95 protein-coding genes, 4 tRNA genes and 2 riboswitches (1 of these 101 only partly in view) are annotated in these 115,343 nt (G+C 62.9%); of the genes, 46 read left to right on the top strand and 53 right to left on the bottom strand.

Annotated elements, in window-relative coordinates; all coding sequences use genetic code 11:
• The 3 genes in view from N7568_RS20045 to N7568_RS20035 are tightly spaced (at most 1 nt apart) and all read right to left on the bottom strand, a layout consistent with a single transcriptional unit that may run on beyond the window.
• Positions 1-1,780 carry the beginning of a 1,4-alpha-glucan branching enzyme gene (locus tag N7568_RS20045; RefSeq protein WP_261611524.1) on the bottom strand. Its footprint begins 1,874 nt before the window's first position, so 1,780 of the gene's 3,654 nt are visible here — the first part of the coding sequence; it begins with the start codon at positions 1,778-1,780; the stop codon falls past the left edge of the window.
• A gap of 1 nt (position 1,781) precedes the next feature.
• Entirely contained in the window at positions 1,782-3,578 is a 1,797-nt protein-coding gene (treS, locus tag N7568_RS20040; RefSeq protein ID WP_261611523.1) for a maltose alpha-D-glucosyltransferase, read from the bottom strand.
• Entirely contained in the window at positions 3,578-5,635 is a 2,058-nt protein-coding gene (locus N7568_RS20035; RefSeq protein WP_261611522.1) for an alpha-1,4-glucan--maltose-1-phosphate maltosyltransferase, read from the bottom strand. Before N7568_RS20035 ends, treS begins: the two co-directional genes overlap by 1 nt.
• A gap of 152 nt (positions 5,636-5,787) precedes the next feature.
• Between N7568_RS20035 and glgP the strand changes: the two genes are divergently transcribed.
• On the top strand, positions 5,788-8,412 hold the full coding sequence (glgP, locus tag N7568_RS20030; protein WP_261611521.1) for an alpha-glucan family phosphorylase: 2,625 nt from the start codon (positions 5,788-5,790) through the stop codon (positions 8,410-8,412).
• 121 nt (positions 8,413-8,533) lie between these two features.
• On the opposite strand, the gene N7568_RS20025 is transcribed toward glgP, so the two are convergent.
• The 7 genes from N7568_RS20025 to glgX all read right to left on the bottom strand — a co-directional run bounded on the left by N7568_RS20025 (position 8,534) and on the right by glgX (position 16,405).
• A complete protein-coding gene (locus N7568_RS20025; protein WP_261611520.1) occupies positions 8,534-10,552 on the bottom strand; it encodes an ABC transporter ATP-binding protein/permease in 2,019 nt (672 codons plus the stop codon).
• The gene (locus N7568_RS20020) at positions 10,549-11,589 is read right to left on the bottom strand and encodes a hypothetical protein (RefSeq protein WP_261611519.1); all 1,041 of its coding nucleotides are present in this window, start codon (positions 11,587-11,589) and stop codon (positions 10,549-10,551) included. The genes N7568_RS20025 and N7568_RS20020 overlap by 4 nt, the downstream gene beginning before the upstream one ends.
• Positions 11,590-11,756: 167 nt before the next feature.
• Positions 11,757-12,605, bottom strand: a complete 849-nt coding sequence (locus N7568_RS20015) for a hypothetical protein (RefSeq protein WP_261611518.1) — start codon at positions 12,603-12,605, stop codon at positions 11,757-11,759.
• Between the two features lie 195 nt (positions 12,606-12,800).
• On the bottom strand, positions 12,801-12,983 hold the full coding sequence (locus tag N7568_RS20010; protein ID WP_261611517.1) for a hypothetical protein: 183 nt from the start codon (positions 12,981-12,983) through the stop codon (positions 12,801-12,803).
• A gap of 468 nt (positions 12,984-13,451) precedes the next feature.
• The gene (locus tag N7568_RS20005) at positions 13,452-13,811 is read right to left on the bottom strand and encodes a barstar family protein (RefSeq protein ID WP_261611516.1); all 360 of its coding nucleotides are present in this window, start codon (positions 13,809-13,811) and stop codon (positions 13,452-13,454) included.
• A 7-nt stretch (positions 13,812-13,818) separates the two neighbouring features.
• Positions 13,819-14,265: a ribonuclease domain-containing protein gene (locus tag N7568_RS20000; protein WP_261611515.1), complete on the bottom strand. Its 447-nt coding sequence runs from the start codon at positions 14,263-14,265 to the stop codon at positions 13,819-13,821.
• Positions 14,266-14,290: 25 nt separating this feature from the next.
• On the bottom strand, positions 14,291-16,405 hold the full coding sequence (gene glgX / locus N7568_RS19995) for a glycogen debranching protein GlgX (protein WP_261611514.1): 2,115 nt from the start codon (positions 16,403-16,405) through the stop codon (positions 14,291-14,293).
• A 118-nt stretch (positions 16,406-16,523) separates the two neighbouring features.
• Here glgX and N7568_RS19990 point away from each other — a divergent pair, with 118 nt between their 5' ends.
• Positions 16,524-17,333, top strand: a complete 810-nt coding sequence (locus N7568_RS19990; RefSeq protein WP_261611513.1) for a carbon-nitrogen hydrolase family protein — start codon at positions 16,524-16,526, stop codon at positions 17,331-17,333.
• A 409-nt stretch (positions 17,334-17,742) separates the two neighbouring features.
• On the opposite strand, the gene rlmB is transcribed toward N7568_RS19990, so the two are convergent.
• The 6 genes from rlmB to N7568_RS19960 all read right to left on the bottom strand — a co-directional run bounded on the left by rlmB (position 17,743) and on the right by N7568_RS19960 (position 22,598).
• Positions 17,743-18,735: a 23S rRNA (guanosine(2251)-2'-O)-methyltransferase RlmB gene (rlmB, locus tag N7568_RS19985; protein WP_261611512.1), complete on the bottom strand. Its 993-nt coding sequence runs from the start codon at positions 18,733-18,735 to the stop codon at positions 17,743-17,745.
• 80 nt (positions 18,736-18,815) lie between these two features.
• Positions 18,816-20,270: a cysteine--tRNA ligase gene (cysS, locus tag N7568_RS19980; protein ID WP_261611511.1), complete on the bottom strand. Its 1,455-nt coding sequence runs from the start codon at positions 20,268-20,270 to the stop codon at positions 18,816-18,818.
• A 35-nt stretch (positions 20,271-20,305) separates the two neighbouring features.
• Positions 20,306-20,659, bottom strand: coding sequence for a hypothetical protein (locus tag N7568_RS19975; RefSeq protein ID WP_261611510.1), 354 nt, complete (start codon positions 20,657-20,659; stop codon positions 20,306-20,308).
• Positions 20,652-21,212, bottom strand: a complete 561-nt coding sequence (gene ispF / locus N7568_RS19970; RefSeq protein WP_261611509.1) for a 2-C-methyl-D-erythritol 2,4-cyclodiphosphate synthase — start codon at positions 21,210-21,212, stop codon at positions 20,652-20,654. The genes N7568_RS19975 and ispF overlap by 8 nt, the downstream gene beginning before the upstream one ends.
• The gene (gene ispD / locus N7568_RS19965) at positions 21,212-21,994 is read right to left on the bottom strand and encodes a 2-C-methyl-D-erythritol 4-phosphate cytidylyltransferase (RefSeq protein ID WP_261611508.1); all 783 of its coding nucleotides are present in this window, start codon (positions 21,992-21,994) and stop codon (positions 21,212-21,214) included. The genes ispF and ispD overlap by 1 nt, the downstream gene beginning before the upstream one ends.
• A gap of 121 nt (positions 21,995-22,115) precedes the next feature.
• On the bottom strand, positions 22,116-22,598 hold the full coding sequence (locus N7568_RS19960) for a CarD family transcriptional regulator (RefSeq protein WP_011690592.1): 483 nt from the start codon (positions 22,596-22,598) through the stop codon (positions 22,116-22,118).
• Between the two features lie 293 nt (positions 22,599-22,891).
• On the opposite strand from N7568_RS19960, the gene N7568_RS19955 reads away from it, so the two are divergent.
• Complete coding sequence (locus N7568_RS19955) at positions 22,892-23,434, top strand: hypothetical protein (RefSeq protein ID WP_261611532.1); 543 nt, start codon at positions 22,892-22,894, stop codon at positions 23,432-23,434.
• Between the two features lie 81 nt (positions 23,435-23,515).
• Here the strand turns inward: N7568_RS19955 and N7568_RS19950 are convergent, their stop codons facing one another.
• Both N7568_RS19950 and N7568_RS19945 read right to left on the bottom strand, forming a co-directional pair.
• Entirely contained in the window at positions 23,516-24,196 is a 681-nt protein-coding gene (locus N7568_RS19950) for a response regulator transcription factor (RefSeq protein WP_020608526.1), read from the bottom strand.
• Positions 24,193-25,497, bottom strand: a complete 1,305-nt coding sequence (locus N7568_RS19945; protein WP_261611531.1) for a sensor histidine kinase — start codon at positions 25,495-25,497, stop codon at positions 24,193-24,195. Before N7568_RS19945 ends, N7568_RS19950 begins: the two co-directional genes overlap by 4 nt.
• 199 nt (positions 25,498-25,696) lie before the next feature.
• Between N7568_RS19945 and phoU the strand changes: the two genes are divergently transcribed.
• Entirely contained in the window at positions 25,697-26,350 is a 654-nt protein-coding gene (gene phoU / locus N7568_RS19940; RefSeq protein ID WP_024819653.1) for a phosphate signaling complex protein PhoU, read from the top strand.
• A gap of 216 nt (positions 26,351-26,566) precedes the next feature.
• Here the strand turns inward: phoU and N7568_RS19935 are convergent, their stop codons facing one another.
• On the bottom strand, positions 26,567-27,316 hold the full coding sequence (locus tag N7568_RS19935) for a phosphoglyceromutase (protein ID WP_261611507.1): 750 nt from the start codon (positions 27,314-27,316) through the stop codon (positions 26,567-26,569).
• A gap of 70 nt (positions 27,317-27,386) precedes the next feature.
• Here N7568_RS19935 and N7568_RS19930 point away from each other — a divergent pair, with 70 nt between their 5' ends.
• Positions 27,387-28,208, top strand: coding sequence for a class I SAM-dependent methyltransferase (locus N7568_RS19930; RefSeq protein ID WP_261611530.1), 822 nt, complete (start codon positions 27,387-27,389; stop codon positions 28,206-28,208).
• 19 nt (positions 28,209-28,227) lie between these two features.
• Here N7568_RS19930 and N7568_RS19925 read toward each other — a convergent pair whose 3' ends face one another.
• The gene (locus N7568_RS19925) at positions 28,228-28,569 is read right to left on the bottom strand and encodes a DUF2516 family protein (protein WP_261611506.1); all 342 of its coding nucleotides are present in this window, start codon (positions 28,567-28,569) and stop codon (positions 28,228-28,230) included.
• A gap of 9 nt (positions 28,570-28,578) precedes the next feature.
• Positions 28,579-29,763 (bottom strand): trans-sulfuration enzyme family protein, encoded by a 1,185-nt coding sequence (locus N7568_RS19920; RefSeq protein WP_261611529.1) that lies wholly within the window; start codon positions 29,761-29,763, stop codon positions 28,579-28,581.
• An 83-nt stretch (positions 29,764-29,846) separates the two neighbouring features.
• Here N7568_RS19920 and tmk point away from each other — a divergent pair, with 83 nt between their 5' ends.
• From tmk to N7568_RS19905, 3 genes are read left to right on the top strand one after another with little or no spacing between them, the layout of a single operon-like run.
• Positions 29,847-30,506 carry a dTMP kinase gene (tmk, locus tag N7568_RS19915; RefSeq protein ID WP_261611505.1) on the top strand — a complete coding sequence of 220 codons (660 nt, stop codon included), beginning with the start codon at positions 29,847-29,849 and terminating at the stop codon, positions 30,504-30,506.
• Positions 30,503-31,654, top strand: coding sequence for a DNA polymerase III subunit delta' (locus N7568_RS19910; RefSeq protein WP_261611504.1), 1,152 nt, complete (start codon positions 30,503-30,505; stop codon positions 31,652-31,654). Before tmk ends, N7568_RS19910 begins: the two co-directional genes overlap by 4 nt.
• An 8-nt stretch (positions 31,655-31,662) precedes the next feature.
• The gene (locus tag N7568_RS19905) at positions 31,663-33,204 is read left to right on the top strand and encodes an alpha/beta hydrolase (protein WP_261611503.1); all 1,542 of its coding nucleotides are present in this window, start codon (positions 31,663-31,665) and stop codon (positions 33,202-33,204) included.
• On the opposite strand, the gene N7568_RS19900 is transcribed toward N7568_RS19905, so the two are convergent.
• Positions 33,201-33,932 (bottom strand): HAD family hydrolase, encoded by a 732-nt coding sequence (locus N7568_RS19900; RefSeq protein WP_261611502.1) that lies wholly within the window; start codon positions 33,930-33,932, stop codon positions 33,201-33,203. The two genes, N7568_RS19905 and N7568_RS19900, sit on opposite strands and share 4 nt — an antisense overlap.
• Positions 33,933-34,148: 216 nt before the next feature.
• Here N7568_RS19900 and N7568_RS19895 point away from each other — a divergent pair.
• From N7568_RS19895 to N7568_RS19885, 3 genes are all read left to right on the top strand, one after another.
• Positions 34,149-34,221, top strand: a tRNA-Thr gene (locus N7568_RS19895).
• 167 nt (positions 34,222-34,388) lie between these two features.
• Positions 34,389-34,649, top strand: coding sequence for a helix-turn-helix transcriptional regulator (locus tag N7568_RS19890; protein ID WP_261611501.1), 261 nt, complete (start codon positions 34,389-34,391; stop codon positions 34,647-34,649).
• Positions 34,646-35,908, top strand: a complete 1,263-nt coding sequence (locus N7568_RS19885) for a type II toxin-antitoxin system HipA family toxin (RefSeq protein WP_261611500.1) — start codon at positions 34,646-34,648, stop codon at positions 35,906-35,908. The genes N7568_RS19890 and N7568_RS19885 overlap by 4 nt, the downstream gene beginning before the upstream one ends.
• Here N7568_RS19885 and N7568_RS19880 read toward each other — a convergent pair.
• The 4 genes from N7568_RS19880 to N7568_RS19865 all read right to left on the bottom strand — a co-directional run bounded on the left by N7568_RS19880 (position 35,877) and on the right by N7568_RS19865 (position 39,994).
• On the bottom strand, positions 35,877-37,085 hold the full coding sequence (locus tag N7568_RS19880) for a DUF6226 family protein (RefSeq protein ID WP_261611499.1): 1,209 nt from the start codon (positions 37,083-37,085) through the stop codon (positions 35,877-35,879). The genes N7568_RS19885 and N7568_RS19880 overlap by 32 nt on opposite strands.
• Positions 37,086-37,173: 88 nt before the next feature.
• Positions 37,174-38,403 (bottom strand): amidohydrolase, encoded by a 1,230-nt coding sequence (locus N7568_RS19875; protein WP_261611498.1) that lies wholly within the window; start codon positions 38,401-38,403, stop codon positions 37,174-37,176.
• A 51-nt stretch (positions 38,404-38,454) separates the two neighbouring features.
• On the bottom strand, positions 38,455-39,192 hold the full coding sequence (locus N7568_RS19870; RefSeq protein WP_261611497.1) for a hypothetical protein: 738 nt from the start codon (positions 39,190-39,192) through the stop codon (positions 38,455-38,457).
• Positions 39,193-39,244: 52 nt separating this feature from the next.
• The gene (locus tag N7568_RS19865; RefSeq protein ID WP_261611496.1) at positions 39,245-39,994 is read right to left on the bottom strand and encodes a DUF5058 family protein; all 750 of its coding nucleotides are present in this window, start codon (positions 39,992-39,994) and stop codon (positions 39,245-39,247) included.
• Positions 39,995-40,268: 274 nt separating this feature from the next.
• Between N7568_RS19865 and N7568_RS19860 the strand changes: the two genes are divergently transcribed.
• Entirely contained in the window at positions 40,269-41,717 is a 1,449-nt protein-coding gene (locus N7568_RS19860) for an amidase (RefSeq protein WP_261611495.1), read from the top strand.
• Here N7568_RS19860 and N7568_RS19855 read toward each other — a convergent pair.
• The 8 genes from N7568_RS19855 to N7568_RS19820 form a co-directional block, all read right to left on the bottom strand.
• Complete coding sequence (locus N7568_RS19855; protein ID WP_261611494.1) at positions 41,698-42,654, bottom strand: Lrp/AsnC family transcriptional regulator; 957 nt, start codon at positions 42,652-42,654, stop codon at positions 41,698-41,700. The two genes, N7568_RS19860 and N7568_RS19855, sit on opposite strands and share 20 nt — an antisense overlap.
• Before the next feature lie 182 nt (positions 42,655-42,836).
• Positions 42,837-43,676: an aldo/keto reductase gene (locus N7568_RS19850; protein ID WP_261611493.1), complete on the bottom strand. Its 840-nt coding sequence runs from the start codon at positions 43,674-43,676 to the stop codon at positions 42,837-42,839.
• A 172-nt stretch (positions 43,677-43,848) separates the two neighbouring features.
• Complete coding sequence (locus N7568_RS19845) at positions 43,849-44,289, bottom strand: hypothetical protein (protein ID WP_261611492.1); 441 nt, start codon at positions 44,287-44,289, stop codon at positions 43,849-43,851.
• A gap of 8 nt (positions 44,290-44,297) precedes the next feature.
• Positions 44,298-44,951 carry a bacterial proteasome activator family protein gene (locus N7568_RS19840; RefSeq protein ID WP_261611491.1) on the bottom strand — a complete coding sequence of 218 codons (654 nt, stop codon included), beginning with the start codon at positions 44,949-44,951 and terminating at the stop codon, positions 44,298-44,300.
• A gap of 79 nt (positions 44,952-45,030) precedes the next feature.
• Positions 45,031-45,222, bottom strand: coding sequence for a YbdD/YjiX family protein (locus N7568_RS19835; protein WP_261611490.1), 192 nt, complete (start codon positions 45,220-45,222; stop codon positions 45,031-45,033).
• Positions 45,219-47,492 carry a carbon starvation CstA family protein gene (locus tag N7568_RS19830; RefSeq protein ID WP_261611489.1) on the bottom strand — a complete coding sequence of 758 codons (2,274 nt, stop codon included), beginning with the start codon at positions 47,490-47,492 and terminating at the stop codon, positions 45,219-45,221. The genes N7568_RS19835 and N7568_RS19830 overlap by 4 nt, the downstream gene beginning before the upstream one ends.
• 223 nt (positions 47,493-47,715) lie before the next feature.
• A complete protein-coding gene (locus tag N7568_RS19825; RefSeq protein ID WP_261611488.1) occupies positions 47,716-48,258 on the bottom strand; it encodes a PadR family transcriptional regulator in 543 nt (180 codons plus the stop codon).
• Between the two features lie 30 nt (positions 48,259-48,288).
• Positions 48,289-49,272, bottom strand: a complete 984-nt coding sequence (locus N7568_RS19820; RefSeq protein WP_261611487.1) for an NAD(P)H-quinone oxidoreductase — start codon at positions 49,270-49,272, stop codon at positions 48,289-48,291.
• A 101-nt stretch (positions 49,273-49,373) separates the two neighbouring features.
• Between N7568_RS19820 and N7568_RS19815 the strand changes: the two genes are divergently transcribed.
• The 7 genes from N7568_RS19815 to N7568_RS19785 all read left to right on the top strand — a co-directional run bounded on the left by N7568_RS19815 (position 49,374) and on the right by N7568_RS19785 (position 59,135).
• A tRNA-Ser gene (locus tag N7568_RS19815) sits at positions 49,374-49,464 on the top strand.
• 314 nt (positions 49,465-49,778) lie between these two features.
• A complete protein-coding gene (locus N7568_RS19810; RefSeq protein ID WP_261611486.1) occupies positions 49,779-50,666 on the top strand; it encodes a sce7726 family protein in 888 nt (295 codons plus the stop codon).
• A 7-nt stretch (positions 50,667-50,673) separates the two neighbouring features.
• Positions 50,674-51,624: a sce7725 family protein gene (locus tag N7568_RS19805; RefSeq protein ID WP_261611485.1), complete on the top strand. Its 951-nt coding sequence runs from the start codon at positions 50,674-50,676 to the stop codon at positions 51,622-51,624.
• Positions 51,581-52,690 (top strand): RES family NAD+ phosphorylase, encoded by a 1,110-nt coding sequence (locus tag N7568_RS19800; RefSeq protein ID WP_261611484.1) that lies wholly within the window; start codon positions 51,581-51,583, stop codon positions 52,688-52,690. The genes N7568_RS19805 and N7568_RS19800 overlap by 44 nt, the downstream gene beginning before the upstream one ends.
• Positions 52,691-52,969: 279 nt before the next feature.
• A complete protein-coding gene (locus N7568_RS19795) occupies positions 52,970-53,755 on the top strand; it encodes a VOC family protein (RefSeq protein WP_261611483.1) in 786 nt (261 codons plus the stop codon).
• Positions 53,756-53,925: 170 nt separating this feature from the next.
• The gene (locus N7568_RS19790; protein WP_261611482.1) at positions 53,926-54,417 is read left to right on the top strand and encodes a septum formation family protein; all 492 of its coding nucleotides are present in this window, start codon (positions 53,926-53,928) and stop codon (positions 54,415-54,417) included.
• A 182-nt stretch (positions 54,418-54,599) separates the two neighbouring features.
• Entirely contained in the window at positions 54,600-59,135 is a 4,536-nt protein-coding gene (locus N7568_RS19785; RefSeq protein ID WP_261611481.1) for an ExeM/NucH family extracellular endonuclease, read from the top strand.
• A gap of 104 nt (positions 59,136-59,239) precedes the next feature.
• Here N7568_RS19785 and cycA read toward each other — a convergent pair whose 3' ends face one another.
• Together cycA and N7568_RS19775 are read right to left on the bottom strand one after the other, a co-directional pair.
• Positions 59,240-60,700 (bottom strand): D-serine/D-alanine/glycine transporter, encoded by a 1,461-nt coding sequence (gene cycA, locus N7568_RS19780; RefSeq protein WP_261611480.1) that lies wholly within the window; start codon positions 60,698-60,700, stop codon positions 59,240-59,242.
• A gap of 144 nt (positions 60,701-60,844) precedes the next feature.
• Positions 60,845-60,943, bottom strand: a riboswitch (glycine riboswitch).
• Between the two features lie 74 nt (positions 60,944-61,017).
• Positions 61,018-62,967 carry an FAD/NAD(P)-binding protein gene (locus N7568_RS19775; RefSeq protein WP_261611479.1) on the bottom strand — a complete coding sequence of 650 codons (1,950 nt, stop codon included), beginning with the start codon at positions 62,965-62,967 and terminating at the stop codon, positions 61,018-61,020.
• A gap of 59 nt (positions 62,968-63,026) precedes the next feature.
• Between N7568_RS19775 and N7568_RS19770 the strand changes: the two genes are divergently transcribed.
• Both N7568_RS19770 and N7568_RS19765 read left to right on the top strand, forming a co-directional pair.
• On the top strand, positions 63,027-65,258 hold the full coding sequence (locus N7568_RS19770; RefSeq protein ID WP_261611478.1) for a prolyl oligopeptidase family serine peptidase: 2,232 nt from the start codon (positions 63,027-63,029) through the stop codon (positions 65,256-65,258).
• Positions 65,259-65,323: 65 nt separating this feature from the next.
• Positions 65,324-65,411 (top strand) — tRNA-Ser (locus N7568_RS19765).
• A gap of 38 nt (positions 65,412-65,449) precedes the next feature.
• On the opposite strand, the gene N7568_RS19760 is transcribed toward N7568_RS19765, so the two are convergent.
• Both N7568_RS19760 and N7568_RS19755 read right to left on the bottom strand, forming a co-directional pair.
• Positions 65,450-66,883 (bottom strand): MFS transporter, encoded by a 1,434-nt coding sequence (locus N7568_RS19760; RefSeq protein WP_261611477.1) that lies wholly within the window; start codon positions 66,881-66,883, stop codon positions 65,450-65,452.
• A 188-nt stretch (positions 66,884-67,071) separates the two neighbouring features.
• Complete coding sequence (locus N7568_RS19755) at positions 67,072-69,237, bottom strand: RecQ family ATP-dependent DNA helicase (protein WP_261611476.1); 2,166 nt, start codon at positions 69,235-69,237, stop codon at positions 67,072-67,074.
• Between the two features lie 125 nt (positions 69,238-69,362).
• Between N7568_RS19755 and N7568_RS19750 the strand changes: the two genes are divergently transcribed.
• The 4 genes from N7568_RS19750 to N7568_RS19735 all read left to right on the top strand — a co-directional run bounded on the left by N7568_RS19750 (position 69,363) and on the right by N7568_RS19735 (position 73,095).
• Positions 69,363-70,781 carry a phosphomannomutase/phosphoglucomutase gene (locus tag N7568_RS19750; RefSeq protein ID WP_261611475.1) on the top strand — a complete coding sequence of 473 codons (1,419 nt, stop codon included), beginning with the start codon at positions 69,363-69,365 and terminating at the stop codon, positions 70,779-70,781.
• Between the two features lie 8 nt (positions 70,782-70,789).
• Positions 70,790-71,245, top strand: coding sequence for a hypothetical protein (locus N7568_RS19745; protein ID WP_261611474.1), 456 nt, complete (start codon positions 70,790-70,792; stop codon positions 71,243-71,245).
• A gap of 22 nt (positions 71,246-71,267) precedes the next feature.
• Positions 71,268-71,738, top strand: a complete 471-nt coding sequence (locus N7568_RS19740; RefSeq protein ID WP_261611473.1) for an RrF2 family transcriptional regulator — start codon at positions 71,268-71,270, stop codon at positions 71,736-71,738.
• 199 nt (positions 71,739-71,937) lie between these two features.
• Entirely contained in the window at positions 71,938-73,095 is a 1,158-nt protein-coding gene (locus N7568_RS19735) for a globin domain-containing protein (protein WP_261611472.1), read from the top strand.
• A 106-nt stretch (positions 73,096-73,201) separates the two neighbouring features.
• Here N7568_RS19735 and N7568_RS19730 read toward each other — a convergent pair whose 3' ends face one another.
• Positions 73,202-75,037: a phosphoenolpyruvate carboxykinase (GTP) gene (locus N7568_RS19730; RefSeq protein ID WP_261611471.1), complete on the bottom strand. Its 1,836-nt coding sequence runs from the start codon at positions 75,035-75,037 to the stop codon at positions 73,202-73,204.
• Between the two features lie 284 nt (positions 75,038-75,321).
• Between N7568_RS19730 and N7568_RS19725 the strand changes: the two genes are divergently transcribed.
• Positions 75,322-75,395, top strand: a tRNA-Arg gene (locus N7568_RS19725).
• Positions 75,396-75,615: 220 nt separating this feature from the next.
• Here N7568_RS19725 and N7568_RS19720 read toward each other — a convergent pair.
• Positions 75,616-76,344 (bottom strand): FadR/GntR family transcriptional regulator, encoded by a 729-nt coding sequence (locus N7568_RS19720; protein WP_261611470.1) that lies wholly within the window; start codon positions 76,342-76,344, stop codon positions 75,616-75,618.
• A gap of 339 nt (positions 76,345-76,683) precedes the next feature.
• On the opposite strand from N7568_RS19720, the gene N7568_RS19715 reads away from it, so the two are divergent.
• The 12 genes from N7568_RS19715 to N7568_RS19660 all read left to right on the top strand — a co-directional run bounded on the left by N7568_RS19715 (position 76,684) and on the right by N7568_RS19660 (position 90,954).
• Positions 76,684-78,306, top strand: coding sequence for an ABC transporter substrate-binding protein (locus N7568_RS19715; RefSeq protein WP_439898998.1), 1,623 nt, complete (start codon positions 76,684-76,686; stop codon positions 78,304-78,306).
• Positions 78,307-78,409: 103 nt separating this feature from the next.
• Positions 78,410-79,366, top strand: a complete 957-nt coding sequence (locus tag N7568_RS19710) for an ABC transporter permease (RefSeq protein ID WP_024819607.1) — start codon at positions 78,410-78,412, stop codon at positions 79,364-79,366.
• A gap of 3 nt (positions 79,367-79,369) precedes the next feature.
• A complete protein-coding gene (locus N7568_RS19705) occupies positions 79,370-81,481 on the top strand; it encodes a dipeptide/oligopeptide/nickel ABC transporter permease/ATP-binding protein (RefSeq protein WP_261611468.1) in 2,112 nt (703 codons plus the stop codon).
• Positions 81,478-82,284, top strand: a complete 807-nt coding sequence (locus N7568_RS19700; protein ID WP_231341342.1) for an ATP-binding cassette domain-containing protein — start codon at positions 81,478-81,480, stop codon at positions 82,282-82,284. Before N7568_RS19705 ends, N7568_RS19700 begins: the two co-directional genes overlap by 4 nt.
• A gap of 37 nt (positions 82,285-82,321) precedes the next feature.
• Entirely contained in the window at positions 82,322-83,239 is a 918-nt protein-coding gene (locus tag N7568_RS19695; protein WP_261611467.1) for a dihydrodipicolinate synthase family protein, read from the top strand.
• 19 nt (positions 83,240-83,258) lie between these two features.
• Positions 83,259-84,272, top strand: a complete 1,014-nt coding sequence (locus N7568_RS19690; RefSeq protein WP_261611528.1) for an ROK family protein — start codon at positions 83,259-83,261, stop codon at positions 84,270-84,272.
• Between the two features lie 12 nt (positions 84,273-84,284).
• Positions 84,285-84,971, top strand: coding sequence for an N-acetylmannosamine-6-phosphate 2-epimerase (locus tag N7568_RS19685; RefSeq protein ID WP_261611466.1), 687 nt, complete (start codon positions 84,285-84,287; stop codon positions 84,969-84,971).
• Positions 84,972-85,200: 229 nt separating this feature from the next.
• Complete coding sequence (locus tag N7568_RS19680) at positions 85,201-86,658, top strand: dihydrolipoyl dehydrogenase family protein (RefSeq protein WP_261611465.1); 1,458 nt, start codon at positions 85,201-85,203, stop codon at positions 86,656-86,658.
• Positions 86,659-86,728: 70 nt separating this feature from the next.
• Entirely contained in the window at positions 86,729-87,577 is an 849-nt protein-coding gene (locus N7568_RS19675) for an ABC transporter ATP-binding protein (protein WP_261611464.1), read from the top strand.
• Positions 87,574-89,610: a YhgE/Pip domain-containing protein gene (locus N7568_RS19670; RefSeq protein WP_261611463.1), complete on the top strand. Its 2,037-nt coding sequence runs from the start codon at positions 87,574-87,576 to the stop codon at positions 89,608-89,610. Before N7568_RS19675 ends, N7568_RS19670 begins: the two co-directional genes overlap by 4 nt.
• Positions 89,607-90,248, top strand: a complete 642-nt coding sequence (locus tag N7568_RS19665; RefSeq protein WP_261611462.1) for a TetR/AcrR family transcriptional regulator — start codon at positions 89,607-89,609, stop codon at positions 90,246-90,248. Before N7568_RS19670 ends, N7568_RS19665 begins: the two co-directional genes overlap by 4 nt.
• An 85-nt stretch (positions 90,249-90,333) precedes the next feature.
• Entirely contained in the window at positions 90,334-90,954 is a 621-nt protein-coding gene (locus N7568_RS19660; RefSeq protein WP_261611461.1) for a hypothetical protein, read from the top strand.
• A gap of 77 nt (positions 90,955-91,031) precedes the next feature.
• Here the strand turns inward: N7568_RS19660 and N7568_RS19655 are convergent, their stop codons facing one another.
• From N7568_RS19655 to N7568_RS19630, 6 genes are all read right to left on the bottom strand, one after another.
• Positions 91,032-92,450: an NAD(P)/FAD-dependent oxidoreductase gene (locus tag N7568_RS19655; protein ID WP_261611460.1), complete on the bottom strand. Its 1,419-nt coding sequence runs from the start codon at positions 92,448-92,450 to the stop codon at positions 91,032-91,034.
• A gap of 66 nt (positions 92,451-92,516) precedes the next feature.
• Positions 92,517-94,124 carry a dipeptide ABC transporter ATP-binding protein gene (locus N7568_RS19650; RefSeq protein WP_261611459.1) on the bottom strand — a complete coding sequence of 536 codons (1,608 nt, stop codon included), beginning with the start codon at positions 94,122-94,124 and terminating at the stop codon, positions 92,517-92,519.
• The gene (locus tag N7568_RS19645) at positions 94,121-94,978 is read right to left on the bottom strand and encodes an ABC transporter permease (protein ID WP_261611458.1); all 858 of its coding nucleotides are present in this window, start codon (positions 94,976-94,978) and stop codon (positions 94,121-94,123) included. The genes N7568_RS19650 and N7568_RS19645 overlap by 4 nt, the downstream gene beginning before the upstream one ends.
• Positions 94,975-96,006: an ABC transporter permease gene (locus N7568_RS19640; protein ID WP_261611457.1), complete on the bottom strand. Its 1,032-nt coding sequence runs from the start codon at positions 96,004-96,006 to the stop codon at positions 94,975-94,977. Before N7568_RS19640 ends, N7568_RS19645 begins: the two co-directional genes overlap by 4 nt.
• 1 nt (position 96,007) lies before the next feature.
• Positions 96,008-97,708 carry an ABC transporter substrate-binding protein gene (locus tag N7568_RS19635; protein ID WP_261611456.1) on the bottom strand — a complete coding sequence of 567 codons (1,701 nt, stop codon included), beginning with the start codon at positions 97,706-97,708 and terminating at the stop codon, positions 96,008-96,010.
• On the bottom strand, positions 97,705-99,408 hold the full coding sequence (locus tag N7568_RS19630) for an amidohydrolase (RefSeq protein ID WP_261611455.1): 1,704 nt from the start codon (positions 99,406-99,408) through the stop codon (positions 97,705-97,707). The genes N7568_RS19635 and N7568_RS19630 overlap by 4 nt, the downstream gene beginning before the upstream one ends.
• A 179-nt stretch (positions 99,409-99,587) precedes the next feature.
• Between N7568_RS19630 and N7568_RS19625 the strand changes: the two genes are divergently transcribed.
• Together N7568_RS19625 and N7568_RS19620 are read left to right on the top strand one after the other, a co-directional pair.
• Complete coding sequence (locus N7568_RS19625) at positions 99,588-100,274, top strand: TetR/AcrR family transcriptional regulator (RefSeq protein WP_261611454.1); 687 nt, start codon at positions 99,588-99,590, stop codon at positions 100,272-100,274.
• Positions 100,275-100,389: 115 nt separating this feature from the next.
• Positions 100,390-101,868 carry a gamma-aminobutyraldehyde dehydrogenase gene (locus tag N7568_RS19620; protein ID WP_261611453.1) on the top strand — a complete coding sequence of 493 codons (1,479 nt, stop codon included), beginning with the start codon at positions 100,390-100,392 and terminating at the stop codon, positions 101,866-101,868.
• A gap of 41 nt (positions 101,869-101,909) precedes the next feature.
• Here the strand turns inward: N7568_RS19620 and N7568_RS19615 are convergent, their stop codons facing one another.
• Positions 101,910-102,821, bottom strand: coding sequence for an EamA family transporter (locus tag N7568_RS19615; RefSeq protein ID WP_439898999.1), 912 nt, complete (start codon positions 102,819-102,821; stop codon positions 101,910-101,912).
• A 72-nt stretch (positions 102,822-102,893) separates the two neighbouring features.
• On the opposite strand from N7568_RS19615, the gene N7568_RS19610 reads away from it, so the two are divergent.
• Together N7568_RS19610 and N7568_RS19605 are read left to right on the top strand one after the other, a co-directional pair.
• Positions 102,894-103,811: a LysR family transcriptional regulator gene (locus tag N7568_RS19610; protein WP_261611451.1), complete on the top strand. Its 918-nt coding sequence runs from the start codon at positions 102,894-102,896 to the stop codon at positions 103,809-103,811.
• Positions 103,812-103,927: 116 nt separating this feature from the next.
• A complete protein-coding gene (locus tag N7568_RS19605) occupies positions 103,928-104,254 on the top strand; it encodes a hypothetical protein (RefSeq protein WP_261611450.1) in 327 nt (108 codons plus the stop codon).
• Here N7568_RS19605 and N7568_RS19600 read toward each other — a convergent pair.
• Together N7568_RS19600 and N7568_RS19595 are read right to left on the bottom strand one after the other, a co-directional pair.
• Complete coding sequence (locus tag N7568_RS19600; RefSeq protein WP_261611449.1) at positions 104,251-104,775, bottom strand: SixA phosphatase family protein; 525 nt, start codon at positions 104,773-104,775, stop codon at positions 104,251-104,253. The two genes, N7568_RS19605 and N7568_RS19600, sit on opposite strands and share 4 nt — an antisense overlap.
• 113 nt (positions 104,776-104,888) lie before the next feature.
• Positions 104,889-105,755, bottom strand: coding sequence for a winged helix-turn-helix domain-containing protein (locus N7568_RS19595; RefSeq protein WP_261611448.1), 867 nt, complete (start codon positions 105,753-105,755; stop codon positions 104,889-104,891).
• A gap of 624 nt (positions 105,756-106,379) precedes the next feature.
• On the opposite strand from N7568_RS19595, the gene N7568_RS19590 reads away from it, so the two are divergent.
• The 4 genes from N7568_RS19590 to N7568_RS19575 all read left to right on the top strand — a co-directional run bounded on the left by N7568_RS19590 (position 106,380) and on the right by N7568_RS19575 (position 110,946).
• Positions 106,380-107,120, top strand: a complete 741-nt coding sequence (locus tag N7568_RS19590) for a response regulator transcription factor (RefSeq protein ID WP_261611447.1) — start codon at positions 106,380-106,382, stop codon at positions 107,118-107,120.
• Positions 107,121-107,123: 3 nt separating this feature from the next.
• Complete coding sequence (locus N7568_RS19585) at positions 107,124-108,656, top strand: sensor histidine kinase (RefSeq protein WP_261611446.1); 1,533 nt, start codon at positions 107,124-107,126, stop codon at positions 108,654-108,656.
• 99 nt (positions 108,657-108,755) lie between these two features.
• Positions 108,756-108,916, top strand: a riboswitch (cyclic di-AMP (ydaO/yuaA leader).
• Positions 108,917-108,919: 3 nt separating this feature from the next.
• Entirely contained in the window at positions 108,920-109,762 is an 843-nt protein-coding gene (locus N7568_RS19580) for a hypothetical protein (protein WP_261611445.1), read from the top strand.
• A gap of 170 nt (positions 109,763-109,932) precedes the next feature.
• Positions 109,933-110,946 carry a dolichyl-phosphate beta-glucosyltransferase gene (locus N7568_RS19575; RefSeq protein WP_261611444.1) on the top strand — a complete coding sequence of 338 codons (1,014 nt, stop codon included), beginning with the start codon at positions 109,933-109,935 and terminating at the stop codon, positions 110,944-110,946.
• On the opposite strand, the gene N7568_RS19570 is transcribed toward N7568_RS19575, so the two are convergent.
• From N7568_RS19570 to N7568_RS19555, 4 genes are all read right to left on the bottom strand, one after another.
• Positions 110,943-112,334, bottom strand: coding sequence for a pyridoxal phosphate-dependent decarboxylase family protein (locus N7568_RS19570; protein ID WP_261611443.1), 1,392 nt, complete (start codon positions 112,332-112,334; stop codon positions 110,943-110,945). The two genes, N7568_RS19575 and N7568_RS19570, sit on opposite strands and share 4 nt — an antisense overlap.
• A gap of 53 nt (positions 112,335-112,387) precedes the next feature.
• Positions 112,388-113,071 (bottom strand): HAD-IA family hydrolase, encoded by a 684-nt coding sequence (locus N7568_RS19565; RefSeq protein WP_261611442.1) that lies wholly within the window; start codon positions 113,069-113,071, stop codon positions 112,388-112,390.
• Positions 113,072-113,116: 45 nt separating this feature from the next.
• Complete coding sequence (locus N7568_RS19560; RefSeq protein WP_231343300.1) at positions 113,117-113,494, bottom strand: glyoxalase superfamily protein; 378 nt, start codon at positions 113,492-113,494, stop codon at positions 113,117-113,119.
• Between the two features lie 546 nt (positions 113,495-114,040).
• A complete protein-coding gene (locus N7568_RS19555) occupies positions 114,041-115,078 on the bottom strand; it encodes a hypothetical protein (protein ID WP_261611441.1) in 1,038 nt (345 codons plus the stop codon).
• Positions 115,079-115,343: the final 265 nt, after the last annotated feature.

Genomic DNA, 115,343 nt, shown 5'->3' with positions numbered 1-115,343 from the left:
GCAGGTAGTGGTACGGGTCATCGATGGTGACGGGTTCGGCGTCGTACACCACTTCCAAACGGTAGTCCGGCACATGGCCGGCCTGCAGCGGTTCCAGGACAGCGGTCCACACGCCGTGGGCCTCGTGGGTCATTTCCGTGCGACCGGTTTCGGTCACCACCGCCACGGACTTGGCGAGGTGCTTGACGGTGCGGACAGTGACGTGACCGTGATCGTCCAGGTGTGCGCCAAGGACCGAGTGCGGCGCGTGGTAGGCGCCGGCTGCCACGCGTTCCAAGGTCTCGGAGTCCACGTGCAGGGGAACTCGGGGCCGTTCGGTGCGTGCAGAGCCAGTCATGTCATTACCTTCCGCTATAGCTGCCGCATGCTTGCCGCGGCTTGTGTTGTCGAGGATTCGTCGCGAAGCATTCACCGGAATGGACAGCCAGTCGGGCCGGTTCCGCAGCTCGTAGACAACCTCGTATAAGGCCTTGTCCAGCCACAATGCCACAAACAGTGGCGAGCGGCGGTCTATGGTTCCCGGGGTGACGTCGCTGTACCCCTCAAGGAACGCGGCAGCGCAGTCATCCACCCAGGTTTCTGGCACCCTGGCGTCAGGGTCCTCACGCGTTGCGGCACCCGCGGCATAGTCAAAGGAGCGCAGCATGCCCGTGACATCCCTCAGGGGAAGATCCGGATTGCTGCGTTCATCGATGGTCCGCAGCGGCTCGCCCTCAAAGTCGAGAATGGCCCACCGGCCCGGCTGCCCCTCGGCGCCGGGAACCAAAAGGATCTGCCCGAGGTGGAGGTCACCGTGAACGCGTTGGAGCTGCCCAACGTCCCGGGGATCCAAGGCCGCCAGCAGCTCGTCGAGGTTGTCGTCGTAAGGCCCGACGGCGGAGGCGGCCTCCACCCACGACTGGCGGACCCGACGGGCCACAGTCGCGATGAGGTCCGGGCCGTCTGCCTGGCCGTCCTGGGTTCCAAATGTTTCCGCGAGCCTGGCGTGAACGGTGGCGGTAGCAGCTCCGAGCCCTCGCGCCTCTGCTGTGAAGTCCTTGCCGGCGGCGGCCGCTTCGACTGCCAACCGCCAGGCGTCCAAGCCACCGAGCAGGAATTCATGTGCCACTGTCAGTTCGCCGGTGGCCGCGGCTGAACCGTTCGACGCCGGCCCCTCCCACGAGCCGGTGATCCAGCCGAGCGTAGCGGGAACCTCGGTGGTCCCGGCAGCCGTCAGTGCCGCGCCGAGCTCCACTTCCGGGTTCTTGCCGGCGGCCAGCACACGGAAGATCTTCACGATGGCTGCCGAATCTCCGTCGTCGATGATGACTGAGGTGTTGGACTGCTCGCCGGACAGCACCCGCACGGAGGTGGGGTGGTCCGGCAGCGGCACACGACCACGGGTGAGGTGCCCTTGGGCGCCGGCCGCTGTGCCTTCGCTGCGCATGAGGTTCAACCAAGCGCTGACGAATTCGGAATCGTAGACAGCGTCATAGACAAGCCGGAGGCCCGAGGCGTCCGTGAACTCACCCAGCAAGGCTGCCGGAGCGTCCGCCAGCGGCTGGCTCCGATAGCTCAACGGAACCTGGACAACGTCAGTCCGGGGACCTCCGTCGGCCGTCCGGTAGGTCACGGCCAGCAGCACCACCTCGAACACAGTGTCGCCACCAGCGCCCGGAAGCCTGAAAGCGCCCACATGCTCCAGTGCAAAATCGGGGCTCTTGACCGGGAACCAGCGCTTTCCTGGAAGCCAGTTCCGGAGAAGTCCTTCAACGGAGGGGTTCAAGTTTTCCTTGCTCATCTCATCCTTTGGAGGTCACCACGGGAATCGCCTGCGTAAAAGGCGACGTGGGATTGGAAAAAGCCGAGCGGACCCGCAGCCAGTAAAAGCTGTGGCTGCCCAGCATGACGGTCAGGTTTCCGTTGTCACCGACGGCCGGGAACGGCTGGCCGCCAAAAATGTCGCGCAGGCCCCTGCCTGCAAACTCGGGGAGGTCCAAGGTTGCCGCTACAGGGTGCTGGGAGAGGTTGAAGACACAAAGAACGGTCTCTGCCTCCTCCCCTTCAGGATTGCCCGCCGGCAATTCCCTGACATAGGCGAGCACCACTTCATGATCGGCTTCGATGTGCCGGAAGCCGCCCAAGCCAAACACGGGGTGGTTCTTGCGGACGCTGAGGATCTGCCGGGTCCAGCGCAGCAGGGAACCGGAGTGCGCAGCTTCGGCTTCAACGTTGGCCATGCTGTAGTTGTAAACCAGCGACTGAATGACCGGAAGGTACAGCTTGCCCGGATCCGCTCCGGAGAAACCCGCGTTGCGGTCGGGATTCCACTGCATCGGTGTGCGCACTGCATCACGGTCGTCGAGCCAGATGTTGTCTCCCATGCCGATCTCATCCCCGTAATACAGGAACGGGCTACCTGGCAGGGAAAGCAACAGTGCGTTGATGAGCTCGATCTCGGAGCGGGAGTTGTCCAGCAACGGAGCTAAACGCCGCCTGATACCGATGTTGGCACGCATGCGGGGATCCGGGGCATACCAACCGAGCATGGCGGCACGTTCCTCCGCGGGCACCATCTCAAGGGTGAGCTCATCGTGATTTCGGAGGAAGGTCCCCCACTGGGCGCCTGTGGGAATTGCTGGGGTGTCCCGCAGGGTCTCGATGATTGGCGCGGCCTTTTGATCCCTGAGGGCATAGTAAAGCCGCGGCATGATGGGGAAGTGGAAAGCCATGTGGCATTCAGGTGCTTCCTCGGTGCCGAAATACTCCACCACCTCATGCGGGGGCTGGTTTGCCTCTGCAATGATCACCCTGCCGGGATAGTTCGCGTCCACCATCCGGCGGAGATCCTGCAGGAACGTGTGCGTTGCCGGCAGGTTCTCGCAGTTGGTGCCGTCTTCTTCGAACAGATACGGGATGGCGTCGGCGCGGAAGCCGTCAATCCCCTGGTCCAGCCAGAACCGGATGACGTCATAGAGGGCCTCGATGACTTTGGGATTCTCGAAATTCAGGTCCGGCTGGTGGCTGAAGAAGCGGTGCCAAAAGAACTGGCGGCGAATGGGATCGAACGTCCAGTTGGATTCTTCGGTGTCAACGAAGATGATGCGTGCGTCCTGGTACTTCTCGTCCGTGTCGCTCCATACGTAGAAATCACCGTAAGGGCCGGTGGGATCCTTACGCGATTCCTGGAACCAGGGATGCTGGTCCGAGGTGTGGTTCAAGGGAAGGTCAATGATCACCCGGACGCCCCGTGCGTGGGCCTCGGCAACCAACCGCTTGAAATCGCTGATGGTGCCGAACTCATCCAGGACGGACGTGTAGTCAGCGATGTCATAGCCGCCATCGCGCAACGGGGAATGGAAGAACGGCGGCAACCAGAGGCAGTCAACGCCCAACCACTGGAGGTAGTCCAGTTTGTCGATCAACCCATGGAAATCGCCGGAACCATCCCCGTTGGCATCCGCAAAGGCCCGCACCAGTACCTCATAGAAGACTGCCTTGCGGTACCAGTGCGGATCGTGCTGGAGACCTGGGGCATTCAACTCGAAGGTGTTCTTCGGGGTGAAGTACTGGCTGGGATTCTGCGGAGAAAAACTCACTAAGGCTGCCTCCGGATGCTCAGGATGTGTGCCGGCTCAACGTGGGCATCCAGACGGACGTAGTTGTGCTCGCCCCACTCCCAGCTCTGGCCGGTGATCAAGTCGTCCACCCGGAACCGGCCGTCCTCGTTGAGGTCGGAGGGATCCACCTGCAGGGCGGCAAGGTCCAGGGAGACCGTGCTTTCGCGGGCACTGTGCGGATCCACGTTGACCACAATGATCAAGGTGTCCTTGGTACCGTCCGGCAACGTCTTGTGCTTGGAGTAGACAATCGTGGCATCGTCCGTGCTGCTGTGCAGCGTCAGGTTCTGCAGGTCGCCCAACGCCAGGTGCTGCTTGCGGATGGTGTTAAGCCTGGTGATATAGGGCGCCAGAGTTCGTCCCGTCTCCGCTGCGCCTTCCCAGTCCCTCGCCTTGTACTCGTACTTTTCGTTGTCGATGTACTCCTCGGCACCCGGACGGGCCACGTGCTCGTACAACTCGTATCCCGCGTAGACGCCCCAGAGCGGGCTCGCCGTCGCGGCCAGTGCGGCGCGGATGCGGAAGGCCGCTGGGCCACCGTACTGCAGGTACTCGGTGAGGATGTCCGGGGTGTTCACGAAGAAGTTCGGGCGGAAGAACGCCGGGCTCTCGTGGCTGACCTCGTGGAAATACTGCTCCAACTCCGTCTTGGTGTTGCGCCACGTGAAGTACGAGTAGGACTGCTGGAACCCTGCGCGGCCCAAGGCGTGCATCATGGGCGGGCGGGTGAAAGCCTCCGCCAGGAAAACAACCTCGGGGTTCTTCTTGTTGATCTTGCCGATCAGCCACTCCCAGAACCACACGGGCTTGGTGTGGGGGTTGTCCACGCGGAAAACCTTCACGCCATGGCTGATCCACAGCTGCACGATCCGAAGAATCTCCTTGGACAGGCCCGTCGGGTCATTGTCGAAGTTCAGGGGATAAATATCCTGGTACTTCTTTGGCGGGTTCTCGGCGTAGGCAATGGAACCGTCCACACGCGTGGTGAACCATTCAGGGTTGGAAGTCACCCAGGGGTGGTCAGGAGCTGCCTGCAAGGCAAGGTCCAGCGCGACTTCGAGTCCCAGCTCGTTGGCACGCGCCACGAAGGCGTCAAAATCCTCGAACGTACCCAATTCCGGGTGGATGGCGTCATGGCCCCCATCCTTGGAACCGATGGCCCACGGAGAACCCGGGTCCTGCGGTCCCGGCGTCAACGTGTTGTTGCGGCCCTTCCGGTGCTGGAAGCCGATCGGGTGGATGGGCGGCAGGTAGATGACATCGAAGCCCATGTCCGCCACGGCGTCGAGCCTCTTGGCGGCCGTACGGAAATTACCGGAAGTCCACAGGCCAGTGGAATGATCCAGCACGGCGCCCTCGGACCGTGGGAAGAACTCGTACCAGGAACCGCGTCCGGCGAGGTCGCGCTCCACCTGCAGCGGGAAGCGCTCGGACACCGTCACCAGCTCGCGGATCGGAAGGCGTCCGACGGCGGCAAGCACCTCGGCGCTGAAACCGGCGCCAAGGCGCTCCTCGGCAGTCTTGGTGGTATCTGCCAGCACGACTGAAGCGGCACGCAAGGTTCGCTTTTCCGCGCCGGTTCGGCCGGCGTCGTCGGCTGCTCCTGAAAGAAGGGCGGCGCCCTCGGCGAGCATCAACTCCACGTCAATGCCGGCGGCAACCTTCACCTCCGCGTTGTGGTGCCAGGTGCCATAGCGGTCGTGCCAGGCTTCGATGACGAACGACCATGCTCCTGTGCCGCTCGGCGTGATCAGGCCCTCCCAGCGGTCCAGGCCTTTCCACTGCTCACCTTGCGCAGGGCTCAGGCGGACGCGTTGGCGTTCCCTGCCCCTGGGGTCGAGCAGCACGGCGGAGACGCCAAGCTGGTCATGGCCTTCGCGGAAGACCGTGGCGCCAACCACAAGGTCCTCCCCCGGCAAGGCCTTCGCCGGGAAACGGCCACCCTCAACAACCGGCTGGACGGCCGTGATGGGGAACCGGCCGAAGCGAAGTCCGTCGGTGATGTCCGTTTTCGTCTTGGATTTCAGAGCGGTCATGGTTCGCACGGTATTCGTCACAAACACGACGTTAGCGACAAACATCACAGAATGCTAAGCACACGACCTTTCTCCTCGACGCAAGATGTCTTTTACCTAAAAGAAACCCAATGCAGTTCCGACTGCCATGTCCGTCCGTTAGTGTGGCGCTCGTGAAGGCTATTCGAAGGTTTACAGTCCGTACCGTCCTCCCCGAGCCCATACGGCCCCTGGCCCGTCTGGCCACCAATTTGCGTTGGTCCTGGCACCGGCCCACTCGGGAACTTTTTGCGAGCCTGAACCCGGCTCTCTGGGAGGCGTCGCAGCACGACCCCATAGCCCTTCTGGGGTCTATCAGCCGCGAACAACTGCAGGACCTCGCCAACAACGGCGAAGTGGTGGACCGCGTGCAAAACGCAGCAGCCGACCTGGACCGCTACCTCAGCGAACCGCGCTGGTACCAAGGCCTTGGTGAAGACGCCCCAGCCTGCATCGCGTACTTCTCGCCGGAATTCGGCATCACCGAGGTACTCCCGCAGTACTCGGGGGGCCTCGGCATCCTCGCCGGCGACCACCTCAAAGCCGCGTCCGACCTCGGCGTGCCGCTGATCGGCGTCGGGCTCCTCTACCAGGCCGGCTACTTCAAGCAATCCCTGTCCCGGGATGCGTGGCAGCAGGAAACCTACCCCGTCCTGGACCCCGACGGCCTGCCGCTGACCCTCCTTCGGCACCCGGCCAAGGACGGCGTACCCGGCAAGCCGGTCCACATTTCCCTCCCCCTGCCCAACGGCCGCGAGCTGCACGCGCACGTGTGGCGTGCCGACGTCGGACGCGTTCCGCTGCTGCTGCTGGACTCCAATGTCCCGTCCAACGACGAAGCCGCGCGCGGTATCACTGACCGCCTCTACGGCGGAGGCGGCGACCACCGCCTGCAGCAGGAACTGCTCCTGGGCATGGGTGGCGTCAAGGCACTGCGTGTCTACCAGGAGCTCACCGGCACACCCGCGCCGGAAGTGTTCCACACCAACGAAGGCCACGCAGGCTTCCTGGGGATCGAACGCATTCAAGAAGCCATGTCCGATCCTCACCAGCCCCTCAGCTGGGACGAGGCCCTCGCCGCAGGACGCGCGTCCACCGTCTTCACGACGCACACGCCCGTGCCCGCCGGCATCGACCGATTCGAAACCGTGCAAATCAAGCACTTCTTCGAAGCCGGACTGGCACCCGCAGTGCCCACGGACAGGATTCTGGAACTCGGCCGGGAAAACTACGACGGCGGCAACCCGTCCGTGTTCAACATGGCGGTGATGGGCCTGCGCCTGGCGCAGCGCGCCAACGGCGTAGCCAAGCTCCACGGCGTGGTGTCCCGCGAAATGTTCGCCGGACTGTGGCCAGGATTCGACCACTCGGAAATCCCCATCACCTCCGTCACCAACGGCGTCCACGTACCCACCTGGGTGGACCCCCGCATCTCATCCCTTGCACGGAACCAGTTCGGTGCAGAAGCCGAAGCGCTGGGACGCTGGGACCTGGCCTACAACGTCAGCGACGAAGACGTCTGGGCCCTCCGCCGGGAGTTGCGGGCCCAGCTTATCGACGACGTTCGACGCCGGCTCCGGGCCTCGTGGAAGAAGCGCGGCGCCGCCGACGCGGAACTCGCCTGGACCGACTCCGTACTGGATCCCGATGTGCTCACCATCGGCTTTGCCCGGCGCGTGCCCACCTACAAGCGCCTCACCCTCATGCTGCGCGACCCTGCACGCTTGAAGGCCCTGCTGCTGGATCCGAAACACCCCATCCAACTGGTCATCGCCGGCAAGTCGCACCCTGCCGATGACGCCGGCAAGAAGATGATCCAGGACCTGGTGCGCTTCACCGACGACCCCGAAGTACGGCACAGGATCGTCTTCCTGCCCAACTACGACATCGCCATGGCCCGGACACTGTTCCCGGGCTGCGACGTGTGGCTCAACAACCCCCTCCGCCCGTTGGAAGCCTGCGGCACCTCCGGCATGAAGGCCGCCATCAACGGCTCGCTCAACCTGTCAGTCCTGGACGGCTGGTGGGACGAAATGTACGACGGCGAAAATGGCTGGGCGATCCCCACGGCCAACAACAACGCGTCCTCCGAAGAACGCGACGACATCGAAGCATCTGCGCTGTACGAACTGCTCGAAAACCAGGTGGCACCGCGCTTCTACGGCACCACCGTTGCCCAAGGGGCCGGAGCCGCTGGACCCTCCGAATCCAGCCGCGAGACCGTCCCCACCCACTGGGTCTCCATGATCAAGCACACCTTGGCGAACCTGGGCCCGGCCGTTTCGGCAGAACGAATGCTCCACGACTACGTCAACAACCTCTACTGCCCGGCTGCCGTGTCCGGACGCAGGGCCGTGGCCGAAGCCTTCAAGGAAGCCAAGGAACTCGCGGCATGGATCACCAAGGTCCGCAACGCCTGGCCCCAGGTTGTAGTGGAACACGTGGACTCCGTGGGTGTTTCCGAGGAACCCCAGGTGGGCGACACACTCCAGGTCAACGCCTACGTGGCCCTGAACAACCTCACCCCGGACGATGTCTCTGTGGAGGTGGCATTCGGACGGGCGGAAGAATCGGACGAGCTCGAGGACATCGTGGTGGCGGAACTGGACTCCATGGAAGACCTCGGCGGCGGACGCCACCTCTTCCACGGATCCCTGGTCATCAACCGGTCCGGGTCCTTCGGCTACACCGTCCGGGTGTTCCCGAAGCACTCGGCGCTGGCCTCCAAGGCTGAGCTGGGATTGATCGCGAACGCCTAAGCCTTTGAAAGTGCAGGGCCCCGCTTTTCCGTTGTTGCTCAACAACGGAAAAGCGGGCAACCGCACGTGAGGGTGCTGTTTGCATCCAGGAAGCTGGTTCGGGGGAACTCTCGCGGGATTGCTACGCGCGAATTGCAATAGCCGGATCTTTACGGCTGGCGACCCAAGCGGGGTATATGGCGCTCACAATACCGGTGGCCGCACCCAGAAGGAGTCCAACCAGCCAGAGCTCCGGGGGCAATACGGGTGGCCAGGCCTGGATCCAGGAGACGCAAAGCGTGGTCATAGTTCCGATGATGCCGCCGAGCGAACCTGCTGTAATTCCAACGATGAAGCCCTCAAGGATGAAGGATCGGCAAATTAGCCATCGACTTGAGCCGATCGCTCGTCGAAGGGCTATCTCTGCCGATCGGTTCTGAACGGTCAGGTACATCGAGGAAGCCGCAGTGATGATCGCCAGGAGCATCAGGACCAGCGATAGCAAAGCGATGAGCGACCCGAGATCATTTGAGACATCCTGCCTGATTGACTGAATATCGGCTGTGACGTTTACTTTTGCCTTCCCTGGGTCGCTCGGCGAGTATGCAAGCGGTGCGACTCGAGCAATCGCAGCAGAGAAACCCTTTTCGGTTCGAACTTGAACTTTTAGGTCTGACCTGGAGAGGGCACGCATGATGCTGGCGTTTACGAATACGGAGTCAGCGTACTCAGGGAAATGCGGGCCAGGTTCGAATACACCAACAACGGGCACAAGTCGGTCATTGATCCATATGCTGGCCCCTACCGCCGGCCCTGTTTTCTTGCTGTACGGTATGTCGAGCGCAGTTGCTGCCTTCGTCGAGACTACTGCGAGAGGACCAGCTCGTGGGTCGTCGAGGGCACTTCGGATGTTGTGGGGAATTAGCCCGATTCCGAAGTCATTGAAGTAGTTCTTCGAGGAGGAGTGGAGTGACAATGGCGTTTCGGGTTCCAGGTCGTGGGGCTTAACCCGTGTTATATGTACGTCTGCCGGAACCGCTGAGTACACATAGGATGCGCCAACTACATGAGGAAGGCGGGCAATGCGATCCACCCCGGAACGAAGTCCATCGAAACCGTCTCGAAGCACGGCAGGCCCGTCTTCGATGGAGATGGACAGCCGATCCTGTGAGGCGATGGCCAGCCGATTGTTAATGGCATTCGAGGTCGTCGAACTGATACCCAGGGCACCCGTCATCCCGCCGATGGCAATCGCAAATGCAAGGATTAGAAGCATTGTTCGGAGGCTACGGGCGGAGAGCGCGGTCAGTGAATCGCCCCAGTCATCCATGAGGGAACACACGGTGCGAGAGACCCACGACTGCTGACTCGCTGCGCCGAAGGGCTCGGAGTCGACCGGAACCTTAAGTTGCGGCATTGTTTGGGAATTCGTTTCGACGTCACTCGTGATTCGACCGTCTCGGATCTCAATCCGGCGATCCGCTTGGTTCGCTACTTCCATATCATGGGTGATGACAATTACGGTGACACCTTCGGAGTTGAGTTTCCGAAGGTATTTAATGACCCGTCTGCTGTTGTTGGAATCAAGATTGCCTGTTGGCTCGTCGGCAAGAATTATCCGCGGGTGCGTGGCAATTGCTCGTGCTATTGCAAGTCGTTGCCGTTCGCCGCCTGATAGGAGCTTGGCTTGGACCTTGCGTTTATGTTCCAGACCTACGAACTCCAGCGCGTCCAAGGCAGCCAACGCCCGCTCGTCCATCGGCACACCTTGGACCCGTAATCCGATAGCAGCATTGCTGATCACGCTATCGTCACCGATGACGTTTGAGGACTGGAAAACGAACCCGATCAGGTGCAGCCGCATCGTGTCGAGGCTTCGTTCTGAAGCGGTCTCGACGGTTTGGCCCCGAATAGCGAGACCTCCCGTGCTTGCTCTGTCCAACAAGCCCATGATGTTCAAAAGCGTCGATTTCCCTGAGCCTGAAGGGCCCACAATGGACACGAACTCACCAGACTCAATTGCCAGTGAAACGTCAGATACAGCGGGGGACCCGGCACCTGGATATGTGCGCGATACTCTCTCCAGGCTGATGGCCAATGCGTTTTCGGACCCTGTATATTCTGCTCTGCGCGCGAGAGGCCCCGATCGTGAAGTCGTCACGATATTTGGACCTCGTCACCTTGGCTGAGATCGCCAGAGACTGCGGCGAAACCTCCCCCTGACCGAAGGACCGTGATGGGGACACGCGTCGCGGGGACCTTTGAGTTTCTTCCGTCGCCCGAGCTTCTGAGAACGTAGGTCCCTTCGGCATCCTGTCGGATACCAGATAACGGCACAGCGAGGGCTTGTGCCGCGCTACCTTGGCCCGCCACCGTGACGCTCAAGTTGGGAGTCAATAAGGGCAGATCCGCCTTACGCGTAGGCTCTACCGTCACGGGATGTCCCGCACGTTGGCCATCTCCCGCATCCGTGAATGGACCCACGCCAGTTATCCGACCGGTCAGTTGCTTTTCCGCGACCCTGACAGTGACATCCTGCCCAGCCTTAAGAGACTCAGCCTGCTGGACCTCGGCGATAAACTCCACGAAGTTATCTTCGGCCTGGAACGTGGCGAGAGGGCTTTCGACTGTAACTTTCTGCCCTATGTTCAGTGCGGAGACAACGGTCGCACTGGCGACGGGGAGGGCTATCAGTTGCCTGTATGGGATCGAGAGCGCAGGGGTTCCAGAGTCGACTGGTGCCGTGGTTTTTGGTGTAGTTCCCTGTTCGTCTTGCTGACTTTGCTCGGTAGGCATTCTCCCGCTGCTTAGGGTGAAACCCTCGCTCATGAAGAAAGAGGATGCAGCTTCCATCGTTGCGCTGTCCATGTGACCAGTTTCAGGGGAGGGGTACCCCAACTGCATTAGTGCCCGTTGCAGCGCCAACACGTCATCTCCCTCATCACCTCGGGAAAGATCGCGATACAAAGGGAGCGGACCAGGCAGGACGAAATAGGGCTTGCCTGAAACCACACCTGCAAGGTCGCCCCACTTCAACGTTTCCCCCGCCTGAAGCGTCTGGCGCACGACAATCGGTTCCTGTCCCTCCAAGTCAATTTGGATCGGCACTGCCGGGCCGGCCTTAATAACACCAGAGAAGGTAAGACGGTCGTCGACGATACGGTTTTCAACCATTGCATAGACAGGAATCTCAGCCATGGACTCCTCTGGCCGGATGATCTCTGATTGATCAAAGACGCGTCCAGCGAGCAAACCCACCCCCGCGGACATGACTGCGGTGACTGCCAACAGGACGATTAGCCACCGTCGCGAGAGTCGACTCAATCCAACAGCTGCCGCAGCTCTCTGCCGAGGCTGCTCATCGATCACTGCGTCTCTTTCAGTAACTTCTCAGCGGCATCTACGTAGTTCTGGCTTTTCTTCTTGAGCTCGGTAAGAACTGCCTCATTCTGCTGGATCAGCGGCAGCTGGTAGCTTGCCTGAATATCACCGAGCGTTTGGGTGAGTCGGACTTCCTGGTTGCATTCGGCCTCAATCGTGGCGATTCGGACGCCCTCGGCTGTGTCCGACTTCGACGGCTTTTGCTGATCTGTCCTCGCCTGCAGGTCAAAGGACTGCTGGCTCGACCACTTGGCGTTGGCGGCATCCCGCCCCGGTGTCAAGCCAGCCGCTGAGATGCATTTGTCCCAGTCGCCCTTGGCATTCTTCCAAGCGTCAGTTTCTGATGCCATACCGAGACTTTTCAAAGCAATTTCCGCTGCAGCACCACCATTCATCAGGTCATCCGATGGTGTGATTTCATCGATCTTGCTCTTTTCACTGGCAAGACACATGTACCTGGCATCCCCCCACGCGCCTGCCTCATCATGCTTTTGGTTCGCTTGAGCGTCTTCTCCAATAAGCCGGAAGCCGTGCTGCCTCACGCGATCAACGTTCCACACGCCGAAGTTCCGGTTCTCTGCCTTCGGATAAGCAGCATTAGGATCATCGATGAAGCCAAATTTCTTCATGCACGTGGTCATGATGACTTCCCTCGCCAGAAGAATCTGATAGCGATCACGGGCCGAAATTCTATATGCGTCCACTGGGAAGACGATCAGAGAGTTCTCGTAATCCAGATTCACTTTTCCCGATGAGTCCGGCGTGATTGAACTGTCAGCACTCCCCGAACAAGATGAAATAGCCAACGCTACGCCTGCGGCAAGCGAGGCCACGAAATACCTTGTCCAGCGTGCCCGTCGTCCAGGAGTTCTTCTCGACACCATCCCGCATCCAATCTCGCTTCCAACGCCCCGACCTAGTAGTAGCCGGGCCTATTCTCAGACAGGAACTTTGACCTGCCGATACTTTGATCGACAGGTCAAAGCATGGTGCTACTCACATTTTATTAGGCGAGTAGCGGTCCAGGTTTAGCCCCTATGAAAGCTGCTGATGTCGTCATTCCACGTTCCCAAGAAGGGCACATACCAACCCATGGCGCTGTAGTCATTGGCACTGCCGAATCCAGCACCGCCGTAGTTGACGTCCTGCCACCACGTGACGTAGTAGCCAAAGTTCTTTACCGAACTTGCCTGGTTATCAAACGACCCCATCCAGGTCGAGTTGTCGGCTCCGTACGTCGCACCGCCATAGTTATTGTCTGCCTAGAAAATACTGGCATTCGCCGACTGACTGGCGGCAAAGAGCACCGAGGTGGATAGCGCGACGACAGCAGTCATCCGTGCGAGCTTCTTCATATCTTTGTCCTCATTTCGACTTGTACGACATGAGGTCAGCAATTAATTCTGCGCGTTCCCCAATACGCAAATGACGTAGACCCTAAAGGCCCCTCCGAAATGTATCGCTCGACACATTTAGCGTCAAACTCTGGAAATAATAGGAGAAAGCACAGAAATATTGAAATTCTCGCGTCACGATTGGGTGGCACGCACCACTTAGGCGTTTCGGCGGGAATCACGAACGCATGGGAATCAATGCTGGGCCACGCCACAGCCCTCCGTCAGAGCACCAAGCCGATGTTTGCACAGTGGCTTGTCCCCACGGGTATGACGTTGGAGCTACTAATTCTCGAAAACCGCGATGACTGCCAGATCGCGGCCGGCATAGCGCTCGGCGTCCTGGAGGACTTCGCAGACCACTCCGAAGGACCGGTCTGTGCGGTAAGCGGCCGGTACCTGCCAGATCATGGTGACGGGGCCGCCGTCGTCCTCTGAGAGGGCGTCGGCGTAGTCGTGCAGGGAGTCGTTCAGGGCGTCCAGGTTCACGCCGTAGTACTCGGGGAAGTCCAATACCTGGGCGAAGACTTCCAGGACCGCCTGCTTGTTGGTTGCCGGAGGAACCATCACGGTCCTGCGGCCGGCATCGGAAATCTGCTCCCGTAGTTCTTCCAGGGTCCAGGTGTCTGCGGAAAAGATCTTCATGGTGCTCCTACTTGCCTTCGACGATGAACTTGAACGACTCATAATGGTCCGCGGTGTAGTACTTGGCGGCGTCCTTGCCCACAATGATCCGGCGGGCGCCGCGATCGGATTCTCCGGGCGTTTGGACGGTGTATTCCTTGTAGAAGCCTCCGGACTTCTTTGGAAGCAGGCCTTCAAAGTTGCCGAAGTTCACGCCGTCACGGTCGTAGGGATAGGGTCCGCCCTTGGCGATCAGTGCCAGTGTTTGCCGGGCTTCCTTGGGTAGCTGCGAGGCATTGATGGTGGGCAGCGTCGAGGGGTTTGCCACCGCAGCGGCCGACGACGTCGCGGAGCCAGGTTCCGTCGTCGTGTTTTGCGACGTCAGTGAGCCTCCACCCACCATGGCGACGACCAGGACGACGACGGCGATCACCAACCCCGCGAACGCCACCAGTTTGCTGCGGCTGCGGTTCATGCGAAGAGCTCCTGAGGGTGTGTGCTTACGTGCGGTAGATGTTGATGGTGTTGGCTTGCAGGATATCCCGCTCCCCGGAAGCCACCAACGCGCCCTTCCGGCGCTCGTGAAGCACCGACGTTGTAAAGCGGAGCTCAAACATGCGCTTGCCGATGCCTGTTTCGCTCAGGATCTCGGGCAGGACCATTTTCACGTCCTGGTTGCTGCCGTTCACCGAGATCAAGCCACGGATCTCACTGTTTTCGTGACCCATTAAGAGTTGGACCGAGCGAACAGAGGGATCATTCCAACGCGCCGGAGTCATCGGCTTACCTTTGTCGTCAAACCACTGCAGGCTGGAATCGTTCGCATTGCCGGGGAAGCTCTCAGGCTGGTGGCGCAGGAACCAACGGCGGAGCCTGACGAGCTCCCGGGTGGTCCTGAACATTGCGTTCGCTTCCTGGGTTCGGCTCCAGTCCAGCCATGCCGTCGGGTTGTCCTGGCAGTAGGCGTTGTTGTTGCCCTGCTGTGTCCGGCCAAGTTCATCGCCCGCAGTAATCATGGGGGTACCGAAGGACAACAGCAGTGTGGCCATGAGGTTGCGGATGGACAGTGAACGGGCAGCCACAATGGCCTCGTTCTCGCTCCTGCCCTCCACGCCGTGGTTGTAGCTGCGGTTATCACCGTGGCCGTCGCGGTTCTGCTCGCCGTTGGCCTCGTTGTGCTTACGGTCGTAGCTCACCAAGTCCTTGAGCGTGAAGCCGTCGTGCGCCGTGATGAAGTTGACCGAGGCCAAGCGTGTGCGTCCGGAGGATGCAAAGAGGTTCGCCGAACCTGCCATGAGTTCAGCCAGCGACGCCACCGATCCGCCTTGGCCACCCGCCTCGATGGCGGCACGATCCGAGAGCCAGAAGCTTCGGACACCGTCGCGGAAATGGTCATTCCAATCAGACCAGCCTTGCGGGAAACGACCCGTCTGCCAGCCACCGTAGCCCACGTCCCAGGGCTCTGCGATGAGCTTCACGGCCGACAAAACCGGATCTTCGGCAATGGCCTGCAGGAAGGGGTGCTGGGGATCGAAAGTGTTGCCCGCGTCCCGGCACAAGGTCACTGCGAGGTCGAAGCGGAAGCCGTCCACATGGAAGTCGTTCACCCAGTACCGCAAGGAATCCAGTGCCAAGTCCACCACCACGGGATCGCTGAAGTCCAAGGTATTGCCGCAGCCGGTGGTGTCCAGGTAGCGGCCGTGGGCATCGTGCCGGTAGTACCGCTGCTCGGCGAGTCCCCGGAAGCTCAGGGCCGGACCGTCAGGACCAGCTTCCGCCGTGTGGTTGTAAACCACATCCAAGATAACTTCGATGCCCGCTGCATGCAGCAACTTGATCATGCCCTTGAGCTCGTCCTGCACAGCATGCGGGCCGGCGTTGCGGGCAGCTTCCGTAGCGTAATCCGGGTGCGGCGCGAAGAAAGCTGCCGTGTTGTAGCCCCAGTAATTCGTCATGCCAAGGTCCTGAAGATGGGACTCGTCCAGGTGGAAGTGGATTGGCAGGAGTTGGACCGCGGTGATGCCGAGCTCCGTGAGGTGCTGGATCATCACGGGATGCGCCATGCCCGCGTAAGTGCCGCGGAGGTGTTCCGGGATTTCGGGATGAAGCATCGTCTGGCCTCGGACGTGGGCTTCGTAGATGACGGACATCCGCAGCGGAATCCGTGGTGCCCGGTCGTCACCCCAGTCAAAACCCGTGTCCATGTGGACGCTCGTGAGGAATTCGCCCCGCTGGTCCACAGCGCGACCATAAGGATCAAGCAGCAGCCGGTGTTCGCCGTCGTCGTCCAGGTCCAATGCCGGAACCGACATGGGGAGGCTGCCCTCGGACGGGGCGGGGCGGAAACCGTACCGTGTGCCGGGGGGCATACCGCCCACCAGCCCGAAGTGCACACCGTCTTCTGCGTTGGGAAGGATGTGTGCCTGCCAGGGCTCGCCAGGGGCTTGGAAGGCAACCTCCACCTGTTCCAGGTCAGGCGCGAAGACGGCCACGTTCACTTCATGGTTCTGCGTTTTCCGCGCAGCCGAGAGGCCGGCCTGGGGCGTGCTCAGTCCGAGGGGCCGTGGCCGCGAGGCGTCGACGGCAGCTGCTGTTTCAAAAATTGGCATAACCATTGCTTGCAAGTTTAGTTCCACGCCCAGTATGTGCCGTGCCAGCCGCCCATGTGACGAGGTTCTGCGTAGCGATTTCATTACTTGGCATACTGGGACGGAGACAACTGGAGGTTCTATCGTGCGCGTGGCACTCGCCCAAGTCATCACTGGCCGGGATCTGGCCGACAACCTGCGGCTCTTGGATGAGTACGCCCGGAAGGCCAAGGACGGCGGCGCCGAACTGGTGGTCTTCCCGGAAGCCATGATGCGCGCGTTCGGGAACTCCCTGTTGGACATCGCCGAACCCCTGGACGGTCCGTGGGCAAGCCGGGTGCGCTCCATCGCCGACGAGCTGCAGCTGGTTATCGTGGCGGGCATGTTCACCCCCGGTACCGCCTCGGATTCAGGGGCCCACCGCGTGCGCAACACCCTGCTCGCCACCGGACCGGGAGTGGAGACGAGCTACGACAAGATCCACCTCTTTGACGCCTTCGGGTTCGCTGAGTCGGACACCGTTGAGGCGGGTACGGACCCCGTAACGTTCGACGCCGGCGGCCTCACCTTTGGCTTGGCCACCTGCTATGACATCCGTTTCCCTGCCCTGTTCACAGCCAACGCCGATCGCGGCGCCGTAGTGAACATCGTTTCGGCCTCATGGGGATCCGGGCCGGGCAAAGCCGATCAGTGGCAACTCCTTGCCCGTGCCCGCGCCGTGGACACCACCACGTTCGTGCTCGCTTGCGGCCAGGGCGATCCGGCCACTCAGGGCATCCAGACCAAAGGCTCCGCGCCCACGGGCGTGGGGTACTCCGCCGTCGTGTCCCCCTTCGGCCAGGTGCTGGAAGCCCTCGACGGAGAACCGGGCCTTATTTTCGCCGACCTCGACCCCGCAGTCGTCGACGAGGCCCGCCAAAAACTCCCGGTCCTGGCCAACCGCCACCACTTCTAACTCCCCTTCAGACGCTCTCTCACCTCTCGCGACGTTCTCCCGGACGCTCTCGCACCCACGGCCATTCCAGCCGACCGGAAGTGAGAGAGCGTCGGCCGAAAACCGACGAAAGGTGAGCGAGCATCGGCCGAAAACCGACGAAAGGTGAGAGAGCGTCGGCCAGAAACCCACAAGAGGTGAGCGAGCATCGGCCGAAAACCGACGAAAGGTGAGAGAGCGTCGGCCAGAAACCCACAAGAGGTGAGCTAGCGTCGGTGGACCAGGCATGTAAATAACGGCGCAGGGCGCACGAAAGGCGCCGCGAGGGCCATCCGGAAGCATGCGTCCAAGCGAGGAACGAGAGAGCATGCGGAGGATGGCGCTTGCGGCGCCTGAGCGAGGATGACAGCGCCCCCGCCCTGTGCGTGGATTACTTAGCGGCGCGCTGCCTCGACACTTCGTACAGCGAGATACCGACGGCCATGGATGCATTGAGCGACTCCATGGCTGAATCGATCGGGATCGAGACGATCTGGTCGCAGTTTTCGCGGACGAGCCTGCTGAGGCCCTTGCCTTCGGAGCCCACCACGATGCACACGGGTTCCGTTGCGACGCTGAGGTCGGGAAGCGAAACGTCACCGTCGCCGTCCAAGCCAAGGACGTAAATGCCCATGTTCTTGAACTGCTTGAGCGCGTTGTTGAGGTTCGACGCGCGGGCCACGGGGACGCGGACAGCGGCACCGGCGCTGGTCTTCCAGGCGGACGCCGTGACGCCCACGGAACGACGCTCGGGCACGATCACGCCGTGGCCGCTGAACGCGGATACGGAGCGGATGATGGCACCGAGGTTGCGGGGGTCGGTGATGCCGTCCAGTGCAACGAAGATGGGGGCGTTGGAGACGTGCCCCTTCTTCCACTTGGCGAGGGTCTCCTCGGCGAGGTCGTAAGCGTCCTCATATTCGTACGGCGGGATCTGCAATACGAGGCCCTGGTGAACGGCGTCTTCGGTCATGCGGTCCAGCTCAACCTTGCCGGTTTCGAGCAGCGGGATGCCGCGCTCGGCTGCGAGCTTCAGGGATTCCTTGACGCGGTCGTCCATCTCAATACGGATGGCGACATGCAGTGCCTTGGCCGGGATGCCGGCGCGAAGGGCTTCGACGACGGAGTTACGGCCCGTCACCAGCTCTTCAGTGGCACGGCCCTTGGGACCCGAGCGGGCGCCGGCGCCACCGGGGCGGGTGCCCGGGCCGCGCTTGGCAGCAGAGCGCTCCGCCAACTGCTTGTTCTTGTATGCCTTGTGGTAGGTGCGGTCCTCCGCCTTGGGCGTGGGCCCCTTGCCCTCCAGGGCCTTGCGGCCATGGCCACCGGTTCCGGTGGAGGGGCCCTTCTTGTTCTTGACCGACCGGCGACCATTATTGGCCATGAGATTCCATCCTTGATTTTGTGAGTAAGTCTGGAATCAAGTCTACTGACCCGATGCAATTCGGCCGCAGCGCCCATTTGTCAGTCGCGTTTGAGGCTCCACGTGGCGCCGTCCGCACCATCTTCGACCACCACACCCGCGGCCGCGAGCGTGTCGCGGATCGCGTCGGATGCTGCCCAGTCCTTGTTGGCCCTGGCGGCAGCACGGGCTTCGAGCTGGGCTTCGATCAGGACTTCCAGAGCGGCATGCTCACGTCCTTGCACGGCTTCCGGGCGTTTCACCGAATCCAGGCCGAGTACTTCCGTCATGGAGAGCACGCTGTAGAGGGCCGCCTTCGCCGCTTCCATGTCGCCCGAGGCCAGCGCGGTGTTGCCCGCGCGGACGGTCTCGTGCAGCACGCCCAACGCTTGCGGGACATTGAGGTCGTCGTCCATGGCAGCAATGAAAGCAGCCGGCATGTTGGCCTGCGGCGAAACGCCTGCGGCGTCCATTCCCGCCTTGGCGGATGCCTTGTGGATGAAACCGTCAATACGCTCGACGGCGGCAGCGGCCTCCTGCAGCGAGGTGGGACGGTAGTCCAGGATGGAGCGGTAGTGTGCTTGGCCCAGGTAGTAGCGGACCACGCGGGGTGATGCGAGTTCAAGCATCTCGGCGGGGCTCACCGTGTTGCCGATGGACTTGGACATCTTTTCGCCCTCGAAGGTGACCATGCCGTTGTGCATCCAGAAGTTGGCGAACTCGTCGCCGGCAGCCTGGGACTGGGCCATCTCGTTCTCGTGGTGCGGGAAGCGAAGATCCAGTCCCCCACCGTGGATATCGAAGCGCGGGCCCAGGTACTTGGTGACCATGGCGGAGCATTCGAGGTGCCAGCCGGGACGTCCGGCACCCCAGGGGGACTCCCACTTCGCGGTGACGGGCTCGCCGTCTTTGAAACCCTTCCACAGCGCGAAGTCGCGGGGATCACGCTTGCCCCGCGGGTCCGCGTCGGGCGCTCCCTGCATGTCATCAATATTCTGCCGCGTCAGCGAGCCGTACTTGCTCCACGAACGCACGTCGAAGTAGACGTCGCCGGATTCGTCCGGGGCGGGGTAGGCGTGGCCGCGGTCGATGAGGCGCTGGATGAGCGCGTGCATTTCCGGAATATGGCCGGTAGCCCGCGGCTCATAGGTGGGCCGTTGGACGCCGAGGGTTTCGTAGGCGTTCTCGAATTCCTGCTCGTAGCGGTACGCCAGGGCCCACCACTCTTCGGCTTGGCGTGCCGACGGTTCGGCGTCCCAGTCCGGCCCGAACGACTGCGCGGACTTGGCCAGGATCTTGTCGTCGATGTCCGTGACGTTGCGCACCACGGTAACCCGGAGGCCACGGAACTCGAGCCAGCGCGTCAGTTGGTCGAAAGCAATGGCCGACCTGACGTGGCCCACGTGCGGCATTCCTTGGACAGTGGCCCCGCAGTAGTAGACGCTGGCCTTGCCGTCTTCGAGGGGAACGAAGTCGCGGACTTCGGCGGAGGCGGTGTCATAGAAGCGCAGGGTCACCGCTCCAGATTAGCCGATGACGCGGTGCGACCCGCCTACTTGCAATATTCGCCAATCTTGTTGAACTGCACCTTGAGCTTCTCTTGCTGGTCCTGGGTGGCTGCGCCGAGCGATGAAGCCGCGGCTTCGTCCATGATCGCGGCCATCTCCTTGATGGGGTTTCCGATCTCCGGAGCCAGTTTGTCCGCGATCTCGTGATAGTGCGCAGCGATCTGTTTGGACTGCTGTTGCTGGTTCCCGTCGGGCTTGAACGTGTCCTTGTTCAGGAACTCGCAGCTGGCCGCCACGTCCATCTTCGGCGTCGCCGCGCAACCGGTGAGCAAGAGCGATGCGGCCAGGCCTGCGGACAGTACAACGGAACGCACGACGCCGGCGCCCGGCTTAACCATGTGGCGCTCCTTTCGCGGGGCCGGGCCCGGATGCCGCCGCTTCGTGTCCGGCGAGCGGATACACCAGGGCGGTGGCAACAGCGGAAATACCTTCGCCGCGGCCCGTGAAGCCCAGCCCGTCGCTGGTGGTGGCTGTGACGCTCACTGGGGCACCCGCGGCATCACTCAGGACCCGCTGGGATTCTTCCCTGCGCGGACCGAACTTGGGACGGTTGGCGACGAACTGCACCGCGACGTTGCCGATCTCGAATCCTGCCGCTCGCACAATGCGTGCTGCTTCGCCAAGGAGCTTGACTCCCGAGGCACCTGCGAACTCGGGACGGTCCGTGCCGAAATGGGTGCCCAAGTCACCGATACCGCACGCGGAGAAGAGAGCGTCGGCAGCCGCGTGGGCGACGCAGTCGCCGTCGGAATGGCCTGAAAGTCCCTGTTCGCCTTCCCAGAAAAGCCCACCCAACCAGAGCGGCTGGGGGTCGTCTTCCGGGGCGAATGCGTGCACGTCGATGCCTATGCCGCTCCGGGGCAGGACCATGTTCGCGGGGTTGTGGGTCATCAGCCTTCCACCCACCGAATACCCAGCGGGCCTTCCAGGAGCCCTTCAGCAATGATGAGATCCAACGGAGTGGTGATCTTGAGGGACTGGCTGGCCCCGCGGACGGCGTGGACCGGAACACCAAGGAGTTCCACCAGCATGGCGTCATCGGTTACGGCTGCGGCTTGCTTGTCATCGAAAAGTCCGGCGGCTTCGTGTGCGCGGCGCAACGTAACCAGCTCGAAGCCTTGGGGGGTCTGAACAGCCCTGAGCTGTTCACGCGGCGCTGTCCCAGTGACCACCTCCGGGGCTATGGACGAATCCGTGCCCGTGGTCTCGGCAACAGTCTTGATCGTGTCGACTACCGGCATGGCGGGGATGACCGCTTTCGCGCCGGAGGCCAGGGCGTCGGCCACGCGTTGGAACACGCGCTCAGGGGCCAGTGCGCGGGCAGCATCGTGGACGAGTACGAATTCGGTTCCGTCCTCCAAGGCAGCCAAAGCAGCGCGGACGGAATCCGCGCGGGAGGATCCGCCGTCGACCACTGAGATCTCGGGGCCTCCGTCCACAAGGTCGATGGTGAATTCGGCGATCAGTTCGCGGAGCTCCGTATCCCCTTTGGGCACGGCGATGCAGATCTGGCGGGCGACGTCGGCCGCAATCACCCCACGGAGGGCGTGCATCAGGATGGCTTCGCCGCCGAGTGGAACCCGGGCTTTGGGCATGCCGTAGCCGAGACGTTCACCGGATCCGGCGGCAACCACGATCACGGCCGTGACGGCGCGCTTGGAAGGAGTACTCATGCGCCCAAGGTTATGCGGAATGTGCGTGGAATACCCACATGCCGGGTAGTGCCTCGCTACTCCGGGTGCATTTGGGCAAAAAGAAACCCGGCGGCGCTTTCGCACCACCGGGGCTCAATTCTTAGGAAGCCAAGACCTCGTCGAGAACGCTTGCAGCCTTCTCTTCGTCTGTCTTCTCAGCCAGGGCCAGTTCTGAAATCAGAATCTGCCGCGCCTTGGCCAGCATCCGCTTCTCGCCTGCGGAAAGGCCGCGATCGTGATCACGACGCCAAAGATCGCGAACGACCTCCGCCACCTTGATGACATCGCCCGAAGCAAGCTTCTCCAGGTTCGCCTTGTAACGACGTGACCAGTTGGTAGGCTCTTCAGTGAACTCGGCGCGGAGAACGTCAAAAACGTGCTCCAAACCTTCTTTGCCCACTACGTCCCGGACCCCAACAAGGTCAACGTTCTCTGCTGGAACTTCAATGGTCAGATCACCCTGAGCCACCTTGAGCTTGAGATACATCTTCTCTTCGCCCTTGATGGTGCGCATCTTGATTTCCTCAATTTTTGCTGCACCGTGGTGAGGGTAAACTACTGTCTCGCCGACCTCAAAAACCATGTGGACTTTCCCCTTTCCCGCAGATTAGTCTATCACGATTAAGGCATACGACTGGCATCGCGCAGGCCCTCCTGCCGCGCCAATAAAGGGAATAAGGCCTTAAACGACTTCCTCCAACCTCTTGACGAAACCGGGGAAAGATGCTTGGAGCAAGCAACCTGGCAGGCAAATCTTGTCAGTGGACTCCGCCACAAAGCCCTCCCGAATCCTTCTTTTGGACCGTTTGCCGATAGGCTATGGCTGAAAAGTGTTCCAATGACTCTTGAGGAGTAGGTGTCGTGCGCAATACTGCGATGAACCCTGTCCAGCGCGGCAAGCTGGCAATTGCGGCGGCTGCAATCGGCGTCGGTCTTCTGTCCGTCACCGGGTGTGGTTTCGTCAACGCCCAGCAGACTACCCACCAGTACTCGGCATCGGACGGGATCAAAGCTGATCTCGGACAGCTGCAGTTGCGCAACATCCTGATCGTCGCCTCAGGCGAGAACGAGCCCGGCCGTGTCATCGGTGCCGTGTTCAACCAGTCCGACAGCGACGCCACCCTCACCATAAGCGGCGCAAACGGCGCGCAGACCGAGATCCCGGTCAAGGCCAACTCGGAGACGTACTTGAACGACACCGCGGACGCTGCGATTCTCAGCACCGCGGGTGTTATCCCGGGTGGACTGACCCCGGTCACCATCCGCAGCGGATCGGACTCAGCCACGGTCAACGTTCCAGTGGTTGATGGCACGCTCCCCGAGTACGCCAAGTACCTGCCCTCCACGCCGACCCCGACGGCAACGCCGACGTCGACATCCACCGCTACGTCCTCGGAGGCTCCTGCCGCCGGACACTAGTGGTCAGCACACTCCAAGATTTACAACAAAGGAAGGGCCCAGTTCACGTGAACTGGGCCCTTCCTTTGTGTGGCTGACGCTTTACGGTTCGAACTTGTAGCCCAAGCCGCGCACCGTGACCAGATAGCGGGGTGCAGAGGGATCCGGCTCGATCTTGCTGCGGAGACGCTTCACGTGGACGTCCAGTGTCTTGGTGTCGCCCACATAGTCGGAACCCCACACACGGTCGATCAGCTGCCCGCGGGTCAGGACACGGCCTGAGTTGCGGAGCAGCATCTCCAGCAGTTCGAACTCCTTCAGCGGCAGCGAAACCTGCTCGCCATTGACGCTCACGACGTGGCGCTCGATGTCCATGCGGACCGGACCGGCCTGCACCGTGGACGTGATGAGTTCTTCCGGTTCCCCCTGGCGGCGGAGAACTGCACGGACACGGGCCACAAGCTCCCGGGAAGAATAGGGCTTGGTGACGTAATCGTCGGCGCCCAGCTCCAGGCCGACCACCTTATCGATCTCCGAGTCCTTGGCCGTCAACATAATGACAGGCACGCTGGAGCGCTGGCGTAGCTGACGGCAGACTTCCGTCCCCGGTGTTCCCGGCAGCTGAAGATCCAGGAGAACGAGGTCGGCACCGTTGCGGTCAAACTCCACCAAGGCATCACTGCCGTTGTCCACTACCTCGACGTCGAACCCTTCCTTGCCCAGAAGATAGGACAGGGGGTCGCTGAAGGACTCTTCGTCCTCCACAATCAAAATCCGGCTCAAGCGCTGGCTCCTTGCTCTTGGGCGCCGCTGGCGCCCCCTTGTTGTCTCGCATGCTGAGGTTGTTGGCTTGCGGGAGGAAGTTGTTGACCCGCGTGCCGGGGCTCGACGGCGGCAGCAGCCGCCGGAAGTTTGGGAGACGCTGCTGCCGATGCGGCTGGAGCCGGCAGGCCGGCGTCGTCGTCCTGGCCTTCCATCTCCGGCAAGCGGATGGTGAACGTGGACCCTTGGCCGGGCTGGGACCATACGGTCACCTCGCCGCCGTGGTTGGAGACAACGTGCTTGACGATGCTCAAGCCAAGGCCTGTTCCGCCCGTGTGCCGGGAACGCGCAGCGTCAACGCGGTAGAAGCGTTCAAACACCCGTTCCTGGTCCTCGGGGGTCAGCCCCTCGCCTTGGTCCGTGACGGAGATGGCGACGACGCCCTCCCTGGTGCGGATCCCGACGCCCACGCGGGTATTCTCCGGCGAATAGCGAATGGCGTTGTCGATCAGGTTGCGCAGGGCGGTCACCAGCAAGTCACGGTCCCCGAACACCAATGAGTCCGAGTGGCCACCCACCACAATCTGGATGTTCTTGCTTTCCGCCGGCAGCTGAGATCGATCCACTGCTTCGGTGATCACGGTGTTGATGTCCACGGCGTGACCCTGTTGGGCAACGTTGGCGCCCTGCAGGCGGGAGAGTTCAATGATGTCCTGGACCAAGGCGGCGAGCCGGCCGGACTCCTTGTGCATGCGCTTGGCAAACCGGCGCACTGCTTCCTCGTCATCAGGCGAGGCTTCGAGTGCCTCGGCCAGAAGTGAGATGGCGCCTACGGGTGTCTTGAGTTCGTGCGAGACGTTGGCCACGAAGTCGTTGCGGATCTCCTCGGTACGGGTGATCTCGGTGCGGTCGTCCGCCAGGAGCACGATGTATTCCCAGCCAAGCATTGCCGCCCGGACCTGGACCACGATGGTGCCCTTGCCCAGCGGGCCGCGCGGGAGTTCGTACTGTTCTTCCAGGATCACGCCATCGCGGCGGACCTTGGCTGTCATGTCCAGGAGCTGCTTGTGCACCACCGTGTGGCCACGGACCAGGCCATACGCATACGCCCCGGGACTTGCACGGACCACGCCGTCGACCGCGTCCACCACAACGAACGCGCGCCCGACGACGGCAAGCACTTCCGCTGCGCCTTCCGGGAGCACGGGTTCAGTGACATCCAGGTCTACGATGCTGCGCTGCCGCTCGCTGATCCTGAAAGCGAGCATGCCAAAGACGCCCAACGACAGGCCTACGAGGCCAGCGACGACACCTATGAGCAATGGATCCACGTGTCCAGCTTATGCTGTGGAAACACGGCCAAGCATTGATCCGGCGCCAAACAGCGACGGTTCAACTAACGTTCATCTAAAGGTGCCGAACAGTTCACTGGGTCCTGACACAGTTACTGGTTGGACTGCCAATGGTTTTGAAATCCGCCCCCCACCATGGGAACGGGATTTCCAAGGAAAGGACGCCTTAGTGCGCAAGGTTTTTCAGGAGGAGCTCACCCAGGTAGGTGACGACCTCATCGAGATCTCCAAGCTGGTTCACGAAGCAATCACGAAGGCCACAACATCCTTCGAAGGCGCCGACGTGGATCTTGCCCAGGACGTCATCGCGGCGGACGCCCGCATCGACTTCCTGCAGAACAGCCTCGACGAGCGCGCCATCGACATCCTTGCCTTGCAGGGCCCTGTCGCGAGCGACCTCCGCATGATTGTAGGTTCGCTGCGCATGAGTGCGTCGCTGGAACGCATGGGTGACCTCGCCCGCCACGTGGCCCAGCTGGCACGCCTCCGCTACCCGGCCACCGTTATCCCCGCTTCGCTGACCCAGACCTTCAAGGCCATGGCCCAGCACGACATCGAGATCACCGCCAAGGTCATCGAGCTCCTGGAGACCCGCGACCTTGAGGTTGCCCGCGACATCCTCAAGATCAACATCGCTGTGGACGACCTCCACCTCAGCGTCTTCAAGGCCATCGCTTCCCCCGAGTGGAGCGAGAGCCCTTCCACCACGGTGGACGTCGCCCTTGCCAGCCGCTACTTCGAACGCTTCGCCGACCACGGCGTCTCGGTTGCCCGCAAGGTTACCTACCTGGTGACCGGTGAGTGGCAGCCGGAAGGCTTCTAGCCTCTACAACCGCAGAACAAACGACGGCGGGGGGGGGCCGGGGGGGGGGCGCCCGCCCCGGGGGGTTGACAGATTTTTGGGGTTTGGGGGGGGGGGGGGGTCCCGTGGGGGGTGCGGTGTGGGTCCCGCGTTTATTCATCAAACACCAACCCCCCACCCCACCCCCGGGGGCGCCCCCCCCTGGGGGCCCCCCCCCCGCCGTCGTGGTTTCAACAGTTAGGACTTTTTGCCCTGGTTGGCTACCGCGAGGATGGCCTGGGCTGCTGCGTCTGGATCCAGGTAGGTTCCGCCCGGGTTGATCGGCTGGAAGTTGTCGTCCAGTTCGTACACCAGCGGGATGCCCGTGGGAATGTTCAGTCCGGCAATAGCTTCGTCGCTGATGCCATCAAGGTGCTTGACCAGCGCGCGCAGGGAGTTGCCGTGTGCCGTGACCAGGACGGTCTTGCCGGCCTTCAGGTCTTCCTTGATGTCCGATTCCCAGTATGGGAGCAGGCGGACAAGGACGTCCTTGAGGCATTCAGTGCGCGGCAGGGCATCGCCGAGATCCGCATAGCGGACATCGTGTGCCTGGGAGAACTCGCTGTCGTCCGAGAGGGGCGGCGGCGGGGTGTCGTAGCTGCGGCGCCATTCCATGAACTGCTCTTCACCGAACTCGGCGAGGGTCTGGGCCTTGTCCTTGCCCTGCAGCGCACCGTAGTGGCGCTCGTTGAGGCGCCAGTCGCGCTTGACGGGGATCCAGCCGCGGTCAGCCTTGTCCAGCGCCATGTTGGCGGTGTTGATGGCGCGCTTCAGGAGCGAGGTGTAGAGGACGTCCGGGAGGATGTTGTTCTCAACCAGGAGTTCTCCACCGCGCACTGCTTCTTCGCGGCCTTGGTCGTTCAGGTCAACGTCCACCCAACCGGTGAACAGGTTCTTGGCGTTCCAGTCGCTGTGGCCGTGGCGCAGCAGAATCAGCTTGTAAGTCATGGTTTTCATCCTAGCCGAGCGGTCCGGTGCGCTGCCGGGCGTTACGTTCGCGCGAGATAAAGTGGGGGCCGTGGTGCAAAAAGCGGAACGGGTGGGTTCTCCCCGCAGTCGGGGCGGCAAACCCGTCGGCAACATCACCCGCGGCACGACGAATCCCAACCGTATGCGCCGCTTGGACCGCTGGCTTGCCGGTCCGCAGGCGTGGCGGCTGCGCGCCGCCGTCGACCCCTTGGTGGTGGACCTGGGCTACGGCGCTTCGCCGACCACCGCCGTCGAACTTTTTGAACGGCTTCAGGCCGTCAGGCCGGATGTCCGCGTCTGCGGAATCGAGATTGAACCGGAGCGCGTGCGGACGGCGAAAGCCTTGGAACGGCCGGGCCTGAGTTTTCATGTGGGCGGTTTTGAAGTACCTGTGCCTGGCAATCCCGTGCTGGTGCGTGCCTTTAATGTGCTGCGGCAGTATGAGGAAGCTGATGTTGCCGGCATTTGGCGGCTGGTGCAGTCTCGGCTGGCGCCGGGTGGCCTGTTCATCGACGGCACGTGCGATGAGATAGGGCGGCGCGTCACGTGGGTGGCGTTGGACTCCGAACGCCCGTTGAGCCTTAGCTTTTCTGTGCGGTTCGGCAGTTTCGAGCTGCCGTCGGAGGTCGCCGAACGGCTGCCCAAAGCCCTCATCCACCGCAATGTGCCGGGCGAGCCAATCCATGCTTTCCTACAGGCCATGGACCAGGCCTGGCTGGAGGCGGCGCCGTTGGCGTCATTCGGAAACCGGCAGCGCTGGACTGGCATGTGCCGTTCACTGCGCGACGCCGGGTGGCCGCTTCAGGATGGTCCGGCGCGGTGGCGACTCGGTGAACTGACGGTGGCGTGGGACGCGGTGGCGCCCCGGTAGTGCTGGTTGGTAGTGCTGGTTACCAGGGACCGTAGGGGCCGACGTTGCGGTTGCCGCCGCTGCCGGCCTCGCGCAGGGCGGGACGGACATCAGCAAGGTATACGCAGGCCGCGGTGACGGCAGCGATGCCGAAGAGGCCAAGGCCGCTGCCACCCGTGAGTACCGTCAGCGCGCCGATGGCGAAAGCAACACCGGTGAGGGCGGTCCAGAACGTCTTGGTCCGCTTGGAAGCGGCCACGAAGAGAGTCGGCCGGTGGCGCAGGCAGTCTGCGAAGGCCCACACTTCCAGGGCGAGGGCCACCAAGCCAAGGATGAAGTAGACCCCGTTGGTGACATAGGCAATCAAGAGTTTTCCGTCCACGCCCTTAGCCTAACCGTCCAACGACTTCAGCGCTTGTTCGAGGTCGGACCAAAGGTCTTCAACGTTCTCGATTCCAACACTCAGGCGGACCAGGTTCTCCGGGACGCTGAGCGGCTCGGCGGTGTGCCGGCGTCGTCGTTCAATCAGGGACTCAACCCCGCCCAAAGACGTGGCCGGGAGCCAGAGCTGCAGCGCACGGACCAATTCGTCTGCAGCGTCGGCACCGCTGCGGTGTTCGTCGCCCGCGATCTGGATGCACAGGATGGAACCGAAGCCCTTCATCTGGACCTTGGCGCGCTGGTGACCGGGATCCGTGGGGAGGCCCGGGTAACGGATGGTTTCGACACGGGGGTGGGTGCTCAGGCGTTCGGCGAGTGTTGCGGCCGAAGCTTGAGAACGTTCAATCCGCAGGGCCAGGGTACGCAGCCCGCGGAGGGCGAGCCAGGCTTCAAACGGGCCGGCGATTCCACCGTGGATGATCCGGTGATGAAGGAGGGTAGCCCGCAGCTCCGGGTTTGACGTGACGAGGGCGCCCAAGACGACGTCCGAATGCCCGGCCAGGTACTTGGTCACCGAGTGAAGTACGACGTCGGAACCCAGGCTGAGGGGCTGCTGCACCAAAGGCGTGGAGAAAGTGTTGTCCGTGACAACGATGGCGCCCACCGCGTGGGCGGCATCGGTGAGAGCGCGGATATCGGCAATGCCGAGCATGGGGTTGGTGGGGCTTTCCAGCCACAGCAAGTCTGCCGTCTTGCCGCTTTCAGGGCTGATGAGGGACTTCACGGCATCGGTGTCCGTGATGTCCACCGTGCGCAGTTCCAGGAAGCCCTTCTCCGCGAGTTCCGTCGCCATCACCAAGGAACCCGCATAGCTGTGGGACGGCATCACCACGACGCCACCGGCTGGTACCAGGGACAGAGCCGAACTGACCGCCGCAAGCCCGGAAGCGTAGAGCAGTCCCGGCAGGGTGGCGCCTTCCAGCTTGGCCAGCGCGTCCTCGAACGGGTCCCAGGTGGGGTTAGCGTAGCGTCCGTAGCCGCGGTCTCCGTCGCTTAATGAGCCTGTGCCGAAGTATGTGGAGGACAGGACGATGGGCGGATTCACCGGTTCATCGTGGGCGCGCTCCGGGCGGCCGGCAGCAACCACAACAGTTTCCGGAGACAATTCGGCGGCATGCTGATCGGAAAGGCTCATGGTTTCAGCGTAGTCCGGGGCAAGGCTGTGGAAGAAAGGCATTACGCGCCTTTGATGTCAGGGAGGCTCGGTAGGCTAGACGCGTGAGTATTCAGAGCCCAGGTCTTTTCATCGCCTTCGAAGGCGGGGACGGAGCGGGCAAGTCCACCCAGGCCGCCCGGCTCTCTGACGCCCTCGAGTCGCGGGGACTTTCCGTGCTGCGCACCCGCGAGCCTGGCGGAACGCCCATTGGCGAGAAATTGCGCTCCCTCGTTTTGGACCACGGTCACGGCACCATCGACGCCCGCACCGAAGCCCTCATGTTTGCCGCCGCCCGCGCCGCCCATGCCAGCCAGGTGATCCGCCCCGCCCTTGCCGAGGGAAGGGTTGTCATCACCGACCGCTACATCGACTCGTCAGTCGCCTATCAAGGTGCTGGGCGCGGACTGGGTGCCGAAGGCGTTCTGACGCTCAATGACTGGGCCACGGAAGGCCTGCATCCGGACCTGACCGTCCTCCTCGACGTCGCCCCCACCGACGGCCGCCAGCGCCGGACCGCCGGGGACGCCGCCGAGGACAGGCTGGAGTCCGAGCCCGACACTTTCCACTCCGCCATCCGCCACGCTTTCCTGGACCTCGCAGCGGCTGCACCTGCGGGCTACCTTGTACTGCCAGCCAGCGCGGACATCGAGACTCTCGCCGCGCAGATCCTGGAGCGCGTGGAATCGCTGCTGGGCGACCCCGTTCCGGGCGATCGTCTGTGAGCGTCTGGGACGACCTCCAGGGGCAGGCGCCAGTCGTGGCGCAACTGAAGCAGGCGGCGCAGGGCGACACCGGCCTCACCCATGCGTGGCTCTTCACCGGCCCACCGGGATCCGGCCGTTCCAACGCAGCCAAGGCATTCGCGGCCGCGTTGAACTGCGAGCAGGACGACGTCGCCCTTCGGGGCTGCGGCGAGTGCGCTGCATGCCACACGATCCTCGGCGAGACGCACTCCGATGTGACATTCGTGCGGACCGAGAAGGTCACCATCACCATCGACGAAGCCCGCGAACTCGTATCCAAAGCGGGCGACCGGCCAGCCACTGGCCGGTGGCGGATCATTGTGGTGGAGGACGCGGACCGCATGGCCGAACGCACCACCAACGTACTGTTGAAAGCCATCGAAGAACCCACACCGCGCACCATCTGGATGCTGTGCGCCCCTTCCCCTGCGGACGTCCTCGTCACCATCCGTTCACGCTGCCGTCCGGTGAGCCTGCGGCTCCCGCCTGCCGCCGACGTCGCCGACCTCCTGGTGAGGCGCGACGGCGTCGATCGCCAACTCGCGGACATTGCAGCCCGCGCGGCGCAAAGCCATATCGGCATCGCCAGGCGGCTGGCCCGGGACGCTGATGCGCGGCAACGTCGCCTGGATACGGTCCGCATACCACTGGGCCTTCGTGGCGTCACCGCTGCGGTGATGATGGCGGAGAAGTTGGTCAAGATTGCCACCGACGAGGCCAACAGCTCCAACGACGAACGTGATGCGGCGGAAAAAATCGCCCTCCTGGCCAGCCTGGGCGCACCCGAATCAGGCACGTTGCCGCCGTCCATGCGCAGCCAGGTGAAGCAACTTGAGGACGACCAGAAGCGGCGGGCAAAGCGCTCCATCACTGACTCCTTGGACCGCACACTGACGGACCTGCTGTCCTTCTACCGGGACGTGCTGATCATCCAGCTGGGGAACGCCGTGGAACTGGTCAACGTTGAGCTCAAGAGTGAACTTGAAGAATACGCAGGCCATTCAACCCCGGAAACCACGTTGGCCCGGATGGACGCCATCAACAAAGCCCGTGTCCGAATCACCACCACCAACGTGGCCCCACTGTTGGCCGTCGAATCAATGGCCACGAGCCTCATTCAGCAATAGGAGAATCCATGAAGTCCGCACCCCGCCGGGTCGCAGCGCTGTGCGTCGCTCTTGCTTCCATGCTGGTACTGAGCGCCTGCACAGTTCCCTTTCTGCCAACCCCCACGGACAAGGCCTCCACCAGCACGGTGGATCCGTCCATCGCGGCATCGGCTCCCGAGGGCCTGGAGAAGTTCTACTCGCAGCCGGTGGAGTGGAGTTCTTGCGAGAATGGCTTCCAGTGCGGCAAAGTCCAGGTGCCCAAGGACTACGCCAACCCGGGGGCCGGTGAAATCACGCTCTCGGTCATCAAGCTTCCCAGCACCGGCAACAAGCAAGGATCCATCCTGCTCAACCCGGGCGGTCCGGGTGGCTCAGGTGTGGACTTCGTCAAGGATGCCGGCAACACCCTTTTCACCGAGAAGCTCAAGTCCAACTTCGACCTCGTGGGCTTCGACCCCAGGGGTGTGGGCCGTTCCGCTCCTGTCACCTGCATGACCGATGCCGAACGGGACGCCGCCCGCGAGAAGGTGTTCCGGAAGAACACGGACGAAGGGCTGGCTGCTGCTCTGGCTTTCAATAAGTCCTTTGCCGAGCAGTGCGCCCAGCAGACCGGGGATGTGCTGGGCCATATCGACACCGTGAGTGCGGCCAAGGACCTGGATGTCCTGCGCGCCGTGGTCAATGACGCGAAGCTCAACTATCTGGGCTTCTCCTACGGCACTTTCCTTGGATCCACCTACGCTGCGCTCTTCCCGGACAACGTGGGCCACCTGGTCCTGGACGGCGCCGTGGACCCGTCCATCAGCAACGAGGAACTGACGGCCGGCCAGGCCCGGGCCTTTGAACGTGCCATCCGCACTTATGTGGCCAGCTGCCAGGAGCAGAACCAATGCCCCTTGAGCGGGTCCGTGGACAACGGTGTGCAGGAGATCCGGGATCTCATCAACGCCGTGGACCAGAACCCCCAGACCGCCAAGGACGGCCGCTTGGTGACCAGCAATGACTTTGTCAATGGACTCATTCTGCCGCTCTACAACGACCAAAGCTGGCCCGCCCTGACCCAGGCACTGGAAAGCGCATTCTCCGGCGATGTGTCCCAGATGATGCGGCTCGCGGACCTCGGCGCTGACCGCGAGCCGAATGGCACGTACAGCTCCAACTCCGCTTTCGCGTTCCAGGCCATCAACTGCCTCGACTATCCGATGGTCACCGACACCGCCGAAATGCGGGCCGAGGAAGCACGCCTCATCCAGGACTCCCCCACGTTCGGCTCGTTCTTCGCCTACGGCGGGGTCAACTGCAAGGACTGGCCTTACAAGAACACGCGCACCCCGGCCCCGGTCGAATACAACGGATCGGCGCCCATCGTGGTGGTCGGGACCACCGGCGACCCCGCCACTCCCCTCGAGTGGTCCCAATCGCTGCGCAAACAGCTTGAGAACGCTTCCCTTGTCACATGGGAAGGCGAGGGGCACACAGCCTACGGCCGCTCCAACACGTGCGTCAGCACCGCCGTCGACGACTACTTTGTTGATGGAAAGCTGCCGCAGGATGGCCTCAAATGCTAGAGCTGCATGGCTTCGCGCTTCTCCACCAGGAGCGGGAGCTGCTTGATGGAATCCACGACGACGGTGGCGCCGGCCGCGCGTAGCGTCGCCTCGGAGTGCGAGCCCGTCAGCACGCCGGCGATGAGGGATGCACCTGAACGGATGCCCGACAGCATGTCCGAACTCGTATCGCCGACCACCGCTACTTCCCGGACGTCATCGAGGTCCAGAGCGAGCACGGCCGTGAGGATCATGTCCGGGTAGGGCCGTCCGCGCCCTGCATCCGCCGGGCACAAGCTGAGGTCCGCCAGCCCCATCCAGCCCAACGACTCCAACACCATGTTCTGCGTGTGACGGCCGAAGCCTGTGGCCAGGCAAATCTGCATTCCGGACTCACGCATCCACAGGATGGCGTCCTCCGCTCCCGGAACAGCGCGGACACCGCCGTCGTCGATCATTTCGTCATAGGCCTTCTCAAAGACCCTGTTGGCACTTTCGGCCGTTACGGCATCGTTGAAGAGGTGGCTGAAGACGGTCATTTTCGAGAAGCCCATGGTGTCCCGCGCATACCCGAGCATGCTCTCAAATTTGCTGCTGCCCGGCTCGATGCCGTGTTCCACCAGCGCCCGGGACATGGCCCGTTCCGTTCGGCCATCGTCGGTGATGGTGGTGCCCACCATGTCCACGACGGCGAGCCGCAGCCGGGTGGGTGTGCTGCTGGCGTCCATGGTCAATGCATCCCCGGTCATTGAGCGGCTCCCTCGTCTGTTTTGAGTGGCGGGCGGACCTCGCCACGGTTGATTCCCCAGCTTCCGGTGGCAGGGAAACGCCAGCCTGAACCCGGCCCGACGCCCGGGTGAACATCCCCGCAACGGCCGCCACTGCCCTCGTTTTGACCCGGGTGCGGTGCCTCTATTACAGTTATGTCTTGCGTGATCGCCCGGGAAACCGGTGATGAACGCGGTGCTTCCTTAGCTCAGTCGGTAGAGCGTTTCACTCGTAATGAAAAGGTCATCAGTTCGATTCTGATAGGAAGCTCGGAATAAGCCCCGGATAAACCCCTTGCACTAGGGTTTTCCGGGGCTTTTCGCTTGCTAAGTCCCGTGCAGCGGCGGACGTAATGATGGAAATATCGAACATTCACCAAAGTTCCAGAAATGTTCGAGATATAGGACATTTTGAGTAATGGGCCTTATGATCGATTTATGGAACATTCCGATGATCTGACGCCGTTCTACCGGGCTGTGGATGCCACTTCCCTGGGGCGGTCCATCGCCGATGCCCGCAAAGAAGCCGCTATCACGCAGCAGGAACTCGCCGTGAAACTGGGTGTCACCCGCGGAACCATCGTACGTCTCGAAGCCGGCGGAGCAGTCTCGGTGGTCGTAGCCATGCAGGCCATCAGGGCGGTGGGCCGCGACGTGGCCTTGGTACCGCGCTTTTCCAAGCTGCAGGTGCGGCCGTGAGCCCCCGCAAGACCCTTGACGTGTACCTGCGGGGGGACCGCATCGGTGAGCTGCGCGGCAGCGGCCTCAAGCTGTCCTTCCAGTACGACCCGCAGGTGCTGGCAACCTACGGTGCCGGGTCCATCCTGCTGTCCTTGTCCCTGCCGCTGGCCAGGAAACGCCTGGACGGGGTGGAGGTTTACAACTTTTTTGACGGGCTCCTGCCAGAAGGCCAGGTCCGTTCCAATCTGGCCAAGGAACACGGCGTCACTGTCCCGGACGCCTTTGGGCTGCTCCGTGTCTTGGGCGCCGACTGCGCCGGCGCCGTCCAGGTTCTGCCTCCCGGGGAACCCCCCGCGCGTGAGGGCGCTGCTGCGCCCATGACCGAAAAAGAGGTCATCGGAGTGGTTGAATCCCTCCCGACGTGGGATCTGCCGGATGACTTCCTGGTCACTGCGTCACTGGGCGGCGTCCAGTCCAAGGTACTGCTGTCCCGACACGGCGACGGCTGGGCCTGGCCCGGCCGTGGTTCGGTGTCGACCCACATCATCAAGCCCGAACCACTTGACTCCACCATCCCGGATCTGCTCCCCGCTGAGGACTGGGCCCTGCGGACAGCAGCAGCGGCAGGGCTTCCCGCGGCCAATGCCCATCTGGAAACCTTCGGGTCGCGTCGGGCCATAGTCGTGGAGCGCTTCGATCGCACAGGCGAGGGCGGCCGGCTGCACCAGGAAGACTTCACCCAAGCCCTGGCCCTGTCCAGTGAAGCAAAGTGCGAAGGCACCACCGCACCGCCCTCACGCCTGACCCGAATGGTCAACGCCGCGGCGCCGCACACCCGCGACGACGCGGCGTTTCGCCGCGACCTGTTGCGCGCCGTGACCTACAACCTGCTGATAGGCAACGGCGGTGCACACTCCAAGAACTACTCCCTTACCCTCCACGACAATGGAGAAGTGCTGCTGGCACCCCTCTATGACGTGGCACCGACACTGCTGCTGTACCCACCGAGCGGCCTTGCCGGGCACGCCGTCAGCGGCCAGATCCGGCTGAGCTACATCACCTTGGAACATCTGGTCGCCGAAGGGACCGCCTGGGGCATGGACGCCGACGATGCGCGGCAGACCGCGGCTTCAACACTGGAGAGGGTGGCGGCAGCAGCAGCGGAAACACCGCCACCTGAGTCTCTCGGTTTCATATCCGAGCTCATCCCGGTCCGCGCCCAGGACCTGCTGAACGGCGGCACAGCTAGGCGGGTCCTGGCCCCAAAACACCAGTAGACGTCCCGCTCCTCCTGAGTGCCCATGGCCTCCACCCATCCGGGACCGCTTGGAGCCGCTCCTCAGCGGCGGCGAGTTGAGCGGGCGTGGCTCCCATGGGGCCAGCACCGCTGTGGTTGCCGGATCCGTCAGCAGCGAAGAGCGCATACTCTGCCCACTTCTTCCGGCCCACAGGGTAGCGTTCGCCATAGCCGCCCGCTGCAACGCCAAGGACCAACTCCTCCATGCGGGACGCTTCGCTCTCAGCGGTCTCGTCACAAGCGTCGCAACCGCAGATGGGAAAAGGGAAGTCGTGCAGCACACCGGCGTGGACCACCACGCCCGGAAGGCTGGTCAACATGAACGTCAGCGGAGCCGCAAGCGGGTCCCGGGGAGTCAGACGCACGACGTCGGTGAACTCACCGGTGTTGGTGGACACGTCCGCCGCGTGGGCCGGGTCCCAGCTGACATCGACCTCGTACGCGCTCTCCAGGTACTCGACCAAAGCCCGGGCCACCTTGTGGAGCCCTTCGAATCGTTCCCCGTGAGTTTCCACGCTGTAGGAGTCCTCGGGTGGGCTATCTGCGCCCCATCGGTTCCCGTACTCGATCGGTTTGCCGGCAGCGTTGCGATACTCACGCGAGGGCAGCTCCGGCCGAACAAAAGGTTCACGGGCTTGCCCGCTGGGAACCGGCCGCAACTCCGGGAGCCCGGGACCGTCCAGGTCGTCGGCCGCCCACTCCTCGAGGTGCGTGAGGAGGCCGGCCACCATCCCGTCGTCGGCCTCCCCCAAACCCCCAATCAAGCGGTCCACCGTCACCATCATGCCGCGGGAACCCACTTCGCGGGATCCGTCCGCCATCACCATCCAGTGCGCTTCCGGGCGCATGGCCGCAATGACGTTTCCAACGAAGACGGTGGCCGCCTCACTCAGCCCGGGATCAGCCGAGATGTCGCCGATGTTGGTGCGCAAGAATGCCAACGACGCGCTCACGTCCGAGGCGAGCTGCCCAACCGAAACTCCGCCACTTTCGCAGAACGCCACGAAGGGCGCATACCCGGCAAGGTGCGTGACCGGGGCCTCTTCCTCCGCCGCTGGCCTGTATTGGGCCGTCCGTCGATTCAGCACAGCTTTGTTCGAAAGCAGTGATGGCAATCCAGATGCCTGCCCGCCAAAAAGATCTTCGATTTCCCCCATGGGCCCATCCTAGGGCGGGCCCGGAAGTTCGGCCCCGTGGACTGTTGGCCCCGTGGACTGTTGGCACTTGGACTCGGTTCTGAGGGAGTCAGTGGCCCAGCCGGGACATCAGCACGGCGACGGCGGCCGAGACTCCCCCGGCCAGCGAACCCTCCAGCTCGGGTGCGAAGAACGGCGAATGGTTGACGGGGATGGGACCAGGTCCGTCATGTCCGGCCGCAGGCGTGCCGCCGAACATCCAGAACACGGACGGCACACCAATCGCGGTACCCAGATGCCCGAAATCCTCGCTGCCCATCATGGGAGGAGTGATCTCCACGGCCTCAGGGCCAAGCGCAAGCCGCAGGGCCTCCACAACGGAAGGAACGGCGTCGGGGTCGTTGAAGCACTGCGGGAAACGGTACATCTCCTCGATGGTCGGTGTGGGCGCCCCGGACGCCGCGGCCTCTGCCTCGATGATGCGGCGGACCGCCGCGAGGACCTGGCCACGGACGTCCTCATCGAAGGTGCGGATATTGAGGGTGAACTCGGCCGAGGCCGGGATGATGTTCTCCTTGAGTCCGGCATGGAACGTCCCCACCGTCACGACGGCGGACTTCCGCGGATCCAGTTCGCGAGACACAATCCCCTGCAGTCGGGTGACCATGTGGGCGCCCATCACGATGGGATCGATGGAGTCCTGCGGCTGCGAGCCGTGGGACTGCTGACCATGCACGGTGACCCTGAGCGAATCTGCCATGGCGGCCACCGGCCCGCTGGAAATCGCGACAGTCCCCACCGGACGCGGCATGACATGCTGCCCCAAGACCACTTCCGGCCGCGGCGCCTTGTCCCACAGTCCGTCGTCGAGCATGGCGAGCGCACCGGCCGCCGTCTCTTCGCCGGGTTGGAAGATCAGCACCAGTGTTCCTGCCCAAACGTCCCGGTTTCCCGCAAGCAGCTCGGCAGCACCCAGCAGGCTGGCCACGTGCGTGTCATGGCCGCAGCCGTGCATGACCGGAACCACTGTGCCGTCAGGCAGCGTGCCCGTATCCGTGCTGGCGTACTCCAGCCCGGTGGCCTCCTCTATGGGAAGGCCGTCCGAATCGGCGCGAAAGGCCACCACCGGGCCTTCACCGTTCCGCAGGATACCCACAACCCCCGTTCCTCCGCAGCGGAAATGCTCAATGCCCAGGCCGTCCAGTTGCTCCTCGATCAGCGTGGCCGTTGCGAACTCCTGCATGGACAGTTCCGGATGTGCGTGAAGGTGCCGGTACAGGTCATGGAGCTTGGTGGTCTGGTCGGTATCGAGTTGGAGGGCTGTGGCTGTTGACGTCATGGGTCCTGTCCTTGTGGTGGATGCGGGTGCTTCGTCCGGTGCGGGGCGCTGCTACTCGATGTGGATGGGCTTTGCTTCCGTGATGGCTGACTTGCCGCGGAAGAACCAGGCCAGCAGGATGGTGCCCAGAACGGCGATGGCGGTGGACACCATGGCGAGCGAGGGCACCAGCGGCAACACAACGAACACGACGACGGCGGAGACCAGCAGGGCGAAGACGGTGGTGCGGGGCTGCTTCATGGACACGATGGCCTGCACCAGTACGGCGCCAAGAACGGTGGGCAGCACGTACAGGCGTGTGACGAGCAGGACCGACGGCGGGATGACGCTGATCAGCCAGCTGCCCAGGAGACCAACGAAGATTGCCAGCGAGATAAGGTGCACTACCGCAGCCCCGCAAATAGCAACGACGGCGGCAAGTTCTGCCCGCTTGCTGCCCGGCTTGGCACCGATATTGGTCTGGGCGATCAGGGCAGCGGGCAAGAGCTTGTTGGAGATGTTGCCGATCATGAACGCCTGGTACATCGCGGCTGGACCGAGAATCGGGTAGTACGTCAGTGGCTCGACAATCCAGATGATGCCAAACGTTGCAGCAACTGCGGCGAAGGCGATCCATAGTTGTGCCGGGCCAATATCCAGGCCGCTTGCGAAGACCAGATACAGGGGGCCGGCCACGGAGATAAGCAAGCCCGCGATCATGGTGATCTGGCCCCAGCGGGACGTGGTGCGGTTGAAGTCCGCCATGGCGGTGCCAGTTGTGGCGGTGGGAGCGGAAGTGATGGAAGACATGAGGGGTGTTCCTTTCGTGCTCAAAGTCCGGGGCTGAGGGCGGGAGGTGGGATCAGGCGCCGACAGCGAGGTAGGCTGCGCCCAGCCCGATGACGATGGAGATGCCGAGTCCCCATTCGCGGAGCCAGCTCTTGCCAAGTTTCTTGGCCAGCAACAGGCACAGTCCCATGACTGCCGCGGAGATAACGAAGGACAACACATGGATCCCGGACTTCGGGAGTTCGGTCAGCCCGAGGCAGGAGAAGGCTCCGATCAACGCTGCTGCCGGCACGATCGCCATGGCGGCCGGGTTCACCGAACGGATCTTGGCATCGCCCTTTCGAAGCAGCGGCGTCAGGATCAGGGTGGCCAGCATCCACATCGCTCCGCCGATGCTCATGGCGAAGAACGCCACGGCGAAGACGCTCTGCGTGTAGCTGGCATCCCCGAGCTTCGCACCCATTGATCCGGCTGCGATGCCTGCGGCAGAAACGTCGTAGGCAGCGGAACCGATCAGCCCAATCCTGGACAAGACAGCGGGCGCACCGAAAAGGCCCAGCAGTGCAATGGCGACGAGCGATACGGCAAGGGAGGGGCCGATGGCCGAGACGGCGCCCGAGCGGAAGGAGGTCTTGATGTCCTGCGCGCTCATCTCCACGGAGGGAGCAGCACGCCGGGCCGCTTTCATGAAGATCACGGATTGGATGATGATGACTCCGAAGACGCCCGCCACGCAGATCCACAGCACGGGGTTGTTCGCGATGGCCATGATGTCGGTGGAGTCGTTGGGGGCGAGTGGTTGAAGTGCCAGGGGTTGGTACATGAAGAACCTCCGGGTGAAAGCCCCGCGGCAATTCCGCGTCCGAACCACGCTGTGCGGCATGTGGCGCTTTGGGGCAAATCCTTATCCAACGACCAGATCGGCCAGTGGGTTATCAACACCTTCCGCTATGAGCCGGATCACAAACAATAGCTGACGGAATCAGCCACCACACTGGCCGATTCAGTCAAAGCTTGCCCTCGCAGGCATCAAGGCTTCCACGGCCGGATGTGACCCGGCACACTTTCAGGCAGTAGACATCCAGCAAAGGAGCACCATGCCTGACACCATTGGCGAGCTGTCCGCCGTCGAGCTCTCAGCAGCGATCCGGGAGAAGAAGGTCTCGGCCCGCGAAGCCCTGGCCGACCACCTCGAGCGCATTTCCGAAGTGAACCCCGTGATCAATGCCGTGGTGACCCTCGACCCGGAGGGGGCCCAGGCCCTGGCCCACCGCGCCGACCAGCTGACAGCATCGGGGGCCGCGCTGCCGCCGCTCCACGGCCTGCCCATGACCCACAAAGACACCAACAACACCGCCGGGATGCGCACCACCCAAGGCTCACTCGCTTTGCGTGACTTCGTTCCCGACGCCGACGACCTCATCATTGCGCGGCTGAAGGCGGCCGGAGTGGTGAGCACCGGAAAGTCGAATGTCCCCGAATTTGGTGCGGGATCGCATACATTCAACGACCTCTTCGGAACCACCACCAACCCTTACGCGCCAACGCTGAGTGCAGGCGGCAGCAGCGGTGGCGTGGCCGCCGTCGTAGCCTCCCGGGTCCAGAGCATCGGCGACGGCAGCGACATGGGCGGTTCGCTCCGCATCCCGGCCTCCTTCTGCAACGTGGTGGGTTTCAGGCCGTCGACGGCGGTCATCCCCATGCCGTCCGATGTCAACGCCCACGCGTGGCTGGGAAGGACCGGTCCCATGGCACGTAGCGTGGAGGACATTGCCTTGTTCATGTCCGTGACGGCGGGCAAGGATCCCCGCGTTCCGCACCCGGCCGGCCTCGACCCGGTGGTATTCAGATCCGGCTTGGAGACGGACATGCGCGGGGTACGGATCGGCTGGTCACGCGACTTTGGTATTGGCGTACCGGTGCAAGCGGAGATCCTGGACCACTTGGAACGGCAACTGGCGGTCTTTGAGGACCTGGGGGCAATCGTGGAGGAAGCCACTCCTGACTTCAGCGAAGCAGACCTGGTATTCGGCAACACGCGTGCCATGGACTTCGCCGCTGGGCTGGGGCCGGTCCTTGAGCGCGCCGGTGACGTGGTCAAGCCGGAAGTGCACTGGAACGTGGAGAAGGGATTCGCCCTCACTGCGCGGGATGTGATTGAGACCGCCGCTGCCCGCACCCGCCTTGAATACAGCGTGCAGTCATTTTTTGGGCGCTACGACCTCTTCGCCAGCCCGTGCGCCCAAGTCCTGCCCTTCGACGCCACGCTGCGGTACCCCTCCGATATTGCCGGGGTGGCCTCCGAAACATACTTGGACTGGATGCGATCAGCCTGTCTGCTGTCCGCCACCGGCCTGCCGGTGCTCAGCGTTCCGGCGGGCTTCAGCTCGGCCGGGCTGCCTGTTGGCCTCCAACTGGCCGGCAACCACTACACGGATATGCAGCTGCTCCGCTACGGCCGCGCCTTCGAGCAGCAGACCGGGTACGCCGCCGTCGCCCCCGTGATGTCAGCGGCTCCGGTACCCCTCACGACGATGAGCGCATAACCCGACCGCCGCGTTTCCGGGCATCGAGCAGGATGGACACGTCCACTCCGGTGGCCTCCTGAGCCCACTCCGAGTCGGTGATGAAGCGATAGAGGGACGACATGTCCTCAACCGTGACATCGGCAATGATCTGGTAGTTCCCGGCAATCGCCGCGGCATAGCGGACGGTGGGAAGCTCAGCGAGACTCCTGCCCACCCGCTCAACGTGCTGGGGCGAGGCGCGTATCCAGAGGAGGGCCTCAACGTCCAGGCCAAAAGCCGCCGGCTCGACAATCGCCCGCAGATGGACCTGATTGTTGGTCAGGAGCCACTCACTGCGTCGTCGGGCGGTGGCTTCTGACACGCCAACCCGGCGGCCCAGCGCTTCGAAGCTCATCCGGCCATCGGCGCACAGGGCATCGATCAGCTCGTTGTCCTGACGGTTCAGATCCTGCCGCGGCACCAGGAGGCCCGAGTCCTGCGTGAGCGTCGAACGGAGCGCGTCGGCCTTGTCAGCGGTCAGAATCTCCGGCCGCCACCCGCGGATGGTCCTGAAGTATCGCAGCACGGGAAAGCTCGTGGAATCACGCAACCCGATGGTGGACGGCAATTCATCGGAGAGCACATCACCCATCTGCCACGGTTCGGTGAGTATCTCTGCCACGCAATCGCCTGTGCCGGTGGTGGTGTAAACAAAGGTGGTGTCGGACCGCTGGGCCAGGGCGTGGGAGGCAGCGCGGACCGTGCCTGGAAGGCAACGCATCTCCACCAGCACCACGGCCGGCTTCGGACGGATGCCCACCACAGCTACGGCACCGGACTCCAACAGCTGCGATCCCCGGCGCGCAACGGTTCGCTCGGCCTCACCGAGGACGGCCGCCATCTTCCGCCACGGGCATCGCGGATCCAGCTGCAGGGCAGCAACAATCTGCCGCTCCAATGCGTCAAGCACCACCATGCCAACTCCGTCCGTTTGCGTCGGTCAATTTCACCACGGACTCCGGCGGCGCCGCGTCACAGAGGCGATTGCCGCCGTCGACGGTTAAAGACAGGTGCCCCGCACCCATGGAGGGTACGGGGCACCGCGGCCAGGCTTCGGGGCCAAGCTTCGAGGCCAGGCTTCGGGGCCAGGCTTCGGGGCTAGGCGAAGTCGGAGACCGCCGGGTCCGGGCCAATGCGGCCTTCGGCACCGCGGTCCAGGCCGTTGATGGCCTCGATGTCGGTGGCGTCCAGCGTGACGTTGAGAGCCGCGAAGTTCTCCTGGATGCGGGACTCGGTGACGGACTTGGGGATGACAACATTGCCGATGGCCAGGTGCCAGGCGATGACTACCTGGGCAGGGGTTGCATCGTGCTTCGCAGCAATCTCAGCCACCGTGGCGCTCTCCAGGAGCTCGCCACCCTGGCCCAACGGGGACCACGCCTGGGTCAGGATGCCCTTGGAAGCGTTGAACTCACGCAGCTCGGCCTGGTTGAAGAACGGATGCAGTTCAACCTGGTTGATGGCCGGAACAACACCGGTCTCATCGATGATGTGCTGCAGGCCTTCCTTGGTGAAGTTGGAGACACCGATGGACTTAACCCGGCCGCGCTTCTTGAGCTCGATGAGGGCTTTCCACGTGTCAACGTACTTTTCCTGCTTCGGCTGCTGCCAGTGGATGAGGTAGAGGTCCAAGGTCTCCAGGCCCAGGTGGTCCAGGGACTTCTCAAACGCTTCAAGCGTGGACTCGTAGCCCTGGTCGGCGTTCCACAGCTTGGTGGTGATGAAGATTTCCTCGGCGGAGAGACCGGAGGAGGCAATGGCACGGCCGACGCCGGCCTCGTTGCCATAGATCTTGGCGGTATCGATGTGGCGGAACCCGGCTTCGAAAGCCTGGCGCACCACCTTTTCGGCTACATCGTCTTCAACTTGCCACACCCCGTAGCCGAGCTGGGGGATGGTGTTGCCGTCGTTGAAAGTAAGTGTTGGTGACGAAGTCATGTCTGCCATCCTGCCAGCACCAACCAGCGAAAAGAGCCCAATGTTACGGAGATCAGCTATGCGCTTAACTTATTGCACAAGTGGAATAAAGGCGCACGCGTGTAGTTGCGCACGCTGGGCTTTATGCTGGGCTTTTTGCCCGGCGTGATGCGGGATTTGTCCGAGGAGCCGCTCAGGCGTTGAGTTGGCGCTCCGCATCAGCAACCTGCTCGAAGACGGACTCAGCGCGGCGCCGCACGGACAGCGCCCCCACTGGAACCGGACCAACCGCGAGCCGCAGCATTGCCGCAGCTTCCGCCGTGGTGGCGAGCGAGTTTCCTGCCTTGGACAAGGCACGGTGCACACCGGCCAGCGCTCCAGGGACATCGAGTCCGTCGCTCGGGGAGCGCTTTTGTGCCTCTACGCAAACGGTCCGGACGCGCGGAGACAATTCAGCCAATTCGTTGGCTATCTCCACGAGTTCGTTGTACAGCTGGTCATCATCAACGCCCTCAAGAACCTGGTGATACCGGTCCAATCCCCGGTGGAAGCGGTCATGGGCACGGCGCCACAGCCCCTTGCCGAGCTCCAGATCGTCCTTCCGTCCCTGGCGGACGGCCCCAAAGAATCCCACGCGCGAGCTCAGAGGTACTGACCCGGACCGTGGTCGGGGTCTTCCCGGCGGCCTTGCGGAGCAGCACCCGGAGCACCCGACGCGGCTGCCCGCTGAGGTTGGCCGTTCTCGCCGATAACGATGCCCGGCGCGATGACTGTTCCCGGTGGCAGCTGACGGAGCTGCATCTGCGCCGCAGCGTGCTCCTTGGCAGCCTGCTGGGCAGCAATCGCAGCCTGGATGCCGTGGAACAAACCCTCCAGCCATCCCACCAACTGGGCCTGGGCAATGCGAAGCTCTGCGTCCGAGGGCGCCTTATCCTCGGGCAAGGGCAGGCTGATCCGTTCCAGTTCCTCGATGAGTTCCGGGGCCAACCCATCTTCGAGTTCCTTGATGGACCGCTCATGAATCTCGGCAAGGCGGCCCCGGGCGGCGTCGTCCAAGGGCGCGGCTTTAACCTCTTCCAAGAGCTGGCGGATCATGGTGCCGATCCGCATCACCTTGGCCGGCTCGTCAACAAGTTCGTGAAGGTTGCCGCCCTTGGGTTTGGCATCCTTCCCGGGCTCTCCCTGACCGGATTGCTCTTCGCTGGGTTTCCCAGAGCCCGCGTCCAGCATGGTTCCCTCCACGGGGGTGTCGTCCGAAGCCTCATCCGTGGGCTGAATGTCGTTCAGATCGCTCATTCGTTCATACTCTCATGTGGTTTGCGCGAACCCCGGTCCGGGACCTGAATTTGGACTTCGTTCGTAGCGAAACTACACCTCAGCAGCACCGCCCCTGGGGGTTGCTGTCCTGCCGGTCCATCCGGTCCCGCCAGAACTCGCGTTCAGACATGACGGGACCGGCATGGCCGGTAGCAGTGAAGTGATCAAGGTACTTCTGGTACGCATCAGCGCCCATGAGCGAACGCATGTAGGCGGCGAAGCCCCGAAGTCCTTGGGCAACGGTACTCATGAGTGGTGGCCGGCCTTTTCCGTGCGCTTTTCAGCGGGGAGGGCTTCCCACTCGGCGAGCAACGACTTCTCCGCCGCTGTAGGAAACAGCCCAGCGGGGGCGAATACCTTGGACGCCACGGGCGGGTCTTCATTGTCTTTTCCGCCCCCGGCCCGGATTGCCTTCATGGTTGCCACCACAGCAGTGATGATCACGATGATGCTCAGGGTCACGAAAATCACGGAAAGTACGCCTTGGATCGCGGTGTTGCGGACCACGGCTTCCATGGCCGCCACGGTCTTGGCCGTACCGAACTCCGTTTTGCCGTCAGCCAAGGCCTTGGAGAATGCCTGATTGTTGGCGAAGTAGCCAACGGCCGGAACGGGCGAGAAGATCTTTTGGAAGCTGGCCGTGATGGTGACGACGGCGACAAAAGCGAGCGGGATCGCCACGATCCACAGCCACTTGAAAACTCCGCGCTTGGCACAGATGGCAAGGCATACGGCCAAGGCAATAGCGGCCAGAAGCTGGTTGGCGATGCCGAACAGCGGGAAGAGCGTATTGATGCCGCCCAGAGGATCGGTGACACCCATCAGGAGCACCGCACCCCAGGCGCCCACCATAATGGCGGTGCACAACCACGCGCCGGGACGCCATGAGGCTTCCTTGAACTTCGGAACGAAGTTTCCGATGGAGTCCTGGAGCATGAACCGGGCAACACGCGTGCCGGCGTCCACTGCGGTGAGGATGAAGAGTGCTTCGAACATGATGGCGAAGTGGTACCAGAACGCCATCATGCCGGGTCCGCCGATGAACTGCTGCATGATGTGTGCCAAGCCGACAGCCAGCGTTGGAGCTCCGCCCGAACGGGAGATGATGCTTTCCTCTCCGACGTCCTTGGCCGTCTGGGCCAGCACATCCGGAGTGATGTTCACGTTGGCCAGGCCAAGGCTGTTAACCCAGGTCGCGGCGGTTTCAACGGTGCCGCCGGTGAGGGCCAGGGGTGCGTTCATGGCGAAATAGATACCGCGGTCAATCGAGATCGCGGCGACCAGGGCCATGATGGCCACGAAGGATTCCATCAGCATGCCGCCATAGCCAATGAAGCGGGTCTGCCGCTCCTTCTCGATCAGCTTGGGTGTGGTCCCCGATGAAATGAGCGCGTGGAATCCCGACAGCGCGCCACAGGCAATGGTTACGAACAGGAAGGGGAACAACGCACCCGAGAAGACCGGACCGTTCTCCCTGCCGGCAAACTCGCTGAACGCCGGGACATTGATTTCCGGACGCACCACGATGATGGCAAGGGCCAGCATCACGATCACGCCAATCTTCATGAAGGTGGACAGGTAGTCGCGCGGCGCAAGGAGCAGCCACACAGGAAGGATTGCGGCGATGAAACCGTAGACGATGAGGCCCCAGGCGATAGTGACCTTGTCCAAGTGGAAGAACGCCGCACCCCATTCGGTTCCGGCGACGGCGCCGCCACCAATGATGGCAGCCATCAGCAGGACGAAGCCGATGATGGAGACCTCCATGACCTTGCCCGGCCGGAGGAAGCGAAGGTAGACCCCCATGAACAGGGCAATGGGAATGGTCATGCCCACAGAGAAGACACCCCACGGACTCTCGCCGAGGGCGTTGACCACTACCAGGGCGAGGATGGCCACGATGATGATCATGATGAGCAGCGTGGCTACGAGGGCCGCGGTACCGCCGATGACGCCAAGCTCTTCGCGGGCCATCTGGCCAAGGGAACGGCCACCGCGGCGCATGGAGAAGAACATGACCAGGTAGTCCTGCACGGCACCGGCAAGAACGACGCCGATGATGATCCAGATAGTGCCTGGCAGGTACCCCATCTGGGCTGCGATGACGGGACCCACCAGCGGACCGGCGCCGGCAATGGCGGCGAAGTGGTGGCCGAACAGCACGTTGCGGTCGGTGCGGACGTAGTCCTTGCCATCCGCCTTGTACTCAGCAGGTGTGGCCCGGCGGTCGTCCGGCTTGAGCAGATAGCGCTCAATGACTTTGGAATAGAACCGGTAGCCAATCAGGTACGTGCACACTGCGGCGAAAACGAACCAGATGGCGTTCACGGTTTCGCCGCGCACCAGCGCGAGCATGAACCAGGCCACCGCTCCCAGCAGCGAGATCGCCACCCATAGCCCGATCTTGGCTGGAGTCCATTTCCGCTCCTCAGCTTCCCGCGCCGGCTCGTCTACGGCCGGCGACGGCAGCGTAGGATCTAATCCTTCCGCGAGAGCGGTCTTGTCAGGAACCTTGCCCATGTCTCCTCCTTGAGAACTGCTGCAGTGATGGGTACTGCTGTTTGTGGCGATCTTCGCGGTGGGGACCGCATCGCCGGGTGTCTTCCAGCACAGTAACAACCGCCGCAGACATGTAAAGGGGCACACGCCACCATGGATCAAAGGGGCGGTGAACGGTAACACTCTTGCGACCGGTGACGGGTCACACCTGACAGCCGACCGTGCGTCCGGGCACCGGAGAAAGCTAGTTCGCTCCCCCGTTGCCGTGGGCCTGAACCATGCGTGCTTCGCAGAGATCCAACCAACGCACTTCGGCTTCCGCCTGGAAGATCAGCGAGTCAAGCACCAGAAGGCCAGCCGTGTCCATCGAGCCTTTGCTGCCGGATGCGGCCTTTCGCGCCTGCGTGTGCTCCTGCAAGGCCTTGACCGAAACCTCGCGCTGGGACTGGATCACTGCGGAGGTGTCCACGCCCGGCAGTGTCACGGCGAGCGCCAGTTTGATGGCAATTTCGTTTCGTGGTGGATTTCCCCGGTCCACCGCCCCGGCAAACCATGCCGCGACTTCCTCAGCCCCGGCCGCAGTGATGCTGTAGACGACGTGCCCACCGCCGTCGTCGCCGTCCTTGCTGACCAGTCCATCGCGCTCAAGCCGGTCCAAGGTGGTGTAAACCTGTCCAATGTTCAGCGGCCAGGCCGCACCGGTCCTGTCCTCGAATTCGATGCGCAGCTCATAGCCGTACCGGGGCCGGTCCTGAAGCAGGGCCAGCAGGCTGTGCCGAATGGACATGAGGCTCCTCGCTGCAGTTGGTCGGACGAATCAGAGAAGGAGCAGGACCTTGCCCACGTGGTCTCCGGAGTCAAAGTACTCATGCGCTTCCCGGACCTGGTCCAGGGGGAATGACTTGGCGACGAGGGGCCTTATCCGTCCGTCGGTGAGCAGGGGCCAAACAGACTCGCGCACGGCAGACATGATGATCCCCTTTTCGGCGACCGGCCTGGGCCGGAGAGCCGTGCCGATGACCGCAGCGCGTTTGCTCAGCAGCTGTCCGAGGTTGATTTCGGCTTTGGTGCCGCCTTGGAGGCCGATAACGATGAGGCGTCCGTAGTCGGCGAGCGCCTCGACGTTCTGCTGCAGGTACTTGGCACCCACGACGTCGAGGATCACGTCCGCGCCTTTGCCGCCGTTTTGCGCCTTGAGGCTTTCAGCGAAGTCCTCTTCGGTGTAGTTGATGGCGATGTCGGCTCCCAGGAAGGCCTTGGCGGTGCTGACTTTTTCGTCCGTACCTGCAGTGGTGGCCACAGTTGCGCCGTGGGCCTTGGCCAGTTGGATGGCCATGGTTCCGATGCCGCCGGTGGCGCCGTGGATGAGCACGGTCTCGCCGGGCTGCAGTTGTGCCGTCATGATGAGGTTCGAGTAGACGGTGGCGGCAACTTCCGGAAGGGCCGCCGCCGTGACCAGGTCCACGCCTTCAGGAACCCGGAGCACTTGCTCCGCGGGCACGGCGACCTGTTGGGCGTAGCCACCGCCGGCAAGCAATGCCACGACTTTGTCTCCCACCGAGAATGCTTTGGTGACTCCTGGACCAAAGGCAGCGATCCGGCCGGAAACCTCCAGTCCGGGAATTTCCGAAGCTCCCGGGGGCGGCGGGTAGAAGCCGCGCCGTTGTTGGACGTCCGCCCGGTTCAGGCCGGCAGCCACGACGTCGATCAGTACTTCGCCCTCGCCTGGCACCGGCGACGGGACCTCCCGGACTTCGAGGACTTCGGGTCCGCCTGGTTCTGAGATGTAGACGGCTTTCATGACGAACTCCCGGTTTCTTGCTTGTCCTCCAGCCCCGGGGCAGGGACTGGAATACGTGATGTTTTGGAACAGCCAACTCCCTATGAAACACTACTAGGCGAGGAAGGTTGTCCGAGCGGCCTAAGGAGCTGGTCTTGAAAACCAGTGTGCGGTAACCCCGCACCAAGGGTTCAAATCCCTTACCTTCCGCCAAGGAGAATGCCCCGGGTCCACGACCCGGGGCATTCTTGTTTCTGCGGATACCTGCAGGCCACCCGGATCCTTCGCGCCGTATCGACTTGGGTCATCAGAATCGCAAAGACCCTAATCCGATCGCGTGAGCAGACACTACCTAATCTCCGTCGCTTGAGATAGACAAGGGGAATGGAGTCTCCTCCCGTAAATTGCGCCGACCTTCAGGTCGGCCGCTGAGCGGTCGTCCTTGCATCGATACCGGCACAGTCGCCCTCATGGGCGGGTAATCTGGACTGGACTCAAAGCGGCCGCGTCGACGTAGGAAGGGACCCATGGAATATCACAAAGGCGACGCCTTCCTCCTCAGCCGCCTCTTCACGGCTGCAGTCTTCAGGGACTTTGGCCGTTACGGCCGATCCCCTTTATTTACTCGACTTGTACAGCAATCTCAAATAGGGCTACTCGTTCCGAAAGAGTCGTCTGTCGGCGCGGTCTTCGATGCGGCCTACCACGTTCTCAAGCAAACTGGGATGCGCGACGAGTATGTCTACCGCAACGCACTGACGGAAAAAATCCTCCTCGGAAGGCACTCACTCAACACCGCCACAATGTTGAGAGAAGTGCGTACCGGAGCCAGCAAAGCAGATGTCGTGGTTCTGAATGGCACATCGACGGCGTACGAGATCAAATCTGAGCGTGACTCTCTTGCTCGTTTAGACAACCAACTCAACAGTTACAGAAATGTCTTCGCAGCCGTCAACGTCGTAGCTAGCCCACTCCACGTCCGGGACGTTCTAGCTAAAGTCCCGGATGATGTCGGCGTAATTTCGCTGTCGACAAGGTTCACGCTACAAACCGAACGGGAAGCTCAGAATCGACCCGATCGGACCTCCCCGCTATTAGTTCTGGAACTTCTTCGCGTGGATGAAGCGTTGGCAATTTTAAAGGCACTTGACATCAATGCACCTGAAGTACCAAATACCCAGATACGATCAGAGTTAGGAAGGATCTTTGCGGCTCTCGACCCGGAAGTCGCGCACGGACAAATGGTACGAACCTTGAAAGAGAGTCGTTCCCAGGCAGCCCTTGCGGGATTTGTCGGGTCGATGCCGTCGTCGCTTAGAGCCGCTTTCCTGGGGATGAAAAGTGACGCAAAGAGCAGGATCCGCGTCAAGGAAGCCGTTGAAACGCCGCTAGCAGAGGCACTCGCCTGGAAATGAGTCACGTATGTATCACCCGTACTTCCGCGGCAAGCAGTTTGAGCTCATCGCAATTCGCGAGTCAGCCGACCTCATTTCCTCGTCAGGTTTCGTACCAATCATCGAACCGGTTCGAGAGTCCTTGGGCGGCCTTCAGAAGGCCGTCCAGTCACTCTGCGACGCGGGAGCTCAATCGATCTTGGTAGTTAACCCGCGGTACGGTGATCACAAGGCCAACGGAGACAGTATTTCTGCTCTTCTCGCTCGCGACTATTGCGAGAACGATGCCGTTGGAGCCGGCATCCTCCTGACTAGCGAAACTTCCCTGACTGAAGCATCGAGACTTATCGGCCAGCATCCGGAAGATGGAACAGCCCTCATCCATGCTGGATTCACGGAGCCGCGTGCCCTCTCTGAACTTCTTGGAGGCAGATCGGAGACCCTCCGTCATATTTTCATCGATGCGCAGACAAACATGCTCTATATGAAGCACTTCAGTCAGGGCTATCGAACTCTCATCCGAGACGGATTTGAGCGCAAGAAGAACGCCGATTATGACCACTTAGACATGTTCTCAGACATGCACGTCACCTACACTGACAGAGGAATGAATGGTTACGGCGATTTCCTCACGGTAGGCGATAACTACAGTGAGGGCGGCGGACCAGCGTATGCCGTCGCAATACACATGACGTTTATCGATCCGGATCAGGACGATGCAATGTTCGTTTACCACTTTAAATCTGACTCCAATGACACCCCCACAGACCCGGCAAAGAAATTCTCACAGGCCCTAAACAAGCTTATTGCGGCCGCCGACCAGGAACACACAAGGCTCCTTGACACAACTGCAGTCCGAGAGTTTCGTGACCTACACGCTCGAGGACACTTCCCGGGGCTGGGATATGTGAAGAAACTCTCAATAAAACACCATCTTGAGACTCTCGCTGATTTCCACTCGCGGGCAACGGATGTCTGAAAAGTTCTGTTGCGCTGCTTGTTTCGATGACCCGGGTTTGACGAGAAGCATCATTCCGAAAGTCGCTGCCGACCACCAAGCCAGCCCGATGACAGGCGACTGTGATTACTGCCACACATCGGATGTTTGCTTGGTTGCCCCTTCAGAGCTCAGCCAATGGTTCGAGATGGTGATCGACTGTTACGTGGAGGATGATAGCGGTAAGCCCTTGGTTAATTGGCTCAAGCAAGATTGGCGCATTTTTGGCCACGCGAAAATGGATGACGCGCACGCCAAAGAGCTCCTCGCGGACGTTCTAGACGATGGCGAGATTGTCCGGCGGAAGTTTCTACCTAGAGAACAATCCAGCAGCGAGAGCCCTCAACGTTGGGACGACCTCCGCGACGAAATGATGCACCGGAACCGATGGTTTCTGGATGATCCCATAGACCTGGACCGGCTGGGGGAACTCTTGGATCAACTCATTGTCCCCACTGATGAGTTACCTGCCATTTGGTTCCGGGCTCGCCTCCTATCGGACGATGTGGCCTACTCCCTCGACGCTATGGGCGCTCCTCCGGCCCACTTGGCGGGGCACGGACGGGCCAATCCGGCTGGCATCCGCTATCTGTACCTTGGCTCCGAACCCGATACAGCGGTTGCCGAGGTTCGCCCACACACCGGAGAAATGGCCTGCATCGCTCGGTTCGTGATCCCAGACATCAGGGCAGTTGACCTCCGTGACCCACGGGGACGCGTTTCACCGTTCATCTTGGAAGGCGCCGAACAAATATCTCGCGTACGGGGTGGGCTTCCTCTTCTTGAACGCCTAGGCGAGGAACTGACAAAGCCGGTGCAACCTCGTAGCGCTGCGTTCGAATACATACCGAGCCAGTACCTTTCCGAGTTCATCAAGAAGCGCGGATTCCAAGGAGTTGTCTACAGCAGTTCAGTGAGCAATGGTATCAATTTGGCCCTTTTTGAACCAGAACTGGCCGTCGGCGGTGAGGTAACGCTGTCCCATGTAGATCGAGTTTCAGTCGCAATCAGTGACTGCAATGGCGCCAATGCATCAGCTGGCACCTAGGTTCCGACTCAGTCACGAGGATGAGTCGAGGTGGTCGAAGTACGCGCTAAATCGCAATTTCACCAAATCCAGCCGTCCATCAAAACTGAGTAACGACGTCAGGGTGCCACGGCAGATACTCGTGGCTCTTAGCGCCAAGCGAATTTATCGTCCCGCTCCGGAACCGGCAACCGGAAGATCATTGAAACTGTCAGAGCCCCCGCATAGTGTTCTGTCTGTCTCCACACCATTGACATAAGCCGTAGCTTTCGCCGCGGAATCACTTCAGGAGCCTGACCTATGCCTAAGCCCGACATCACTCCCGGCGCACCTTGCTGGATCGACCTGATGACGTCTGACACAGAGAAGGCCAAGGCCTTCTACACCGCGCTTTTCGGTTGGACGTACGAGACCGGGGACCAGGAAAAGTACGGCGGCTACATCACTGCGTCCAAGGACGGCAGGATGGTTGCAGGCATCATGGAGAAGCAGGCGGACATGGGCGCGATGCCGGACGTTTGGTCCACGTACCTGCGCACGGACGACATCAAGGCAACCACCGAAGCAGCAGCCGCCCATGGGGGCCAGGTGTATCTGGAACCCATGGAGGTCCCGGAGCAGGGCAGCATGGCCATGTACGGGGATGCCGCAGGGGCCTCCATCGGAGCCTGGCAGTTCGGTGAAATGAAGGGCTACGAGCTCGCGGCCGAGGCCGGAGCCCCCGCGTGGCATGAACTCCTTGCCAAGGACTATGACTCCGCAGTCACCTTCTACCAGAAGGTCTTCGGCTGGGACACGGACGTTATGAGCGATACGCCGGAATTCCGTTACACAACTCTTGGTGCCGGCGACGCCGCCAAGGCCGGCATCATGGATGCCTCCGGTTTCCTGCCCGAGCAGGTCCCGTCCATGTGGAGCATCTACTTCGCTGTGGACGACACGGACGACACCGTGGAGACAGCTACGGCCCTCGGTGCCACCATCATGCAGCCCGCTGAAGACACGCCATTCGGGCGGCTGGCGACTTTGTCGGACCCCACGGGAGCCGTCTTCAAGGTGATCCAGGACCTGGGCCAGAGCGCCTAGACTTCGACACGTCGGGTCCCATCGACTGCCTCCTACCCAGCGGCAGCCGGCCGGATCCGCTCATTGCCGGCATTGGGGGATCTGCCGGAATGGGTCCTTGTCTGGTCCCTCATTGTTGACCACAGGTCCGTTCTTCCGACGCACCGTGGTCCTTCTGGAATGAGGACAGAATGCTCCACCGTTCGAAGACCCTGCGGGCTGCCGCCATGCTGGGCATGGCATCACTGGCACTTGCCGGCTGTTCGTTGATCAGCAGCGGCGACGCCAAACGCGATGAATCCGGCAAGCCGACGGAGTCGTCCAAGGCCGACGCCTTCAAAGTGAAGTTGGGCGACTGCATCGCCAACCCGGACAGCCAGGAAGTCATGGATGTCACCATCATTCCGTGCGATCAGAGCCATGACCTCGAAGCCTACGCATCGACCAACATGGACGCTTCAACGTTTCCCGGGGATACCGAGGTTGGCTCACAGGCTGAGGAGTATTGTGGCGCCCAGTTTGCAACGTTCGTTGGCTTGCCGTTCGAAGAATCCGCGCTGGAGGTCACCTTCCTCCATCCCACCAGCGATTCGTGGAAGAACGGCGACCGGGAGATCGTCTGCCTGATCGGTGGCACTGCGGGAGCCGCCACCACCGGAACCCTGAAGGGTGCTGCCAAGTAGCCCGTGAGTGGCCGGAGAACCCACCGGCCACCATCGGTCCACCTCCCATTCATTCGGTCGTGTTCTGCTATGCCCGAGCAACAGGTTTACCCCGGAGTAACTTCCGGAACAGCGTCCACTCCACAAGAGAGAGGGCGTCGTCCAAAGGGTCCCACCGGGCCCCCTAATGAAAGTTAGAGCGGATGCACCAACAACATTGGAAATTAGCGGCAGGAACGGTCTTGTCATTGGGGCTGCTTGCCGCCCCACTGACGGCTGTTCCGGCCATGGCAGCGGATGATCCGTCCGCAGCCGCAGGCTCATCGCCCGTGGTGATCAACGAGGCCTACCTCAGCGGCGGGAGCAGCGGCGCGGCCTTCAAGAACAAGTTCGTGGAGCTCTACAACTCCTCGGACGCACCGGTCAGCCTGGCGGGCTGGTCACTGCAGTACCGTTCGGCCACGGCCACCGCGGCACCCACGGGCATCACCCCACTGGCCGGAAGCATTCCTGCAAAAGGCCACTTCCTGGTGCAGGGAGCCACCAACAGCGGGACGTCCACGGCCCCTGCGCTTCCCGCGCCCGATGTGCAGGCCACCGGCACCCTCAACCCCAGTGGAACAACTGGAACCCTGATCCTGGCCAAGCAGGCCACCGCGGTTTCACCGCTGCCGTCAGGTTCTGTGACGGGGAACGCCGCTATCGCAGACCTCCTGGGCTACGGCACGTCCAACACGTTCGAGACCGCCGTCGCAACCGCACCCACGGGTAACTCGGACGTCAAAAGCCTGAACCGAAGCAATGGCGCGGACACAGACTCCAACGCCGCGGACTTCAGCCTGAACGCCACCATCACCCCTACCGCCTCAAACGGCGGCGGAACTCCTCCCACCGATCCTGAGCCGCAACCCGGCGTCAAGGCCATTGCGGAGATCCAGGGAACCGGCACGGCCAGCCCGCTTGTCGGCAGTACCGTGACCACGCGAGGCAAGGTCACAGCCGCTTACGCAACCGGCGGCTTCAACGGCTACTACATCCAGACTCCCGGAAGTGGCGGCGAAACCGCCGCGGCGGCCAGGACGGCGTCGGACGCTTTGTTCGTCTATTCACCGACGACGGCGGGAACGGTCCAGCCGGGCGACTATGTGGAACTCACCGGTGTTGTCAGCGAGTTCGCCAACCAGACCCAGCTCACCGTTGAGGCTGCTGGGTTCAAGAAGCTCACGGAGGCTGCACCCGAGGTCAAATCCACACCGTTCACCTTGCCGGCCAACGAGGCTGCCCGGGAAAGCCTCGAGGGCATGCTCGTTGCACCGCAGGGCGACTTCACTGTCACGGACAACTACTCCCTGAACCAGTACGGCGAGATCGGCCTCGCGGCCGGAACGTCCCCTCTGGTCCAGCCGACGGCGGTGGCCACCTACGGTTCGCCGGAGTACGCCGCCGTGGTTGCCGACAACGCCCTGCGGGGCATCAAGCTCGACGACGGCGCGTCCACCAACTTTTTGAAGGACGCCACCACCAAGGCGCAGGAACTGCCGTACCTGACCACGTCGGACCCCGTCCGCGTCGGCTCTCCGGCACAATTCCGAACGGACGTGATCCTGGGCTACGGCAACAACTCCTGGAAGTTCCAGCCGCTCACCGCCTTGAGCCCGGCCAACGCTGAATCCGTGCAGCCCGCGACCTTCACGGCCACCCGGCCCGAGGGTCCTGCTGACGTTGGAGGCAGCCTGAAGTTGGCGTCATTCAACGTCCTGAACTACTTCCCCACCACCGGCGACCAGCTGGCCGGTTGTGTCTTCTACACCGACCGCGAAGGCAACCCGATCACGGTCAAGGAAGGCTGCAACGCCCGCGGGGCTGCCAACGCTGAGAACTTCGAGCGTCAGCAGAGCAAGATCGTCGCGGCCATTACCAAGTCGGGCGCCGACGTCGTATCCCTTGAGGAGATCGAGAACTCCGCACAGTTCGGCAAGGACCGCGACTACGCGCTGTCCAAACTGGTGGAGGCATTGAACGTCAAGACACCTGGTGTCTGGGACTACGTGCGCACACCCGCCAACGCTCCCCCGCTGAGCGACGAGGACATGATCCGCACCGCGTTCATTTACAAGAAGGCCGTGGCCGAACCTGTGGGCGAGTCCATCATCCACAACGACACCGTGGCCTTCGCAAGTGCCCGCAAGCCTTTGGCACAGGTCTTCAAGCCGGTGGGTGGAGACGATGACCAAAAGTTCATCGCCATCGTGAACCACTTCAAGTCCAAGGGCTCCGCGGCAACACCGGACGACACGGACAAGGGCCAGGGCGCCTCGAACATTGCCCGAACCAAGCAGGCCGAGTCATTGCTCGCTTTCTCCAAGGATCTCCAGGCCACCAAGGGCACGGACAAGGTCTTCCTGATAGGTGACTTCAACGCCTACGCCAAGGAAGATCCCATCAACGTCCTCACCGGCGCCGGCTACACCGATCTCGAAGTTGGTACGGGCAAGCACTCGTACCTGTTCGGCGGCATGGTGGGTTCCCTGGACCACATCCTTGCTTCCCCCGCTGCCGCTGAGGCAGTTACAGGCACCGACATCTGGAACATCAACTCCGTGGAGTCAGTCGCTCTGGAGTACAGCAGGTATAACAACAATGTGACCAACTACTATGCCGGGGACGAGTTCCGTGCCAGCGACCATGATCCCGTGGTGGTAGGCCTGAATCTGGCTCCCGACGCACCAGCCACCGTTGATCTGCAGTTCCTGGGTATCAACGACTTCCACGGCCGGATCGACTCCAACACCGTGCTCTTTGCGGGAACCGTGGAGAAGCTCCGCGCCGCGGCTGCCCCCGGCGCGACAGCCTTCATCTCGGCCGGCGACAACATCGGCGCCTCGCTCTTCGCTTCCTCCGTGGCGAAGGACCAGCCCACCATTGATGTCCTGAACACCCTGGAACTGCAGGCTTCTGCTGTGGGCAACCACGAGTTCGACGGCGGCTGGCAGGACCTGCGCGACCGCGTCATCGCCGGCGGCACCAACGCGAAGTTCGCCTACCTGGGTGCGAACGTCTACCAAAAGGGCACCACCACTCCTGTCCTCCCGGAGTACAAGGTGATGGACATGAACGGTATGCGGGTGGCAGTGATCGGTACCGTGACCCAGGAAGTTCCGTCGCTGGTAACCCCTGCCGGAATTGCCGATCTTGAGTTCGGGGATCCTGTGGAAGCCATCAACCGGGTAGCCGCCAAGATCAAGGCTGAAGACCTGGCGGATCTCATCATCGTGGAAAACCACGACGGCGCTGCTTCCGGCACGCCTGAGGGCGCCACCCTGGAGCAGGAGGTTGCTGCGGGTGGACCGTTTGCCAAGCTCGTCAACGAAACTACGCCTGACGTCGCGGCCATCTTCACCGGGCACACCCACAAGGAATACGCCTGGGATGCTCCGATCCTGGACGCCAACGGCCAGCCCACCGGCAAGACCCGGCCCATCGTACAGACAGGAAACTACGGCGAAAATGTGGGCAGCGTGACGCTCACCGTGGACACTGCCACCAAGTCCGTCACCGCCTACAAGGCTGCCATCGTCGACCGGACCACCGAGACCGCTGAAAGCCTCGTTGCCGCCTACCCGCGGGTGGCTGCCGTGAAGACCATCGTGGACAAAGCTCTCGCAGAAGCTGCCGAGATCGGCAACCAGCCGGTCGGCGCAGTGACCGCTGATATCACCACCGCTTTCACCCCGGATCCGGCCGGCGGCGCCCCCAAGCGGGACGACCGTGCGAGTGAGTCCACCTTGGGCAACCTGGTGGCGGACTCCCTCGTGGACACGCTCAAGGCGCCCGAGCTGGGTGCGGCGGAGATCGGTGTCGTGAACCCCGGCGGCCTCCGCAACGAGCTCTACTACGCACCGGACGGAACCATCACCTACGCCGAGGCCAACGCGGTCCTGCCGTTCGTGAACAACCTCTGGACCACGTCCCTCACCGGTGCGCAGTTCAAGACCCTCCTGGAGCAGCAGTGGCAGACCAACGCCGACGGGACCGTTCCCAGCCGTCCCTACCAGCAGCTGGGACTGTCCAAGAACGTGAACTACACCTACGACGCCGCACGCCCCGCAGGTGACCGCATCACCGGCATCTGGGTGAACGGCGCAGTGATCGATCCTGCCAAGCAGTACAGGATCGGAACCTTCAGCTTCCTGGCTACCGGCGGTGACAACTTCCGGGTCTTCAAGGAAGGCGCCAATACGAAGGACACTGGCCTGGTGGACCGTGATGCGTGGATCAAATTCCTGAAGGAACACAATCCGGTGTCCCCGGACTTCGCACGCCGTTCTGTTGCCGTGGCCAACTCCACCGCAGCCGAGGTCAAGGCTGGAGAGTCCATCACGCTGGCCGTCTCCAAGTTGAACCTGACGTCGATCGGCAGCCCTGCCAACGCATCGCTGAACGCCGTTTTCGTGGATGCAAAGGGTGCTGCTGTGGCACTCGGCGCAGTTCCCGTATCCGCAGGTTCTGCCACGGTGAACCTCAAGGTTCCCGCGGCGGCAGCTGCAGGCACGGGCACACTCGTACTGACCGCCGTCGAATCCGGGACGGTGGTGAAGGCCCTGGTGAAGGTGGCTGCCAGCGGCCCGAACCCACCGCAGTGCACACCCCCGGTCAAGCCATCCAAGTGGTACGACATCGTGGGCTGGCTGCGGTACGCCTTCGCATGGTTGGAGTACCAGAAGTGCCTGAGGGGCTAATCACCCCTGAGTGAAAAGCAGGGCCCCTCACCATCATCGGGAGGGGCCCTGCTTTTTTGTTGATGCGGCCTTTTGTTGATGCGGCCTTTGTTGATGCGGAGTGGCTACTTGCTTGCCGGTTCCGGCTCCCGCGTCCTGTCCGCATCACGTTGGAGTTCAGCCTTGAACTGTTCGTAGCGCGCCAGGTGCGCAGGCCTGCGGCGAAGGATGGCCCAGGCGACGCCCAGGATCAGGAACCACACAGGTGTGGCCAACAGTGCTGCCAATGTATCCGGCTGGGTGGTCAAGGCCCACAGCACGAAGGCAAAGAACGCGAACACAACCCACACCATCGCCACGCCACCGGGCATTTTGAACGCTGATGAATCATGCAGGTGCGGGCGACGCTTCCGGAAAGCCAGGTAGCTGGCCAGGATGATCGACCACACAAAGACGAAACAGACGGCAGACACGGTGGTCACCATGTCGAACGCCTTGCCGATGTCCGAGCCGGCATACATGAGGACGACGCCGGACAGCAGCAGGACGCAGGAAAGGAACAGTGCGTTACGGGGTACTTTGCGTCCGGAGAGTGCGCCGAACACCTTGGGAGCGTCGCCTTCCTGTGCCAACCCGAACACCATGCGGGACGTGGAATAGATGCCCGAGTTGGCCGAGGACATGGCGGAGGTCAGCACTACGAGGTTGACGATGGTGGCCGCTGCGCCGAGGCCAGCGAGCGAGAACATGGCAATGAACGGGCTGTGTCCGGCAGCGAACTGGGTCCACGGAGTGACGGACATCAGGATGATGAGGGCGCCCACGTAGAACAGCAGGACACGGATGGGAATGGAGTTGATCGCCTTGGGCAGGTTCTTCTCCGGGTTCTTGGCCTCAGCGGCGGTGGTTCCCACAAGTTCGATGCCCACGAACGCAAAGACGGCAATCTGGAAGCCCGCCACGAAGCCCATGAATTCGTTCGGGAAGAAACCGCCGTGGCTCCACAGGTTGGTAAAGCTGGCGGGTCCGGCGTCGGACTGGAAGCCGCTGAAGATCATGAAGAGGCCAACAACAATGAGCGCAGCGATGGCGACGATCTTGATGAGCGCGAACCAGAACTCGGTCTCGCCAAAGGCTTTCACCGTGGCCAGGTTCAGGAGCAGGAGGATGCCGATGGTGATCAGGCCGGGCACCCACAGCGGAAGGGAAGGCCACAGTTCCTGGGAGTACCCGGCGATCGCGATCACGTCGGCGATGCCCGTAATGACCCAGCAGAACCAGTATGTCCAGCCGGTGAAGAACCCGGCCCACGGACCCAGCAGGTCTGCCGCGAAGTCGCTGAAGGACTTGTAGTTCAGGTTGCTCAGCAGCAGCTCGCCCATGGCCCGCATCACGAAGAAGAGCATGAAGCCGATGATCATGTACACGAAAATGACGGCCGGGCCGGCCGCGGAAATGGTCTTGCCGGAGCCCATGAACAGGCCGGTGCCGATCGCTCCGCCGATGGCGATGAGCTGGATGTGGCGGTTGCTGAGCTGACGCTCAAGATGGGGGGAATCGGTGGAAGGTGGGCGCTGAATCGTCAAAGGAACTCCATCGTTCAGGCGGCACAGGGTGCCACAATGATTCGGGTTCCTCCCCGCTCTGTAGGTGGACCTGAGAGTTTCCACAGGCATGGGCCTGCTTGCACCTTCGGTGAGCCCGGTGTACGGACTGCTTTCCAGAGTTGCCTCGCCGCGGCGGTACATGGGCCTGAGAGATTCCTGGGGAGGGTTTGCTCCTACGGCGCCTGACGGGATGTACCGGCAGGACTCTCCCGCCGCAGATCAAAAGCGCGCACACCCAAGTGGGTGATGCAGCTCACACAGTAACGAAGGCTGGAGGCAGCCGCAACCTCGTGGCGCTAGCGGCCCAGAATGCTACGGGCGATCTCGTCGGCATCGCGGAGGGTCCGCTGCCCGCTGGCGTATGCGGGCCCGGTGAGCGGGCGCGCCTCGGCAGCGATCGCTGTCCCCCACTGCGAAGCGGACAACTGAAGCCCCAGGACGTACAAGTCTTTGGTGATGGATCCGTTCGCGGCCAACGGCCTGTAGGGATGCGGTTCAACGTCCAAGCCTGTGGTCTGCATGGGGGTGCCCTCCGCGCCCATCATGATCTTGGTACGCACCAGTCCGTCCGCCATCAGCTGCTCCAGGAGCGGCGAAAGGTTAATGCCCACCCTATTGGCAGGAGACATCGCCTCGACAAGTGTCCGCGCTTCCACCGGCGTATCGTGCACCCACGGCGAAACCGCCCGGAACACCTTCGCGCCCCGGTCCACACTGAACTTCGGGTCGGGTCCCACAAAACTCACGACGCCGGCTCGCGCCAAGGCGGCCAGCTGCTCCGAGCGCAGCGCAGGCGCTCCACTGGCCAACCCCTCGACGAACGACTCGAACCAGCCGCGCAACCCCGCCAGCCATGATTCGTCCGTGATCCCGCCGTCAGCCACCACCGACTTGAGGATTGCCCGCCCGGTGTGGAGGGCACCGATGGCCATTTTCACGGGGTCGGCTTCGCCCAGGGCAGATCTCCGGGCGTCATCATCCAAGTAAGCCGTGATGGCTGCATCCAGTTCGCGCCGGGACGCGAATGTCCGGCCGGCGAGCGGGGCCGCGAGTCCGCGGAGATTCAGTCGACGGGAGGCCACAACGTGTTTTTCCACGAGGTCCCCCACATCGCTTTCCCAGTTGGCTGTGGTGTGGGCGTGCGGTTGGAGGGCGTCCTCAAGGTCCGCCAGGAACTGCGCCGGGTCCTTGATGGCCGTTGCCTGGGACCGGGCAAGCGTTGAATAGTAGGCCCACAGCGCATCGCGGTGCAGCAGCGGCCAGAGGTCGTGATCGAAACCAGGCTGGATTCCGGCCGCGCGAAACCGGTCCACCGCATCTTCCGTCAGGTATCGCATGGTGATACTGCTGGGGTAATAGCCTGCCAGCCCGGCTTTGGCCCGATACGGTGTTCCCCGTCGGGAAGCCGCGATGATCTTCGGCTCCCGCCCCGAGGCCCGGTATTCGAGCACGCCGGCTCCCGGGGTGCCGGCGTCGACAAACTTGCCGCCGCGACCCTCCGTCAATTGGCCCATGACGTCAAAGAAATTCAACCCCATGCCGCGGACCAATACGGGCTCATTGTCCGGTACTGCCTGCCAATCGACGTCGGCCGGCGGTGCTGGCGGGAAGTAGAGCAGCCCCTGCTCGTCAGCAGCACTCTTGAAGGACCGCTGCTCGGGATTCAGACGCGACTCAATGTGGCCCAACGCGAGGACCACGGAACCGACGGTAAGCGTCACGCCGTTGGCGAGTTCGACGTCGAACCCGCTTTCCTCTTCCTGCTTCACAGGACGCGCAGCAACGGCGAGCGTCTCATGGAAAGTGACCTCGACGCCGTCGGGCATCCGGTCCAGGAGACCTTCCAACGTCTGCCGCAGGTACCGCCCGTACAGCGCGCGACTGGGAAAATCGTGCGATTCGAGGGTGGCCAGCTCCGCCTTCTCGGCGTCATTGAGTCCCATGCCGTCACGACGCCTGGCCTCGCGCCATTGGTCGAACGAAACGCCGGCAAGCGGCGGTGCAAGCCTGGGGTCCTCGGGGATGAGAGTCGGGTAGAACGACTGCGTGTTCATCAAGAACAGCCGTGACTGCTCCGGTTGCCACACGTGCCCCGAACCAGCCGGGTATGGGTCCACGACGTCGATGTGCAGCGTTTCGCCTTTGCCGCTCTCCGCGGCCCAATTCGCGAGCAACCGCTCAAGGACGCTGGTACCCCGAGGGCCGGCCCCCAGCAGGGCAACACGGTTGGTTTGCGATTTAGCCACGCTCAAGCCTAACTTCCTGTGACTTGCTTACCGTCGAACAGTGTTGCTTGGATGGGGCGATGACCACCACAGAAGCTGATCAGTCGCCACTTTCCGAGAATGACACCGCGCCGGCCTCCGGTCCGCGCCACGCAGCGGACGTCGCGCCTGAACCCACGGATGAAAACGTATGGCTCGAAGACATCCACGGCGAAGAACAGCTGGCGTGGGTCCGCGAACAAAACGCGCGCACCGAAGACTTGCTGGAAGACTCCGAATATGAGGCCGTCGAGGCCGGCATCCTGGAAGTCCTCGACTCCACGGACCGCATCGCCATGGTCAACAAACGCGGCGACTTCTACTACAACTTCTGGAAGGACCAGGAACACCCCAAGGGACTGTGGCGCCGCACCACCTGGGAGAGCTACCTTACAGCGGAACCCCAGTGGGACGTTCTGTTGGACATCGACGCGCTGGCCGCAGCCGAGGGGGTCGAATGGGTGTTCCACGGGGCGGGTTTCCTCCGGCCGGCCGATGACGCCGATTACCGGCTTGCCATGGTCTCGCTCTCCCCCGACGGCGGGGACGCTGACCGCCACCGCGAGTTCGACGTCGAATCCCGCACGTTTGTGGAGGGCGGCTTCGACCTCCCCACGGCCAAGGGCAACGTCAGTTGGCTGGATGCCGACACCTTGCTCGTGTCCAGCACCGCCGAGGGGCTGCCGGCAACCACGTCCTCTTACGCGCGGACCGGCGTCAAGCTTCGCCGCGGCCAGTCCCTAGCCGACGCTGAACGTCTCTTCGAGATCCCCGAGGACCACATGCTGGCCATGGTGGCACATGATTCCACGCCGGGTTTCGAGCGGACCTTCGCCGTTGACTACATCGACTTCTACAACCGCAGCACCTACCTGCTGCGCGACGACTCATGGGTGGCCATCGATGTCCCCACGGACGTCAACATCAGCGCCCACCGCGACTGGCTGCTGTTCCGCCCGCAGAAAGATTGGGACGTGGCTGGTGTGGTGTACCCGGCGGGATCCTTGCTTGCCGCTGGCTTTGAGGAGTATCTGGCCGGCTCCCGCTCTTTGCGGGTGCTGTTTGCGCCCGACGCGCACACGTCCCTCCAGTCCTGGAGCTGGACCAAGGACTACCTCCTGCTGAACCTGCTCCACGATGTCTCCTCCGAAATCCGGGTGCTGGATCCGTCCGATCACCACCCGGACAGCGGCTGGGCATCCTCCGTGCTCGACGCCTGCCCGCCCTTGCATGACGTCAATGCCTACGCCGTGGACGACGAGGACCTGGGCCCTGCCGGCAACGATTTCTGGCTGGTGGCCACCGGTTTCACCACGCCGACTACGTTGACCCGTGGGACGCTTGCCCCCGCCGGATCGCCGGACGCCGGCGCCGTGGCCAGCCAGCACGCAGTAATAAAGCGGTCGCCGTCGTTCTTCAACGAAGCCGGCTACGAGGTCCAGCAGCACTTTGCTGTTTCGGAAGATGGAACCAAAGTTCCCTACTTCCAGGTCGCCTGCAAAGACCTGGTACTTGACGGCCAGAACCCCACCCAACTCTCCGGCTACGGCGGATTCGAGATTTCCCGTACCCCGGCCTACAGCGGATCCATTGGGCGGGCATGGCTCGAACGGCGCACGGTGGGCGCTTCCACCGAGGACGGCGGAGATGCGCACTCGCGCGGCGGTGTGTACGTTGTGGCCAACATCCGCGGCGGCGGCGAATACGGACCTTCCTGGCACCGGGCCGCCCTGCAGGAGAACCGGCACCGCGCATATGAGGACTTCGCCGCCGTAGCCCGGGACCTGATCTCACGCGGCGTCACCAGCCGCCCCCGGCTGGGCTGCGTGGGCGGCTCCAACGGCGGGCTTCTGGTGGGCAACATGCTGACCCAGTACCCCGAACTGTTCGGTGCCGTGTCCTGCGGGGTGCCGCTCCTGGACATGCGCCGGTACACCAAGCTCTCCGCCGGGTATTCGTGGATTGCCGAATACGGCGACCCCGACCTTCCCTCGCAGTGGGAGTTCATCCGCACCTTCTCGCCGTACCACCTCCTCCACGACGGCGTGGAATACCCCGAGACTTTCATCTGGACTGCCACGTCCGATGACCGCGTTGGACCCGTCCAGGCCCGCAAGATGGCGGCACGCATGCAGGCCATGGGCATCCCGAATGTCTGGTTCCACGAGGCTCTTGAGGGCGGTCACGCCGGCGCGTCGGACAACAGGCAGGCAGCGGCATTGCAGGCGCGGAGCAACCACTTCCTGTGGCGTTCGCTGGCTGGAAGCAACTAACAGTCCGTCTGTTTTGCGCTCGACGGCACGTTCTGCGTATCCTTGGTGGGCTAGCAATAGCAAAGGGAGACGTGCCAGAGCGGCCGAATGGGCTTCACTGCTAATGAAGTGTGGGGCACAACTCCACCGGGGGTTCAAATCCCCCCGTCTCCGCGAATTGGTCCCGGTTTTCGAACCGGGACCTTTTGCGTTTAACGCCGCTTCGCTCCACCGCTGACTTCGGCGCCCGCATGACGGTGGAGGGTCAGGCTGTCCACGGTGCTGATCAGCATCAGAACGGCCATGGCGATGAAAGCACCTTTGTAGGCCGCCACTTGATCCGGGCCAAACACGTCTGTGGTTTCGAACAGGCGCAGGAACAAAGCACCCACAGCGATCCCGGCTGCAGCCGACAACTGGACGAGTGTTGCCGAGATGGCGTTGGCTGAGGGCAGCTGTCCCGGGACGATGTCCGCATATTGCACTGAGGCATATGCGGAGAAGCCGATGGAACGGAAAGCACCGCTGAGCAGGAGCAGCGCGAAGATGAGCGGCTCGGGTGTTTGGGCATCAAGGAAAGCGCACAACGCAAACGTCACAGCCGATGCAAACGAGGCAAAGACCAGCACCGGCTTGAACCCGAAACTCCGGATCAGGGGCGTCGTGGCCGGCTTGATCCCGATGTTGCCCACGAACACTGCCGCGACCATCACTCCCGCCTTCAAAGGGTCCCAGCCAAAGCCGTCCTGGAACATCAAGGGCAACAGGAAAGGCACCGAACTGATGGTCAACCGGTAAATGAATCCCCCGGTGGACGTTGCCCTGAAGGTCCTGGTGCCGAAGACACTGAGGTTGAACAGCGGAACCTTCGCTTTGCTCATCCACCAGACAGCACCCGCGAGAGACAGCACTCCTGCAGTAACCACCGCTACAGCCAGCACATTCGATGCGTGGCCACCCAGGGTTTCCAGGCCGACAACGAGGGCACCAACACCCAGGGTGGTGAGCAGCAAGCCGAACCAGTCCAGCCGGCGCTTGCCGTCGAACTGCGTGCGCGGCACCAGCCTCAGTGCGGCAATGAAGGCAGCCAATCCCAGCGGAACGTTGATGATGAAGATCCAGTGCCATGACAGGAAAGTGGTGAGGGCGCCGCCCACCATTGGAGCCAGCACCGGAGCCAGGAGGCCGGGCCACACCAGGTAAGCGGTAGCGCGGAGAAGCTCCGATTTGGGAGTACCGCGCAACACCACCAGAGTGCCCACCGGAACCATCATGGCGCCACCCATTCCCTGCGCCACCCGGCTGAGCGTGAGCATTGTGAGGTCGGTGCTGATGGCGCAGAAGAGCGAGGCGATGGTGAACACCGATATCGCCAGGCAGAAGATCCTGCGGGCGCCGAAACGCTCGGCCAGCCAGCTGCTCAATGGAATGCCCATTGCGACCGTCACCAGGTAGGCAGTCATGGTGATGTTGATGTCGGCGGGTGCCACCCGGAAATCGGACGCGATGCTGGGAATGGCCGTGGTGAGGATGGTCCCGTCCAGAAACTCCATGAAGAATGTTGCCGCCACCAACAGGGCCAGGCGCGGCCGCCAGCTGGTTTCGTCGGCCGCTTCGACTTCTGTATTGTTCGGGTTTGTGCTCATGGCTCCGGTCCAGGTTCTGGCTGTGGCCCGCGACAGACTGCAGGCTGTTTGCTCGATCCTATAGACGCAGGGTGGGAGCGATCACAACATGACGTAGTTCTACCGGGGCGCGGTTCTGCCGGGGCGCGGTTCTGCCGGTCTGGCCTGCCCGGGTGGTCCCGGGCCGCCTCGCTGCCGGCCTCGTGGGGCTAACCCGCTTGCGCCAGCGCCAGCGGGAGGACCGCGCCTACCCCGGCTTGGCGCAATGCCCTGGCCGAGACGGTCATGGTCCAGCGGCTGTCAATGAGGTCATCGACCAACAGCACTGGCTGGCCTCCGGTACCCGACAGGGCTTGGGCAAGATCGGGACCGACGGCAAGCCTGTCCCAGACGCCCGCCAGCCTGTAGGCACTGTTTCCTCCACGTGCTCCGGTTGGCCCGCCATGCTGGGGCTGAAGTTGCCCGAGGTACGGCATCCGGCCTATGCCCGCTATTCCTTGGGCCAGGGACTCGACGAGTTGCGGCTTGCTGCGTGAAGGGATGCTGACAACAGCCGCAGGCCGCCCGACTCCGCTCCACGGAGTTCCGCCCTCGGCTCCTGACCATTCGCGCAGTACCTGGACGCAGGCCTGCAGCATTGCAGGGTCCACCGCGCGGTCCGGGGCACCAGCGGCGAACAACTCGCGCAGAGCCCCACCCCAACCGAGGTCGGTGAGCCTGGCCAGGATCCGGCCTTCAGACACGCTCTCATCCGGCTTGATCTTTCCCTTGACCGCTACGCCGAGCCGGTCCATGCCGCTGGGCCACTGAAGGCGCGGTTCCACGGCTATGCCGGCACGGCGCAGGGTCTGTCCCGCGGCGTCGGCGGCCGAGGCGGCCACGTCCGTGGGGAACCATCGGCCTGCGCAGTTATCGCAGCGCCCGCACGCGGCAGCAGTTTCGTCATCCAGCACGGAGGTGATGTACTCCATACGGCATCCAGCAGTGTCCTGGTAGATCACCATGGAATCCTGCTCGTCCACGCGGGCCTCGGCAATGCGGGAGTAGCGCTCAGCGTCGTAGTTCCACGGCACTCCGGTGGACCGCCAGCCACCCCCAACGCGTTCTACCGCCCCGTCAACGGCCAGGACCTTGAGAAGGAGTTCCAGAGGCGTCCGGCGAAGATCCACCCGGGCTTCCAGCGCGACCGTGGACAGGGCCGAGCCTGCCTCCCCAAGGGCAGTGAGCACGGCATCGGCTTTCTCGGCCGATGGCATGGACGCCGTGGCAAAGTACTGCCAGATCTCGCGGTCCTCGGAGCCGGGAAGCAACAAGACGTCCGCGTTGGCTGCTCCACGTCCCGCGCGTCCAACTTGCTGGTAGTAGGCAACGGGTGACGACGGCGCGCCAAGGTGGATGACAAAGCCCAGGTCCGGTTTGTCGAAACCCATTCCCAGGGCGGACGTGGCAACCAGGGCCTTCACCTCGTTGTCCTTGAGGAGCTGTTCGGCTCGCTCCCGGTCCGCGGGGTCTGTCCGTCCTGTATATGACAGGACGTTGTGTCCGGCCTCAGCGAGAAGCCGGGCAGTGTCCTCCGCAGCCGAGACCGTGAGTGTGTAAATGATGCCGCTGCCGGGCATGTCTGACAGGTGCGTCAGCAACCAGCCCAACCGGTCCCGGGAGTCGGGCAGGGTCAGGACGCCAAGGCGCAGCGATTCACGGCCAAGTGCGCCGCGGATTGTCAGCACTCCCGCGCCGAGTTGCTCCTCGATGTCATGGACCACCCTGGAGTTCGCGGTTGCCGTGGTGGCAAGGACAGGAACAGAATCCGGAAGCTGCGCGATGAGGTCCGCAATGCGGCGATAGTCTGGCCGGAAGTCGTGCCCCCAGTCCGAGATGCAGTGGGCCTCGTCAATCACCAGGAGCCCGGTTCGACGGATGAGCTCCGGGAGCTGGTTCTCCCTGAAGGAGGGGTTGGTGAGCCGCTCCGGTGAGACCAAAAGGACATCGACCTCGTCCGCAGCCAACTGGGCCAGGACAGTGTCCCACTCCAGTGCGTTGGCGGAGTTGATGGCCACGGCCCGCACTCCTGCCCGGGCAGCTGCGGCTACCTGGTCACGCATGAGAGCCAGCAACGGCGACACAATCAGCGTTGGACCGGCGCCCCGCCGACGCAACAGCAACGATGCGACGAAATAGACGGCTGACTTTCCCCAACCGGTTCGCTGGACAACCAAAGCCCGCCGGCCGGCATCAACCAATGCCTCGATCGCTTCATACTGGCCGTCATGGAACCGGGCTTCGGGATGCCCCACCAGCTCCCGCAGGCACGCCAGGGCTTGCTCTTCGGTAGGTGATTGCACGGAAACGGCAGCATTCGGGGAGTTGTAGGCCATCAACCCAGTATTCCAGCCGACCCTGACAGCCATAACCCTCAAGCCGCGCTATGTGGACAGTGACTATCCACATAGCGCCCTGCCCAGTTCATGCCCAATTGCCGAGCCACAGTAGGATTGAGCCCGTGACTAGCGAGCAGAACAAGACATTCGACCTCTCGGCATCCTTCAAGGCGTATGACGTCAGGGGCATCGTGGGTGAATCCATCACGGCTGAAATCGTCGAGGCCGTGGGTGCTGCCTTCATCGACGTCCTGGGCCTCGAGGGCGGGACCGTCCTTGTTGGTGGGGACATGCGTCCCTCATCGCCGGAGTTCAGCCAGGCCTTTGCCAACGGTGCAGCTACCCGCGGTGCCAACGTCCAACTTCTGGACCTGATCTCCACCGATGAGCTCTACTACGCATGCGGCGCCCTGAATGCCGCCGGCGCCACGTTCACCGCAAGCCACAACCCGGCTGAGTACAACGGCATCAAGATGGCCAAGGCCGGTGCCCAGCCCATCTCTTCGGAGTCCGGCCTCAAGGAAATCCAGGCCCTCGCCGAGCAGTACCTGAACTCCGGCACCATCCCGGCCGCGGCAACCCGCGGCGAGATCGGCGTCCACGATGTCTTGAAGGACTACTCCGAGTACCTGCGCCAGCTGGTGGATCTTTCCGGCTCCCGCCCACTGAAGATCGTCGTCGACGCCGGCAACGGCATGGCCGGCCTGACCACCCCGGCAGTCCTCGGCGACAAACTGCTCCCGGCACTGCCCTTCGAGATCATCCCGCTCTACTTTGAACTGGATGGCTCGTTCCCCAACCACCCGGCCAATCCCCTGGAACCGGAAAACCTTCGGGACCTGCAGGCTGCCGTCATCAAGCACGGCGCGGACATTGGCCTGGCGTTCGACGGCGACGCTGACCGCTGCTTCGTGATCGACGAAAAGGGCCAGCCCGTCTCGCCTTCCGCAATCACCGGCATGGTGGCCAGGCGTGAGATCGCCCGCGCCCAGGCCGCAGGCGAAGAGACCCCCGTGATCATCCACAACCTCCTCACGTCCAAGGCCGTGCCTGAGCTCGTAGCCAAGGATGGCGGCCGTGCTGTCCGGACCCGCGTGGGGCACTCCTTCATCAAGGCTGTCATGGCCGAAGAAGGTGCCGTGTTCGGCGGGGAGCACTCCGCCCACTTCTACTTCCGGGATTTCTGGAACGCTGACACCGGCATGCTCGCTGCCATGCACGTCCTTGCCGCCCTCGGAGAGCAGGACGGTCCTCTGTCCGAGCTCGGCCGCCAGTACGAGCCCTATGTCTCGTCAGGGGAGATCAACTCCGAAATCGAAGACAAGGCCGGCGCAGTCGAGCGCGTACGCGTCGATTTCGAGACCGAAGACATCGACATCGACCACATGGACGGCAGCACGTTCACTGCCAAGGACGGCAGCTGGTGGTTCAACCTGCGCCCGTCCAACACCGAACCCTTCCTGCGTCTGAATGCAGAAGCCAAGGACCAACCCACCATGGAAAAGATCCGCGACCGCGTCCTCGCACTGGTCCGGGCGTAGGGACAGGCATGAGCGAACAGCCCTCCAGCGATGATCGTTCAGGCGAAGCAGTCCAGGATCGCGAACTCCGCGAAACCCTGGGTACTGCGCTTGGGACAGCCCAGGAGCACATCCAGCAGAATGGTGGCTTCTTCCCGTTCGGCGTGACGCTGTCCAACGCTGGCGAGCTACGGATAGTGATGATTGCCCCCGGCGAGCCGGACGAGAACGGCGATGTGGATGCCGGGCAAATGCTGACTGACATCCAGGAATTGCTCCGCCAGGGCCGTGATGATTTCCGGGCCGTGGCAGTCGTCAGTGACGTCAGCCTGCCGGACCACGGTTCTGACGGCATCTACGGCGCAGCAGAGCACCGGGACGGCGACGTCCTGGCAGCCATCATTCCTTACACTCCCACAGCGGATGGTTTCGCGTTTAGCGCCATGGAGCCCGATACCCACGAACCATCCGTCTGGGTGGACTAGACCTTACCCGTGAGCTGATCCCATGAAAATCAACGCGTTCGCAGACGTCAGCCTCCGCGCCATCATGGTTTTGGCTGCGGCTCCCGAAGGCACACTGCTGACCACGCAAGCGGTGGCCGATGCTGTGGGAACGCCCTACAACCACGTCAGCAAGGCAATGGTCCGCTTGCGTGCGCTGGGTTACATCGATGTTGAACGGGGACGGCTCGGCGGTTCCCGGCTCAACGAATCCGGGCGCAGGGCCACGGTAGGGGAAGTCCTTCGACACTTGGACAGCCGCCAGGATCCAGCGGAGTGCCAATCCCCCACAAAGAACTGCCCACTCATCAATGAGTGCGGCCTGCGACATGCGATGAACCGAGCGCGGGAAGCCTTCTACACCGAACTAGATTCCGTGGTTATCGCCGCGCTCCCCCATGCACGCCAGATGAACCCGGTGTTCCAGTCCATCGGGCTGCGGCCGGAGTTCAGGACACCAGCAAAGGCACAGTGACCGCTACGGCTGGCGACTCCTGCCCCTAAAGGTCCCTCCACGTCGGCTCGCACAAGCTCCCCCGAATCGGCATGCCCAGCCGGGAGTCCCTTAGTTTGCACAACTCTTCTACGCAGTGTAGAACTTGGGATATAAATATACGCATCTCAAATGCCTATATGTTCGGCCAGCAAGTCCGGCCCCTAGTACCAGGAGAACCATGCTCTCGGAAAAGTCCCGCCCCATCATCGAAGCAACACTGCCTTTGGTAGGCGCACGAATCGGCGCCATCACCGTCGACTTCTACAACCGACTTTTCGCGGCCCACCCCGGGCTGCTCGATGGGCTCTTCAGCCGTTCCAACCAGCGTTCCGGCGATCAGCAGCGGGCACTTGCCGGGAGCATTGCGGCCTTCGCGTCCCACCTCATCAGCAACCCGGACACCCTCCCGGAGACAGTCCTCTCACGCATCGCGCACAAGCACGCCTCCCTCGGGATCACAGAAGATCAGTACGGGGTGGTCTACGAGCACTTGTTCGCAGCTATCGCGGCAGACTTGGCCGAAGTCATCACTCCGGAGATCGCCGAAGCATGGACAGAGGTTTACTGGCTCATGGCCGATGCCCTGATCACGCTTGAGAAGGACCTCTATGCATCCCAGGCCAACGACAAAATGTGGATGCCGTGGCGCGTAACGACCAAGGAACCAGCAGGCACGGATGCAATGACATTTACCTTGGAACCAGCAGATGACACCCCGGTAACGGCAGCAAAACCCGGCCAATACGTTAGCGTCAAGGTTCGGCTCAGCGACGGTTTGCGCCAGGTACGCCAGTATTCACTCTCCGGTGACACCGGCACCAACCGGACCTTCACCACCAAGCTGAACGACGGCGGCGAGGTGTCCACCGCCTTGCATGCCGGCGTCGAACCTGGCGACATCCTGGAGATCTCCAACCCTTACGGCGAAATCTCACTGAACGACGGCGATGGCCCCGTCATCCTGGCATCCGCAGGTATCGGCTGCACTCCCACAGCATCGATCCTGCGGTCCCTCGCGGATGCTGGTACGGATCGTCAGGTCATGGTCTTCCATGCCGAAAAGGCCATGGACAACTGGGCACTGAGCGGCCAGATGACAGCGGACGCCGCGAAAATAAACGCCCAACTGCAGCTATGGCTGGAAACGCCGCAACCCGGAACCAACGGCGGGTTTATGTCGCTGCGGGAAGTGGACCTGCCCGCCGACGCTTCGCTTTATCTTTGTGGACCCCTCCCCTTCATGAAGAAGATCCGCGACGAAGCCATCGAAGCCGGCATTCCGGCCACCAGGATTCACTACGAAGTGTTCGGCCCGGACGTTTGGCTCGCAAGCTAAGTCCCGGCAAGACGTAACGCATGGAACGACGGCGGCCCGTCACCTTTCAAACGAAAGGTGACGGGCCGTCGTCGTTCACTTAAGAACGCCGTTGTTCCTAAGAGGTCTAGCCCAGACGGGTCTTGAGACCGTCCAGCTCGGACTGGAGCGCCGCCGGGAGCGATTCACCGAAGTTGGCGAACCATTCTTCGATGGACGCCAGCTCGGTTGCCCACTCTTCAGGGTCGACGCGAACAGCCGACTCAACCTCGGCCGGAGTCATGTCCAGGCCCTCGAGGTCGATGGACTCACCGGTCGGAACAAAGCCGATCGGGGTTTCCACAGCGTCGGCCTTACCCTCAAGGCGCTCGATGGCCCACTTGAGCACACGGGCGTTGTCTCCGAAGCCAGGCCAGGCGAAGCCGCCCTCGGCCGTGCGGCGGAACCAGTTGACCAGGAAGATCTTGGGCAGACGGTCCTGCCCAAGGGAGTTGGCCTTGGCGGACAGGTTCACCCAGTGGTTCAGGTAGTCGCCTGCGTCGTAGCCGATGAACGGCAGCATGGCCATTGGGTCGCGGCGGACAACGCCAACGGCACCGGCGGCAGCAGCCGTGGTTTCCGAGGACAGCGTGGCGCCCATGAAGATGCCGTTGGACCAGTCGCGGGCCTCGGTGACCAGGGGGATGGTGGTCTTGCGACGGCCACCGAACAGGATCGCGGACAGTTCCACGCCCTCCGGGCTGAAGTATTCCTCGGCCAGCATGTCGATCTGGTCGATCGGCGTGCAGAAGCGGGAGTTCGGGTGCGCTGCCGGAGCCTCGGAGTCCGGAGTCCAGGACTCACCGCGCCAGTCGGTCAGGTGTGCCGGAGTTTCCTCCGTCATGCCTTCCCACCAGACGCCACCTTCGTCGGTCAGGGCCACGTTGGTGAAGATGCTGTTGCCCTTGGCGATGGCACGCATGGCGTTGGGGTTGGTGCCCCAACCGGTGCCGGGTGCGACGCCGAACAGGCCGGCTTCAGGGTTGACGGCACGGAGCTCGCCTTCCTTGCCGAAGCGCATCCAGGTGATGTCGTCTCCGAGGGTCTCAACCTTCCAGCCCTTGATGGTGGGGTCGAGCAACGCGAGGTTGGTCTTGCCGCAGGCGGACGGGAAAGCAGCGGAGACGTAGTAGGTCTTCTGCTCGGGGGAAGTCAGCTTGAGGATGAGCATGTGCTCAGCAAGCCAGCCCTCGTCGCGGGCCATGACCGAAGCGATGCGCAGCGCGTAGCACTTCTTACCAAGGAGGGCGTTGCCACCGTAGCCGGAACCGAAGGACCAGATGGAGCGCTCTTCGGGGAAGTGAACAATCCACTTGTCGGTGTTGCACGGCCATGCGACGTCTTCCTGGCCGGCTTCAAGCGGTGCGCCCAGCGAGTGCAGAGCCGGAACGAAGAAAGCATCAGTCTGCGTGATGCGATCCAGGACGTCTGTACCGATGCGGGCCATGATGCGCATGGAGGCAACGACGTAGGCGGAGTCGGTGATCTCGACGCCAAACTTCGGGTCCTCAGCATCCAGGTGGCCCATGACGAACGGAATGACGTACATGGTGCGGCCGCGCATGGAGCCGGCGAACAGTCCGCGCAGCTTCTGCTTCATCTCGGCCGGGGCCATCCAGTTGTTGGTGAAGCCTGCGTCGCGCTCGTTCTCGGAGCAGATGAAGGTCTGCTCTTCCACACGGGCAACGTCAGCGGGGTCGGAGAACGCCGCGAAGGAATTCGGGAACGTTTCCGGGTTCAGCCGCTTAAGCGTGCCGGCCTCAACCAGTTCGTCCGTGAGCTTCTTGTTTTCTGCTTCGCTGCCATCAACCCAGTGGATGCGGTCCGGCTGAGTCAGCTCGGCAACTTCCTCAACCCAGGCCAGCAGGCGTGCATGCGTAGTAGGTGCCTTCTCAAGCAGCGGCAGTCGCGCCAGATCGCCCATTGCGGTTCCCTTCCTCGGGTTCAGTGGTGTGTCCTAAACGATAGGGGCCGCGGACCAGACCAATCCGCTGTCAGACATCGGACATCCACCGAACCGAAAAGCAAAAACCGCTAGAAATCAAGGGTTGGCATTCCTCAAAGCAGGATTTAAGTGACTAAGGTCACGTAGACCGGTCTAGTTGCGTAGATTACAGCTTTTCGATTTGGAACTTCTCATGAACTTCTGTAAAGTTTATTGAGGTTCGAGGGGGTCAGAGAAACAGACCGCCGAGAATCACACGAAATGCGCCCATAGCTCAGCTGGATAGAGCGTCTGTCTACGGAACAGAAGGTCAGGGGTTCGAATCCCTTTGGGCGCACAGATCAAGACCCGCACCGGTTCGCCGGTGCGGGTCTTTTGTTGTGCCCGCCCGAGCCCATGCAGGTAGCACTTCAGGCCGCTGTGGACCCTCAGGACGACACCAACGGCGACCTACTTGGGAAAGCGCGACGCCAGGTGACCCGCGCGCAGAACGGAAAGGGCCGCCGTCGTACTTTCCGAAGAAGTACGACGGCGGCCCTGGCGTTAAGCGCGGAAGCTTAGTCCCCAACGGCCTCGCTGATGCGGCGGCGGATGCCGTCAAAGTGCCGGTTGAGCAGTTCGGAGGCCAAGACCTTGTCCCCTGCGGCGACAGCAGCATAGATTCCACGGTGCATCGCGGCAGTCTTCACCAGGTCCTCGTTGCCCGGACCGATCTCCACGTGAATCTTCCGGTACACCTTCCAGAAGACGCCCATCAGGTTGATCAGGAGCTCGTTGTTCAGAGGCTCGAAAAGCCGGCGGTGGAATTCGGCGTCCGCGGCCACAAAGTTTTCGCCGGCAGCAGCGAGCTCCTCCATCTGCTTCACGGCTTCTTCGATGGAAGCGAGCTGCTCTTTGGTCATGACATCAATGGACGAGCCGATCAGTCCGGACTCCAGCGCTTGACGCACATCGACCAACTGCAAGGCTTCCAAACCCTGATGACGCAGCGAAAGACGGCCGCGGAAGGTCAAACCGTCGGCAAGGGCATCGAAGTTGCTCGGCGCGACGAACATGCCGAAGCCGTGCCGGATCTCAATGACGCCAAGCGCCTGGAGAACTTTGAGGGATTCGCGGAGGGTATTGCGGCCCACGCCCAGGGCGCCGGAAAGCTCGCTCTCGGTCGGCAACGGATCGCCCGCCTCGAGCTCGCGCTCAAGGATCAATTCCATAATGTCCGACTGCAAAGCCCGCAGCCGGGCCTGTGCACTGAACCGCGCCTGCGGAACCACACCGGAAGTTGTCATGGCTTTCTCCTTGCCGATGCACCTGCCCCGCAGGCCGGCAAAGGCCGGTTCCGAGAGCAAGTGCGGTGTTAATATTGAGGCGAGCTTAGTGCCCACCCAAGAATGAGTGACTCGCAACATACAATATCGGATGTCCCACCTCCGTCATAGCTATGTAGCGGGAAATCGTTGAGATTTCCCCCACGGACCGGCCGCAGCCGGTAACCCGCCAGGCGCGCGGCAGAGACGCAGGCGCCAAATCTCACTTGACGTTCCGTTGTGACCGCCCTTACAGTTTCAATACGAGCATCGGACGTCCTACATCCGATAACCCACGAAACGCGAATGGTGAGGCACCCTATGAGCAAGACGATCCAAAGCCTGCCGCTGGTCAACGACGCCAGCCGCCGGAACTTCCTGAAGCTAAGCGGCGCAGTTGGTGCAGCAGCCGCCTTCACGGCAACCCTTTCTGCGTGCGGCGGCGCTGCCAGCACAACCACCGGCACCGAGACCAACTCAGGTGCGGTGAACAAGGACCTCATCATCGAGGCCGGTATCTCCTACGCGCTCTCCACAGGCTTCGATCCCCTGAGCTCCTCCGGTGCCACGCCCATGGCAGCCAACCTGCACATCTTTGAAGGCCTTATCGAATTGCACCCGGCAACCCGCCAGCCCTACAACGCGCTGGCAGCGTCGGACCCCAAGAAGATCAACGACACCACTTACCAGGTGACCATCCGCGACGGCGCAAAGTTCCATAACGGCTCCCCCGTCACCACCGAAGACGTCGCCTTCTCCTTTACCCGCGTGATGGATCCGGCGAACAAGTCCCTGTTCTCCCAGTTCATCCCCTTCATCCAGGACGTCAAGCCGCTGGATGCGAAGACGGTTGAGTTCACCCTTAAGTACGCGTTCCCGGGCTTCGGGCCCCGTATCTCGGTGGTCAAGATCGTCCCCAAGGCACTCGCCACCGACCTGAAGGCCTTCGACGCCTCGCCGGTGGGATCGGGCCCATACAAGCTCATCTCGGCCGTCAAGGACGACAAGATCGTCTTCGAAGCATTCGCCGACTACAACGGCCCCAAGCCCGCACTCGCCAAGGGCATGACCTGGCTGCTCCTCTCCGACGCTGCAGCACGCGTCACCGCGGTCCAGTCCGGCCGCGTCCAGGCCATCGAAGACGTTCCGTACTTGGACGTCGATGGCCTGAAGTCGAAGGTCAAGGTTGAATCCGTCCAGTCCTTCGGCCTGCTGTTCCTCATGTTCAACTGCGCCAAAGCCCCGTTCGACAACAAACTGGTCCGTCAGGCGCTCCACTACGGCATGGACAAAGAATCCATCATCAAGAAGGCCCTGTTCGGCAACGCCAAGGCCGCCACGTCGTACTTCCAGGAAGGTCACCCGGACTACGTCAAGGCCAAGAACGTGTACGGCTTCGATACCTCCAAGGCAGAAGATCTCCTGAAGCAGGCCGGAGTCACCAACCTCGAGTTCGAACTCCTCACCACGGACACTGCCTGGGTCAAGGACGTTGCACCACTGATCCTCGAATCATGGAACAAGATTCCCGGTGTCAAGGTCACCGTCAAGAGCCTGCAGTCCGGGGCCTTGTACAGCGACCGCGTTGGCAAGGGCGACTACTCCGTGGTTGCAGCTCCCGGCGATCCGTCTGTCTTCGGCAACGACGCAGACCTCCTCCTGAGCTGGTTCTACTCAGGTGCAACCTGGATGGACAAGCGGGCTTTCTGGACCACCCCGGAGCGCACCAAACTGCAGGAACTCATGAACAAGGGCTCGCAGGCTTCCGGCGACGAGGCAAAGAAGATCGTCGGCGAGATCGTGGACATGGTTTCCGATGAGGTCCCGCTCTACCCGATCTTCCACCGCCAATTGCCGAGTGCCTGGGACGAGAAGAAGCTCAACGGCTTCCAGCCCCTCCCCACCACCGGCCTGTCATTCGTCGACGTCGGACGAACCGCTTAAGCACCCCTCGCGTTGCGGGGCCCGCTCTGCGGCCTAAATCCCCCCATTGGCCCGCAGAGCAGGCCCCACAACCAGCAGCACCACCAACCAACCGGAGAACAAATTGGTCACGATATTGCGTCTGCTTGGCCGCAGGCTTGCAGCATTGCCATTGATGATCCTGGGCATCACGTTGCTCGTCTTCCTCGTCCTGCAGGCCGCTCCCGGCGACCAGGCAAGCTCCGCCCTCGGCGACGGCGCCAGCGAAGAAGCGAAGCAACAGTACCGCCAGGACAATGGCCTTAACGACCCCCTGGTCCTGCAGTACTTCCGATTCCTCGGCAAGCTCCTGCAGTTCGATCTCGGCGTCACCACCCCGCCGGCAAAGTCGGTGGCCTCGATGATCGGCTCGGCGTTCCCCCTGACGCTGCAGCTCACCTTCCTTGGCGTCCTCATCGCGATCGTGCTTTCCCTGGCGTTCGGCATCCTCGGCGCCCTCTACCGCGACAAGTGGCAGGACCAACTGGTCCGCGTCTTCTCCATTGCAGCGATCGCCACACCATCGTTCTGGCTCGGCATCCTCCTCATCCAGTGGTTCGCCCTCGGCGAGAACCCGATGTTCCCCTCGGGCGGAATTGCGACGCCGGAGTCCGGCTTCGGCGGTTGGCTCAACTCGATGGCCCTCCCGGCCCTCGCGCTTGGCATCCCCGTCTCAGCGTCATTGATCCGTGTGGTCCGCACCTCGATGGTGGAAGAACTGGACCGCGACTACGTCCGCACCGCCATCGGCAATGGTGTCCCCTACCGCGAGGTGGTCTCCAAGAACGTCCTCCGCAACGCACTCGTCACCCCGGTGACCGTGCTGGGACTCCGCGTCGGCTACCTGCTGGGTGGCGCCGTCGTGATTGAAATGATCTTCGCGCTGCCCGGCATGGGCCAGCTGATCCTCAACGGCATCACCAACCTGGACGTCAACCTGGTCCAGGGCGTGGTGCTCACCATCTCCGTCACTTTCGTTCTGGTGAACATCGTGGTGGACCTTCTCTACCTGCTTATCAACCCCCGAATCAGGACGGTATAGCTCATGCGCAGCAAGCTCGCAGAACGGCTAAGTGCCCCGGGCATTCGTTTCAAGGCCCTGCCCTGGGGCTCCCGTATCGCCCTGCTCTTCCTCATCATGATTGTTCTGGCGGCCATTTTCGCACCGGTCATCGCCCCGCACGATCCACTGGAGACCTTCATTCCGGCCACCCCGCCGGGCGCCGAACACTTCTTCGGCACTGACCGGCTGGGCCGGGATATCTTCTCGCGTCTCCTCTTTGGTGCACAGTCATCGCTGATGATCGGCCTCGGCGCGGTGGCCTTGGCCATCCTTGCCGGTGCGCTCCTCGGCTCCTTCGCCGCGACGTCCAGCAAGTCCGTGAACGAGATCATCATGCGGCTCATGGACATCCTCATGGCATTCCCCGGCATCGCACTGGCGGCTGTGCTGCTGGCAGCTTTCGGCAACTCGGTTCCCACCATCATCATCGCGATCGCCATCATCTACACCCCGCAGCTGGCCCGAGTGGTCCGCGCCAACGTCCTGGCCCAGTATGGCGAAGACTACGTCCGTGCCGAGCGCGTGATTGGTGCAGGACGGTTCTACATCCTGGTCAAGCACATCGTCCGCAACACCGCAGCTCCGGTACTGGTGTTCGCCACGGTCATGGTGGCCGACGCCATCATCCTCGAAGCCTCGCTGTCCTTCCTCGGCGCAGGCGTCCAGGACCCGGCGCCATCATGGGGCAACGTCATTTCCTACGGCCGCAACCTGGTCCTGTCCGGCGGCTGGTGGGCCACCACCTTCGCCGGTGTCACCATCCTGCTGACCGTTCTGTCCCTCAACATCCTGGCCGAAGGCCTCACCGACGCCATGGTGAACCCGAAACTGCGCCGCGCACCCGTAGTAAAGGACGACGACGGATCCACCGCAATTGTGGCCGTGGACACCGAGGTTGCAACCTCCGTCGCCCAGCCCTCAGTGGTTGAGGAACACGAGCTCGACGGCGTCCGTGCCGCTTCCGGCGACACCGCCACTTCTGAGGTGGGCACGTCAGCCGTCCTCACCGATGTGAAGCTGGCCGCCGCCAACCCGCACCTCCTCCTGGACCGCGAGTTGGAGCTCCTGGCAGCCATCGAAGCGAAGCGCACCGACCGCCTCCCGCAGGTATCGGCAGGCGCACGCAATGTTCTTGAAGTGAAGAACCTGTCCATCCGCTTCCCCGGCCGCTTCGGCGACATCGCAATCGTGGACAACGTCTCCTTCACTGTCCGCGAAGGCGAGACCATGGGCCTGGTGGGTGAGTCCGGTTGTGGTAAGTCCATCACCTCGCTCGCAGTCATGGGCCTGCTGCCCAAGACCGCCCAGGTCACCGGTTCCATCAAGTTCGATGGCAAGGAACTCCTGGACGCGAAGACCCAGCACAGCAACCCGAAGGCCTACGAAGGCCTGCGCGGCGAGCAGATCGCCATGGTCTACCAGGACGCGTTGAGCTCCCTGAACCCGTCCATGAAAATCAAGGACCAGATGGAGCAGCTCACCAAGCGCGGCGGCCGCAAGACGCCCGCCGAACTGCTGGAAATGGTGAAACTGGATCCCGTCCGGACCCTCGCCAGCTACCCGCATGAGCTCTCCGGTGGACAGCGCCAACGCGTGCTAATCGCCATGGCTCTGTCCCGTTCGCCGAAGATCGTTGTTGCTGACGAGCCCACCACCGCCCTGGATGTCACCGTCCAGAAGCAGGTTGTGGATCTGCTCAACGAACTGCGCGAACAGCTCGGTTTCGCGATGGTGTTCGTCAGCCACGACCTCGCCCTCGTAGCTTCCCTGGCCCACCGCATCACGGTCATGTACGCCGGCCAGGTAGTGGAATCCGCACAGGCTTCCGAGCTTCTGCAGAACCCCAAGCACGAGTACACCCGCGGCTTGCTCGGTGCGGTTCTCTCCATCGAGGCCGACGCCGTCCGCCTGCACCAGATCCCCGGCACCGTCCCGTCGCCACGGGACTTCGCTACGGGCGACCGCTTCGCGGCCCGCTCGCTGCGTGCCGACGCCGATCCCCACCAGAAACTGGTCCTCACTACGGTAGCCACAGCGAACGGAGACGATGCCGACCACTACTGGGCCAGCCATTTGAAGGAGGACGCGAAATGAGTGAATCAACCGGAAAGCCGGTCATCGAGCTCAAAGACGTCAAGGTCTACCACCATGCACGCACCGGTGGCCTGTTCCGCCCGAACATCGTCAAAGCCGTGGACGGCGTGGACTTCACCATCAGCCGCGGCGAAACCGTGGGCATCGTCGGTGAGTCCGGCTGCGGCAAGTCCACGCTCGCTTCAGTGCTCGTGGGACTGCAGCCGCCGACGTCGGGCAAGGTCTTGTTCCACGGAAAGCCGGCCATCAAGCGGAACGCGGCCATGCGCAAGCAGTTCGGCCGCTCAGTTTCCGTGGTCTTCCAGGATCCGGCGACGGCACTGAACCCCCGCATGACCATCCAGGACATCCTGACGGATCCGCTGCAGATCCATGGCATCGGCAACGCAGCCTCCCGCGCTGCCAAGGTCAAGGAACTGCTGGCGCTGGTTGGCTTGCCGCAATCGGCGGCGGAAGTGACGCCGTCGCAGGTTTCCGGCGGCCAGCGCCAGCGTGTGGCGATCGCCCGCGCACTGGCCTTGGATCCGGACATCATCGTGGCGGACGAGCCGACGTCGGCCCTGGACGTTTCGGTCCGCGCGCAGGTCCTGAACCTGCTGTCCGACCTGAAGACCCAACTGAACCTCGGCATGGTGTTCATCTCCCACGACATCCAGACAGTGCGCTATGTCTCTGACCGGATCTGCGTCATGTACTTCGGCAAGATCGTCGAACAAGGCACAGCCACCCAGGTCTTCGACAACCCCAGCAACGACTACACCAAGAAGCTGCTCGGCGCCGCGCCGAGCCTGCTCCACATCTAGTTTTTCCCTTCACAAGCTACAAACAACGGAGAATTCTGTGTCCACTCAGTTCCAGGGCGTCATCCCCCCGGTCATCACCCCCCGCCACGCAGACGGCAGCATCGACACCGCGTCGCTGAAGAACGTCACCAAGCATCTGATCGACGGCGGTGTGTCCGGACTTTTCGTCCTGGGCTCCTCCGGCGAAGTCCCCTACATGACCAATGACGAGCGTGAACTGGTGGTCTCCACCATCGCCGACGCCAACGCGGGTGCCGTCCCGCTGATCGTGGGCGCCAACGAGCAGACCACCAACCGCGTCATCGAGGAAGCGCGCAAAGTGGTTGACCTCGGCGCCGACGCGATCGTGGTCACCTCCATGTACTACGCCATTGGCAACGCCGCGGAGACCGAAACGCACTTCCGCAGCATCCACGCCGCCATCGAGAAGCCGATCTTCGCCTACGACGTCCCGGTCCGCACGCACTTCAAGCTGCCCACCGACCTCCTGGTCCGCCTCGGCCGCGATGGCGTCCTTGCCGGCGTCAAGGATTCCTCGGGTGACGACGTCTCCTTCCGCCAACTGCTCCTGGCAGCCAAGGACATCCCCAACTTCGACATCTTCACGGGTCACGAAGTGGTGGTGGACGGCGCTCTCCTCGGCGGCGCGCAGGGTGTTGTTCCGGGCCTCGGCAACGTTGATCCGGCCGGCTACCGCCGCCTGTTCGACGCCGCCCAGGCCGGTGACTGGGCTCTCGCGGCAAGGGAGCAGGACCGCCTGGCCGACGTCTTTGAGATTGTCTACGCCCCCAACGGCCGCGTCTCCGGTGGTGCTGCCGGCCTGGGTGCCTTCAAGACCGCACTCCAGGTAATGGGTGTCATCGAGTCCAACACCATGAGCTCGCCAATGCTCTCGTTGAATGACTCCGAGACTGCTCTGATTCGTTCAATTCTGGAGCGGAACGGGCTGGTCTAAAGCTTCGATGACCGCTTCCATGACCCACGTGATCGGCGTTGACCTCGGCGGCACCAAAACCGCCGCCGGGGTTGTTGCCCCCTCTGGCGAAGTGCTGATGTCGGAGACCATTCCGACGTTGAACCGGGCTGGTGGCGAAGCCATCCTCGATGCCACCGCAGCGCTGATCGCGGGCTTGGTGGAGCGCGCTGCCGACGCCGGAATTTCGGTTTCCGGCGTCGGCGTCGGCTCCGCTGGGGTGATTGACGCTGTTGCCGGGACCGTTGTGTCCGCGACCGACGCGATTCATGGCTGGGCCGGGACTGCGCTTGTGGCCGGGCTTGCTGCGCGGCTTTCGCTGCCGGCCGATGCGGTGCGGGCCGTCAACGATGTCCATGCGCACGCCCTCGGCGAAGCGTGGCTTGGCGCTGCCGCAGGGTCATCGAGTTCACTTATGGTGGCGTTCGGGACCGGGGTGGGCGGCAGTTTGGTGCTGGATGGCGCCCCCGTGTTGGGGCACCGTTTTGTTGGCGGACACGTGGGGCACTTTGCCTCGCCCTATGCGGTGTTTTCCGGGCGTCCTTTGGCCTGCGTTTGCGGTGGAACCGGGCACGTCGAGGCGATCGCTTCCGGGCCCGCTATCCATGAGGCGTACTTGCGGTTTGGCGGTTCTGCCGTGGACGCCGCCGACACTCGGGGCGTGTTTTCGCTGGCCGCTACTGACGCGCACGACCGCGGTGCTGGCGCTGACTCCGCTGGTAGTCGCACCGCTGTTGTTGGCAGCCGCGCCGCCGCTGTGCGTGCCATCGGTGTTGGCGCAGCCGCTGCCGGACAAGCCGTGGGCGGGCTCATCAACATCCTTGACCCTGAAACCGTGGTGATCTCCGGTGGTTTGGCCGATGCAGGCGGTCTTTGGTGGGAGCCGATGGAAGCTGCCCTGCGCCAGGAACTCCTGGCTCCGCTTGCCTCTGTTCCGGTGGTCCGGGCAACTCTCGGCAACGCAGCTGCCATTGTTGGCGCCGCACAACTAGTCCTCAAGTCAGTCCGTAATTAATAGGGAGACATCATGATCCTCACATCCGAAGGCCTTGAAGCCCTCCGCTCCCAACTGATCGTTTCCTGCCAGGCGTACCCCGGCGAGCCCATGCGCGATCCGCGCACCACCGGCCAGGTGGCCGCATCGGCTGTCATCGGGGGCGCTGCGGCGATCCGCGTCCAAGGGTTGGCTGACGTGCAATTCACGCGTGCCGCCGTCGAGGTTCCCGTCATTGGCCTTTGGAAGGACGGCCACGATGGCGTGTTCATCACCCCGACTCTTCGTCATGCCCTCTCCGTGGCGAATGCCGGGGCCCATGTGGTGGCGATCGATGGAACGCGCAGGGCACGCCCGGATGGGCTTTCCCTTGCCGAAACGGTGGCCGGTCTCCACGCAGGGTCCCATGCCCTGGTCATGGCGGATTGCGGCTCGTTCGACGACGCCGTGGCAGCCGTGGAGGCGGGCGCGGACATGATCGGGACGACATTGGCCGGTTACAGCGGCGAGCGCCCGAAGACCGACGGCCCGGACTTGGATCTCTTGGAGCAGATCGCTTCCGCCGGACTGGGCAAGCCGCTCATCGCGGAGGGCCGTATCCATACCCCGGCTCACGCGCGGCAAGCCCTGGATGCCGGTGCGTTCGCCGTAGTGGTTGGGACTGCAATCACCCACCCGGCGTCGATTACGGGTTGGTTCAAAGGCGCAATGCACGCGTAGTCGCTTCCACGGCGGAATTTGCTGAATCATCGGAGCCTCGCCACGATGAAACCCCCGTCTTTTCGCGGGCGACAGTGGGTCAGGACGCCGATGATCCAGCAAAATTGTCCGGGCCTCCAAGATGCGGACAGCATTCGGACGTTCGGGGCCCCGCTCTGCGCCCCAAAACTCTCTCCAAGCGCGCAGAGCAGGCCTCACAACGTACAGGCGCCGGCTGTAGGCTTTCCCCATGACTGCCGAGAGCTCCCGGGAATTCGATGTAATCGTGATCGGCGCGGGCGCCGTGGGGGAAAACGTAGCGGACCGGGTGGTTCGCGGCGGCCTGACGGCGGTGATTATCGAGAGCGAATTGGTGGGCGGCGAGTGCTCCTACTGGGCATGCATACCTTCCAAGGCGCTTCTCCGTCCGGGCAGTGTGTTGCATGCGGCCCAGGTGGTCCCGGGCGCTTCCGAAGCTGTCACCGGGGTGGTTGATGCTGAGGCCGCGCTGAAGCACCGGGATTGGTTCACCAACAACTGGCAGGACGGCAGCCAAGTTGAATGGCTGGACAGCGCCGGCATCGAGCTGATCCGCGGACGCGGCCATATTACCGGCCCTCGCGAGGTCCAGGTGGATGGTCTCGACGGCAACAGTTATGCGTTGAAGGCTCACCACGCTGTGGTGGTCGCGACGGGCTCCACCCCCACGATCCCGGATATCGAAGGCTTGACGGACGTCCCGTTCTGGACGACCCGCGGGGCCACAGCAGCCAAGGAAGTTCCCAGGCGCTTCACCGTCCTCGGCGGCGGCGTGGCTGGCGTGGAAATGGCGCAGGCATTCGCCCGACTCGGCTCGGACGTCACACTTATTGCCCGCGGGAGGCTCCTGAGCAGCTATGCGGAAGAGGCCGCCAGCCTGGTCCTGGCCGGGTTGCGTGCCGATGGCGTCGCCGTGCACGTTCACACCGACGTCCAGAAAGTCGACAAGAACGACGACGGCTCGGTAACCGTTACGTTCGACGGCAAGACCGTCACGGCCGATAAACTCCTGGTGGCCTCCGGCAGGCACCCGGCCCTGGCCAACCTGGGCTTGGAAAACGTCGGTATCGAAGCCCGCAACGGCAAACCCCTCCGCCTCACTACCGAAGCCAGCGGACTCGTTGAAGGCCCAGCGAGCGATGGCACCAGCGGACTCTGGCTCTACGCCGCCGGGGATGCAGCGGGCAAGGTCCTCCTGACGCATCAGGGCAAGTACGAAGCCCGCGCTACCGGTGACGCAATCGTGGCCCGGGCCAACGGCAAGCTCACTGGCCCCCCGAAACCGTGGAGCCCTTGGGCGCATACGGCCAACGACTACGCCGTCCCCAGCGTCGTCTTCACTGATCCCGAGGTAGCTTCGGTGGGCCTGAGCCTTGAACAGGCCCTTCTGCAGGGTAAGAACGTGACGGGCGTCGAATTGCCCATCAATGTTTCCGGCTCCCAGCTTCACTCCCCTGACTACAAGGGGTGGGCCCAGATGGTGGTGGACGAGGACCGGCAGGTGATTCTCGGCGCCACCTTCGTGGGCCCAGGCGTTGCAGAACTCCTGCACTCAGCCACCATCGCGATCGTGGGCGAGGTTCCCCTGGACAGGCTGTGGCACGCCGTTCCGTCCTATCCCACCATCAGCGAAGTGTGGCTGCGACTCCTGGAGAAGTATGGACTCTAATTGCTATTTGAACTGACCAGTCAGTTCAGTTAGACTTTTCGCAGACACCATTTCTGCGAAAGGCTTCATTGTGCTGTCCGTACAGCAACTCCAGCTCAACGGCCGCCGGGACGATCTCCTTCCGGCCACGTCACTCCAAGTCCGTCGCGGCGAACTCCTGCTTGTCGCCGGAGAGGGCCAGGATCAGCGGACTGCTTTGGCGTTGGCCCTGAGCGGCCGCATGAAGCCAAGCAATGGGGTCCTCAGCTGGGACAACACCACCAAGACCAAGAAGATCCGCCTCGCGAGTGCTCTGGTGGACTCCCCCGGCGTCAACGAACCCGAGCAGCACCTCAGCGTCCGCGACCTCGTCACCGAGGACCTCTCCCTCATCCCCCGCCGCTACCGGGGCGCGTTGCTGAGCAAGCCATGGCTGAAGGTCAACAGCTTCGAGGACATCGCCGGCCTCTGGATCGAACAAATTCCCGCCGCCCGCCGGCTCGAACTCCTGACCGCACTTGCCCTGGCAGATCCGGCCACGGACCTCCTCGTGGTGGACTCTCCCGACCGCCACAGCGCCGATCCCGCAGCGTGGTTGCCCAGGCTTCAGGCTTTGGCGTCCGACGCCGGGCGGCCGCTTGCCGTCGTCGCCGTCGTAGGTGCCCTCCCGGACAACTGGACCGGCGCCGCAGCGGTGATCGGCAACTCCGTGACGCACCCACCCGAACCGGAAGCGGAGCCCGCACCCTCCGAAGCCGAACCCGGCCAGCCCAAGCCGGCATCCGCCGTCGAGCTCCAAGCAGTAGTCGAGCCCAAAGCCAAGCACGCGGCCGGGCCGGCCCCGAAAACACCCGAAACACCCGAAGAACCTGAAACACCCACGGCACCCGAACCAGCTGCCGACACCGAATCCGAAAACCTCCAAAGGACTGCAAAGTGACTGTTCTGCGGCTTGCCCGCTCCGAACTCAAGCGCATGACCGGCGGGCTCCTGCCCAAGCTGACCATCCTCGCCCTGACCATGGTTCCGTTGCTGTACGGCGCGGTGTACCTCTATGCGAACTGGGATCCTTACGGCAACCTGAACCAGATCGACGCCGCCCTGGTGGTGGAAGACACGGGAGCAACGTCGTCGGACGGCACCGAACTGCAGGCCGGCACCAAAGTGGCCGACAGTTTGGTGGAGGGCCACGTCTTCAACTGGAAGAAGGTCTCCAGCGCCGAAGACGCAGATGCCGGTGTCCGCACAGGTGAATACGCCTTCGCGCTCCGCATCCCCAAGGATTTCTCCGCCAATCTGGTCTCCCCCGGCAGCTTCGATGCCGCCAACCAGGCCATGCTGCACGTCACCACCAACGATGCCAACAACTACCTGCTGAGCACCATCGTGGACAAGCTCACCACAGCGGTTCACTCCACGGTGGCCAAGGAGGTGGGCGAGGAAACCGCCAACCAGCTCCTTACCGGTTTTGGCACCATCCACGCGTCCATCGTGAAGGCCGCTGATGGCGCCTCGGAACTCGCCACCGGCGTCGGAAAGCTCAGCGACGGCGCTGCCACGCTGCACGATGGCACCACCCAGTTGGTCACCGGAGCGGACCAACTGGTCGCCGGACAAACCCAGCTTCGCGACGGTGCGGTACAGCTCAACACCGGCGCCAGCCAATTGAGCTCCGGCCTCACCGAACTCAAGAACAAGACCTCCACCTTGCCTGCGGATTCCAAAAAACTGGCCGACGGCGCCGCGCAGGTCGCTGCCGGAAACGCTGAGTTGAACGCGAAAGTCCAGGACGTCGTCGGGCAGCTTGACGCAGCGGATAAGGGCCTCCGGAACCGCGTTGTCGAGTCCAACGCCCGGCTGGTCTCGGCCGGTGTGCTGACGCAGGAGCAGGCCAACAAGGTTCTGGCTGACTTTGATGCCGCTGCTGCTTCGAGCCCCGTCACGGACGCAAAGGCCAAGATTTCCGGCGATGCCGCCAAGATCCAGCAGCTCTCGGACGGTTCGGCTGCCGTGAGCGCGGGAGCTTCCAAGCTCGCCGCCGCAACACCAACGTTGACCGACGCCATCTCGCAGGCTGCTGCCGGTGCCGGACAACTGAACACCGGTGCAGCAACGCTGGCTGCCGGCCAGCAGACCGCGTTGGACGGTGCTGCCAAGCTCGACGACGGCGCCCGCCAACTGGACGACGGCGCCGGACAGCTTGCCAGCGGCGCAGTAACGGCCTCCGATGGTTCACACACCCTGGCCACGGAACTCGCTAAGGGCGCGGGAGACATCCCCAACCCCAACGACGAGCAGAAGAACAGCGTGTCCAAGGTCATCGCTGATCCGGTCGCCGTGGACAACGTGTCTCAGGCCAAGGCAGGCTCCTACGGCGCCGGCCTGGCACCCTTCTTCCTGACCCTTGCCCTCTGGATCGGCGTGTTCATGCTGGTCCAGGCCATGCGCCCCATCACCCAGCGGGCACTGGCGTCGAACGCCCCCGCCTGGAAAATCGCCGTCGGAGGCTGGCTGCCGTTCTTCGTGGTCTCGGTGTTGCAAGCCACCATCCTCACCCTCGTGGTGAACCTCGGCCTGGGCTTGAATCCAGCGCACCCCATCGGCATGTGGCTGTTCATGCTGGCCGCGGTGATGGCGTTCAGCGCGATCATCCAAGGCATCGTGGCGCTCATGGGGACGCCCGGAAAGTTCGTGGTGCTGATCCTCCTGGTCCTGCAGTTGGTTTCCTCCGGTGGAACGTTCCCTTGGCAGACCACGCCGATGCCGCTGCATGTGGTGCATGAGATCCTGCCCATGGGCTACGTCGTCACCGGCATGCGCCACCTGATCTACGGCGGTGAGCTGAGCATGATCTGGCCCACCGTGCTGGGCCTCCTTGGATACACTTTGCTGGGAATGGCGCTGTCCACGCTCGCCGTCCGAAAGCACAAGGTGTGGACCCTCAAGACACTGAAGCCGGAGATCGCAGTATGAGCACCACCGAGCCGCTCCCTTCCGATTCCGCCGCGGGCGCCGGCAAGAAGCTTCGCCCGGAACGAACCAACGCCACCAAGCAGCGCCTCTTTGAAGCTTCCATGGAGCTCATTGGCGAACGTGGGGCCGCCGGGGTCACGGTGGACGAAATCGCAGCCGCTGCCGGGGTCTCCAAGGGAACCGTCTACTACAACTTCGGCAGCAAGTCGGACCTGATCGCCCAGTTGCTGAGGCACGGTGTGGACATCATGCTGGTCCGGCTCCAGGATGTCCGGGGACAGTCCAGCGACCCGTTGGAATCCATGAACAATATGGTGGGCCAGGCCATGGAGTTCATGGACGACTACCCTTCCTTCGCCCGCTTATGGGTCAGCGAAAACTGGCGGACACCCGGCGAGTGGAGCGCGGTGTTCGCCGAGCTCCGGGCTGAGCTCCTGGCTGTGATCGGCTCCGCGGTGGAGAGTGTGGCTGCCGGGTACAAGGTGGACGAGTCCATCGCCCGCGGGTCCTTGGAGGCGGCGATCTTCGGAGCCATCTTCGTTGTTGGCCTCGACCGTCAGACGTACAACCCGGAACGCACCCGCGAGCAAAGCGTCGCTGCTGTGATGACCATCATGCACGGATACGTCATCAAGTAACTGGCTGTCCCTAACGGTATTCAACTGCAATGTACGACGGCGTGGCGTGGCCACTTGGTCGGCGATGATTAACCTCATGCGTCACATGGGGAACAGTGGAAAGCTTGCGGTAGTGGCCGCCTTCGTGTCGCTGGGGCTCTTGGTGCTGGCCGCCGTTGTGCTCGAGGAACTGGTGTTGTACTTGTTCCTTGGAAGCGTGCTGGTCTGCTATTTGGCCTCCTTGGTGCAGGTCTTCAACCGCCGGCGCTACCTCGTGGTCATACTCGGCGCAGTGGGAACCAGCCTCTTCATCGGGTGCAGCATCGCGTTCCTGCGGATGTGGGGTATCGCATTCAACCAGGATGCCAACGCCTTGGGTACTGCCGTGAGCACCAAGGATTCTGACATCTACTTCTACCTGGCCGCCGCGGCTGGGGTCGGGACGCTGGCAGTGATGTTCCTCGGCGCAGTGGTGCCCTCGTTTGGTTCGAGGGCACCGGCTTCCGCCAAACGACCCTCGCCGGCGGCAAAGCGCACCCCCGCGCCACGCAAACCGGCGCCCCGCGCAGGGACACCCGCCAAGCGCCCTGCTGCTGCGACGCCGCGTACTTCCGGCGCAACGAAGACCCCCGCCGTCAAGCGCCCCGCACCACGTACGCCAACGACGCCAGCCAAGCGGCCGGCGTCGAACGCTTCCGCCCAACGCAAACCGGCCCCCAAGCGCTAACCACCCTGCGTTGCGAGGCCCGCTCTCCACGCATCCCCGGGATCCAACGCGCAGACCAGGCCCCACAACGGGGAGACTCAGGAGTCGAAACCCAGCCCCACGGCGTCGAGTGCTTTGAGGATGAGGTTCCTCTTTCCCTGGTTATGGTCGGCCCGGTCCATGGACCAACGCGTCAGGTTGATGCCCAGTGAAGCCAACGGCTCGGGCGGGAACGGCAGCGGGCGCTTCCGGACCATCTCCACGCGCGTGCGCTCCGTATCCAATCCGGCCAACAGATCCAGGAGCACGTCGGCTGCAAAAGCCGTAGCTCCCACTCCGAGCCCCGTGAAACCGGCCGCGTACGCCACCCGGCCCTTGCGGGCTGTCCCAAAGAATGCGCAGAACTGCGTGCTCGAATCGATGGGTCCGGCCCACTTGTGCGTGAACTTCAGGCCCTCCAGCTGCGGGAACGTCGTGAAGAAATGCGAGGCGATCTTCTCCCACGTCGCGGGCTGGTGTTCGTGCCGTTGGTCCACCCGCCGACCCCAGAAGTAGAGCGCGTCGTATCCACCGAACAGGATCCTGTGGTCCTTGGTGATGCGGTAGTAGTGGAACTGGTTGGCAACGTCCCCGATTCCCTGGCGCTTGGTCCACCCGGTGGATTCCAACTGTTCCGCGGTGAGCGGCTCAGTCATGAGCGCATAGTCGTACACCGGCACCGTCATCAACTGGTTCCGCTTCAGCAGGGACGGAAACACGTTGGTGCCAAGGACGACGTGCCCGGCCTCAATGCTCCCCCGTTCGGTAACTACGGTGACGCCGTGTTCGTGGTCCTTCAGGTCACGCACGCGCGTGCCCTCATGGATGTGGACGCCCAGCTCTGTAGCCACCCGGGCAAGTTCGAGCCCGAGCTTGTACGGATGGACCATGGCCACGGAATCCTTATGCCAACGTCCGGCGAGGTAGGTGGGTGAGTTGACCTCGGCGCGGATGGCTTCCTGGTCCAGAAAGACACTTCCGGGGCTGTCGTCCTCCTGGAGCCAGGCCACCTGGTGGGGTTCCACCGCCACGTTGAGCTCGCCGGTGCGCTCCCACTCGCAGTCCATGCCGTATTTCTCCACGGCCTCCTGCATGCGGTCCAGGTTCTCCATACCCAGCCGGTCCAAGGTCTCCAATTCGTCCGGCCAACGGTTCTTGCCATTCTCATGGCCGTGGGTCAGGCTGGCCTCGCAGAAGCCACCGTTGCGGCCGGAGGCAGCCCACGCCACACGCTCCGCTTCCAGCAGGATCACTGTCCGGCCGGGGTCACGTTCCTTGGCGCGCAGCGCTGTCCATAGCCCGGTGTATCCGCCGCCGACGATCACGAGGTCGGCGGCCGCGTCGCCGTCGAGTTGTGGGTAGCGCGTGGCGGCGTCCTTCAGGTCGTCGATCCAGAAGGGCCGGTGGGCGGCACCTTCCAAGGCATTGGCCACGACGGCGGCCTGCGGGACATTCCGTTCGAAAACGGTGGTATTCACGGGAAATTCTCCTGTTTCTGGGCGCCTTAACGTGGCGCCGGGACTCGTGTTGATGGCCGGGCTGCTTCAGGCAGTGACCGGTTCGGCGTCCCACAAGGGACGGGGACGGGAGGCGATGAGGTTCCTCGTGTAGCCGTCCCCGGGGTCCTCAAGGATTCGGGCCGTGGGCCCCTGTTCCACGATCCGTCCCTGATGCATCACGATCAGCTCGGAACAGAGCCGCGAGACCACGGCCAGGTCATGCGTAACAAAGAGAATGGTCAGCCCGAACTGATCCCGCAGCTCCTCCACGAGTTCCAGGACCTGCGCCTGGACGGAGACGTCCAGGGCACTGGTGGCTTCGTCCAGGACAAGGAGCCGGGGCCGGGCAGCGAGTGCCTTGGCCAACGCCACACGCTGCCGCTGGCCACCCGAAAGTGCCCGTGGCCGGGCGTCGAACCGGTCCGGTCCGATTCCCACCCTGCCCAGGAGTTCTGCTGCGCTGGCCTTGGCCTGCTTGCGTCCTTGCCGCTGGTGAAGCCGGAACACGTCAGCCACGGCGTTGCCTACGGGGATGCGTGGATCCAGGGACAGGTAGGGATCCTGGAAAACGATCTGGACGTCCTTGGCCAGGACCTTGCGCTCGGCGGCCTTGAGTGGCCGTCGAGGCCGGGGGACGCCGTGGAGCGTGAGTTCTCCCACCGTGGCAGTTTCCAGCGCCACCACCAGCCGGGCCAAAGTGGACTTCCCGGAACCCGACTCACCCACGACGCCCAAGGAACCACCCTCAGGGAGGCTGAACCCGGCGTTGTCCAAGGCGGTGATGACGTCTCCGCGGGGCAGTTGGTACGTCTTGGACAACCCTGAAACCTGCAGCAGGGGTGGGGCGGCGGACGCCTCCACGGCGGGCACCTCGCCCAGCTCAATAATGGGGGTCGCCTCCACCAACTGCCGGGTGTAGTCCTGCTGTGGCATCTGGAAGACTGTCTGCGTCGGGCCGTGCTCCACCACGGTGCCGCGACGGAGCACGTAGACGCGTTCACACATGCTAGCGGCGAGATTCAGGTCATGCGTAATGAAGAGCATGCCCATTCCCCGTGACTGCTGTTCTTCGCGCAAGAGCCTGACGATCCCGGATTGGGTGGTGACATCCAACGCCGTCGTGGGTTCGTCGCACAGCAACAGGTCCGGAGAGTTGAGCAGTGCAGCGGCAATCATCACCCGCTGGAGCATGCCGCCCGAGAGCTGGTGCGGGTGCTGGTCCATGAGCTCCTTGGCGCGGCGCAGGCCCACTTGCTCAAGTTGCTTTACGGCGCGTTCGGTAGCCTCGGCGCGGGATAGCCCGTCAAACCGGAGCAGTGTCTCCGTGAGGAAGTCCCCCACAGTCCGGACGGGGTTGATGCCGGCCCGGGGGTCCTGGAAGATCATGGAAGCGTGGCCACGCCGCAACTCCATGAGCCGCTGCTTGTTAGCCGTCAGGGTATCGAGGCCCTGAACAGACACGGTTCCAGAGAACTCGGAGCCGCCGGGAAACAACCCCAGCGCTGCCCGGGTGGTCAGGGACTTGCCTGAGCCGGACTCCCCCACCAAGGCGACCGCTTCGCCGTCGTTCACGTGCAGGGAGACGCTGTCCAGCAGCGGCGGCCTGTCCGGAAAGCCGAGGGTAAAGTCTTCAATGTTCAGGAGCTGGCTCATGACAGTTTTCCTCCGATGCGGTCTGAAAGTTCCTCGCCGATGACATTGACGGCCACCACCACCAGGACCACTACCAAGGCGGGCCAGAAGGCGGGCAGGATGTAGCCGCCCAGGAGCGCGCCCCGGGATTCCTCGATCATGGCGCCCCAGTCGCTGGTGGGTGGCTGAACGCCTAGACCGATGAAGGAGAGCGCTGCGAGGTCGGCCAGCACGTAGCCGAAGTTCAGCGTTGATTGGGCGCCGACGGTGGGAATGAGGTTGGGCAGCACCCGGCCCAGGACCACCCACGGCGTCCGGAATCCGAGCACGCGGTAAGCCTGGACATAGGGCCGGCTGCGCTCGGCAACCACCAGGGACTGGGCCAACCTGGCCACGTACGGCACGTAGGCGATGGTCATGGCCAGGATGGGCGCGAAGAGCCCCTTGCCGAACAAGGCGATGGCGAGCATGGCCATCAGCAACGCGGGGAAGGCGAACAGCAGATCGAAGAGCCTGCCGAGGACCTTGCCCAGCCAGCCTTCGGACCAGCCGGCAACCAGGCCGAGCAGGAGTCCCAGTACCGTTGATCCGATCACGACGATGGTGGGTCCCAGCAGCGAGGTCCGCCCTCCGTGCATGAGCCGGCTGAGAAGGTCACGGCCCAGCGCGTCGGTCCCCAGCAGATGTTGCGGGCCGGGACCGGCCAGAACGTTGTTGAGGTCCACGTAGTCAGGGTCGTACGGCGCCAGGACCGGGGCGAACAGGGAAAGAAGTACGACGGCGGCGGCTACGGCCAGCGCGCCCCACGCCATGGGTGACAGGAGGCTGCCGTAGCGGCGAAGGCCTGCCTGCGGCAGCTGGATGGCTAACGTCATCGGGACTCCGTTCCGGCCGCGATACGCGGATCAATGAGGGGCTGGATGAGGTCAACCACGGTGTTGACCAGGACGAAGGCTGCCACTACCACCATGACGATTGCCTGGACTACGGCGAAGTCCAGCCTGTCGATGGATTGCACCAGGAGCTGTCCGATGCCGGAGAGGCCGAACGTCCGCTCGATGATGGCGCTGGAGACCAGAAGGCCGGCAACCAGCACGCCGCTCACGGTGAGGATGGGGCCAAGTGCATTGCGAAGCACGTGGCGTGCCACCACGGATCCGCGGGTGAGGCCGCGACTGGTTGCCACCTCAACGTGTTCGCGGAGCAGTTGCTCGTTCATGGATGAGCGGGTCACCCGCGCCACCATGGCGATGTAGGTGATGCCCAAGGCGAGCGCCGGGAGGGTGAGGTGCCAGATCCGGTCCCAGCCGCCGTCGCCGCTTCCAAAGGAAGGGAACCATCCCAAGCCCACCGAGAACAGCGCCACCAACGCGATGGCTGCAACGAACGGTGGAACCGCACCCGCGGCGGTGAGCGTGATGAGGATGAAGCGGTCACCAAAGCCTTTGTTGAGGCTGGCCACGATCCCGGCGAACAACCCAAGGACAGTGATGAACACTGCGGCCAAGGCAACGAGTTGAAGGGTGGTGGGCAACCGTCCGAGCAGCACATCCGACACGTCCTGGCGGTAGGTCAGCGAGCGTCCCCAGTCTCCTTGCAGGATGCCGCCCAGCCAGTTCAGGTACTGTTCCCATGCCGGTTTATCCAGGCCGAACTGACGCGTGATCTCTTCCAGTGCCTCGGGCTTGGGGCTGCGTCCCCTGAGCAGGAAGCGTGCCGGGTCGCCCGGGACAAGGAAGCGGGAGAAGAAGACCGCCAGGGACGCGACAAACAACGTCACTACCAAGGACACCAGCTTCTTCAGGATGTACACAGTGGGACGAACTGCCCTGTCTTTGGCCCGTTTGCGTGCGGCGCCGCCCTGCGCCGGGGCGGGCGCCTGCACGTGATCTGTAGCGGTCATGTCAACGACCTCCTATCTGGGCTGCCCACGGGTAGTACATGTAGTTGATGGACGGGTCCGCGCCGGTGATGCGTTTGCCGAGCCACATGGAGGTGACGGTCTCGTAGAGAGGCCCCCAGACCACTTCTTCGCTGGCTAGTTTGGCGGCCTGGCCGGTGAGTTTGCCGCGGGCTTCCGGGTCCTGCACGCTATACGCGGAGTTCACCAGGTCATCGAATTCCGGGTTGCTCCAGCCGCCGTAGTTGCTGAAGTCGCCGGTCCGCAGCACGCTGTACATTTCCAGGGGTTCGGTGCTGGAGAGGTACCAGGAGGTCACCAGAAGGTCCACGTTCTTGCGGGCCTCCGGGTCGGAGAACAGAGTGGTGTATTTGTCGTTGGACATGGTCTGGATTTCCGGTTCCAAACCGATCTCCTTGGCCGCAGATGCGATGGCCCTTGCCGTGATGTCGAACGCGGCATTCAGGGAGGCGGTGGCAAAGACGAACTTGCTGCCTTCGGCTCCGGCTTCCTTCACCAGCTTCTTTGCCTCTTCCAGGTCATAGGGCGTGGAGAGGAGACCGTCAAAAGCCTCATCAGCCGTGGCGGCGGGGACGTCCTTCCACACGCTTCTGGTGGTCAGCGCGTCCGTGCTTTTTGCGTATCCCTGCTCCGCGGCCTTGATCAGCGCTTCACGGTTGATGGCCATCATGAGTGCCTTGCGGACCCGGACATCCTGGAAGGTCCCGGCCAGGTTGGTGAAGACCATGCTCTGCACGGAGGTGTCATTGCCGAAGTACAGGGACCCGGCATCCTTGTTGGCCTTGAGGATGTCGATCGCATTGGACGGGATCGCGAAGCCGCCGTCGATTTCGCCGGTTTGGAAGGCGTTGATGCGGGATGTGGCGTCCGGGAGCATGGTGAAAGTGACCTGCTTCGACTTGGCTTTCAGGTCCGGATCCCAGTAGTCGTCGAAGCGTTTGAGGGTGATGCTCTCCCCCGCTTCCCACTGGTCAAACTGGAACGGCCCCGTGCAGTTCACGCCCGCTTTCGAGTTCCCGTAGTCCTTGCCTGCTTCCTCAAGGGTCTTGGCGGACTCCACCACACCCGGCGCGCCAACCAACGAATTGTTGAACACATAGTCCGGACGCGTGGTGGTAACCGTGACTTCGTAATCGCCGGTCTTCTCGATGGACTCCACGTTTTGGTATGACGACGCCCAGAAAGAACCCACTTCCGGATCGATATGGCGGCTCAGGGACGCAACGACGTCGTCCGCCGTCATCTCCGTGCCGTCGTGGAACTTCACCCCCTGGCGGATGGTGTACACCCATGTCAGGGGGTCAGGATTCTCCACTCCCGTGGCGAGGCCGGGCGAGGTGGACAGGTCCGCGTTCCAGCGGAACAGCGACTCACACACGTTGGACAGAACGGTGTTGTCCGGGTAATCGAAGGCGTAGGCGTAGTCCAGCGAGAACGGTTCGGCGTACATGGCCCAGTTGAAGTTGTCGATCTCCTTGGTGGGCGCCTCTGTGGAGTCGGACAGGGTGTACTTGGCACCGCCCGCGGCGTCGGTCACGCTGGCGGGCCGCGTGCCGCAGCCGCCCAGGACCAAGCCGAGCACGACGCCGGCCACCGTCACCGTGGTAATGCGCGACGGCGTCGTCCGCCGTTTGAAGCGCACGGCGCCGTTCGCTGTGTGCGGTTTCGCCCTACGCGGCCTCATGGCATCACCGGGGCGGGCCGGGTTGCGGCAATCGGTGTGGCGGCTGCTGCGCGGTCAAAGACGCACTCGCCCCCAATCCACGTCTGCGTCACCACCGCCCGGTGCAGTTCCTCTTCGGGTAGGTCGAAGAGGTTGACATCCAGGACGGCAAGGTCGGCCAGCTTCCCTGGTTCCAGCGTTCCCGTTTCAGCGTCCAGGTGGTTGATCCAGGCCGTGCCGTGGGTATAGGCGTCCAGGATCTGCTTGAGGCTGAGCTTCTGTGACTCGGGGCCCAGCGGCGGCAGGTCCTCACCAGGGGCTGTGCGGTTAACCGCCACGTGGATGGCAGCGACGGGATCCGCGGTGGAGACGGGCCAGTCGCTCCCTGCCACCAATCGGGCTCCTGCCGCGGCCAGCTCGCCAAAGGGGTAGTGCCTGTCCTCGGCGCCGGGTTCGAGGAACGGGAGCGTCAGGGTGTCCATTTGTTCTTCGTGGCAGGCCCAGAGCGCCTGCACGTTGGCTGCGGCTCCCAGCTCTGCGAAACGGGGAATGTCCTCGCCGCGCACCAGCTGAAGGTGGGCCAGGTGGTGCCGGTTGTTGTTGGCGCCGTTGGTGTCGCGGGCTGCTTCCAGCGCGTCCAGGGCATCCGTGACAGCACGGTCGCCGAGGGCGTGGAAGTGAACCTGCATGCCCTCGGCATCGATCGCGGTGACGAACTCCTTCAACTGCTCCGGCTCGAAGAACTCGATCCCGCGGTTGTCCGTGTCGTGGCCGTGGTGGTCCAGATAGACGTGGTGCATGGCGGCCGTGTAGTTCTCGGCCACACCGTCCACCATGACTTTGACGGTGTTGGCATTGAGCTGCAGGGGGTCGAACGATTCCCGGACGTCATCGCGGCGTTCCAGGATCTTTTCCAGTTGGGCCATGCCCGCTGTCCGGTCCCACCACTGGCACGCGGTGACCCGTACTTTGAGGTCCCCTGCCTTCGCCGCGTCCTTGTAGACGTCCAGATGATCGGCGTGCCCGCCTTCCGGGATGGGAACCCAGGCGTCCTGCCAGGCCGTAATGCCCTGGGCGAGCAGCAACTGCTGGGATGCGAGCAGCCCCTGGTACGCCAACTCATAGGGCACTGCCGGCTTTACCGCATTGAACAGGTCCATGGCACCTTCATGGACAGTGCCGGCAGGAGTCCCATCAGACTCGCGTTCCAGCCGTCCGCCCTCCGGGTCAGGTGTTCCTGCACCGATTCCCGCGGCCGCAAACGCCGCAGTGTTGGCCCATGCCCCGTGGTGGTCCCTGTTGACGAGGTACACGGGCCGGTCCGGCACCACGGCATCCAGCAACTCCCGCCCGGGAGTGCCGCCGGGGAAGAGATCCATGGACCACCCGGCTCCCAGGATCCACGGTTCATCCGGGTTTTCCGCGGCATACCGGGCAACCGTGGCTACAGCCTCTTCTGCGCTGGCCACCTCCGTCAGGTCGCACTGGAGCAGCTCAATCCCGGCAAAGATGGGGTGGATGTGGGCGTCCTGGAAACCGGGAAGCACCAACTGCCCTTGCAGGTCCACCCGGCGGGTGTCCGGTGTGACTGTTCCGTTGACGGTTTCAGGGCTGCCGACGGCGATGATCCGGCCGTCCGCTATTGCCAGGTGTGCCCGGATGGGTCCGGCGTCATTGCCGGTGTACACCCATCCGTTCTCAAACAAAATCTCTGCGTGCACGTTCGAGTCCTTTCGTGGGGAAATTCAACTCTGCGAGACACACTATGAGCCGGATCACATTAAAGTCAACAGTGTTGACATCACTGCTGACAAAGACTTTGACTTGTCCTCGAAAGGAGGCAGCCATGAATCATGTAGGTTGATAATCAACCGGGGATCGCATGGAAGGCGGATAACTGATGGTGCAACCAGCACAGTCGACGGACCGCCGCACGCGCCTGGACCCAGCCAGCATCATTGACGCCGTCCTCCGGATTTCCAGCCAGGAACTCGGTGAGCGATTGACTGTCCGCCGGCTGGGACAGGAACTCGAGGTGGACGCCACCGCCGTCTACAGGCATTTCCGGAACCGGGACGCGATCGTCCGGGCAGCGCTGGACCAGTTGTTTATGATGTCTGTCGAGCGCACCCTGGGCTCGGCACGCGATCAGGACTGGCGCACCCGGCTTGAGGCCTACCTGGATGAACTGCTCAGGGTCTTCATGCAGCATCCTTCGCTGGGCAGTGAGTCCTTCGCCACGGACACTTACGGCCCCGGCGAGTTGAAGGCAATTGAGTTCGTCCTCCAGTGCCTGACGGATGCCGGGCTGGCCGAGGACCGCGTGGTGCATTACTACGCAGCCTTGGAAAGCTACACCCTCGCGCTCGGCGCCGGGATTGCTGTGGAGATCCAGCGGCTCCCTGATTCCGAGGGCCACGATCCCTGGCTCAACCCCCGGGTCTTCACGCGCATTACCGGGCACCCGCTTCTCGAAAAGCACCACGCGGCACTCCAAAACCTTGACTCGCTCAAGGCGTTCCAAGCCGGCCTCACCGCCATCCTGGATAGCGCCGAACGCGAAAGCACCCAGGGCCCGCGGGCCTGAGCGCCTGCCCGGCCACGTAAGCAACCCTCCCTTCACCACACGACGACGCCACCCGGCGTCGTCCATTCATCACTGCCCGGACAGCGACGCCCGGCAGGGAAAGCGCGGCACCCACATGCACCAGTTCATCAACGGAAGACTCCTGTCCGGCACCTCCGGCAACGGCCTCGACGTCATCAATCCAGCCACCTCGGAAACAGTGGAGACGGTGGGACTCGCTTCCTTGGCCGACCTTGAGTCGGCAGTGGCAGCGGCCCGCAGCGCCTTCCCGGCCTGGTCCCGCACCGCGCCCGGCGAGCGCGCCGGCATCCTGCAGAAATTCGCCCGCATCATGGAACAACGTGCGGATGACTTCTCCCGGGTCGAGAGCTCCCAGACAGGCAAACCGCTGCGGCTGACCCGCGAATTCGACGTCCCGGGAACCATCGACAACATCGACTTCTTCGCGGGCGCCTCACGCCACCTCGAGGGCAAGGCCACCGCGGAGTACTCCCCACAGCACACCTCGTCCGTCAGGCGGGAACCCATCGGCGTGGTGGGATCCATTGCGCCGTGGAACTACCCCCTCCAAATGGCCGCATGGAAGATCCTTCCCGCCATCGCCGCCGGCAACACCATCGTGCTCAAGCCCGCAGAGATTACGCCGTTGACGTCGCTGATGTTCGCGCAGGCGCTCACGGACGCAGGGCTGCCCGACGGCGTGGTGAACGTGGTGGTGGGCGATGGCGCCACCGTCGGCGCAGCACTCATGCGGCACCCGGATGTGGACATGGTCTCGTTTACGGGCTCCACCGCCGTTGGCCGCACCGTTCTGGAAGCTGCTGCCGTCAACGCCAAACGCGTGCATCTTGAACTCGGCGGAAAGGCACCCTTCGTGGTGTTCGACGACGCCAACCTCGACGCCGCAATCCATGGCGCAGTGGCCGGTTCGCTCATCAACACCGGACAGGACTGCACCGCGGCAACCCGCGCAATCGTGCACAGGAGCGTGTATGAGGAATTCGTGGCCCAAGTCTCCGCCCGCTTCGAGGGGATCGTCCTGGGCACTCCGGGGAATGAAGACGCAGACCTGGGCCCCCTCGTTTCCTTCAAACAGCGGGACCATGTAGCGGCAATGGTGGAGCGGGCCCGCGGCTACAGCAAAGTGGTGGCCGGCGGCTACGCTCCGACTGACAAGGGCTTGGCCGACGGCGCCTTCTACCGCCCCACGCTGGTGGTTGACGCAGCACCGGACTCCGAAATCGTCAAGGACGAGGTCTTCGGCCCGGTTCTGGTGGTCCTCCCGTTCGACACGGACGACGAAGCGATCCAGTTGGCCAACGACACCGTCTATGGACTCGCAGCATCAGCGTGGACAAACAACCTCCAGCGGGCATTGCGCGCCACCCGCGAAATCAAGGCCGGCTGCGTGTGGGTCAACGACCATATCCCGATCATCTCCGAAATGCCCCACGGCGGGTTCAAGCAATCCGGCTTCGGCAAGGACATGTCCGCATACTCCTTTGAGGAATACACGCAGGTGAAGCACGTGATGATCGAGCTGGAAGGCGCGGCGGAAAAGGACTGGCACCGGACGATCTTCGCCCTCCGCTGATCCCTCCGTTGTGGGGCCCGCTTTGCGCGTTCATAGGGGTTTTAGACGCGCAGCGCGGGCCCCGCAACGGTCACATCCGGGCGCTTGCGTCCGGCACCGAGCACCGCTGTGGCGACGCCCAGGAGCAGGATCAGCCCGCCCAGGACCTCGGTCAGCGTGGGAATCTCGTTCAGGACCAGCCAAGCCGCCGTCATCCCAATTACCGGCACAAGCAAGGTGAACGGCACGACGTCGGAACTCGGGTACAGCGACAACAAACGGTTCCAGATGCCGTAGCCCACCAACGAGGCGAACACCGCAGTGTAGATCGCACTCAGGATGGTGGCTGGCTGGAGGTCCGTGAGCGTCGACCATACGGTGTCCGGCCCATCCACCGCCAGCGACAATCCCGCCAACGGAAGCGGCACCACCGCGCCGGACCACACCACCAGCCCCAGGCCGGACGCTGCTTTTGAATGCCGGGCCACCACATTGCCGATCGCCCAAGACAGTGCCGCGGCCAGCACGATCATGAGTGGAAGGACCGGCGCTACGGCACTTCGCCCCAGAGCCACCACACCCAGGCCTGCCATGCCCAGCACCACCCCGGCCATCTGGCGGCGGCTGGGCCTTTCGCCGAGGAACCGCGCCGCGAGCAGGATAGTGAACAAGACCTGGGCTTGGAGAACCAGCGACGCCAGGCCCGCCGGCATCCCGAGGGCCATGCCCAGGTACAGGAGGCCAAATTGCCCGGCACTCATGAAGAGCCCGACGCCGATGATCGCCTTCCAGCCAACGTCCGGTTTCCGGATGAACAGGATGAAGGGAAAGACGACGAGCAGGAAACGCATGGCAACGAACAGGAGCGGAGGAACTTCCCTGCCGTTGGCGTGCAGTCCGAGGTCGATCGCGACGAAATTGATGCCCCAAAGAACGGCGACCACGATGGCGAGGGAAGAGTGGCGAAGGTTCACAAGTTCACTCTGCCCCTCTTTACCTTGAAGCACCAGCGTTGATTTACGCATGGGACAGCGTAGATTTGCTTCATGATCGACATTTCAGCCCTCAGGGCGCTCGTGGCCGTGGAACAGCACGGATCGGTGGTGGCCGCATCGGATGTGATGGGATACAGCCCGTCCGCGGTCTCGCAACAGATCAAGAAACTGGAGAAGCAAACCGGCGTTGCCGTGCTCGAGCGGAACGGCCGCGGGGTCCTCCTGACCGAGCGCGGGCTGGCGCTGGCTGGCTACGGCCGCCGGATCATGGGTGAGCTGGAGGAACTGCAGGCCACGCTGCTGGCAGATCCCGCTAAACCCTCCGGCCTCTTAAGGTTGGTGGCTTTCTCGACTGCATGCCGGGGCCTGGTGGGACCAATGCTCGGGCGAATGGCTGCCGCCCATTCCTCGTTGGATATCACAGTGCTGGCAGAGGACCCCCGTGAAGCTGTGCAACGGGTGGCCTCCGGCGAAGCGGAACTGGCGGTGGTTCACAATTGGAACTCCGTTCCCTTGGTCATCCCGGAGAACCTGGTGCACGAAGACCTGTGCATCGACCAAGCCGATGTACTGGTCAACAGCACCCACCCGCTCGCGTCCCGCACCGCCGTCGAGCGTGAGGACTTGCTCGATGAGACTTGGATCAGCACACCCACAGGGGCCATCTGCAACGAGGCTTTGCTGCAGATCTTCGCCGGACTGGGACGGGTTCCGGATATCCGCGTTTACGATCCCGACTTTTCCACGCACATCGCCATGGTGGAGCAGGGCGTGGCCGTGGCACTTGTACCGCGGCTCGGCCGGCCCCCGTTCCCCGCCAGCGTCATCGCGATTCCCGTGATAAACCCCGTCCAGCAACGATCCGTCGGCGTGGTGTACCGCAAGACGATGACCGCCAGCCCCAACATCCGGCATGCCGTGCGCATGCTGCGGGAAGTAGCCGCTGAGCTGCCTCTGCCACAGGGTTGATCAACGTCACACAATGGAACATTCGACGCCTTGGCGACTGTTAGCTTAGGCTAACCTTACCTAGCTACCTGCGCCATCCGTAGCGCAGCCTGTCGAATTCCTGAAGGGGCCCAACTGTGGAAGCAATCCTCTTTCCCACGGACATGAACCACCACCACACCTATGGTCTGGTCAGTTACATCATGATCGACGACGGACTCTATCCGAGCGCCCACAACCGGCGGGATCCATACGCACTTCCGGCGTTCGACATCAAGGGCCAATGGGTCTACCCCAGCCGGTACAACGAATACATGGCACCGCAACTCCCGGTGTACATGTTCGACGGCGAGTACCTGATCGCCACGGGACACGGCGAAGAAGCCGCAGGCCTGCCCGTCTTCGAGATCCGCTGCATGTGCATGCCGCAGCTGGCGCACGGGGATCAAAGCAACCTGGGTTAGTGGCGGGGCACCTTGAAGTGCGTCAGCCGCGCATCCTGCCCATCCAGCTCAGCCCAGGATTTTTCCGTTTCCATTACCGTCAACGCACTCGTTGGGTAGCGGGTAGCGGCATCCATGTAAGCGTCGTGGTCCGAGTCGCGGGAAGCCAAATGCATCGCAAGATCCTGGACGCCAGGCATATGCGAGATAACCATCAGCGTGGTCACAGTGTCCGGGACGTGGTTGATGACGGTCAACATGCGGTTCGCGGAGGCGGCGTACAGACCATCCTCAAGTTTCGGCGTCGGCGCTTTGTCCCCCAACTCGTCACAGACCCAGGTGCAGGTCTGCCGGGTCCTGAGCGCGGACGAGCACAGGATGAAGTCAGGCACCACACCGTGCTTGAGCAGCCATTTACCGGCCAGCGGAGCCTCCCGATGCCCACGCTCCTCCAAGGGACGCTCATGATCAGGCACGCCCATGGGCCAATCAGCCTTGGCGTGGCGCATAATCACCAGGCGCTTTATGTGATGGTCACTCATAGGCCAACCCTATCGGCCACAGGGAGGGCGCTGTAGCGCCCGCCGCGGGATCGTTCCGCGAAAGCGAAAGCGCCCACCCCTTCCGGGACAGGCGCTTTCGGCTGCAGCAGTTGCTAGATGGAGTATTCCGGAGCAGCCCAAACGATAACCTCGGGGTGCTCGTAGAAGCGGTAGCCCTGGCCGCGGACCGTGCGCACGGTGTTGGCGAGGCGGCCCAGCTTGGAGCGGAGGCGGCGGATGTGGACGTCGATGGTGCGCTCGTTCGGCACCTCTTCGGCATTGCGCCACAGACCCTCAAGGAGTTCGTCGCGGCCCACCGTGCGGGTCCCGTTTTCGACGAGGTAGTTGAGGAGTTCGAATTCCTTGAACGTGAGGTTCAGCGACTCGCCGTCGAGGTGCACTTCGCGGCGGGCGAGGTCGATCAGCACGCCGGACGGGCGGGATTCCTGCTGCGGCGCGGGGCGTGCGGCTTCGGCGCGCTGACGAGAGGCAACGGTGGGGTCGCCGAAAGTGGAACGCACGACGTCGAGGGCGGACCCGGGTGCCCCGGCGGGGGCAACGGCGACGGCCGCGTAGCTTTCGGCGCCGGTCACGAGCGACTGCGCATAGGCGCGGATTTCCTGGGCAAGCTTGGCAATGGACGTTCCCGCGGCTGCCGCGGTTTCTTCGTCAATGCCCATGTACAGCACGAAGCCGCGGGCCACATTGTCGTTGGCAACGGGCCGGAGCCTGTCGGACTGGGCGATCACCGGGGTGGGGGCCGTCATGGGTGCCGGCTCGCTGGTGGGGACTGCGCGCAACTGGCCATAGGAGTTGGGGTTGTAGCCCTGGGGAACGTAACCGGGAGCCTGCTGGCCTGCGCCCTGAGGGGCGGGGGCGTAGCCGGGGCGGTTGCCGAAACCGGGGCGGAGCCCTGCGTTTGACGCGGCCTTGTTGGCGTTACGGACGGAGATGTGGACGTATCCAGATGCAACTGACATGGAGTGCTTACCTCAAAAGTGAATAGCCGTCATCGCGGCTTCGAATGCTGGTTGTCCCCGCAATGAGTTTGGGGAGGGGCGCCCAACGCTGGGCTAGGGGGCGAATGCCTGAAACTTCTTGGGGTGGAAAGTTAGGCTTGCATTCGACAACAGCGGTCATCATGGCCAGCGGGTGTGCTGGACCAGGTTGCTGCGGCTGCAGGTGCTGTTGAGTTCTTGTTCACATTGGAAGTGTGCAACGTAACAATGGCAACACGCAAGTAACAAAGCGTCGAACCGTCCACATTTTGAGACACAGAGGTCTATTGTGTCGCAAATCACAATTCAGTCCGCCCAGTAAATGAACGCCATTTCATTCGATTGAAACAAGAAACTTTCGCCATACAGTGAATTTCCTTCGGCAGATCGGGCATCATGTGCATCGCGGCCCCCATGATCCAGCCAATGGCGGAATCTCACGATCTGAAACACTTGTTGTCCAATCGCGGGTAGTCTCGCTCGTCAAATTTTCGGGAAAAAATCTGCTACAAGCTGTAGAAACAGCCCCCTCGCTAGTGTTGACTTCACAGCGTCCTCACAGGACGGGCAAAGCGCTGGCTCACCAGCAGAACGGAGAGTTGTCCCATGGCTTCCCCGCACTCCATGACCAACAACCTTCCCCAGCTGTCCCACCCGGACGGCTCTCCTATCCGCGCTTTGGTGGTGGATGACGAACCCAGCCTCGCCGAGCTCATGAGCATGGGCCTGCGCATGGCAGGTTGGTCGGTAGCGGTGGCGGGCGATGGTCCGGCGGCAGTGAAGATGGCCAAGGATTTTCGCCCGGATGTGCTGGTCCTCGATGTCATGCTGCCCGGATTCGATGGCGTCGAGGTCCTTAACCGCATCCGCACTTTCGCACCGGAAGTTCCGGCACTTTTCCTCACGGCCAAGGACGCCGTGCAGGACCGCATTGTTGGCCTGGCTGCCGGCGGTGACGACTATGTCACCAAGCCCTTCAGCATGGAGGAAGTCCTCCTGCGCCTCCACCGCCTGGTCCAAAGGTCCGGCGTGGCCGCCATGGACACTGCCGAGCTGGTGGTGGGTGACCTCACCCTGAACGTGGACACCCGCGAAGTGACCCGCGCCGGCGATGACATCCCCCTCACCGCAACCCAGTTCGAGCTTCTCCGCTACCTCATGGAGAACCCCAAACGGGTGGTCAGCAAGGCACAGATCCTGGACCGCGTGTGGGACTACGACTTCGGCGGCCAGGCAAACATCGTGGAGCTCTACATTTCCTACTTGCGCAAGAAGATCGAAGCCAACCACCCGCCCATGATCCACACCATCCGTGGAGCCGGCTACGTCATCAAGCCTGCGGACTAGGCGTTGAGCACACTTTCAGGAGTGGCCAAAACGTCCCAGCGCAGTTGGCTCAACCCCTCCACGTGGCACTTGCGCACACGGTTGGTCCTGGTGGCCATGGCCTTGTTGGTGGCAATCTGCGGAGCCGTAGGGGTTGTCAGCTACGCGTCCATGGACATGGTGTTCAACAAACAGCTCGACAGGCAGTTGGAGCAGGCGTCCAGCCGCGCGAATGACTTCGGCCGGCCGCCGTCGAACTTTCCTTCCAGTCCCTTGGGAAGACCGGATCCGTTGGAGGCGCGTGGCCAGGCGGCGGGAACGCTGAACGCCCGTATCGACGGATCAACCGTGCGAAGCTCGGGACTGATCGACGCCCAGGGAAACCGCGTGTCGCTCTCGAATGACGATGAGCAGGTCCTGCTCTCGCTCCCCAAGGACAACAGGCCCGTGGACCGCTCGCTGTCCAATGGCGACTACAGGCTGGTGGCGGTCAAAACCACGTATGACGACGTCATCGTGACAGGTTTGCCCCTTGCGGATAAGCAAAGCGCCGAAGCCTCACTCGTGTGGACCATGGTGCTGGTGTCGCTCGGCGGCCTGGTGGTGATCGGGCTCGTGGGCACGGTCATTATCCGCCGGACCATGCGGCCGCTGGAGCAGCTCTCCGAGGTGGCCACGAAGGTTTCGCGGCTACCTCTCGACGCCGGCGAGGTGGCACTTGCGGTGCGCGTACCGCCGTCGGCCGCCCATCCCGGAACGGAAGTCGGCAGCGTTGGCCATGCGCTGAACCTCATGCTGAACAACGTCTCCAGCGCACTGGAAGCCCGCCAGGAAAGCGAAACCAAAGTGCGCCAGTTCGTGGCGGATGCCTCTCATGAGCTGCGCACGCCGCTGACCGCCATCCGCGGCTACACAGAGCTGCTGAGGATGACCGAAAACTTCACGGACGATGGCAGGAAGTCGTTGGCCCGCGTCCAAAGCCAGTCCGAACGCATGACCACGCTGGTGGAGGACCTTCTGCTGCTGGCCAGGCTGGACGAGGGCCAGCCGGTCAAGGTCACAGACGTGGACCTCACCCAACTGGTGATCGAAACTGTCAGCGACGAGAAAGTCATGGCACCGAACCACATCTGGCAACTCCAACTTCCCGAGGAGCCAGTCACGGTCCGCGGTGACGCTACGCAACTGCACCAGGTGCTGGCCAATCTGCTGTCCAACGCGCGCAAACACACTGATGCCGGCACCACGGTGGTCACCGGCGTCATGCTCTCCGCCGACGGCAGCGCAGTGGTCACTGTGACGGACAATGGCCCCGGCATTGCGGAAGACTTCCAAAGCCGGATCTTCTCGCGGTTTGCCCGCGCCGATACCGCCAGGTCAGGATCCGAGGGCACCTCGGGGCTGGGTCTGTCCATTGTGGAATCAATCGTCGAAGCCCACGGCGGAAGTGTCGAAGTAACGTCCAGGCCGGGGCGCACTGAGTTCGCCCTTCGACTCCCCACCGTCAGCACCGAACGCGTACGACGAATCCGGCAAGGCGACTCACCGGCGTCGTGATCTCTGTTACCTAAATGTGACTTCTGCGGAAACCTCCTGTACCGTCGAAAGGGTGGGTCGCCCCAACTGACCCACATCCGGGATGCGCCGAGCTCTGCCACTTCCCGGAGTCCGTTCTTTCTCCGAGGCAGAGACGGGGGACCCAGAGTCTCCGGGCCCAGGCATTTTTGCCGGCCCTTGGGGTGAAGCCGCAGCGTGATGCGCGGCCGGATGACCTCATCCGAACCCGACAGCTAACTCCGCAGGCGCTGAGAGGTAATCACATGTCTGAATTTAACGATCAGACGCGCCCTTCCGCGCGTCACCGCGACGAACACAACGCACCGCTCACCAAGTCGCAGGCTGTCCTCAAGAACGCCGCCCGCCAAGGCAAGTCCGGCCACCGCATGTCGGTTGTTGCCGGTGTTGTTGCCGCCGCACTGGGCGTTGCATCGCTCGGCACGGCCGCCAATGCCGCTCTGACCCTCCCTGAGGTGAGCCGGGTGGCCGAAACCCAGTCGAACGCCCAGGTCAGCAACAACAAGTCAGCTGAGATCTCCGCTTCGCTGAATGCTGCTGCCGAAAAGGGCGCAGCTGACCGTGCTGCTGCGGACAAGATCGCTGCTGAGAAAGCCGCTGCCGAGAAGGCCGCCGCGGACCAAGCGGCCGCTGCGAAGGCTGCCGCTGACAAGGCCGCTGCAGATCAGGCTGCCGCTGAAAAGGCCGCCGCTGATGCTGCAGCCAAGCAAGCCGCCGACGCCGCTGCTGCCGCCGCCGCCGCGGAAGCAGCAGCTGCTGCCGCCGCCCCGAAGGCCGTGGACGACCCCGCCGCCGCCAAAGCCTACGCTGCCAGCATCCTTGGCAACTACGGCTGGAGCGCCAGCGAAATGACTGCGCTGAACACCCTGTGGGAGAAGGAATCCAACTGGAAGACCACCGCCACCAATGCTTCCAGCGGCGCTTACGGCATTGTCCAGTCGCTGCCGGCTACCAAAATGGCAACTGCGGGTGCTGACTGGCAGACCAACTACCAGACCCAGATCAAGTGGGGCCTGAACTACATCAAGGAACGCTACGGATCCCCGTCAGCCGCCCTGGGCTTCCACCTGGCAAACAACTGGTACTAAGCCAGACTGCTTGATCACCGCGCCGGTTCCCGTCGTTCGCACCAGTACACACTGGAGCGGATGGCGGGAACCGGCGCGGTTTTTGCGTTTCACAGGTGCCGTCCATGGTTCACAGTGGGGTCACAGCTTCCACCTAAAGCCCTCTTAATCGGCGGGCCCATTCTGGAAACATGACGCTCACAGAACCATCTACCAGCGCTCCACCACGACGGTTCCCCTCGGCGCGCTTCGGCGGCGCGGCGCTAAGCACCGCACAGCAGGGCCTTGCCCAAGCTGGGCCACAAGCCCTACGCTCCCCCATTGACACCCGCGTTGCCGTCCCGGTCCTGGACGTCACCCTTCCCGTGTTCAATGAGGAAGCCCGCATGGAACAGAACCTGCGCAGGCTGCACGGACACCTTACAGACTCCTTTCCGCATACCTTCCGGATCACGGTGGCGGATAACTGCAGCTCGGACAACACCCTGAGGATCGCCGAGCGCTTGGCCCGTGAACTGCCTGAACTGAGAGTGGTTCGATTCCAGCAAAGGGGTCGCGGGAACGCACTCCGCCACGTCTGGCGGTTCTCGCCATCACCCGTGCTCGCCTACATGGAAGCAGACCTTTCCACGGACTTGTCGGCCCTCGCTCCCCTTCTGGCACCGCTGCTCTCGGGCCATTCGGATCTCGCCGTCGGCACGCGGCTGGCACGGAGCTCGCAGGTGGCCCGCAGTCCCCACCGCGGATTCATCTCCCGCAGCTACAACTTCCTGCTGCACGTGGTTCTTGGGGCACGCTTTTCCGACGCCCAGTGTGGGTTCAAGGCCGTCCGCGCCGACGTCGCGCACCGCATCCTTCCACACACGACGGACGACGGCTGGTTCTTCGACACCGAACTCCTGGTGATCGCCGAACGCTGTGGTTTGCGCGTTCACGAAGTCCCCGTTGACTGGACCGACGATCCCACCTCAAGTGTCGACGTCGTACGCACCGCGCTTGCCGACCTGCGCGGCGTAGCGCGCCTGGGACGCGATCTTGGCAGGGGGCTGGTTCCTTTCAGGGAGCTCCGCCGGGACATCGGCCGCATGCCTCCACCCACGGCGGCGTCCGCGGTGACAGGGCTGGTGGGACGTTTAGTTGGCTGGGCCGCGGTGTCCGCTGCCGTGGTGTTCGTCGTCCTCCACGCGGCCCACGTGGTGGGCTAGGACTCCGGTTCAGCTTCCACCGCGCCACGAACGGCGGCGATGGAAGCGGCGACGTCCCCGGCGTCCGTAGTCCAGTTGCTCACCGAGATCCGGAGAATTTCGCGGCCGCGCCACGACGACCCGGACATCCACACCACTCCCTCAGCCATGAGTCGTTGGGTGATGCGGTGTGTACGGTCATCACTGCCGAAGCTCACTGATACCTGCGTGAACGCAATGTCGTTGAGAACCTCCACCCCAGGGATCGCGGCGAGGCCCTCGGCCAATGCGCGGGCGTTCGCTGCGAGTCGCTCCACCATGGCGATGACTCCGGACCGGCCCAGCTGGCGGAGGGCCGCCCACACCGGGATCCCACGGGCCCGGCGGGACATCTCAGGCACTTTCTCGAAAGGATCCCCCGGCCCGGCATCCGTGGCAATGAGATAACTGGTGTGAACACTGAAAGCGCGCCTCAAGGCTTCCGGTCTCGCGACGATTGCCAAGCCACAGTCGTAAGGAACATTCAAGGTCTTATGGGCATCCGTGGCCCAGGAATCTGCTTCTTCCACTCCGGCCAGGCGGGCCCGCAGCGTCGGACTGACAGCAGCCCACAAACCAAAAGCGCCATCCACGTGCACCCACGCTCCGCGATCGTGGGCCACCGCAATGGCTTCCTCCATGGGATCAAAAGCGCCGGAATGCAGGTTGCCCGCTTGGAGACAGACCAACGACGGCCCTGGTTGCTGATCCATGGCCTCGGCCAGTGCGTCCGGCAGGATCCTGCCTTCTTCGTCAGCAGCAACAGGTATGCACGCCCCCAAGCCGAGGTACCGCAAAGCCAGATCCACTGCGGCATGGCGTTCACGTCCTGCAAACGTGGTGATGGGTGGGGCGCCGTTGAGGCCTAGCGCCTCGAGGTCCCACCCTGCTTCGTCCATCAGGTACTGGCGGCCCGCTGCCAGCCCCACGAAGTTGGCGGTGGTTGCGCCAGTGGTGAATCCGACGTCGGCAGTCGCCGGTAGGTTCAGAAGGTCCAAAAGCCACGCGGCGGCCGATTCCTCGATGGCAGCGGCTGCAGGAGTGGCGAAGCGCAGCCCCGTGTTCTGGTCCCAGGCGGAGACGAGCCAATCGGCGGCCATGGCAGCGGGCAGGGTTCCACCCATGACCCACCCAAAGAACCGTCCGGACTGGATCGCCATCAGGCCGGGCTCAGCCAGTGCAGCGAGCTCGTCGACTACCTCGGCGGCATCAGTGGCTTCGTCAGGGAGGCTCGGCAGGATGCTCCTGGCGACCTCATCGGCGTCGGACGAAGGGCGGACTGAACGTGTTGGGACCGACGCGAGCCAATCACCGGCGTGGACCATGGCCCGCTCCAATGCAGCACCGTACGCCTCCGGCATCGCAGACATGCGCACAGCCTACGCCCGGTTCACCGCTTGGAACAGTCTTTAACCCGGCAGTACTAGAGCGTCAGCGTCAGGAGGTGCCCGCCGTCGTCGTCCTTCACAGCGGTGACCGTCACTGCCGAGTAGTCCGGGATCCACCACATGCCCGGTTCAAGCTCCGCGTTGTGCCTGGCAGCGGCCTTGCCCACCACAACGGTCCGCATCCCCGCGGCGCGCGCGGCGGCAATACCGGCAGGTGCGTCTTCGAAAACCACGACGTCGGCCGGGTCGGCTCCCAGGAGCGCCGCCGCCTTGAGATAGCCCTCCGGATGCGGCTTGCCTCGGGTGACGGACTCCGCGGTGACAGCAGTGGACGGCATGGTGAGTCCGGCCGCCTGCATGCGGATATCGGCAAGGATGCGGTCTGCTGAGGTGACCAAGGCGATGGCGTCATCAGGGAGTCCTGCCAGCAGGGCTTCGGCCCCGGGAAGGGCGATCACGCCGTCGGTCCGGGAACGCTCCATCTCACCAAGTTCAGCCGTCAAGGCTTCGAAATCAGCATCAGCGGGCGCATAACGGCGCACGGTATCGCCGGCTTGGACGCCGTGCGAGGTGCGGAGGATTTCGTTGTAGTCCAGGCCGTAGCGCTCGGAGAACTCAAGCCACACTTGCTCGACCACCGCCGTGGAATCAACCAGTGTGCCGTCCATGTCGAAGAGGACGGCGCGGACGGTCAGCACGGGTGCGGCAGGATGGCTCATGGTTCCATCCTGCCGCACGCTCATGGGGTGGTGCTGAAGTGTGACTTAGCCATTCGGCCGCTGCGGAAGGTACTGCACCGCCCACTGGTTGCCGTCAGGGTCAGCGAAGTACACAAAGTGACCCCAGTCCTGGACGTCGACATCGCTGACCTCCACCCCGTTGGCCTTGAGGTGCTCATGGGCCTTGTTGATGTCCGCCACCACCACTTGCAGGTTGGGAGCCGAACCCGGAGGGGCGTCGGTGAGACCTTCACCGATGGCGATGGAACACGCCGAACCCGGCGGCGTCAGTTGCACGAAGCGGATGCCGTCCGTGGGACGCTCATCGAAATCGGCGTTGAAACCAACCTTGTTGACGTAGAAGTCCTTCGCGCGATCGACGTCGGAGACAGGGACAAATACCAGTTCAAGTTTCCAGTCCATGCGCCACAGGCTAACGGGGCATGGCGGAAACCGGTAGGGGTCTTTGATTTCGGCAGCCTAAGCCTCACGACGCGGCTTCTTTATCTTGAATACGAGGGACATGACGAAAGCGCAGGCCAAAGCCCCCATGCCGCTGACAACAAGAAACTCGACCACGGGCGAATGCAAGACAGTGTCGTCTGTGAACGCCCGGACGTGCGAAACCGCGAAACCCATGGCTGCGTCTGGAAAAACCAGTAGGGCGGCCGGAGTGCCGTAGCAGTATAGTGCGTGACACCCGGATTGAACCGCTCCGATGGGGCCCGGTCTTCGCACAAGAAACCAACACACCGCAGCAGAGATCCCTGTCCAAAGAAGGAACCACAAGGCATTGCCTAGGTTGGAACCGGCCTCAAATGCCCGGTAGGACTCGAAGATGCCGAGACCGGAAAACTGCGCCGAAGTGACGTAGACGGCGTAGGATCCGAGTGCCCACGGAAACACCGTAGTTCCCAGCAGGACCCACTTATGCACGGCATGTCTCGGCATCGCCAAGTCCTCCTTTGGCTACCAGTTACAGGTCTGGGATATGGGCCACATTCCAATCCGGCTTCGCCAATTTGGATTTGAATAACGTTCGTACTCTAAGTCGAAGGTTCCCCATTCAGCCATCCCTCCAAGCACATGGCATTCCCATTGCTGCCACATGGACGCTGTAAACATCCATGATGAATGTTTCGTTCGGAGAAGGTTCCAACCCGAGCTCAAGAATTGACCAGCATTGAAGATAGCGTCGTAGCGTCCCCAACCAGAAAGCTCAATGGAAAGCTGATTCATGCCGTAGTAGCTGTTCCAGCGCCATTCTGACCAACTGAATAGCTGCCACCATGCGTAGTAGACCTTTGGATCGGCGACCACTGGGTATGCGAGACCTGGCGTGTTATGTTCCACGACTTGGGTCACGGTATTCCCCGACACCTCATAATGGGTTCTCACTGCCGTGCCGTTCGCATCGACCGCCCAAGCTGGAAGGATCATGCCCTGATCCGACCCATCCAGGCCCTTGATTGAAATAGCACCACCGTCAGCCAGCGTGAGGGCTACGCCCTCAGGAGCATCAATTTTGTAGTCGTAGCGGGTAGGCGCTTGCCGGTCATTTATGACCGTCAATGCCCGAACGGCGCCGTCTTCAAGCGTTTGAATTCCAACGTCTGTATGTCTGTTTGGGTCCGCAAAGACGGTTGTACCATCCTCGGCCACTGCAGCATCGTCTGCCTGACCGCTCGTCGGCAGTTCCAACGAGAGTTGGAACCCGTCGGCGCCTCCGTCCAGCAATGCAGTGCCATCTCCTCCGTCCTTTGAAACTTCGACGGTCGATTCCCTGACGTTAGTTGTTACCGAATCGGACGACTCTGCGTGCGGTTGCACGGCAGCAGCCGAGTCTTGGCCCGCGGAGACCACGGCCTCCTGGATAACAGCGGCCGCTGTCTCGGCAGTTTCCTTTCCGGTCTTATCATGTTCCTTGGCTTGCGCAGCCGCTGGCCCCAGCAGAGAAATGACTATGGCCGAAGCACTAGCGAGTGCAGCGAATTGTTTCAATCGCATTCGTCCCCCATCACAATTCGGGCGGAGGGTCCGCCCGCTATGGAAGTGAACTCAGGGCACGAAACGTGACGGGAACCATATTCAGGACCACTTAGTCTGCCATAAGCAGACACAAGTTAGAGGCTCAGAATGACGAGGGATATGGGCGCCGCTTTAGGGTCATGGCACCACCGGCGTGAACTGGCAAGCAAGTAAACGTCAGAGCATGGCTGCCCGTGAGCCCACCGCAGTTACTACAAGCGCGGCACAGCCAAAGATGTGGGAA

The organism is Paenarthrobacter aurescens (assembly GCF_025421775.1).
GTDB lineage: Bacteria > Actinomycetota > Actinomycetes > Actinomycetales > Micrococcaceae > Arthrobacter > Arthrobacter aurescens_B.
The sequence above is the reverse complement of the archived record's forward strand: the minus strand, read 5'-3'. Positions and strand labels throughout refer to the sequence as shown.

Bases quoted from the DNA above. Each gene is read 5' to 3' on its own strand.
- N7568_RS20035 (WP_261611522.1), bottom strand. From the start codon at position 5,635: ATGACCGCTCTGAAATCCAAGACGAAAACGGACATCACCGACGGACTT.
- N7568_RS20020 (WP_261611519.1), bottom strand. From the start codon at position 11,589: ATGGCTGAGATTCCTGTCTATGCAATGGTTGAAAACCGTATCGTCGAC.
- N7568_RS20010 (WP_261611517.1), bottom strand. From the start codon at position 12,983: ATGGGGTCGTTTGATAACCAGGCAAGTTCGGTAAAGAACTTTGGCTAC.
- N7568_RS20005 (WP_261611516.1), bottom strand. From the start codon at position 13,811: ATGAAGATCTTTTCCGCAGACACCTGGACCCTGGAAGAACTACGGGAG.
- N7568_RS20000 (WP_261611515.1), bottom strand. From the start codon at position 14,265: ATGAACCGCAGCCGCAGCAAACTGGTGGCGTTCGCGGGGTTGGTGATC.
- glgX (WP_261611514.1), bottom strand. From the start codon at position 16,405: ATGGTTATGCCAATTTTTGAAACAGCAGCTGCCGTCGACGCCTCGCGG.
- rlmB (WP_261611512.1), bottom strand. From the start codon at position 18,735: ATGGCCAATAATGGTCGCCGGTCGGTCAAGAACAAGAAGGGCCCCTCC.
- N7568_RS19975 (WP_261611510.1), bottom strand. From the start codon at position 20,659: ATGGTTAAGCCGGGCGCCGGCGTCGTGCGTTCCGTTGTACTGTCCGCA.
- ispF (WP_261611509.1), bottom strand. From the start codon at position 21,212: ATGACCCACAACCCCGCGAACATGGTCCTGCCCCGGAGCGGCATAGGC.
- ispD (WP_261611508.1), bottom strand. From the start codon at position 21,994: ATGAGTACTCCTTCCAAGCGCGCCGTCACGGCCGTGATCGTGGTTGCC.
- N7568_RS19960 (WP_011690592.1), bottom strand. From the start codon at position 22,598: ATGGTTTTTGAGGTCGGCGAGACAGTAGTTTACCCTCACCACGGTGCA.
- N7568_RS19955 (WP_261611532.1), top strand. From the start codon at position 22,892: ATGAACCCTGTCCAGCGCGGCAAGCTGGCAATTGCGGCGGCTGCAATC.
- N7568_RS19935 (WP_261611507.1), bottom strand. From the start codon at position 27,316: ATGACTTACAAGCTGATTCTGCTGCGCCACGGCCACAGCGACTGGAAC.
- N7568_RS19920 (WP_261611529.1), bottom strand. From the start codon at position 29,763: ATGAGCCTTTCCGATCAGCATGCCGCCGAATTGTCTCCGGAAACTGTT.
- N7568_RS19905 (WP_261611503.1), top strand. From the start codon at position 31,663: ATGAAGTCCGCACCCCGCCGGGTCGCAGCGCTGTGCGTCGCTCTTGCT.
- N7568_RS19900 (WP_261611502.1), bottom strand. From the start codon at position 33,932: ATGACCGGGGATGCATTGACCATGGACGCCAGCAGCACACCCACCCGG.
- N7568_RS19890 (WP_261611501.1), top strand. From the start codon at position 34,389: ATGGAACATTCCGATGATCTGACGCCGTTCTACCGGGCTGTGGATGCC.
- N7568_RS19880 (WP_261611499.1), bottom strand. From the start codon at position 37,085: ATGGGGGAAATCGAAGATCTTTTTGGCGGGCAGGCATCTGGATTGCCA.
- N7568_RS19875 (WP_261611498.1), bottom strand. From the start codon at position 38,403: ATGACGTCAACAGCCACAGCCCTCCAACTCGATACCGACCAGACCACC.
- N7568_RS19870 (WP_261611497.1), bottom strand. From the start codon at position 39,192: ATGTCTTCCATCACTTCCGCTCCCACCGCCACAACTGGCACCGCCATG.
- N7568_RS19865 (WP_261611496.1), bottom strand. From the start codon at position 39,994: ATGTACCAACCCCTGGCACTTCAACCACTCGCCCCCAACGACTCCACC.
- N7568_RS19860 (WP_261611495.1), top strand. From the start codon at position 40,269: ATGCCTGACACCATTGGCGAGCTGTCCGCCGTCGAGCTCTCAGCAGCG.
- N7568_RS19855 (WP_261611494.1), bottom strand. From the start codon at position 42,654: ATGGTGGTGCTTGACGCATTGGAGCGGCAGATTGTTGCTGCCCTGCAG.
- N7568_RS19850 (WP_261611493.1), bottom strand. From the start codon at position 43,676: ATGACTTCGTCACCAACACTTACTTTCAACGACGGCAACACCATCCCC.
- N7568_RS19840 (WP_261611491.1), bottom strand. From the start codon at position 44,951: ATGAGCGATCTGAACGACATTCAGCCCACGGATGAGGCTTCGGACGAC.
- N7568_RS19835 (WP_261611490.1), bottom strand. From the start codon at position 45,222: ATGAGTACCGTTGCCCAAGGACTTCGGGGCTTCGCCGCCTACATGCGT.
- N7568_RS19830 (WP_261611489.1), bottom strand. From the start codon at position 47,492: ATGGGCAAGGTTCCTGACAAGACCGCTCTCGCGGAAGGATTAGATCCT.
- N7568_RS19825 (WP_261611488.1), bottom strand. From the start codon at position 48,258: ATGTCCATTCGGCACAGCCTGCTGGCCCTGCTTCAGGACCGGCCCCGG.
- N7568_RS19820 (WP_261611487.1), bottom strand. From the start codon at position 49,272: ATGAAAGCCGTCTACATCTCAGAACCAGGCGGACCCGAAGTCCTCGAA.
- N7568_RS19810 (WP_261611486.1), top strand. From the start codon at position 49,779: ATGGAATATCACAAAGGCGACGCCTTCCTCCTCAGCCGCCTCTTCACG.
- N7568_RS19805 (WP_261611485.1), top strand. From the start codon at position 50,674: ATGTATCACCCGTACTTCCGCGGCAAGCAGTTTGAGCTCATCGCAATT.
- N7568_RS19795 (WP_261611483.1), top strand. From the start codon at position 52,970: ATGCCTAAGCCCGACATCACTCCCGGCGCACCTTGCTGGATCGACCTG.
- N7568_RS19790 (WP_261611482.1), top strand. From the start codon at position 53,926: ATGCTCCACCGTTCGAAGACCCTGCGGGCTGCCGCCATGCTGGGCATG.
- N7568_RS19785 (WP_261611481.1), top strand. From the start codon at position 54,600: ATGCACCAACAACATTGGAAATTAGCGGCAGGAACGGTCTTGTCATTG.
- N7568_RS19770 (WP_261611478.1), top strand. From the start codon at position 63,027: ATGACCACCACAGAAGCTGATCAGTCGCCACTTTCCGAGAATGACACC.
- N7568_RS19760 (WP_261611477.1), bottom strand. From the start codon at position 66,883: ATGAGCACAAACCCGAACAATACAGAAGTCGAAGCGGCCGACGAAACC.
- N7568_RS19755 (WP_261611476.1), bottom strand. From the start codon at position 69,237: ATGGCCTACAACTCCCCGAATGCTGCCGTTTCCGTGCAATCACCTACC.
- N7568_RS19745 (WP_261611474.1), top strand. From the start codon at position 70,790: ATGAGCGAACAGCCCTCCAGCGATGATCGTTCAGGCGAAGCAGTCCAG.
- N7568_RS19740 (WP_261611473.1), top strand. From the start codon at position 71,268: ATGAAAATCAACGCGTTCGCAGACGTCAGCCTCCGCGCCATCATGGTT.
- N7568_RS19735 (WP_261611472.1), top strand. From the start codon at position 71,938: ATGCTCTCGGAAAAGTCCCGCCCCATCATCGAAGCAACACTGCCTTTG.
- N7568_RS19730 (WP_261611471.1), bottom strand. From the start codon at position 75,037: ATGGGCGATCTGGCGCGACTGCCGCTGCTTGAGAAGGCACCTACTACG.
- N7568_RS19720 (WP_261611470.1), bottom strand. From the start codon at position 76,344: ATGACAACTTCCGGTGTGGTTCCGCAGGCGCGGTTCAGTGCACAGGCC.
- N7568_RS19715 (WP_439898998.1), top strand. From the start codon at position 76,684: ATGAGCAAGACGATCCAAAGCCTGCCGCTGGTCAACGACGCCAGCCGC.
- N7568_RS19705 (WP_261611468.1), top strand. From the start codon at position 79,370: ATGCGCAGCAAGCTCGCAGAACGGCTAAGTGCCCCGGGCATTCGTTTC.
- N7568_RS19700 (WP_231341342.1), top strand. From the start codon at position 81,478: ATGAGTGAATCAACCGGAAAGCCGGTCATCGAGCTCAAAGACGTCAAG.
- N7568_RS19690 (WP_261611528.1), top strand. From the start codon at position 83,259: ATGACCCACGTGATCGGCGTTGACCTCGGCGGCACCAAAACCGCCGCC.
- N7568_RS19685 (WP_261611466.1), top strand. From the start codon at position 84,285: ATGATCCTCACATCCGAAGGCCTTGAAGCCCTCCGCTCCCAACTGATC.
- N7568_RS19680 (WP_261611465.1), top strand. From the start codon at position 85,201: ATGACTGCCGAGAGCTCCCGGGAATTCGATGTAATCGTGATCGGCGCG.
- N7568_RS19665 (WP_261611462.1), top strand. From the start codon at position 89,607: ATGAGCACCACCGAGCCGCTCCCTTCCGATTCCGCCGCGGGCGCCGGC.
- N7568_RS19660 (WP_261611461.1), top strand. From the start codon at position 90,334: ATGGGGAACAGTGGAAAGCTTGCGGTAGTGGCCGCCTTCGTGTCGCTG.
- N7568_RS19650 (WP_261611459.1), bottom strand. From the start codon at position 94,124: ATGAGCCAGCTCCTGAACATTGAAGACTTTACCCTCGGCTTTCCGGAC.
- N7568_RS19645 (WP_261611458.1), bottom strand. From the start codon at position 94,978: ATGACGTTAGCCATCCAGCTGCCGCAGGCAGGCCTTCGCCGCTACGGC.
- N7568_RS19640 (WP_261611457.1), bottom strand. From the start codon at position 96,006: ATGACCGCTACAGATCACGTGCAGGCGCCCGCCCCGGCGCAGGGCGGC.
- N7568_RS19635 (WP_261611456.1), bottom strand. From the start codon at position 97,708: ATGAGGCCGCGTAGGGCGAAACCGCACACAGCGAACGGCGCCGTGCGC.
- N7568_RS19625 (WP_261611454.1), top strand. From the start codon at position 99,588: ATGGTGCAACCAGCACAGTCGACGGACCGCCGCACGCGCCTGGACCCA.
- N7568_RS19620 (WP_261611453.1), top strand. From the start codon at position 100,390: ATGCACCAGTTCATCAACGGAAGACTCCTGTCCGGCACCTCCGGCAAC.
- N7568_RS19610 (WP_261611451.1), top strand. From the start codon at position 102,894: ATGATCGACATTTCAGCCCTCAGGGCGCTCGTGGCCGTGGAACAGCAC.
- N7568_RS19600 (WP_261611449.1), bottom strand. From the start codon at position 104,775: ATGAGTGACCATCACATAAAGCGCCTGGTGATTATGCGCCACGCCAAG.
- N7568_RS19595 (WP_261611448.1), bottom strand. From the start codon at position 105,755: ATGTCAGTTGCATCTGGATACGTCCACATCTCCGTCCGTAACGCCAAC.
- N7568_RS19590 (WP_261611447.1), top strand. From the start codon at position 106,380: ATGGCTTCCCCGCACTCCATGACCAACAACCTTCCCCAGCTGTCCCAC.
- N7568_RS19580 (WP_261611445.1), top strand. From the start codon at position 108,920: ATGTCTGAATTTAACGATCAGACGCGCCCTTCCGCGCGTCACCGCGAC.
- N7568_RS19575 (WP_261611444.1), top strand. From the start codon at position 109,933: ATGACGCTCACAGAACCATCTACCAGCGCTCCACCACGACGGTTCCCC.
- N7568_RS19570 (WP_261611443.1), bottom strand. From the start codon at position 112,334: ATGTCTGCGATGCCGGAGGCGTACGGTGCTGCATTGGAGCGGGCCATG.
- N7568_RS19565 (WP_261611442.1), bottom strand. From the start codon at position 113,071: ATGAGCCATCCTGCCGCACCCGTGCTGACCGTCCGCGCCGTCCTCTTC.
- N7568_RS19560 (WP_231343300.1), bottom strand. From the start codon at position 113,494: ATGGACTGGAAACTTGAACTGGTATTTGTCCCTGTCTCCGACGTCGAT.
- N7568_RS19555 (WP_261611441.1), bottom strand. From the start codon at position 115,078: ATGCGATTGAAACAATTCGCTGCACTCGCTAGTGCTTCGGCCATAGTC.